At 40.9% G+C, this 98,207-nt stretch carries 90 protein-coding genes, 8 pseudogenes and 1 other annotated feature; of the genes and pseudogenes, 90 read left to right on the top strand and 8 right to left on the bottom strand.

Going from position 1 to position 98,207, the window contains the following annotated elements:
* Positions 1–249, top strand: a pseudogene (locus HT709_RS11775) (N-acetylmuramoyl-L-alanine amidase family protein); the annotation flags it as partial.
* 615 nt (positions 250–864) lie between these two features.
* Here HT709_RS11775 and queA read toward each other — a convergent pair.
* Positions 865–1,893, bottom strand: a complete 1,029-nt coding sequence (gene queA, locus HT709_RS05070; protein ID WP_023936046.1) for a tRNA preQ1(34) S-adenosylmethionine ribosyltransferase-isomerase QueA — start codon at positions 1,891–1,893, stop codon at positions 865–867.
* A 150-nt stretch (positions 1,894–2,043) separates the two neighbouring features.
* On the opposite strand from queA, the gene HT709_RS05065 reads away from it, so the two are divergent.
* The 23 genes and pseudogenes from HT709_RS05065 to HT709_RS04955 all read left to right on the top strand — a co-directional run bounded on the left by HT709_RS05065 (position 2,044) and on the right by HT709_RS04955 (position 23,698).
* Positions 2,044–2,751 (top strand): glucosamine-6-phosphate deaminase, encoded by a 708-nt coding sequence (locus tag HT709_RS05065; protein ID WP_000864588.1) that lies wholly within the window; start codon positions 2,044–2,046, stop codon positions 2,749–2,751.
* Positions 2,752–2,889: 138 nt separating this feature from the next.
* Complete coding sequence (gene rpsU / locus HT709_RS05060) at positions 2,890–3,066, top strand: 30S ribosomal protein S21 (protein ID WP_000048054.1); 177 nt, start codon at positions 2,890–2,892, stop codon at positions 3,064–3,066.
* A gap of 280 nt (positions 3,067–3,346) precedes the next feature.
* The gene (gene hprK, locus HT709_RS05055; RefSeq protein WP_000115147.1) at positions 3,347–4,282 is read left to right on the top strand and encodes an HPr(Ser) kinase/phosphatase; all 936 of its coding nucleotides are present in this window, start codon (positions 3,347–3,349) and stop codon (positions 4,280–4,282) included.
* Positions 4,275–5,063, top strand: a complete 789-nt coding sequence (gene lgt / locus HT709_RS05050; RefSeq protein WP_000886657.1) for a prolipoprotein diacylglyceryl transferase — start codon at positions 4,275–4,277, stop codon at positions 5,061–5,063. Before hprK ends, lgt begins: the two co-directional genes overlap by 8 nt.
* Positions 5,064–5,490, top strand: a pseudogene (locus tag HT709_RS05045) (DUF948 domain-containing protein). It begins immediately after the preceding gene.
* The gene (locus HT709_RS05040; protein ID WP_172925243.1) at positions 5,463–5,858 is read left to right on the top strand and encodes a YtxH domain-containing protein; all 396 of its coding nucleotides are present in this window, start codon (positions 5,463–5,465) and stop codon (positions 5,856–5,858) included. Before HT709_RS05045 ends, HT709_RS05040 begins: the two are co-directional and overlap by 28 nt.
* Before the next feature lie 358 nt (positions 5,859–6,216).
* Entirely contained in the window at positions 6,217–10,314 is a 4,098-nt protein-coding gene (locus tag HT709_RS05035; protein ID WP_172925568.1) for a G5 domain-containing protein, read from the top strand.
* Between the two features lie 175 nt (positions 10,315–10,489).
* The gene (hemW, locus tag HT709_RS05030) at positions 10,490–11,620 is read left to right on the top strand and encodes a radical SAM family heme chaperone HemW (RefSeq protein ID WP_166731347.1); all 1,131 of its coding nucleotides are present in this window, start codon (positions 10,490–10,492) and stop codon (positions 11,618–11,620) included.
* Positions 11,621–11,624: 4 nt separating this feature from the next.
* Positions 11,625–12,362 (top strand): acyl-[acyl-carrier-protein] thioesterase, encoded by a 738-nt coding sequence (locus HT709_RS05025; protein WP_138704972.1) that lies wholly within the window; start codon positions 11,625–11,627, stop codon positions 12,360–12,362.
* 10 nt (positions 12,363–12,372) lie between these two features.
* Positions 12,373–13,146 carry a TIGR01457 family HAD-type hydrolase gene (locus HT709_RS05020; protein WP_138704971.1) on the top strand — a complete coding sequence of 258 codons (774 nt, stop codon included), beginning with the start codon at positions 12,373–12,375 and terminating at the stop codon, positions 13,144–13,146.
* Entirely contained in the window at positions 13,136–13,753 is a 618-nt protein-coding gene (locus HT709_RS05015) for a TIGR01906 family membrane protein (protein WP_023932785.1), read from the top strand. The genes HT709_RS05020 and HT709_RS05015 overlap by 11 nt, the downstream gene beginning before the upstream one ends.
* Positions 13,754–13,962: 209 nt before the next feature.
* Positions 13,963–14,364, top strand: coding sequence for a Spx/MgsR family RNA polymerase-binding regulatory protein (locus HT709_RS05010; RefSeq protein WP_000631259.1), 402 nt, complete (start codon positions 13,963–13,965; stop codon positions 14,362–14,364).
* A complete protein-coding gene (locus tag HT709_RS05005) occupies positions 14,364–14,642 on the top strand; it encodes a UPF0223 family protein (RefSeq protein ID WP_001041972.1) in 279 nt (92 codons plus the stop codon). Before HT709_RS05010 ends, HT709_RS05005 begins: the two co-directional genes overlap by 1 nt.
* Positions 14,632–15,405 carry an inositol monophosphatase family protein gene (locus HT709_RS05000; protein WP_000444027.1) on the top strand — a complete coding sequence of 258 codons (774 nt, stop codon included), beginning with the start codon at positions 14,632–14,634 and terminating at the stop codon, positions 15,403–15,405. The genes HT709_RS05005 and HT709_RS05000 overlap by 11 nt, the downstream gene beginning before the upstream one ends.
* Positions 15,406–16,710: an RsmF rRNA methyltransferase first C-terminal domain-containing protein gene (locus HT709_RS04995; protein WP_172925567.1), complete on the top strand. Its 1,305-nt coding sequence runs from the start codon at positions 15,406–15,408 to the stop codon at positions 16,708–16,710.
* A gap of 575 nt (positions 16,711–17,285) precedes the next feature.
* A complete protein-coding gene (gene pstS, locus HT709_RS04990) occupies positions 17,286–18,164 on the top strand; it encodes a phosphate ABC transporter substrate-binding protein PstS (RefSeq protein WP_000746334.1) in 879 nt (292 codons plus the stop codon).
* Positions 18,164–19,081 carry a phosphate ABC transporter permease subunit PstC gene (gene pstC, locus HT709_RS04985; RefSeq protein ID WP_001070908.1) on the top strand — a complete coding sequence of 306 codons (918 nt, stop codon included), beginning with the start codon at positions 18,164–18,166 and terminating at the stop codon, positions 19,079–19,081. Before pstS ends, pstC begins: the two co-directional genes overlap by 1 nt.
* Positions 19,071–19,955, top strand: coding sequence for a phosphate ABC transporter permease PstA (gene pstA, locus HT709_RS04980; RefSeq protein ID WP_001201787.1), 885 nt, complete (start codon positions 19,071–19,073; stop codon positions 19,953–19,955). The genes pstC and pstA overlap by 11 nt, the downstream gene beginning before the upstream one ends.
* A 10-nt stretch (positions 19,956–19,965) precedes the next feature.
* Positions 19,966–20,769, top strand: coding sequence for a phosphate ABC transporter ATP-binding protein PstB (gene pstB, locus HT709_RS04975; protein WP_000109215.1), 804 nt, complete (start codon positions 19,966–19,968; stop codon positions 20,767–20,769).
* Between the two features lie 12 nt (positions 20,770–20,781).
* Positions 20,782–21,540 (top strand): phosphate ABC transporter ATP-binding protein PstB, encoded by a 759-nt coding sequence (gene pstB / locus HT709_RS04970; protein ID WP_000128635.1) that lies wholly within the window; start codon positions 20,782–20,784, stop codon positions 21,538–21,540.
* Positions 21,541–21,551: 11 nt separating this feature from the next.
* Positions 21,552–22,205 (top strand): phosphate signaling complex protein PhoU, encoded by a 654-nt coding sequence (gene phoU / locus HT709_RS04965; RefSeq protein WP_172925566.1) that lies wholly within the window; start codon positions 21,552–21,554, stop codon positions 22,203–22,205.
* A 91-nt stretch (positions 22,206–22,296) separates the two neighbouring features.
* The gene (locus tag HT709_RS04960; protein ID WP_172925565.1) at positions 22,297–22,764 is read left to right on the top strand and encodes an NUDIX domain-containing protein; all 468 of its coding nucleotides are present in this window, start codon (positions 22,297–22,299) and stop codon (positions 22,762–22,764) included.
* 118 nt (positions 22,765–22,882) lie between these two features.
* Positions 22,883–23,698: an ABC transporter substrate-binding protein gene (locus HT709_RS04955; RefSeq protein WP_023936075.1), complete on the top strand. Its 816-nt coding sequence runs from the start codon at positions 22,883–22,885 to the stop codon at positions 23,696–23,698.
* Positions 23,699–23,717: 19 nt separating this feature from the next.
* On the opposite strand, the gene HT709_RS04950 is transcribed toward HT709_RS04955, so the two are convergent.
* Positions 23,718–24,989, bottom strand: coding sequence for a PLP-dependent aminotransferase family protein (locus HT709_RS04950; protein WP_000744852.1), 1,272 nt, complete (start codon positions 24,987–24,989; stop codon positions 23,718–23,720).
* Positions 24,990–25,552: 563 nt separating this feature from the next.
* Between HT709_RS04950 and HT709_RS04945 the strand changes: the two genes are divergently transcribed.
* From HT709_RS04945 to HT709_RS11770, 12 genes are all read left to right on the top strand, one after another.
* Positions 25,553–25,927, top strand: a complete 375-nt coding sequence (locus HT709_RS04945; RefSeq protein ID WP_000342870.1) for a hypothetical protein — start codon at positions 25,553–25,555, stop codon at positions 25,925–25,927.
* 482 nt (positions 25,928–26,409) lie between these two features.
* The gene (gene budA, locus HT709_RS04940; RefSeq protein ID WP_023936077.1) at positions 26,410–27,141 is read left to right on the top strand and encodes an acetolactate decarboxylase; all 732 of its coding nucleotides are present in this window, start codon (positions 26,410–26,412) and stop codon (positions 27,139–27,141) included.
* 9 nt (positions 27,142–27,150) lie between these two features.
* A complete protein-coding gene (locus HT709_RS04935; RefSeq protein WP_119919707.1) occupies positions 27,151–27,903 on the top strand; it encodes a YhfC family glutamic-type intramembrane protease in 753 nt (250 codons plus the stop codon).
* A gap of 115 nt (positions 27,904–28,018) precedes the next feature.
* On the top strand, positions 28,019–28,924 hold the full coding sequence (gene murB, locus HT709_RS04930) for a UDP-N-acetylmuramate dehydrogenase (RefSeq protein WP_172925564.1): 906 nt from the start codon (positions 28,019–28,021) through the stop codon (positions 28,922–28,924).
* 159 nt (positions 28,925–29,083) lie between these two features.
* Positions 29,084–30,241 (top strand): ABC transporter ATP-binding protein, encoded by a 1,158-nt coding sequence (locus HT709_RS04925; protein WP_000742900.1) that lies wholly within the window; start codon positions 29,084–29,086, stop codon positions 30,239–30,241.
* Complete coding sequence (locus HT709_RS04920) at positions 30,222–31,028, top strand: ABC transporter permease (RefSeq protein ID WP_138700326.1); 807 nt, start codon at positions 30,222–30,224, stop codon at positions 31,026–31,028. Before HT709_RS04925 ends, HT709_RS04920 begins: the two co-directional genes overlap by 20 nt.
* Positions 31,025–31,798: an ABC transporter permease subunit gene (locus HT709_RS04915; protein ID WP_000712740.1), complete on the top strand. Its 774-nt coding sequence runs from the start codon at positions 31,025–31,027 to the stop codon at positions 31,796–31,798. The genes HT709_RS04920 and HT709_RS04915 overlap by 4 nt, the downstream gene beginning before the upstream one ends.
* Positions 31,795–32,865: an ABC transporter substrate-binding protein gene (locus HT709_RS04910; RefSeq protein ID WP_138707307.1), complete on the top strand. Its 1,071-nt coding sequence runs from the start codon at positions 31,795–31,797 to the stop codon at positions 32,863–32,865. The genes HT709_RS04915 and HT709_RS04910 overlap by 4 nt, the downstream gene beginning before the upstream one ends.
* A gap of 152 nt (positions 32,866–33,017) precedes the next feature.
* A complete protein-coding gene (locus tag HT709_RS04905) occupies positions 33,018–33,551 on the top strand; it encodes a DUF5626 family protein (protein ID WP_023939050.1) in 534 nt (177 codons plus the stop codon).
* Positions 33,552–34,064: 513 nt separating this feature from the next.
* Positions 34,065–34,550, top strand: coding sequence for an LURP-one-related/scramblase family protein (locus tag HT709_RS04900; protein WP_138700324.1), 486 nt, complete (start codon positions 34,065–34,067; stop codon positions 34,548–34,550).
* A 21-nt stretch (positions 34,551–34,571) separates the two neighbouring features.
* Complete coding sequence (gene alaS / locus HT709_RS04895) at positions 34,572–37,190, top strand: alanine--tRNA ligase (protein WP_138700323.1); 2,619 nt, start codon at positions 34,572–34,574, stop codon at positions 37,188–37,190.
* A gap of 70 nt (positions 37,191–37,260) precedes the next feature.
* Positions 37,261–38,532 carry an HNH endonuclease gene (locus HT709_RS11770; RefSeq protein ID WP_055356678.1) on the top strand — a complete coding sequence of 424 codons (1,272 nt, stop codon included), beginning with the start codon at positions 37,261–37,263 and terminating at the stop codon, positions 38,530–38,532.
* Between the two features lie 162 nt (positions 38,533–38,694).
* Here HT709_RS11770 and HT709_RS04885 read toward each other — a convergent pair whose 3' ends face one another.
* Positions 38,695–40,149, bottom strand: coding sequence for an alpha-amylase (locus HT709_RS04885; RefSeq protein WP_138700322.1), 1,455 nt, complete (start codon positions 40,147–40,149; stop codon positions 38,695–38,697).
* A gap of 180 nt (positions 40,150–40,329) precedes the next feature.
* Here HT709_RS04885 and HT709_RS04880 point away from each other — a divergent pair, with 180 nt between their 5' ends.
* The 3 genes and pseudogenes from HT709_RS04880 (at position 40,330) to HT709_RS12165 (ending at position 43,027) form a co-directional block, all read left to right on the top strand.
* A complete protein-coding gene (locus HT709_RS04880; RefSeq protein WP_119948164.1) occupies positions 40,330–41,079 on the top strand; it encodes an ABC transporter ATP-binding protein in 750 nt (249 codons plus the stop codon).
* Positions 41,060–42,695: pseudogene (locus HT709_RS04870) on the top strand (hypothetical protein). Before HT709_RS04880 ends, HT709_RS04870 begins: the two are co-directional and overlap by 20 nt.
* A gap of 71 nt (positions 42,696–42,766) precedes the next feature.
* Positions 42,767–43,027 (top strand): hypothetical protein, encoded by a 261-nt coding sequence (locus HT709_RS12165; RefSeq protein WP_000590367.1) that lies wholly within the window; start codon positions 42,767–42,769, stop codon positions 43,025–43,027.
* 357 nt (positions 43,028–43,384) lie between these two features.
* Here HT709_RS12165 and HT709_RS04865 read toward each other — a convergent pair whose 3' ends face one another.
* Positions 43,385–45,502 (bottom strand): LTA synthase family protein, encoded by a 2,118-nt coding sequence (locus tag HT709_RS04865; RefSeq protein ID WP_172925569.1) that lies wholly within the window; start codon positions 45,500–45,502, stop codon positions 43,385–43,387.
* A gap of 149 nt (positions 45,503–45,651) precedes the next feature.
* On the opposite strand from HT709_RS04865, the gene HT709_RS04860 reads away from it, so the two are divergent.
* The 26 genes from HT709_RS04860 to rplL all read left to right on the top strand — a co-directional run bounded on the left by HT709_RS04860 (position 45,652) and on the right by rplL (position 72,310).
* Entirely contained in the window at positions 45,652–46,815 is a 1,164-nt protein-coding gene (locus HT709_RS04860) for a class I SAM-dependent rRNA methyltransferase (protein WP_014017286.1), read from the top strand.
* The gene (aroD, locus tag HT709_RS04855; RefSeq protein WP_000767767.1) at positions 46,812–47,489 is read left to right on the top strand and encodes a type I 3-dehydroquinate dehydratase; all 678 of its coding nucleotides are present in this window, start codon (positions 46,812–46,814) and stop codon (positions 47,487–47,489) included. Before HT709_RS04860 ends, aroD begins: the two co-directional genes overlap by 4 nt.
* A complete protein-coding gene (locus HT709_RS04850; protein ID WP_000762494.1) occupies positions 47,479–48,333 on the top strand; it encodes a shikimate dehydrogenase in 855 nt (284 codons plus the stop codon). Before aroD ends, HT709_RS04850 begins: the two co-directional genes overlap by 11 nt.
* Positions 48,334–48,351: 18 nt before the next feature.
* A complete protein-coding gene (aroB, locus tag HT709_RS04845; protein WP_138700318.1) occupies positions 48,352–49,419 on the top strand; it encodes a 3-dehydroquinate synthase in 1,068 nt (355 codons plus the stop codon).
* A gap of 9 nt (positions 49,420–49,428) precedes the next feature.
* Positions 49,429–50,595 carry a chorismate synthase gene (gene aroC / locus HT709_RS04840; RefSeq protein WP_172925563.1) on the top strand — a complete coding sequence of 389 codons (1,167 nt, stop codon included), beginning with the start codon at positions 49,429–49,431 and terminating at the stop codon, positions 50,593–50,595.
* Between the two features lie 9 nt (positions 50,596–50,604).
* A complete protein-coding gene (locus tag HT709_RS04835) occupies positions 50,605–51,708 on the top strand; it encodes a prephenate dehydrogenase (RefSeq protein WP_172925562.1) in 1,104 nt (367 codons plus the stop codon).
* Positions 51,709–51,718: 10 nt separating this feature from the next.
* Positions 51,719–52,057, top strand: coding sequence for a YlbF/YmcA family competence regulator (locus HT709_RS04830; protein WP_172925561.1), 339 nt, complete (start codon positions 51,719–51,721; stop codon positions 52,055–52,057).
* Positions 52,058–52,147: 90 nt separating this feature from the next.
* Entirely contained in the window at positions 52,148–53,431 is a 1,284-nt protein-coding gene (gene aroA / locus HT709_RS04825; protein ID WP_172925560.1) for a 3-phosphoshikimate 1-carboxyvinyltransferase, read from the top strand.
* Positions 53,424–53,900, top strand: a complete 477-nt coding sequence (locus tag HT709_RS04820; RefSeq protein WP_172925559.1) for a shikimate kinase — start codon at positions 53,424–53,426, stop codon at positions 53,898–53,900. Before aroA ends, HT709_RS04820 begins: the two co-directional genes overlap by 8 nt.
* Positions 53,897–54,745: a prephenate dehydratase gene (gene pheA, locus HT709_RS04815; protein ID WP_172925558.1), complete on the top strand. Its 849-nt coding sequence runs from the start codon at positions 53,897–53,899 to the stop codon at positions 54,743–54,745. The genes HT709_RS04820 and pheA overlap by 4 nt, the downstream gene beginning before the upstream one ends.
* Positions 54,742–56,016 (top strand): polyisoprenyl-teichoic acid--peptidoglycan teichoic acid transferase Psr, encoded by a 1,275-nt coding sequence (gene psr / locus HT709_RS04810; protein ID WP_172925557.1) that lies wholly within the window; start codon positions 54,742–54,744, stop codon positions 56,014–56,016. The genes pheA and psr overlap by 4 nt, the downstream gene beginning before the upstream one ends.
* Positions 56,017–56,141: 125 nt before the next feature.
* On the top strand, positions 56,142–56,987 hold the full coding sequence (locus tag HT709_RS04805) for a phosphorylcholine transferase LicD (RefSeq protein WP_138700313.1): 846 nt from the start codon (positions 56,142–56,144) through the stop codon (positions 56,985–56,987).
* The gene (locus HT709_RS04800) at positions 56,977–58,080 is read left to right on the top strand and encodes a glycosyltransferase (RefSeq protein WP_023936090.1); all 1,104 of its coding nucleotides are present in this window, start codon (positions 56,977–56,979) and stop codon (positions 58,078–58,080) included. Before HT709_RS04805 ends, HT709_RS04800 begins: the two co-directional genes overlap by 11 nt.
* Position 58,081: 1 nt before the next feature.
* Entirely contained in the window at positions 58,082–59,068 is a 987-nt protein-coding gene (locus HT709_RS04795) for a glycosyltransferase family 2 protein (RefSeq protein WP_138702041.1), read from the top strand.
* A gap of 15 nt (positions 59,069–59,083) precedes the next feature.
* Positions 59,084–60,553: an O-antigen polysaccharide polymerase Wzy family protein gene (locus HT709_RS04790; protein WP_100104360.1), complete on the top strand. Its 1,470-nt coding sequence runs from the start codon at positions 59,084–59,086 to the stop codon at positions 60,551–60,553.
* On the top strand, positions 60,546–61,580 hold the full coding sequence (locus tag HT709_RS04785) for a hypothetical protein (RefSeq protein ID WP_000461506.1): 1,035 nt from the start codon (positions 60,546–60,548) through the stop codon (positions 61,578–61,580). Before HT709_RS04790 ends, HT709_RS04785 begins: the two co-directional genes overlap by 8 nt.
* A gap of 201 nt (positions 61,581–61,781) precedes the next feature.
* The gene (gene mecA / locus HT709_RS04780) at positions 61,782–62,519 is read left to right on the top strand and encodes an adaptor protein MecA (protein WP_000782675.1); all 738 of its coding nucleotides are present in this window, start codon (positions 61,782–61,784) and stop codon (positions 62,517–62,519) included.
* 152 nt (positions 62,520–62,671) lie between these two features.
* Positions 62,672–63,958, top strand: a complete 1,287-nt coding sequence (locus HT709_RS04775) for a homoserine dehydrogenase (protein ID WP_050223267.1) — start codon at positions 62,672–62,674, stop codon at positions 63,956–63,958.
* Position 63,959: 1 nt separating this feature from the next.
* Positions 63,960–64,829 carry a homoserine kinase gene (gene thrB, locus HT709_RS04770; protein ID WP_050207664.1) on the top strand — a complete coding sequence of 290 codons (870 nt, stop codon included), beginning with the start codon at positions 63,960–63,962 and terminating at the stop codon, positions 64,827–64,829.
* A gap of 75 nt (positions 64,830–64,904) precedes the next feature.
* Positions 64,905–65,072: a hypothetical protein gene (locus tag HT709_RS11765; RefSeq protein ID WP_007285050.1), complete on the top strand. Its 168-nt coding sequence runs from the start codon at positions 64,905–64,907 to the stop codon at positions 65,070–65,072.
* Positions 65,073–65,132: 60 nt separating this feature from the next.
* On the top strand, positions 65,133–66,071 hold the full coding sequence (gene msrB / locus HT709_RS04760; protein WP_000818203.1) for a peptide-methionine (R)-S-oxide reductase MsrB: 939 nt from the start codon (positions 65,133–65,135) through the stop codon (positions 66,069–66,071).
* Positions 66,072–66,128: 57 nt separating this feature from the next.
* A complete protein-coding gene (locus tag HT709_RS04755; protein WP_172925556.1) occupies positions 66,129–67,853 on the top strand; it encodes an ABC transporter ATP-binding protein in 1,725 nt (574 codons plus the stop codon).
* A gap of 1 nt (position 67,854) precedes the next feature.
* On the top strand, positions 67,855–69,603 hold the full coding sequence (locus HT709_RS04750; RefSeq protein ID WP_172925555.1) for an ABC transporter ATP-binding protein: 1,749 nt from the start codon (positions 67,855–67,857) through the stop codon (positions 69,601–69,603).
* Positions 69,604–69,859: 256 nt separating this feature from the next.
* Positions 69,860–71,119: a TRZ/ATZ family protein gene (locus HT709_RS04745; RefSeq protein WP_000862496.1), complete on the top strand. Its 1,260-nt coding sequence runs from the start codon at positions 69,860–69,862 to the stop codon at positions 71,117–71,119.
* A gap of 75 nt (positions 71,120–71,194) precedes the next feature.
* Positions 71,195–71,330 (top strand) — a sequence feature (ribosomal protein L10 leader region).
* Positions 71,331–71,368: 38 nt separating this feature from the next.
* Positions 71,369–71,869: a 50S ribosomal protein L10 gene (gene rplJ / locus HT709_RS04740; protein ID WP_001287278.1), complete on the top strand. Its 501-nt coding sequence runs from the start codon at positions 71,369–71,371 to the stop codon at positions 71,867–71,869.
* A 72-nt stretch (positions 71,870–71,941) separates the two neighbouring features.
* Complete coding sequence (rplL, locus tag HT709_RS04735; RefSeq protein WP_001196965.1) at positions 71,942–72,310, top strand: 50S ribosomal protein L7/L12; 369 nt, start codon at positions 71,942–71,944, stop codon at positions 72,308–72,310.
* Positions 72,311–72,739: 429 nt separating this feature from the next.
* Here the strand turns inward: rplL and gdhA are convergent, their stop codons facing one another.
* Positions 72,740–74,086, bottom strand: coding sequence for an NADP-specific glutamate dehydrogenase (gene gdhA, locus HT709_RS04730; protein ID WP_000199528.1), 1,347 nt, complete (start codon positions 74,084–74,086; stop codon positions 72,740–72,742).
* A gap of 203 nt (positions 74,087–74,289) precedes the next feature.
* On the opposite strand from gdhA, the pseudogene HT709_RS11760 reads away from it, so the two are divergent.
* Together HT709_RS11760 and HT709_RS04725 are read left to right on the top strand one after the other, a co-directional pair.
* A pseudogene (locus HT709_RS11760) lies at positions 74,290–74,470 on the top strand (hypothetical protein); the annotation flags it as partial.
* A 56-nt stretch (positions 74,471–74,526) separates the two neighbouring features.
* Positions 74,527–75,061 (top strand): annotated as a pseudogene (locus tag HT709_RS04725) (transposase); the annotation flags it as partial.
* Positions 75,062–75,172: 111 nt separating this feature from the next.
* Here the strand turns inward: HT709_RS04725 and HT709_RS12160 are convergent.
* Together HT709_RS12160 and HT709_RS04710 are read right to left on the bottom strand one after the other, a co-directional pair.
* A pseudogene (locus tag HT709_RS12160) lies at positions 75,173–75,836 on the bottom strand (choline-binding protein C); the annotation flags it as partial.
* Positions 75,835–76,644, bottom strand: coding sequence for a Cof-type HAD-IIB family hydrolase (locus tag HT709_RS04710; protein WP_023932748.1), 810 nt, complete (start codon positions 76,642–76,644; stop codon positions 75,835–75,837). The pseudogene HT709_RS12160 and the gene HT709_RS04710, both read right to left, overlap by 2 nt.
* Before the next feature lie 270 nt (positions 76,645–76,914).
* On the opposite strand from HT709_RS04710, the gene HT709_RS04705 reads away from it, so the two are divergent.
* Both HT709_RS04705 and HT709_RS04700 read left to right on the top strand, forming a co-directional pair.
* Positions 76,915–77,136, top strand: coding sequence for an SP_0924 family bacteriocin-like peptide (locus tag HT709_RS04705; RefSeq protein ID WP_000602445.1), 222 nt, complete (start codon positions 76,915–76,917; stop codon positions 77,134–77,136).
* 41 nt (positions 77,137–77,177) lie between these two features.
* The gene (locus HT709_RS04700) at positions 77,178–77,849 is read left to right on the top strand and encodes a CPBP family intramembrane glutamic endopeptidase (RefSeq protein ID WP_172925553.1); all 672 of its coding nucleotides are present in this window, start codon (positions 77,178–77,180) and stop codon (positions 77,847–77,849) included.
* Positions 77,850–77,900: 51 nt separating this feature from the next.
* On the opposite strand, the pseudogene HT709_RS04695 reads toward HT709_RS04700, so the two are convergent.
* Positions 77,901–78,106 (bottom strand): annotated as a pseudogene (locus tag HT709_RS04695) (AraC family transcriptional regulator).
* On the opposite strand from HT709_RS04695, the gene HT709_RS04690 reads away from it, so the two are divergent.
* The 21 genes and pseudogenes from HT709_RS04690 to HT709_RS04590 form a co-directional block, all read left to right on the top strand.
* Positions 78,099–79,007 carry a LysR family transcriptional regulator gene (locus HT709_RS04690; RefSeq protein WP_001025687.1) on the top strand — a complete coding sequence of 303 codons (909 nt, stop codon included), beginning with the start codon at positions 78,099–78,101 and terminating at the stop codon, positions 79,005–79,007. The pseudogene HT709_RS04695 and the gene HT709_RS04690 overlap by 8 nt on opposite strands.
* Entirely contained in the window at positions 79,004–79,465 is a 462-nt protein-coding gene (lspA, locus tag HT709_RS04685) for a signal peptidase II (protein ID WP_000745672.1), read from the top strand. Before HT709_RS04690 ends, lspA begins: the two co-directional genes overlap by 4 nt.
* The gene (locus HT709_RS04680; RefSeq protein WP_000403212.1) at positions 79,455–80,342 is read left to right on the top strand and encodes an RluA family pseudouridine synthase; all 888 of its coding nucleotides are present in this window, start codon (positions 79,455–79,457) and stop codon (positions 80,340–80,342) included. Before lspA ends, HT709_RS04680 begins: the two co-directional genes overlap by 11 nt.
* Before the next feature lie 2 nt (positions 80,343–80,344).
* Positions 80,345–82,228, top strand: a complete 1,884-nt coding sequence (cbpE, locus tag HT709_RS04675; RefSeq protein WP_000728244.1) for a phosphorylcholine esterase CbpE — start codon at positions 80,345–80,347, stop codon at positions 82,226–82,228.
* Positions 82,229–82,328: 100 nt separating this feature from the next.
* The gene (gene proB / locus HT709_RS04670) at positions 82,329–83,438 is read left to right on the top strand and encodes a glutamate 5-kinase (RefSeq protein WP_000875755.1); all 1,110 of its coding nucleotides are present in this window, start codon (positions 82,329–82,331) and stop codon (positions 83,436–83,438) included.
* Positions 83,439–83,447: 9 nt separating this feature from the next.
* On the top strand, positions 83,448–84,710 hold the full coding sequence (locus HT709_RS04665; protein WP_023936957.1) for a glutamate-5-semialdehyde dehydrogenase: 1,263 nt from the start codon (positions 83,448–83,450) through the stop codon (positions 84,708–84,710).
* Between the two features lie 3 nt (positions 84,711–84,713).
* Positions 84,714–85,511 carry a pyrroline-5-carboxylate reductase gene (gene proC / locus HT709_RS04660; RefSeq protein WP_023936955.1) on the top strand — a complete coding sequence of 266 codons (798 nt, stop codon included), beginning with the start codon at positions 84,714–84,716 and terminating at the stop codon, positions 85,509–85,511.
* A gap of 228 nt (positions 85,512–85,739) precedes the next feature.
* Complete coding sequence (gene tmk, locus HT709_RS04655) at positions 85,740–86,378, top strand: dTMP kinase (RefSeq protein WP_000033362.1); 639 nt, start codon at positions 85,740–85,742, stop codon at positions 86,376–86,378.
* Positions 86,375–87,265: a DNA polymerase III subunit delta' gene (locus tag HT709_RS04650; RefSeq protein ID WP_119920008.1), complete on the top strand. Its 891-nt coding sequence runs from the start codon at positions 86,375–86,377 to the stop codon at positions 87,263–87,265. The genes tmk and HT709_RS04650 overlap by 4 nt, the downstream gene beginning before the upstream one ends.
* A gap of 39 nt (positions 87,266–87,304) precedes the next feature.
* Positions 87,305–87,622, top strand: a complete 318-nt coding sequence (gene yabA, locus HT709_RS04645) for a DNA replication initiation control protein YabA (RefSeq protein WP_000358228.1) — start codon at positions 87,305–87,307, stop codon at positions 87,620–87,622.
* Positions 87,623–87,624: 2 nt separating this feature from the next.
* Complete coding sequence (gene rsmI, locus HT709_RS04640; RefSeq protein WP_001166876.1) at positions 87,625–88,503, top strand: 16S rRNA (cytidine(1402)-2'-O)-methyltransferase; 879 nt, start codon at positions 87,625–87,627, stop codon at positions 88,501–88,503.
* 605 nt (positions 88,504–89,108) lie between these two features.
* The gene (trmFO, locus tag HT709_RS04635; RefSeq protein ID WP_172925552.1) at positions 89,109–90,443 is read left to right on the top strand and encodes a methylenetetrahydrofolate--tRNA-(uracil(54)-C(5))-methyltransferase (FADH(2)-oxidizing) TrmFO; all 1,335 of its coding nucleotides are present in this window, start codon (positions 89,109–89,111) and stop codon (positions 90,441–90,443) included.
* 83 nt (positions 90,444–90,526) lie between these two features.
* Positions 90,527–91,264, top strand: a complete 738-nt coding sequence (gene pyrH / locus HT709_RS04630; RefSeq protein WP_000002996.1) for a UMP kinase — start codon at positions 90,527–90,529, stop codon at positions 91,262–91,264.
* An 8-nt stretch (positions 91,265–91,272) separates the two neighbouring features.
* A complete protein-coding gene (gene frr, locus HT709_RS04625; RefSeq protein ID WP_001262225.1) occupies positions 91,273–91,830 on the top strand; it encodes a ribosome recycling factor in 558 nt (185 codons plus the stop codon).
* 59 nt (positions 91,831–91,889) lie between these two features.
* Complete coding sequence (cvfB, locus tag HT709_RS04620) at positions 91,890–92,744, top strand: RNA-binding virulence regulatory protein CvfB (RefSeq protein ID WP_001095471.1); 855 nt, start codon at positions 91,890–91,892, stop codon at positions 92,742–92,744.
* Between the two features lie 8 nt (positions 92,745–92,752).
* Positions 92,753–92,968 carry a YozE family protein gene (locus HT709_RS04615; protein WP_001232084.1) on the top strand — a complete coding sequence of 72 codons (216 nt, stop codon included), beginning with the start codon at positions 92,753–92,755 and terminating at the stop codon, positions 92,966–92,968.
* Positions 92,969–93,052: 84 nt separating this feature from the next.
* A complete protein-coding gene (locus HT709_RS04610; protein ID WP_000658205.1) occupies positions 93,053–94,057 on the top strand; it encodes a PhoH family protein in 1,005 nt (334 codons plus the stop codon).
* Positions 94,058–94,269: 212 nt separating this feature from the next.
* Positions 94,270–94,839 carry a GNAT family N-acetyltransferase gene (locus HT709_RS04605; protein WP_000443735.1) on the top strand — a complete coding sequence of 190 codons (570 nt, stop codon included), beginning with the start codon at positions 94,270–94,272 and terminating at the stop codon, positions 94,837–94,839.
* A 67-nt stretch (positions 94,840–94,906) separates the two neighbouring features.
* A complete protein-coding gene (locus HT709_RS04600; RefSeq protein WP_000387332.1) occupies positions 94,907–95,557 on the top strand; it encodes a helix-hairpin-helix domain-containing protein in 651 nt (216 codons plus the stop codon).
* A complete protein-coding gene (locus HT709_RS04595) occupies positions 95,541–97,775 on the top strand; it encodes a DNA internalization-related competence protein ComEC/Rec2 (protein WP_138700418.1) in 2,235 nt (744 codons plus the stop codon). The genes HT709_RS04600 and HT709_RS04595 overlap by 17 nt, the downstream gene beginning before the upstream one ends.
* Before the next feature lie 57 nt (positions 97,776–97,832).
* Positions 97,833–98,207, top strand: a pseudogene (locus tag HT709_RS04590) (transposase family protein); the annotation flags it as partial.

Here is a 98,207-nt window from a genome sequence, read left to right as displayed (position 1 = left end):
TCCATGGCAACAGGTTGGGAGCAAGTTGATGGTTCATGGTACTATCTCAACGATAATGGTTCTATGGAGATAGGTTGGCTACAAAATAATGGTTCATGGTACTACCTCAACAGCAACGGTTCTATGAAAGCCAATCAATGGTTCCAAGTTGGCAGTAAATGGTATTATGTAAATGCATCGGGTGAGCTAGCGATCAATACAAGTATAGATGGCTATAGAGTCAATGATAATGGTGAATGGGTGCGTTAACAGATTCCTCCCTGCGACACAATTGATAATAGTATGTCTGGATATATAATTATGTATAAAAAGCTATAGATAAGCTCATCTTATAGCGACTATAAAAAAGTGAACAAACCTAGTCTTCTGTACATTAGAATTCAGGTTTGTTCACTTTTTGTTTAATACTCAATGAAAATCAAAGAGCAAACTAGCCGCAGGTTGCTCAAAGCCCTGTTTTGAGGTTGTGGATGAAGCTGACGCGGTTTGAAGAGATTTTCGAAGAGTATAAGTCTTTGATTTTGAGACTAAGGAGAGTCAGGGTCAAAGTAGTGAATGATTCTGAAACAACTCATAATAGTCTCTTGAGAGGACAGATAAGAGTAACAAATATGGTGCTACTCATGTGTCTTGCATTTTGATTTACAAACAGCGAAGAAAATATAGGAAGCTGAAATAAAATATAGATGAATCAATTTGGAGAGTCAACGCAATATATGGCAATATTTTCGAAGCTAGGGGGAAGCATTTTAATTTCAATGTACTAGGCGTCCTCTACAGCTAGCTAGAGTTTCAATTGTAGATGTTCTTTGAAATAATATCTTAGCGATTTATTGGTATTAGAAGATTTAGAGAAATTCTTTCTCAATAAATAAACATGGCATCGCCAAAACTAAAGAAGCGGTAGTGTTCTTGGATGGCATGGTGGTAGGCATCTAAGACTAATTCGCGGCCAGCAAAGGCAGAAACTAACATGACCAGAGTTGATTTTGGCAGGTGGAAGTTAGTTGAGAAGGCATCAACAACCTTCCATTCATATCCAGGTTTGATAAAGATATTGGTCCAGCCAGAATCTGCTTGGATTTGCCCATCAAACTTGGAACCAATGGTCTCCAAGGTGCGGATAGAAGTGGTTCCGACAGCGATGACGCGACCACCATTTTCCTTAACAGAGCGAAGGGTGGCAGCAGCTTCCTCAGAAAGTTGGTAGAATTCTGAGTGCATTTCGTGTTCGTCCAGATTATCAACAGAAACGGGCCTAAAGGTACCGAGTCCGACATGGAGAGTCAGATAGACTAGATGAACACCCTTAGCTTGGATTTCTGCCAACAGTTCTTTGGTGAAGTGAAGACCAGCAGTCGGTGCAGCAGCAGAGCCACTTTCCTTGGCGTAAACGGTTTGATAGCGTTCACGGTCATCTAGTTTTTCATGGATATAAGGTGGTAATGGCATTTCTCCCAGACTTTCCAAAACTTCTAGGAAAATTCCGTGGTATTCGAAGCGGACAATGCGGCCTCCGTGGGTCAATTCTTCTGTAATGACAGCGCTGAGGCGACCATCACCAAAGCTGATACGAGTACCGACCTTGAGGCGTTTGGCAGGTTTAGCCAGAACTTCCCACTCATCTCCAGCAGTATTTTTGAGCAGGAGAAGTTCCACATGGCCTCCAGTTTCTTCCTTTTGACCATAGAGGCGGGCAGGGAGAACGCGGGTGTCGTTCATAACGAGGGCATCACCAGGTTCCAGCATATCAATAATGGAGTGGAAGTGTTTGTCCTGCATTTTTCCTGTCTCACGGTTGACGATGAGGAGTTTAGAGGCATCTCGTTTTTCAAGGGGTGTTTGGGCAATCAATTCCTCAGGTAAGTGGAAGTCAAAATCAGCTGTATTCATATATCTGTTCATTCTTTCTAAGTTCTAATCCTATCCATTATAACATGTTTCAAGTATAGACGCTCTTTTTTTAGAAATTAAATCGTTTTCACTTGACAAAAATTGGTCTATACCATATAATAAAAATAGATAGAAATGGAGGATGAAAAGATGAAAGTTATTAAAGTTGAAAACCAAATCGAAGGTGGAAAAGTTGCTTTTGAGATTTTGAAGGAAAAATTAGCCAATGGCGCTCAAACCTTAGGGCTTGCGACAGGAAGTAGTCCACTTGAATTTTATAAGGAAATTGTTGAAAGTGACCTCGATTTTTCAAATCTAACCAGTGTCAACCTTGATGAGTATGTAGGCCTTGATGGCGACAATCCACAGTCTTACCGTCACTTCATGCAAGAAAACTTGTTCAACCAAAAACCATTTAAAGAAAGTTTCTTGCCTCGTGGTGTTAAGGATCATGCTGAAGCTGAAGTTGAACGCTACAACCAAATTTTGGCTGACCATCCAGTTGACCTGCAAATCTTGGGAATCGGTCGCAATGGGCATATCGGCTTTAATGAGCCTGGTACTCCATTTGACAGTCAAACGCATCTAGTAGAACTTGACCAGTCTACTATTGAAGCCAATGCGCGCTTTTTTGACAAGATTGAAGACGTCCCAACCCAAGCTATTTCAATGGGGATTAAGAACATCTTGGATGCCAAGTCAATCCTTCTCTTTGCCTACGGTGAGTCGAAAGCAGAAGCCATTGCCGGAACAGTGTCTGGCCCAGTGACTGAGAATCTACCTGCAAGTAGTCTCCAAAATCACCCTGATGTGACCATTATTGCGGATGCTGAAGCGCTTAGCTTACTTGAAAAATAAAAAGCAATGTTCTGTTGAACGCTTTCAACTCTTGTATAAATGGAAGAAAAAATCAAAATTAAACCGCATTTTTGCTTGACAATTATTCCTTTTACGTGTAGAATAAAATAGATATTGAACTTGAAGGGAGTGAAAAAAATGTCTAAAACAGTAGTACGTAAGAATGAATCTCTTGACGACGCACTTCGTCGTTTCAAACGTGCGGTTACTAAAGCTGGTACTCTTCAAGAAACACGCAAACGTGAATTCTATGAAAAACCTTCTGTAAAACGTAAACGTAAATCAGAAGCAGCTCGTAAACGTAAAAAATTCTAATTGAAATGAAAGGCTAGAGAAATCTAGTCCTTTTTCTTTTAATACTCTTCGAAAATCTCTTCAAACCACGTCAACGTCGCCTTGCCGTATGTATGTGACTGACTTCGTCAGTCTTATCTACAACCTCAAAACAGTGTTTTGAGCAACCTGCGGCTAGTTTCCTAGTTTGCTCTTTGATTTTCATTGAGTATAAATAAATACTCCAAAGCCTGCAAAAATCTGAAACTTCCTCCTACAATTTGATATAATAGAGAGAAGAACTCGATTGAAGGAGGAAATGATGTCGGTTTTAGTAAAAGAAGTGATTGAAAAGCTTAGACTAGACATTGTCTATGGCGAACCAGAATTGCTTGAAAAGGAAATCAATACAGCAGATATTACGCGACCTGGTCTTGAAATGACAGGTTATTTTGACTACTACACGCCAGAGCGGATTCAACTTTTGGGGATGAAGGAGTGGTCTTATCTGATCAGCATGCCTTCCAACAGCCGTTATGAAGTTTTGAAAAAAATGTTTCTACCTGAGACACCAGCGGTCATTGTTGCCCGTGGTTTGGTGGTTCCAGAGGAGATGTTAAAAGCAGCCAGAGAATGTAAGATTGCTATTTTAACCAGCCGTACAGCGACAAGTCGTTTATCTGGAGAGTTATCTAGCTATCTGGATTCTCGTTTGGCAGAACGTACCAGTGTTCATGGGGTTTTGATGGATATCTATGGGATGGGCGTCTTGATTCAGGGAGATAGTGGAATTGGTAAGAGTGAGACAGGTCTGGAACTTGTCAAACGTGGTCACCGCTTGGTAGCTGATGACCGGGTCGATATCTTTGCCAAGGATGAGATTACTCTTTGGGGTGAACCGGCTGAAATCTTGAGACACCTGATTGAAATTCGTGGGGTTGGGATTATCGATGTCATGAGCCTCTACGGTGCCAGTGCCGTCAAGGATTCTTCACAGGTTCAACTTGCTGTCTATTTGGAAAACTATGATACACATAAGACTTTTGATCGTCTTGGAAACAATGCAGAGGAAATAGAAATTTCTGGCGTAGCCATTCCTCGTATCCGCATTCCAGTTAAAACAGGTCGTAATATTTCTGTCGTGATTGAGGCAGCTGCCATGAATTATCGTGCCAAGGAAATGGGCTTTGATGCGACCCGTTTGTTCGAAGAACGACTGACAAGTCTCATCGCTCGAAATGAGGTGCCTAATGCTTGATCCAATTGCTATTCAACTAGGCCCTCTAGCCATTCGTTGGTATGCCTTGTGTATTGTTACAGGTTTGATTCTTGCGGTTTATTTGACCATGAAAGAAGCGCCTAGAAAGAAGATCATACCAGACGATATTTTAGATTTTATCTTGATAGCCTTTCCCTTGGCTATTTTAGGAGCTCGTCTCTACTATGTCATTTTCCGTTTTGATTATTATAGTCAGAATTTGGGAGAGATTTTTGCCATTTGGAATGGTGGTTTGGCCATTTACGGTGGTTTGATAACTGGGGCACTTGTACTCTATATCTTTGCTGATCGTAAACTCATTAACACTTGGGATTTTCTAGATATTGCGGCGCCTAGCGTCATGATTGCCCAAAGTTTGGGTCGCTGGGGCAATTTCTTTAACCAAGAAGCTTATGGTGCAGCAGTGGATAATTTGGATTATCTACCTGTCTTTATTCGTGACCAGATGTATATTGAGGGGAGCTACCGTCAGCCGACCTTTCTTTATGAGTCCCTATGGAATCTACTTGGATTTGCCTTGATTCTGATTTTTAGACGAAAATGGAAAAGTCTCAGACGAGGTCATATCACGGCCTTTTACTTGATTTGGTATGGTTTCGGTCGTATGGTCATCGAAGGCATGCGAACAGATAGTCTCATGTTCTTTGGCCTTCGAGTGTCTCAATGGCTATCAGTTGTCCTTATCGGACTGGGTATTTTTATCATTCTATATCAAAATCGAAAGAAGGCCCCTTACTATGTTACAGAGGAGGAAAACTAAATGTTAGAAGTTGCATATATTTTTGTTGCCCTTGCTTTGATTGTATTTTTAGTGTATCTAATCATTACTGTACAAAAGCTTGGCCGTGTTATCGATGAAACAGAGAAGACGATTAAAACCTTGACTTCAGATGTGGATGTGACCTTGCATCATACCAATGAATTGCTGTCTAAGATCAATGTCTTGGCAGATGATATTAATGTCAAGGTGGCAACGATTGATCCACTCTTTAGTGCTGTTGCAGATTTATCTCTATCTGTTTCAGACCTCAATGACCATGCGCGTGTCTTGAGCAAGAAAGCTTCATCAGCTGGTTCAAAAACACTCAAGACTGGGGCAAGTTTATCAGCTCTTCGTCTTGCAAGTAAATTTTTAAAAAAATAAAAAAGGAGAATCCTTATGGGTAAATTATCCTCAATCCTTTTAGGAACCGTTTCAGGTGCAGCTCTTGCCTTGTTTTTAACAAGCGACAAGGGCAAACAAGTTTGCAGTCAGGCTCAAGATTTTCTGGATGATTTGAGAGAAAATCCAGAGTATGCCAAGGAGCAGGTCTGTGAAAAACTGACAGAAGTCAAGGAGCAGGCTACAGATTTTGTTCTTAAAACCAAAGAACGGGTTGAGTCGGGTGAAATCACTGTGGACAGCGTCCTTGCTCAAGCCAAATCATGTGCTCGTCAAGCGACAGAAGTATCAAAATATCGATTCAATAATCTCAAAGAGCAATGGCAAGAAAAGGCCGAAATTCTTGATGAATCAGAAGAGATTGTGATTGATATCAAAGAAGAAAAAATCTAGATTTGATGAGACTGGGCAAAAACTCAATTCTAGGAGAAAATGAAGTAGATCTTCCCATAATCAAACGCATAGTATCAAGGTTTTTCAAGGCCTGATATTATGCGTTTTTTGATTTTCATTGAGTATTATGGTATAATGGCAGTGTTGAAAGTGAAATATTTACATTTTTTATATTTTACTGATATTTTATTAATATTAAGCAATTCATTTTTTTATGATTAGAAATCAATGTGGTAGTTTATAATCAAGCAGAGGAAAAGTTCTAAAATTTTAGTCAAGAAAGGGTTTAGTATTTTGTCAAGGGAAAATAGTAGAACTCTCTATTTTGTAAAAAATAGCTAGAAAGAAAGTTGGTAAAATGAAAGATATTTTTAATAAACGTCAATGTTTTTCGATTCGAAAGTTTTCTGTTGGAGTGGCTTCTGTATTAATAGGCATTGCTTTGTTTACACCATCCCAGGGAGTACTTGCTTCTACGGAAAATTCTCCATCTTCTGTGGATAAAAGAGAAGAAGTTCAACCTATGCTAGATAATCAAAATAATCCTTCTTCTGAGTTAGATACCAGAGATGTTCCAATAGGATTTACAAGGACTACAGAACCCGTCAGATCTGGGAATAAGGAAAATAATAGCTTGATCACAAGGGATTTCGTGGCGGGTGAAGACAGATCAAGCACTCCAGCGGTGAGAGCAGCATCAAATCCTTCCGAGGTTAAAAAGTATGAATTAACTGATGAGTATGCTAAGCAAATAAAAGCAGGAGTAATCGGTTCAGAAGGTAATAAGCTTGATAGTTTATTGTTAAACGGCTCTAAGTTAAGTCCAGAAGCCTATACAGATGATGATTACTTGAAGGATAAAGAAGAACTTTATATTTATGAAAAAGGTGGGAAAAAATATGTAGGTTATAATAGTCATCCCTTATTAGAAGATACTGATGGTGATGGTATTATTGACAGTAAAGAAAAGCCAGATGAAAAATTAAAATGGAATGTAAGTGAGCGCGATATGATTATGTTCATGGAATTATCCTACCGTGATGATAATTATATTGATAGAGTGCTGGATCATAAGAGACCCTTAACAGAGTCAGAGTTATATAAAAAGAATGGTGACAGTAAACCACGTTATGAGTATATGATGATGAATAAGGAATTGGGGCCTTATTGGGAAAGGAAGAAAAGTTACCATACCTCCAGTGGACTAGATGCTGTCTTGTATGAAACGAAGAGTGATTTCTTATATTTACCAAATGGAACTGCACAAGTATTAGCCTTTCGTGGAACAAGTGATGCGAAAGATATAGGAGCTGATATAACACTTGGATTAGGAAGCAATCCTCAACAAGGGATAGATGCAGAAAATATTATGCATGAACTAGCTAAAGATAAGAGTATTACTAATCTTTATTTGACAGGTCATTCTTTAGGAGGATATTTAGTACAACGGGCAATGGTTGAAGCTTATCAGTTGGCATATTCTGACAGCAGAGTCATGTCTCCTAAAGAACAGTTGGCTTATAGAAACGTTTATAATAATGTATTAAAAAAAGGCACAACCTTTAATGCTCCAAAAGTTGTGACCAATTTGCTTTCCAGTCGTGAATTTTGGCAAAAAGGTTTAGATAGCAAAAAAATAGCCAAGTCTGGTAAAATGACTCATTATATTGTTGATAATGATTTGGCGATAAGAAAAGGCGTCAGCAATGATAGTGATGTTGTTATAAATGTTGGACGAACCAGTGGAGGTCACAGTTCACGTTCTTATTTTGAAGCTGATATGATTAATAGACGATCAGAGTTTATATCTGGGAAACGAATTTCCTTAGATGGGACAGGTTATCAAGATAAAAACATTGCAACAGTTAAATCTGTAGAAAAAGTTGGAGAAACTGTTGTATATAGTAAACGCGGAGATGACATCATTAAGTCAATAACTGTGAGTATGAAAGATCTCGATACAGGACAGATTACTAACAATACAATTGATGAAGTGTTTAAGAAAGATGGAGCCAAATCTACAGTTGTCGTTACCCAACTTGAGCCAAGTGTACGTTATGAAAAAGATGCCACAAGAGCTAAAGGTGAAGCTAATGTAACAACAACTGGTACTTCAGGTACTAGTACAGTAACAACAACTTATAGTGTAGATCCTAACACTGGAGATCTGATTGAACATGTAGGACAACCAGTAGTTAAGCAACCGGCAATAGAAACAGTTGTCAAAGTCGCAGCCAAGGATGAAGTAGAATACATTAAAAAAGGAGACGACGTTGTTAAGAAGACAACAAGCTACACAGTAAACTCAAAAACTGGCAGCCTTACTTCGACTAAGAAGGAAGAAGTAGTCAATAAAGGTGGCGCGAAGGATATAGTTGAGTATAATTCAGTTGAACCCAAAACAGTTTATTTAAAAGATGAAAACAGTCCAAAAGGTACTGATACCGTTCAATTTCTAGGGAGATCAGGAAAATCTAAAGTCACCACAACCTATAGCGTAAATCCAGTAAATGGAGCCCTAACTCCAACAAAAGGGGGATCAGAAGTCGTAACTCTACCAATAGCTAGAGTTGTAAAAGTAGGAGCTAAGGATAGAGTAGACGTAGAAACAATCCCATCTCCAGTAAAATACGAAAAAGATGCTAGTCGAGAAAAAGGCCAAGCCAATATTACTGTCCCAGGAAAAGACGGAAGTAAGACAACCACCACGACTTACACAGTAAATCCAGACAATGGGGAAGTTACTCCAAATGAAGGAAATCCAGTAATAGTAAATCCAACAGAAACAATCGTTAAAGTCGCGGCTAAGGATCAAGTAGTAGAAACGCCAATTGAGCCCACAGTGGTTTATGAAAGAGATGACACTCGTGACTTTGGTACACCAGACAAGCCTAGAAAAGGAGCAAAAGGAAAATCTGTAACGACTACAAGGTATGACGTTAATCCAAATAATGGAACAGTCACAGAACAGGTTGGTAAGCCAGTGGTCACCCCAGCTGGTAAAACAATAGTTAAGGTTGGAGCTAAAACTAAGGTTGAGAGTAGCAAGGATGACCAAGGTCGTGAAGTTATCAACACTACAACTTATGAAGTTGATCCAAAAACAGGTAAGGTAACTTCTACAACAGTAATTACTTACGGGACAAGGAAAGAACTAACGATTGAGAAGATGGTAGTACCATCTCCAGTAGTTTACGAAAAAGATGATACGAAAGAAAAAGGTACAGTCCCAACTACTGTTAAAGGTGAGGATGGTGAAGACACTATCACAACAACTTACACTGTGGACACTAATACTGGAAAGATTACAGCAAGTGAAGGTAAACCAGTTCGTACGAAAGAACCAACGAATACAGTCGTCAAAGTCGCAGCCAAGGACAAAGTAGAAAAAACAGAAATCTCATCACCTAAGAAATATGTGAAAGATGATACACGCGACAAAAATCAACCAAATGTGGAAGAAGCAGGCCAAGCAGGTTCAAGTACTATCACAACAACATATAGTGTTGATTCTACTACAGGCGCTATTACAGAAACAGTAGAAAAACCAGTAGTAGTAAATCCAACAGCAACAATAGTCAAAGTCGCAGCCAAGGACAAAATAGTAGAAACACCAATTGAACCTGAAGTTGAATATGTTAGAGATGGTGAACGAGAAGTTGACACACCTAATGAACGTATTGAAGGAGCTAAAGGTAAAACAGTTACTACAACCACTTACGATGTAGATTCAAAGGACGGTCATATCACAGAACACGTTGGCACCCCAGTCGTCACCCCAGCAGGTAAGACAATCGTTAAAGTAGGAGCTAAAACTAAGGTTGAACAATCTAAAGATTCTGAAGGTCGCGATGTGATTGAGACCACTACCTATGAAGTTGATCCAGAAACAGGTAAGGTAACTCCAACAACCGTGCTAACTTATGGGAAAACGAAAGAACCAACGAATACAGTCGTCAAAGTCGCAGCCAAGGACAAAGTAGTAGAAACCCCGATTGAACCTGAAGTTGGATATGTTAGAGATGGTGAACGAGAAGTTGACACACCTAATGAACGTATTGAAGGAGCTAAAGGTAAAACAGTTACTACAACCACTTATGATGTAGACTCAAAGGACGGTCATATCACAGAACACATTGCTAATAATATAACAACACCAGCTAAGGTAACACCAGGTAAAGTCACTCCAGCAACTCCAGTCACACCTGCTACTAATGGAGGTTCTGATCAAGATACACCTGCACCAATAACTCCAATTCCAGATGCAGTTACTCCGAATGAAAATCATGAAGATACTACAGATGCTAGTGATAGTGATAGTGGAGCTAAGTCAAATGATTCTCAAAATGTATTGCCAAATACAGGAACAGAATCAAATGCGACTCTTGCATCTCTAGGACTTCTTGGTCTGCTAGGCGGTCTCGGACTTGCTCTTGGAAAGAAAAAAGAAGACTAAAAATTTAGTCAAATGAACATTCATTCTTTTGTATTGTAAAGACAAACTAGATTGGTTCTGGGAATCGTGTTCGTCATAAAATAAAAAGAATGTTTAGATAAAGAAAGCGAACAATGCTAGGATTTTGTTAAAGGGAATTCTAAGTATTGTTCGCTTTTGTGGTATAATAAGTACTATGCAGAAAAAACCAACGTCAGCCTATGTGCACATCCCATTTTGTACCCAGATTTGTTATTATTGTGATTTTTCAAAAGTTTTTATTAAGAATCAGCCAGTCGACAGTTATTTAGAGCATCTGTTAGAAGAGTTTCGTTCTTATGATATTCAAAAGTTGCGGACCCTCTACATTGGTGGTGGGACACCAACAGCCTTGTCAGCTCCGCAACTGGAGGTGTTATTGAAGGGCTTGACTAAAAACTTGGACTTGTCTGCCTTGGAAGAGTTGACCATTGAAGCCAATCCAGGCGACTTGGACGCGGATAAGATTGCTGTTTTGAAAAACTCGGCTGTCAATCGTGTTTCGCTAGGCGTGCAGACCTTTGACGACAAGATGCTGAAAAAGATTGGGCGCAGTCATTTGGAGAAGGATATTTATGAAAATATCGACCGCCTGAAATTGGCTGGTTTTGACAACATCTCCATTGATTTGATTTATGCGCTGCCTGGTCAGACCATGGAGCAGGTCCAGGAAAATGTGGCTAAGGCCATTGGACTGGATATTCCCCACATGAGTTTGTATAGCTTGATTTTGGAAAATCATACGGTCTTTATGAACCGTATGCGACGAGGGAAATTGCCTCTGCCTAAGGAGGAACTGGAAGCGGAGATGTTTGAGTACATCATCACTGAGCTTGAGCGAGCAGGCTTTGAGCATTATGAGATTTCTAATTTCTCCAAACCTGGTTTTGAAAGTCGCCACAATCTTATGTACTGGGACAATGCTGAATACTATGGCATCGGTGCTGGAGCATCTGGTTATGTCAATGGTATTCGATATAAAAATCATGGTCCCATTCGCCATTATCTTAATGCGGTTGAGGAAGGCAATGCTCGTATCACAGAGGAGTACCTGAGTCAAAAAGAGCAAATGGAAGAAGAAATGTTCCTGGGACTCCGCAAGAAATCAGGAGTCTCCATGGCGCGATTTGAGGAAAAATTTGGACGGTCTTTTGATGGACTTTATGGAGAAATTGTCAGAGGCTTGGTTCAACAGGGTCTCATGCAAATAGAGGGTGACCGAGTTCGCATGACAAAAAGAGGTCTCTTCTTAGGAGACACCGTAGCAGAACGATTTATTTTGGAGTAGGATGATGGGCTTAACTTATCAAATGAAAATGAAAATTCCTTTTGATATGGCTGACATGAACGGTCATATCAAACTTCCAGATGTGATTTTGCTGTCTCTGCAAGTTTCAGGGATGCAGTCGATTGAGCTGGGAGTTAGTGATAAGGCTATTTTAGAAGAGCATAATCTGGTCTGGATTATCACAGACTATGATATTGAGGTGGTTCGTTTGCCTCGTTTTGCGGAAGAAATTACCATCGAAACGGAAGCTTTGAGCTACAATCGACTTTTTTGCTACCGTCGCTTTACCATTTATGATGAAGCGGGGCAGGAACTCATCCACATGATGGCTACCTTTGTTCTCATGGACCGAGACAGTCGAAAAGTCCATGCTGTCGAACCTGAGATTGTGGCTCCTTACCAGTCTGATTTTGATAAAAAGCTCATCCGCGGACCAAAGTATGAATCCTTGGACGAGCCAGTCAGCAAGGATTACCATGTTCGTTTTTACGACTTGGATATGAATGGCCATGTCAATAACAGTAAATACTTGGACTGGATTTTTGAGGTTATGGGAGCGGAATTTTTGACCCACTATATTCCCAAGAAAATCAATCTCAAGTATGTCAAGGAAGTTCGACCAGGTGGGGTGATCACATCGTCTGTTGAACGGACTGGACTGGAAAGCAAGCATGAGATTACAAGCGACGGTGCGACCAATGCTCAAGCTATCATCACTTGGCAAGAAATAAAAAAGGATTAGGGAAAAATAGATGAAATATAAAGGCTATTTAATTGATTTAGACGGAACCATTTATAAAGGCAAAGACAGAATTCCAGCAGGAGAGGCTTTTGTCCACGAATTGCAAAAGCGAGACATCCCCTATCTCTTTGTAACCAACAATACAACCCGTACTCCAGAGAGTGTTAAGGAGATGTTGGCTCAGAATTTTAATATCGATACGCCTCTATCGACTGTCTACACAGCGACTTTGGCGACTATCGACTATATGAACGACTTGGGGCTTGAAAAGACCGTCTATGTCATCGGAGAAGCAGGGCTTAAGGAAGCCATCAAGGCGGCTGGTTATGTCGAAGACAAGGAAAATCCTGCCTATGTAGTAGTAGGTCTGGACTGGCAAGTTGACTATGAAAAATTTGCGACAGCAACTCTAGCTATTCAAAAGGGTGCTCACTTTATCGGAACCAACCCTGACCTCAACATCCCGACAGAACGAGGGCTTTTGCCGGGGGCTGGTTCGCTGATTACCCTGCTTGAAGTAGCAACACGAGTGAAGCCTGTTTATATTGGGAAACCAAATGCCATTATTATGGACAAGGCAGTTGAACACTTAGATTTGGAACGTGAAGAGTTGATTATGGTTGGGGACAACTACTTAACAGATATTCGAGCAGGAATTGACAATGGCATTCCAACGCTCTTGGTGACGACAGGTTTCACCAAGGCAGAAGAAGTAGCAGACCTACCAATCGCACCGACTCATGTAGTTTCTAGCCTTGCGGAGTGGAATTTTGATGAAAACTAAACTGACCTTTTGGAGCTCTATGCTCTTTCTACTCTCCCTCTCAATCCTTTTGACTATTTATTTGGCTTGGATTTTTTATCCGCTGGAAATCAAGTGGCTAAACTTAACGGATCGAGTCTATCTAAAACCAGAAACCATTCAATACAATTTTCATATCTTGATGAATTATCTGACTAATCCTTTTAGTCAGGTCCTAGAGATGCCAGATTTTCGTTCGTCAGCAGCTGGTCTGCACCATTTCGCAGTGGTCAAGAATCTCTTTCATTTGGTTCAGCTAGTAGCTCTAGTGACACTACCAAGTTTCTATGTCTTTGTCAAAGGGATTGTGAAAAAGGGCTTCTTGTCTCTATTTAGTAAAGTGCTTTTGGCTCTAGTGGTTTTGCCCTTACTGATTGGGCTTGGGGGAGTTTTGATTGGTTTTGACCAATTCTTTACTCTGTTCCATCAAATTCTCTTTGTGGGAGATGATACCTGGCTTTTTGATCCAGCCAAGGATCCTGTTATACTGATTTTGCCAGAGACCTTCTTCCTTCATGCCTTCCTTCTCTTTTTTGCCCTCTATGAAAGCTTCTTTGGCTATCTTTATCTGAAAAGTCGGAGAAAGTGAACCGAAAGCTGTTTTTAATTTGTATATATAAAAATGTATACAAATTAAAGCTATCCTTAAGAGTGAATTAAGCAAATCTAATTGTGTCAATCGTTCGCGAACAGTCTATTTTTCTTGAAAAAATAGGCTTTTTTTCTAAAAATCTCTAGTCAAGCGCTTTATTTTTTTGTATAATAGAAGTAGCAAAGTATAGATAAGAAGAGAAAAGCATGATTACACTATTTCTATCACCGAGCTGTACATCATGTCGTAAGGCTAAGGCCTGGTTAGAAAAACATAAGGTTCCCTTTGTGGAACACAATATTATGACCAGTCCTTTAACAAGAAAAGAATTGCAACACATCCTTTCCTTGACCGAAAATGGTACTGATGACATCATTTCAACTCGTTCAAAAATTTTTCAAAAATTGAATATTGATGTAGAGAGTATTTCGGTATCGGAATTGCTTCATTTGATTGAGCAGTATCCTAGTCTTTTGCGTCGTCCAATTATTATTGATGCCAAGCGTATGCAAATCGGTTTTAATGAAGATGAGATTCGTGCTTTTCTCCCTCGTAGTTATCGTAAGCAAGAACTAAAAGAAGCAAGAATGAGAGCTGGTATTAGTTAATGAACAAACAGTATAGTTACCCACTAGATTTGTCGTGGAGCACTGAAGAACTTGCTTCAGTGCTTTCTTTTTTTAATGATGTTGAAGCTGCCTATGAAGGCAAAGTAGAGGCTAAAAAGTTACTGGACTCCTATAAGGGATTCAAAGCGGTCGTGCCAAGCAAGAGCGAAGAGAAACGTTTGGGACGAGAATTTGAAACGGTTAGTGGCTATTCACTTTACCGAGCAGTTCAGGCTGCCAAAGAAAAAGAGGAAGGAAAGATTTCTCTTGGAAAGTAAATTTGAATTTGCTAAAGAGCTAATTAAGAAAGCGGGTCAGTACATCCTTGACCACATGCAGGAAGACTTGCGTGTTGAGACCAAGTCCTCTCCAACAGATTTGGTGACCAGACTGGACAAGGAAGTTCAGGAACTCTTGGTTGGTGAGATTTTGTCCCGTTATCCTGAGGATAAGATTTGTGCTGAAGAAGGGTGTCTGCGAGCTTCGGTTCAAGAGGGCAAGGTTTGGGTCATTGATCCCATTGATGGTACCAATAACTTTGTAGCCCAGCAGGAAGATTTTGCTGTTATGATGGCTTATTTTGAAAATGGTCAGGGACAGTTTGGCCTAATTTATGATGTGGTCAAAGGGGATTGTTACCACGGTGGTGGGGTCTTTCCAGTTTGTCGAAATAATAAGCCCCTAGCTCCCTTTAAACCAAAACCACTTGGAGATTTTCTCATTGCAGGAAATAGTGGTATGCTAGAAACCAATGAATGGGGACTAGCTGATTTGAGTCGAGCCGTCCTCGGTGTTCGTGTCTATGGGAGTGCGGCCATTAGTTTTGCCAAGATTTTGTCAGGGCGTTTGTTGACCTATGTCACTTATCTGCAACCATGGGATTATGCTGCGGCTAGTATTTTAGGGGAAAGTCTGGGCTATCGGGTGGTGACCCTATCTGGTCAACCGCTTGATTTTCAAACCAGACAACCGGTCATGATGCTACCTCTTGAGATGCAGGAGGAAATTCAGTCCTATATTTACGAAAGGAAAAGAACTTAAATGCAATTTCCAGAAGGATTTGTTGAAAAATATGAAGAGATACTAGGAGATGAGGCAAGAGATTTTCTTGCCTCTTTTGAGGAGGAAGCGGTTTCGGCCTTTCGGGTCAATCCTTTAAAAGAAGCGCAACTTTCCTTTTCTGATACCATTCCTCAAACTCCTTGGGGACATTATGGGAAGGTTTCAGGGAAATCGCCTGAGCATGCTACTGGTTTAGTTTATTCGCAAGAACCTGCTGCTCAGATGGTTGCTCAGGTAGCCCAGCCCAGTCCTGGTATGAAGGTCTTGGACTTGGCAGCTGCACCGGGAGGTAAATCAACTCAACTAGCAGCCTATCTAGCTGGAGAGGGCCTTCTCGTCTCCAATGAAATTTCAAGCAAACGGGCTAAGATTTTAGTAGAAAACATGGAGCGCTTTGGAGCGACAAATGTTGTGGTGACCAATGAATCTGCTGACCGCTTGGCCAAGGTCTTTAAAGGCTATTTTGACCTCATTGTCCTTGATGCCCCTTGCTCTGGTGAAGGAATGTTTCGTAAGCAACCAGATGCTATGAACTATTGGAGCTTAGATTATCCGAGTCAATGTGCTAGCTTGCAAAGAGAAATTCTGGAGGATGCAGTGACCATGTTAGCTGAAGGTGGTCATCTGGTTTATTCGACCTGTACCTGGGCACCCGAGGAAAACGAAGAGATTGTCAATTGGTTGCTGGAAGAGTATGATTTTGACTTGTTGCCAGTAGAGCATATCAATGGAATGGTAGCTGGTATTGACCTGCCAGAAACGGCTCGGATGTATCCTCATCAGTTTAAGGGAGAGGGTCAGTTTGTTGCCCATCTACAGTTTAAGGGTAACAATCCAGCTCCTAAATTTAAGGCAAGTAAGAGTAACCTCAGCCGTGAACAAGTTGCCTTGTGGCAGGAATTTGCCCAAAACCATTTGAAGGTCAATCTACCGGGTATCTTGCAGACTTTTGGAGACCAGCTTTATCTCTTGCCAGAACTTTTGCCAGATTTAGGGAAGCTCAAGATTGCTCGCAATGGACTGCATCTGGGCACTTTTAAGAAGAAACGCTTTGAGCCCAGTTTCGCTCTTGGTTTAGCCTTGAAACCGAGTCAGGTCGAACAGTCGGTTGAAATTGGCCAAGAAGCGTTTGTCAAGTATGCGGCTGGAGAAACCGTTCAGCTGGCAGAAAGTCTGCCAAATGGTTGGTACCAAGTTTTGGTTAAAGGCAATGGCTTGGGCTTTGCAAAGGTTACTGGAAATGTTTTGAAAAATTATTTTCCAAAAGGCCTCAGATTCAAATGAAAATGCTAGTCAAATATCTTATTCTATGTTATAGTGAAAGTATGGATTTTTTTAGTAGGATGATTCTTGATATCTTGATTGCCATTACATGTAGTTTTACTACTCAATGAAAATCAAAGAGCAAACTAGGAAGCTAGCCATAGATAGCTCAAAACATTGGTTTGAAGAGATTTTCAAAGAGTACAAGAAGTTTAGTTATTAGCGTTCTTACCGCTTGTAAACTAGATTTCCCATAAAATAGAATCTTTTCCTTTTAGTTGTAAACTAGTCTGGGAGAGTAGAGAGGTTTGAGATACCTTTCTAGCTTTTGGATTATCATCTAAGGAGAGTAACCTTTTCCTTGCATTAAAAAGGGGAAAAAGAGACACGAAATGACTATAATGGGTGACAATGGGGGAAGGGATAGACAAGAGATTTTATCCACATATGAAAAAAGGAGGTTAGAAAAGAGTAATATAGCCTATATTATATAAATAATCAATTGCGCAGAAATTTGGTAAGAATTCATGCGTCAACTCATAAAGAACTACTTAAAAAATTCACAGTATTCATAATTATTTTCGAGGAGAAAAACAGTGAAAAAAAGAAAAAAGCTTGCTCTGTCTCTTATCGCTTTTTGGCTGACGGCTTGTTTAGTAGGCTGTGCTAGCTGGATTGATCGTGGAGAATCCATAACGGCTGTTGGCTCAACTGCCTTGCAACCCTTGGTTGAAGTAGCGGCAGATGAATTTGGCACGATCCATGTTGGAAAAACGGTCAATGTCCAAGGGGGAGGTTCTGGTACAGGCTTGTCCCAGGTTCAGTCTGGGGCAGTTGATATAGGAAACTCAGATGTATTTGCTGAGGAAAAAGACGGAATTGATGCTTCTGCTCTTGTTGACCACAAGGTCGCGGTAGCTGGCTTGGCTCTGATTGCCAATAAGGAGGTTGATGTTGATAACCTAACGACAGAGCAACTTCGTCAAATCTTCATAGGTGAGGTAACCAATTGGAAAGAGGTTGGTGGTAAGGACTTACCCATCTCTGTTATCAATCGGGCAGCCGGCTCTGGCTCTCGTGCTACCTTTGATACTGTCATTATGGAAGGTCAGTCCGCCATGCAAAGTCAGGAGCAGGATTCAAATGGAGCGGTAAAATCAATCGTATCAAAAAGTCCAGGAGCTATCTCTTATTTATCTCTTACCTATATAGATGATTCGGTCAAAAGCATGAAGTTGAATGGCTATGACTTAAGTCCAGAAAATATAAGTAGCAATAATTGGCCCTTGTGGTCTTATGAGCATATGTATACATTGGGGCAGCCCAATGAGTTGGCTGCAGAATTTCTCAATTTTGTTCTCTCGGATGAGACCCAAGAAGGGATTGTCAAAGGATTGAAGTATATTCCGATTAAGGAAATGAAGGTTGAAAAAGATGCTGCCGGAACTGTGACAGTGTTGGAAGGGAGACAATAATGAATCAAGAAGAATTAGCTAAGAAAATGTTGCTTCCATCAAAGAATTCTCGTCTGGAGAAATTAGGAAAAGGTTTGACCTTTGCCTGTCTTTCTTTGATAGTCATCCTTGTGGCCATGATTTTGGTTTTCGTAGCGCAAAAAGGCTTGTCGACCTTCTTTGTCAATGGTGTGAATATCTTTGACTTTCTTTTGGGAGGAACTTGGAATCCTTCTAGTAAAGAATTTGGTGCCCTTCCTATGATTTTGGGTTCCTTTATCGTTACCATTCTCTCAGCCCTTATCGCAACACCCTTTGCTATTGGTGCAGCAGTTTTTATGACCGAAGTATCACCAAAAGGGGCGAAGATTTTGCAACCAGCTATTGAACTCCTGGTTGGGATTCCTTCAGTAGTGTACGGATTTATTGGCTTGCAAGTCGTCGTTCCCTTTGTTCGCAGTGTCTTTGGTGGGACTGGTTTTGGGATTTTGTCAGGGATTTCCGTCCTCTTTGTCATGATTTTGCCGACCGTAACCTTTATGACAACGGATAGCTTGCGTGCGGTTCCTCGTTATTATCGTGAAGCCAGTTTCGCTATGGGAGCCACTCGCTGGCAGACTATCTGGCGTGTGATCTTGAAGGCGGCCCGTTCTGGTATTTTCACTGCAGTGGTCTTTGGGATGGCGCGTGCCTTTGGTGAGGCTTTAGCTATCCAGATGGTTGTCGGAAACTCAGCTGTTATTCCAACTTCCTTGACCACACCAGCTGCAACTTTAACTTCTATATTAACTATGGGAATTGGGAACACTGTCATGGGAACTGTAAATAATAATGTTCTCTGGTCACTGGCCTTGGTACTGCTCTTGATGAGTTTAGTTTTTAACAGTGTGATTAAATTGATTACGAAAGAAAGAGGAAAGAAAAATTATGCGCGCTAAGAAATTAGATAAACTTGCAACAGCTGTCCTCTATACGATTGCTAGCATCATTGTGACAATCTTGGCTTCCTTGATTCTCTATATCTTGGTTCGGGGCTTGCCCCATATCTCTTGGTCTTTCTTGACTGGAAGGTCTTCTGCTTTTCAAGCAGGTGGTGGGATTGGCATTCAGCTTTACAATTCCTTTTTCCTATTGGTCATTACTTTGATTATTTCTGTACCTCTTTCTATGGGAGCTGGGATTTACTTGGCTGAGTATGCTAAAAAAGGTCCTGTTACCAACTTTGTGCGGACTTGTATTGAAATCTTGTCCTCTTTACCATCAGTGGTGGTGGGTCTCTTTGGTTACTTGATCTTTGTAGTCCAGTTTGAGTATGGATTTTCAATCATTTCAGGCGCCTTGGCCTTGACAGTCTTTAACTTGCCTCAGATGACGCGTAATGTAGAGGATAGTTTGAAACATGTTCACCATACCCAACGTGAGGCTGGTCTGGCTCTTGGGATTTCTCGTTGGGAGACAGTGGTTCATGTTGTTATTCCAGAAGCGCTTCCAGGTATTGTAACGGGTGTCGTCTTGGCATCTGGTCGTATCTTTGGCGAAGCTGCAGCTCTGATTTATACAGCAGGGCAATCGGCGCCAGCTCTTGACTGGTCTAACTGGAATATCCTCAGTGTGACTAGCCCCATCTCTATCTTCCGTCAAGCAGAAACCTTGGCTGTCCATATCTGGAAAGTCAATAGTGAAGGCACTATTCCAGATGGAACTATTGTATCAGCAGGTTCTGCCGCTGTGCTCCTAATCTTTATCCTGATTTTTAACTTTGGAGCTCGTAAGTTCGGAAACTATCTACACAAGAAATTAACCGCTGTCTAAAGGAGAAGCCATGTCAACATATAACTGGGATGAGAAGCATATCCTTACCTTTCCTGAAGAAAAAGTAGCCCTTTCTACTAAGGATGTCCATGTTTACTATGGTAAAAATGAATCCATTAAGGGGATTGATATGCAATTTGAAAGAAATAAAATTACAGCTTTGATTGGTCCGTCGGGATCGGGGAAATCTACCTACTTACGCAGTCTCAATCGCATGAATGATACTATTGATATTGCTAAAGTAACTGGGCAGATTCTCTATCGTGGAATTGATGTCAACCGTCCAGAAATCAACGTTTATGAAATGCGTAAACACATTGGAATGGTTTTTCAACGCCCTAATCCATTTGCTAAGTCAATTTACCGTAATATTACCTTTGCGCATGAACGTGCTGGAGTTAAGGATAAGCAAGTCCTAGATGAAATCGTAGAAACCTCCCTTCGTCAGGCTGCCCTCTGGGATCAGGTTAAAGACGATCTCCACAAGTCAGCCTTGACCTTATCAGGTGGTCAGCAACAACGTCTCTGTATTGCTCGTGCCATCTCTGTTAAGCCAGATATCCTCTTAATGGATGAGCCAGCCTCAGCCTTGGATCCGATTGCGACCATGCAACTAGAAGAGACCATGTTTGAGCTCAAGAAAGACTTTACCATCATCATTGTAACGCATAATATGCAGCAGGCTGCTCGTGCAAGTGACTATACAGGCTTCTTTTACTTGGGTGATTTGATTGAGTATGACAAAACTGCAACTATTTTCCAAAATGCCAAGCTACAGTCCACCAATGACTATGTATCTGGTCACTTTGGTTAGAAAGGAAACCGTATGACAGATGCGATTTTACAGGTATCAGACCTGTCCGTTTATTATAATAAAAAGAAGGCTTTGAATAGTGTTTCCCTATCTTTCCAACCTAAGGAAATTACAGCCTTGATTGGTCCATCTGGATCAGGGAAGTCAACCCTCCTCAAGTCTCTCAACCGCATGGGAGATCTCAATCCAGAGGTGACCACAACTGGATCCGTGGTGTACAATGGTCACAACATCTACAGTCCGCGTACAGATACGGTTGAATTACGTAAGGAAATCGGAATGGTTTTCCAACAACCTAATCCTTTCCCTATGACTATCTATGAGAATGTTGTCTACGGGCTTCGTATCAATGGAATTAAGGATAAGCTGGTTCTGGATGAAGCCGTAGAAAAAGCCTTGCAAGGTGCCTCTATCTGGGATGAGGTCAAGGATCGTCTACATGATTCAGCTATTGGATTGTCAGGTGGTCAACAGCAGCGTGTCTGTGTGGCCCGTGTCTTGGCAACCAGTCCTAAAATCATCCTCTTGGATGAGCCAACTTCGGCTTTGGATCCGATTTCAGCTGGTAAAATTGAGGAAACCTTGTATGGTCTAAAAGACAAGTACACCATGCTTCTGGTAACCCGTTCCATGCAACAAGCTTCACGTATCTCTGATAAGACAGGATTTTTCCTAGATGGAGATTTGATTGAATTTAATGATACCAAGCAGATGTTCCTTGATCCCCAACACAAGGAAACGGAAGACTATATTACAGGAAAATTTGGATAAGGAGATGAAAGATGTTACGATCTCAATTTGAAGAAGATTTAGAGAAATTACATAACCAGTTCTACGCTATGGGACAAGAAGTGCTCTCACAAATCAATCGTACGGTGCGTGCCTTTGTCACGCATGACCGTGACCTGGCAAAAGAGGTCATCGAAGATGACGCAGAAGTAAATGAATACGAAGTGAAACTGGAAAAGAAATCATTTGAAATGATTGCACTCCAACAACCAGTCTCTCAAGATTTGCGTACAGTCTTGACTGTCCTTAAGGCTGTATCAGATGTGGAGCGTATGGGGGATCACGCTGTAGCCATTGCCCAGGCAACCATCCGTATGAAGGGGGAAGAGCGCATCCCAGCTGTAGAGGAAGAAATTCAAAAAATGGGACGTGAAGTTAAAAGCGTTGTTGAAGCAGCACTTGATCTTTATCTTAATGGTTCTGTTGACGACGCATACCGGGTAGCCTCCATGGATGAGCAAATTAACCACTATTTTGAAACTATCCGTGACCTTGCGACTGAAGAGATTAAGAAAAATCCAGAAGCCATTGTTACGGGTCGTGATTATTTCCAAGTTATTTCCTACTTGGAGCATATCGGTGACTATGCTAAAAATATCTGTGAATGGGTTGTTTACTTTGAAACAGGTAAGATTGTCGAATTATAAAGTATTCAAAGGATAAAATTATTGTGAAAGCTTACTTTTTAATACAGTAAGCTTTCATTGTATAGATAGTTTACTTTGTCAGAGGTGAATAATGAACTACATACGGAATATCAGAAAAAAAGTTGGAAAAGATAAAATTATTTTAAATTTTACCTGTGGAATATTAAGTCAATCAGGAAAAATTTTATTACAAAAACGAGCAGATGAAGGAACGTGGGGATTACCAGGTGGTGCTCTTGAATTAGGAGAATCGGCTTTAGAAGCTTTAGTGCGAGAGTTTTATGAAGAAACAGGAGTCGAAGTGAGGGTGGAAAAACTCTTAAATGTTTATACAAAATATTCAGACAGTTATCCGAATGGTGATGAGGCTCAAGTTCTTACAATCTTGTATTTAGTTTCATCTGAAACTTCTATCTCTACAAATTTTTTTACAAGTGATGAAACTTTAGAATTAGGATTTTTTGATCATAGTGACATACAAAATATTGCAATTGTAAACCAGCAGCATCAAGATATGATAAATGATTTTTTTGAAAATAAGTTCCCAATAGATAGATAAACTAACCACTGTATTTCTATTTTTAGTAAATATATTTTATGAAAATGCAAGAAAACACTTGACAAGTAACTTAGATATCGTTATAATTATACAAAATTAACAGAGGGGTTGTTTATTTATGAAATCAAAAAAATGGATATTTGTTTTATGTAGTTTTCTTGCAAGTTTCTTCTTAGTAGCTTGCCAGTCAGGTTCGAATGGTTCTCAGTCAGCTGTTGAGGCCATTAAGCAAAAGGGGAAATTGGTTGTGGCGACAAGTCCTGACTATGCACCTTTTGAATTTCAGTCTTTAGTTGACGGGAAAAATCAGGTAGTCGGTGCGGACATTGATATGGCTCAAGTTATCGCTGATGAACTTGGGGTGAAGTTGGAAATTTCAAGCATGAGTTTTGACAATGTCTTGACCAGTCTTCAAACTGGGAAGGCTGACCTAGCAGTTGCGGGAATTAGCGCTACTGACGAGAGAAAAGAAGTCTTTGATTTTTCAATCCCTTACTATGAAAACAAGATTAGTTTCTTGGTTCGTAAGGCTGATGTAGAAAAATACAAGGATTTAACTAGCCTTGAAAGTGCTAATATTGCGGCTCAAAAAGGGACTGTTCCAGAATCAATGGTCAAGGAACAATTGCCAAAAGCTCAATTAACTTCCCTAACTAATATGGGTGAAGCAGTCAATGAATTGCAGGTTGGAAAAGTAGATGCTGTTCATATGGATGAGCCTGTTGCACTTAGTTATGCTGCTAAAAACGCTGACTTAGCTGTCGCAATTGTCAGCTTGAAGATGAAGGACGGCGACGCCAATGCCGTTGCTCTTAGAAAAAATAGTGATGATTTGAGAGAAGTGGTAGACAAGGTCATCCAAAAACTCAAGGATGAAGGAACTTACCAAAGCTATCTTGAAAAAGCAGCAAGTCTAACTGAAGTTGAAGAATAAGAAAAAGCAGAGTTGGATGTCATTCCAATTCTGCTTTTAAATAGTTTAAAACCTTTTCCAGATTGTCTAGGGACACCTTGGCAAATTGATAAGGACAGGTGCTTAAATAGGCCTCTTCAAAGAAGTCCAAGCCTAGTTGACTGTGTTTGAGATTGGCGATTTTAGGATACTGTCTCAGGTCTAGCAATAAACCATCGTGAAGAGGAAAATGAGGAAGAGGACAGGGGCTGTAAGCTAGTCTTTCCTTGATTTGTTTTTGGTAAGTTTCTTGATTATTCAAGCGAGTCAGACGATTTTTCTCAAACAATTGACTATCGATATAGAGTGATAAGGCCTTTTGCATGATGAGGTTGCTGTCGTAGTCTAGGATATTTTTGTAGGCCACAAATGCTTCTTTGATAGCATTTGGAAGAATGAGTGCTGTAATACGAAGGGCTGGAAAGAGGCTGGTCGAGAAGGACTTGATATAAATGACACGCTCCTCTGTATCAAGATAGTGGAAGGTTTGGCCCTTCTTGGAGTCCAAATCACCCAGATAATCGTCCTCTACGATATAGACATCATACTTGGCTGCTAAGTCAAGAATAGCTCGTTTGTCCTGCTCAGAATAGGAATGGCCTAGAGGATAGTGAAATCGAGGAATGGTATAGAAAAACTTAATTTTTCCTGTTTTGAAGTGGCCTTCCAGTTCCTTCAAGTCAATCCCATCAATGCCTCGTTCAATCGTTTGATAGTCCAGACCCTGAGCAATCAAGAGGCGATTCATTCGATGGTAGGTCGGTTGTTCCACCAAGATTTCCTTGGCTTGGCTAGGGAAGGAAATTTGAGAAAGGATAAACAAGGCTTGTTGGGTTCCAGAAGTCAGTACCAGTTGGTCAGCCTTGCAGTAGAGGGCTTGGTCAAAGAGGAGTTGGTGAATGGATTGTCTTAAGTCTTCTAAACCTTCTTGATTTTCATAGTAGTTGAAGAGGTAGTTTTCCCGGCCAATCAAAGTTTCATTGACACAGAGTCGGAAATCGTCATAGGCGCTGGCGTGTTCATCCGTAACCTCGATTTCGAGGTCTTGGTGTTGCCCTTGTTCTAGGACATAGTAGCCACTCTGGGGCTTGGCATAGAGGTATTGTTCGTGCCGTAATTCCAGCAGGGCGCGCTGAACGGTGTCCTTGCTACAGTGAAAGTCAAGGCTTAGTTGACGGATAGAAGGCAGGCGACTTCCCGTCGGAAAGCGTCCAGACTCGATACCATTTTTCAGATAGGAAACGACCTCTTGGTACTTGCTTTGTTTCTTCATTCCAGACCTCCCTTGATTTTGTTACATTGTACCCTTTTTTTTCCTTCTTGGCAATATCTAGGGTGTTTCTCTCGTTCACATCTAAGAGCAAATGTGGTATATTCCCATCTTTAATACTTTTTTGAAATCAAAGAGCAACCAAATGCAGATGTGACAGTTTTTCGGAACTTTTTTCTCTTTAAAACAAAATATGTATTTTTATCTGGGGTTGGTTTGTTTTAAAAAGTTTTCATGCTAATTTCCCCGTATTACTTGCACATATTTTTAGGAAAAAGCTTGAAATCGTTTTCTAGTTGTGGTATAATAGAATTGGAAAATAAAAGTATACGAATGACTTGTTAGAAAGGAGTTTTAAATCAGAAAATCAAGTTATTTTATCAGTAATATATATTTGTGACTTGAAGGAGTGTTTTTTATGAAATTTAAAAAAAACTGTAACTTCAGCTCTTGTTGTATTATCACTATTTTCTATTATGTCTCCTTCTATAGTTTCTGTTAGAGTATTTGCTGATGATGTAACTACTACGGAAGTTTCTGAAATTAGTACCCAAGAACAAAAATAAATGGATGATGTAGCTAATGTTCTTGATCAAATGTTTAGAAATGGAGTTAATGAAAAAAATTTTACTGAATATGTTTATAAAAACTTTTCTCAAAAAGATATTGCTCTTGCGGAAAATAAATTAGAAACTAATATTAATAATCTCTATGACAGAGTCCCTTGGGATGAGATGGGAGGATGTATAGCGAGAAAAATACGAGAAGAATTTTTTGCTATGACCAATGTTTCGCTAATTGTTAAGTATGCGCAGAAAAAGGCTTGGTTAGAATTAGCTAAAGTGGTACTAAGATTTGTTAAAGCTAATGGACTTAAAACAAATATTTATATCATTGCTGGTCAGTTGGCTATTTGGGCAGTTCAGTGTGGTCTGGAATAATGCGTGATAAAAACTTTTTAATAAAAGATGGGATTATTAGCTTTTTGATTGGATTTGTATATGCATATTTAGTGTTACAAAAATTTATCCTTTGGAAAATCCTTTTGTTTGCATTTATTTTTGCAATTATTAATACAATATTTATGTTTGCTAGGAACAAAAAATAAATAATGATTTAGTTAAATAAAAAAAGGCCCCTAGGGAAGTGTGTTCCTTAGGGGTTGTTGTGCCAGTTCAAGTTTTGTTTCTGTCAAAATCTCAGGCTACTCGTCGGAAAGCGTCCAGACTCGATGCATTTTTCAGATAAGCTACGACCTCTTGGTACTTGCTTTGTTTCTTCATTCCAGACCTCCCTTGATTTTGTTACATTGTACCCTTTTTTTCTTTCTTGGCAATGTCTAAGGTGTTTCTCTCGTTCACATATAAAGCTAAATGTGGTATACTTAGGAGTAACATTTATAGAATAACAAACAAGAAAGAGAATGGATAAGAACGTGCAGGAACCAGTGAAATTATTTCAATACAATACCCTTGGAGCCTTGATGGCTGGCCTTTATGGTGGCACCATGACAGTAGGAGAATTGCTAGAGCATGGAGACCTTGGTTTGGGAACCTTGGATTCCATTGATGGGGAATTGATTGTCTTGGATGGCAAGGCTTATCAAGCCAAAGGCTCAGGAGAGCAACCGGAAATTGTAGAAGTATCACCAGATGCCCTTATTCCTTACGCAGCAGTAGTACCACATCAGGCAGAGGTCATTTTCCGCCAGCGCTTTGAGATGACAGACAAGGAATTGGAAGAACGGATTGAGTCTTATTATGACGGGGAAAATCTTTTCCGCTCTATCAAGATTCGTGGGGAATTTTCACATATGCATGTGCGCATGATTCCTAAGTCGGCACCAGATACCAAGTTTGCTGATGTCGCAACCCATCAACCTGAATATAGTCGTGACAATGTGGCAGGAACCATCGTTGGTTTCTGGACGCCAGAGATTTTCAATGGGGTCAGTTTGGCAGGATATCATCTACATTTTATCTCAGATGATTTGACCTTCGGTGGGCATGTTATGGACTTTGTTATCAAGGAAGGCATTATCGAGGTGGGAGCTATTGACCAGTTGGACCAACGTTTCCCAGTCCAAGACCGTCAATACTTGTTTGCTAAGTTCAATGTTGACGAGATGAAAAAAGATATTGAAAAGGCAGAATAGGAGAAGAAAATGATCATTCATATTATCATTACCATGGTGCTGTTGCTGGCTTTCTTGCTAGGGAGCGTTTGGTATGCCAAAAAGAAATACCAGACTAATCTAGCTGCCTTGGGATTGGGTGCAGTCGCTTTCTTTGTTTCTTCGCAGATTTTGGAAAAACTGGTGCATATCTTAGTTTTACATCCTCAAAAAGACGGTAGTATTGCTCTCTTGCAAGATCATCCGCTTGTCTATATCATCTATGGCCTAGCCATGGCAGCATTTTTTGAGGAAACGGCTCGTCTTATTTTCTTCAAATGGTTGGAGAAAAAGAGAAGTTTGGAAAAGGCAGACGCCTTGGCCTATGGGTTAGGGCATGGTGGTTTGGAGTTGATTTTCCTAGGTCTTACTAGTTTACTCAATCTCTACTTCGTGCTTTCGGCAGTTCAAACTCAGGATCCACAGGTCATGCAATTACTGTCTGAAAATATGTTGAAAACCATTCAGTCACTTTCGGTCTGGCAGATTTATTTGCTTGGTTTTGAGAGAATCTTGGCGCTAGGTTTCCAATTACTCTTGACTGTTTGGGTTTACCAAGCTGTTCGCCAGAAGAAATGGATTTATCTCCTAGCAGCCTATGGCCTACATGCCTTCTTTGACCTAGCACCATCTCTAGTCCAAGTTGGCTGGTTGACAAATCCAGTCTTGGTTGAAGTTGTCCTAGCACTTGAACTTGTTCTGGTTGCCTATGGGACCAAGGCAATCTTTTGTAAAAAATCATAAGAAAAAAGGGGGAAACCTCTTTTTCTTATGCAAAATCCAGACAAGGTCTTTTTATGGTCGTCAAATGTCTCTAAAAATGGTATAATGGAATGAATTTTGTAAAAGGAAGAGTGACATGTCTGTAAGAGAAAAAATGCTTGAAATCTTAGAAGGGATTGATATCCGTTTTAAGGAACCCTTGCATAGCTATAGTTATACAAAAGTAGGTGGAGAGGCCGATTATCTGGTCTTTCCACGAAATCGTTTTGAGTTGGCTCGCGTTGTCAAATTTGCTAATCAAGAAAATATCCCTTGGATGGTTCTTGGCAATGCTAGCAATATCATCGTTCGTGATGGTGGAATTCGTGGATTTGTCATCTTGTGTGACAAGCTCAATAATGTTTCTGTTGATGGCTATACTATTGAAGCAGAAGCAGGGGCTAACTTGATTGAAACAACTCGCATTGCGCTTCGTCATAGTTTGACTGGCTTTGAGTTTGCTTGTGGCATTCCAGGAAGCGTTGGCGGTGCTGTCTTTATGAATGCGGGTGCCTATGGTGGCGAGATTGCCCACATCTTGCAGTCTTGTAAGGTCTTGACTAAGGATGGGGAAATCGAGACCCTGTCTGCCAAGGACTTGGCTTTTGGTTACCGCCATTCAGCTATTCAGGAGTCTGGTGCAGTTGTCTTGTCAGCTAAATTTGCCCTAGCCCCAGGAACCCATCAGGTTATCAAGCAGGAAATGGACCGCTTGACGCACTTACGTGAACTCAAGCAACCTTTGGAATACCCATCCTGTGGTTCGGTCTTTAAGCGTCCAGTCGGGCATTTTGCAGGTCAGTTAATTTCAGAAGCTGGCTTGAAAGGCTATCGTATCGGTGGTGTTGAAGTGTCTGAAAAGCACGCAGGATTTATGATCAATGTTGCTGATGGAACGGCTAAAGACTACGAGGACTTGATTGAGTCTGTGATTGAAAAAGTCAAGAAACACTCTGGCGTTACTCTTGAGAGAGAAGTTCGTATCTTGGGTGAAAGCAAGTAGGAAGCTTTGGCTAAAAAGCTGCTGCTATGTCATGGAAAGGGGGTGAAAGCCTATCGTTAGTGCAGAAGAATGTAGGCAGTTCAATCTCCTACACGAGGTAGTAGTGGCCTGACAGAGCCCTGATCTGTTAATCTATGAAAAAGAAGGAATAAATGACAATTGAAAAAACCAATTATTGAATTCAAAAACGTCTCTAAAGTTTTTGAAGACAGCAACACCAAGGTTCTCAAAGATATCAACTTTGAGTTGGAAGAAGGGAAATTCTACACTCTTTTAGGCGCATCTGGTTCAGGGAAATCAACTATCCTTAACATCATTGCAGGTTTACTGGATGCGACAACAGGAGATATTTTATTGGACGGTGTCCGAATCAATGACATTCCAACCAACAAGCGTGACGTCCATACCGTCTTCCAATCCTATGCCTTATTTCCACATATGAATGTGTTTGAAAATGTTGCTTTTCCGCTCCGCTTGCGTAAGATCGACAAGAAAGAAATCGAGCAACGCGTAGCGGAAGTTCTCAAGATGGTTCAGTTGGAAGGGTATGAAAAACGATCCATTCGTAAACTCTCAGGAGGACAACGTCAGCGTGTGGCTATTGCCCGTGCCATTATCAACCAACCCCGTGTGGTTTTGTTGGATGAGCCTTTGTCAGCGCTGGACTTAAAATTACGAACAGACATGCAGTACGAACTGCGTGAACTGCAACAACGATTGGGCATTACCTTTGTCTTTGTCACTCACGATCAGGAAGAAGCCCTGGCCATGAGTGACTGGATTTTCGTTATGAATGATGGCGAGATTGTTCAGTCTGGAACTCCTGTGGACATCTACGATGAGCCAATCAACCACTTTGTTGCCACCTTTATCGGGGAGTCAAATATCTTGCCAGGTACCATGATTGAGGACTACTTGGTTGAGTTTAACGGCAAACGCTTTGAAGCAGTCGATGGGGGGATGAAGCCAAATGAGCCTGTCGAGGTTGTCATTCGTCCAGAGGACTTGCGCATTACCCTGCCTGAAGAAGGCAAGCTCCAAGTTAAGGTGGATACCCAGCTCTTCCGTGGGGTGCACTATGAAATTATCGCCTATGACGAACTTGGAAATGAATGGATGATCCACTCAACTCGTAAGGCCATCGTTGGAGAGGAAATCGGTCTGGACTTTGAGCCAGAAGACATCCATATCATGCGTCTCAACGAAACTGAAGAAGAGTTCGATGCTCGTATCGAAGAATACGTGGAAATCGAAGAGCAAGAAGCAGGTCTGATCAATGCAATCGAGGAGGAAAGAGATGAAGAAAACAAGCTCTAAACTCTTTGTAGTTCCCTACATGCTCTGGATCGCCCTCTTTGTCCTGACACCCTTGGTCTTGATTTTCGGACAATCCTTTTTCAACATTGAAGGCCAGTTTAGTTTAGAAAACTATAAATCTTACTTTGCGTCACAAAACTTGACCTACCTAAAAATGAGCTTTAACTCTGTACTCTATGCAGGAATTGTGACCTTTGTAACCCTGCTCATCAGCTATCCGACAGCCCTCTTTTTGACCCGTCTCAAGCACCGTCAACTCTGGCTCATGCTGATTATCCTACCAACTTGGATCAATTTGCTCCTTAAAGCCTATGCCTTTATCGGAATTTTTGGTCAGAATGGCTCTATTAACCAATTCTTGGAATTTATCGGAATCGGCTCACAACAGTTGCTTTTTACCGATTTCTCCTTTATCTTTGTCGCAAGCTACATCGAGCTTCCCTTTATGATTTTGCCGATTTTCAATGTCTTGGACGATATGGATAACAATCTCATCAATGCCAGCTACGACCTTGGTGCGACCAAGTGGGAAACCTTCCGTCATGTCATCTTCCCTCTATCTATGAACGGAGTGAGAAGTGGGGTCCAATCGGTCTTTATCCCAAGTTTGAGTCTCTTCATGCTGACCCGTTTGATTGGTGGGAACCGCGTTATCACGCTGGGAACAGCCATTGAGCAAAACTTTCTGACCAATGACAACTACGGTATGGGTTCTACCATCGGTGTGATTCTCATCCTGACCATGTTCATCACCATGTGGGTAACTAAGGAAAGGAGAGAACGATGAAAAAATTTGCCAATCTATATCTAGGACTGGTCTTTCTTGTCCTCTACCTGCCGATTTTTTACCTGATTGGCTATGCCTTTAATGCAGGCAATGACATGAATAGCTTTACAGGCTTTAGCTTGAGCCATTTTAAAACCATGTTTGGCGATGGTCGTCTTATGTTGATTGTAACTCAGACCTTTTTCTTGGCCTTCCTGTCAGCCTTGATTGCGACCATTATCGGGACTTTTGGAGCTATTTATATCTACCAGTCTCGTAAGAAATACCAAGAAGCCTTTCTATCACTCAATAATATCCTCATGGTTGCGCCTGATGTTATGATTGGTGCCAGCTTCTTGATTCTCTTTACTCAACTCAAATTTTCACTTGGCTTTTTGACCGTTCTTTCTAGTCATGTGGCCTTCTCTATTCCTATCGTGGTCTTGATGGTCTTGCCTCGACTCAAGGAAATGAACGGCGACATGATTCATGCAGCCTATGACTTGGGAGCTAGTCAATTTCAGATGTTCAAGGAAATCATGCTTCCTTATCTGACTCCGTCTATCATTGCAGGTTACTTCATGGCCTTCACCTATTCGCTAGATGACTTTGCTGTGACCTTCTTTGTAACGGGAAATGGCTTTTCAACCCTGTCCGTCGAGATTTACTCTCGTGCTCGCAAGGGGATTTCGCTAGAAATCAATGCCCTGTCTGCCCTTGTCTTTCTCTTTAGTATTATCCTAGTTGTTGGATATTACTTTATCTCACGTGAGAAGGAGGAGCAAGCATGAAAAAACTCTATTCATTTTTAGCAGGAATTGTAGCCATTATCCTTGTCTTGTGGGGAATTGCGACTCATCTCGATAGTAAAATCAATAGCCGAGATAGTCAAAAACTGGTTATCTACAACTGGGGGGACTATATCGATCCAGAACTCTTGGAGCAATTCACAGAAGAAACAGGCATCCAAGTCCAGTACGAGACCTTTGACTCCAACGAAGCCATGTATACCAAGATTAAGCAGGGTGGAACGACTTACGATATTGCCATCCCTAGTGAATACATGATTAACAAGATGAAGGACGAAGACCTCTTGGTACCGCTTGACTATTCAAAACTTGAAGGTCTTGAAAATATTGGACCAGAGTTCCTCAACCAGTCCTTTGACCCAGGCAATAAATTCTCCATCCCTTACTTCTGGGGAACCTTGGGAATTGTCTACAATGAAACTATGGTAGATGAAGCGCCTGAACATTGGGACGACCTTTGGAAACCAGAGTATAAAAACTCTATCATGCTCTTTGATGGGGCGCGTGAGGTACTGGGACTGGGGCTCAACTCCCTTGGCTACAGCCTTAACTCCAAGGATCCACAGCAATTGGAAGAGACAGTAGATAAGCTCTATAAACTGACTCCAAATATCAAGGCTATTGTGGCCGACGAGATGAAGGGCTACATGATTCAAAATAACGCTGCTATCGGTGTGACCTTCTCTGGTGAAGCCAGCCAAATGTTAGAAAAAAATGAAAATCTACGCTATGTAGTACCGACTGAGGCCAGTAACCTTTGGTTTGACAATATGGTCATTCCAAAAACAGTCAAAAACCAAGATGCAGCCTATGCCTTTATCAACTTTATGTTGAAACCCGAAAATGCTCTCAAAAATGCGGAGTATGTCGGTTATTCAACTCCAAACCTACCAGCTAAGGAATTACTCCCAGAGGAGAAAAAAGAAGATAAAGCCTTCTATCCAGATGCTGAAACTATGAAACACCTAGAAGTTTATGAGAAATTTGACCATAAATGGACAGGAAAATATAGCGACCTCTTCCTACAATTTAAAATGTATCGGAAGTAGGATATATGAAAACGGATCAGTCACGCTGGTTCGTTTTTTTAACTCTTTTTCTTTGCAATAACAATATTTTATGGTATAATGTAAGCGTAAACACAAACACAAGAAACTCTCTAAATATTCTATGCTTTTAAAAAAGATAGGAGGAATAAATCATGAAAAAGAATTTTATGATTTTCTTAACAGCAGTTGCTAGTTTATTGTTTTTAACAACATTTTCAACTACAAAGGCAGATGAAAATATTGACAATAACGGTAGTTATGAAACAAGAACATCTTTAGTAATGAAAGTTGGGGATTCTGCTACACAAGTATTTACAGATAATTCTGGGGAAGAAAATGTAATTACCGTTACAAAGGTTGCTGACAGACCTCGAACCAGTTTTAGATGGGCACAAGTTGGTAGTGAAAAAGCTAGTAACGGAACTTATCATATAAGTTACAGACGCGGGATATTTAACTGTGGCTTCTATATCACAATAGATACTCGTAACATTACCAGCGCATATGATTTATGGTATTTCCATCTAGTAGGCACAAACTCCGCAAATTTAGTGCATGAAAGTAATAGGAGAGCAACAGCATATTTCACATTTCAACTCAGTGTTCCTTGGATTAACGGCCCAAGTTGGGACGGAGCTCTTCGAGCAGAGCTCGACGCAGACTATCTAGTTACACTGGTGAAGTAAAATGGGAATGTTTGGTTTGATGACAGTCGCTCTTACTATAACTCTCTTTCTAATCATCATTTTTTTAATAGTAAAAAATATTAAGAAATAAATAACTTTAAAATATTTAGAGAGCAGATAAAAGACACCAAAACTAAATAATTTGGTGTCTTTTATTATGAAACATTCGAAAACTTGGGATAAAAGTTGGGATAAAAAGAAAAATGGCAGTAAGAAAAAGTATATTCTGAAAAAGTAATCTGAGATGTAGGGAATAGGTCTGATTAAATGGAGATCATTTCCAGTTGACGCAAGCTTAAAAAAACGGTATAATAAGAAAGTTGAGAATTGATTTTCTCTTGTCTTAGTCCAGAGAAATGGCGGTGCTGCGAGCCATCTAAGCTAGGAAGTCATGCTACTCAATCATACAATTGCATAAGAACAAGAGAATGACAAGTTCATTGAATGAAGGTGGTACCGCGGTTTTTCGCCCTTCGTGATATGAGCTTGTCTTTTGATTTTTTGGAGGTGTTGATGAAAACATTTCTTGTCAAACAAAAGTTTCGTCTTGGAGGCGAACGCTTCGCTATCAAGGACGACAGGGGAGAAATCGCCTATCAGGTAGAGGGATCATTCTTTAAGATTCCCAAAACTTTTACCATCTATGATGATAATGGTGAACAGGTCAGTCAGATCAGTAAAGAAATCTTGACCTTGCTTCCTCGTTTTGAGATTCAGCTTCGGGATGGCTCGAGTTTTGTCATTCGTAAGAAGTTGACCTTTTGGCGAGATAAGTATGAGTTTGATAATTTAGGTCTTCGTATCGAGGGTAATATCTGGGATTTGGATTTCAAATTGCTGGATGATCGCGATCAGCTGATTGCGGAAATTAAGAAGGAACTCTTCCATTTGACCTCTACCTATACCGTAACGGTTCTTGAAGACGCTTATGCAGATCTAGTCATTTCCCTCTGTGTCGCGATTGACTATGTGGAAATGCTAGAAAGCCAATCACATTAAACAAGTAAATAAGGAGACGATATGAAACAACTATCTAGTGCACAAGTACGCCAAATGTGGCTTGACTTCTGGGCGACCAAAGGTCACTCAGTAGAACCATCAGTGAGCTTGGTTCCTGTAAATGACCCAACTCTTTTGTGGATCAACTCTGGGGTAGCAACCCTTAAGAAATACTTTGACGGGACCATTATTCCTGAAAATCCACGTATTACCAATGCTCAAAAGGCTATCCGTACCAACGACATCGAGAACGTAGGGAAGACTGCACGTCACCATACCATGTTTGAAATGTTGGGGAACTTCTCTATTGGAGATTACTTCCGTGACGAAGCTATCACTTGGGCTTATGAGCTTTTGACAAGCCCTGAATGGTTTGATTTCCCTGCTGAAAAACTTTACATGACTTACTATCCAGATGATAAAGATTCTTACAACCGCTGGATTGAAGTGGGAGTGGACCCAAGTCACTTGATTCCAATCGAGGACAACTTCTGGGAAATCGGTGCGGGACCTTCTGGACCTGATACAGAGATTTTCTTTGACCGTGGAGAAGCCTTTGACCCAGAAAATATCGGTCTTCGTTTACTTGCAGAAGATATTGAAAACGACCGTTACATCGAAATCTGGAACATCGTTTTGTCACAATTTAACGCAGACCCTGCTGTTCCTCGTAGCGAGTACAAGGAATTGCCACACAAGAACATTGATACGGGCGCTGGTTTGGAGCGTTTGGTGGCGGTTATCCAAGGGGCTAAGACAAACTTTGAAACAGACCTCTTCATGCCAATCATTCGTGAAGTCGAGAAATTGTCTGGTAAGGTTTATGACCAAGATGGCGACAACATGAGCTTCAAGGTCATCGCTGACCACATCCGTTCACTTTCATTTGCCATCGGTGATGGTGCCCTTCCAGGAAATGAAGGTCGTGGTTATGTCCTTCGTCGTCTTCTTCGTCGTGCTTCTATGCATGGTCAAAAATTGGGTATCAACGAGCCTTTCCTTTACAAACTCGTTCCAACTGTTGGAAAAATCATGGAAAGCTACTACCCAGAAGTGCTTGAGAAACGTGACTTTATTGAGAAAATCGTTAAGAGCGAAGAAGAATCATTTGCCCGTACCCTTCACTCAGGTCAACACTTTGCCCAAGGCATTGTAGCAGACTTGAAAGAAAAAGGTCAATCTGTTATCGCTGGTTCAGATGTCTTCAAACTCTATGATACTTATGGGTTCCCAGTTGAATTGACTGAAGAAATCGCTGAAGAAGCTGGTATGACTGTAGACCGTGAAGGTTTTGAAGCAGCCATGAAAGAACAGCAAGAACGCGCGCGTGCGTCAGCTGTCAAGGGTGGCTCAATGGGTATGCAAAATGAAACTCTTCAAAACATCACTGTAGAAAGTGTCTTCAACTACAATGCTAGCCAATTGTCTTCTAAATTGGTAGCTATCGTGGCGGACAATGCAGAAGTAGAAGCTGTTTCAGAAGGAACTGCCTCTCTTATCTTTGCGGAAACGTCATTTTATGCTGAAATGGGTGGACAGGTAGCTGACCACGGACAAATCTTGGATGAGTCAGGTAAGGTTGTGGCTACTGTGACCAATGTTCAAAAAGCACCAAACGGACAAGCTCTTCACACTGTTGAAGTCCTTGCACCGCTTGCCTTGAACCAAGAATATACTTTAGCAATTGATACAAATCGTCGTCACCGTGTTATGAAAAACCACACTGCTACTCACTTGCTTCACGCTGCCCTTCACAATATCCTTGGAAACCATGCGACACAAGCAGGGTCACTTAATGAAGTGGAATTCCTTCGCTTTGACTTTACCCACTTCCAAGCAGTGACTGCTGAAGAATTGCGTGCGATTGAACAGCAAGTTAACGAGAAAATTTGGGAAGCACTTGAAGTGAAGACAGTTGAAACGGATGTTGACACTGCTAAAGAAATGGGAGCTATGGCCCTCTTTGGTGAGAAATACGGCAAGGAAGTTCGTGTCGTGACTATCGGTGACTACTCTATTGAACTTTGTGGTGGTACTCATGTTGGCAACACTTCTGAGATTGGTCTCTTCAAAATTGTCAAAGAAGAAGGAATCGGTTCAGGAACTCGCCGTATCTTGGCAGTGACTGGTAAGGAAGCCTTTGAAGCCTACCGTGAACAAGAAGATGCTCTTAAAGCTGTCGCAGCAACTCTTAAAGCACCTCAACTTAAAGAAGTCCCTCACAAGGTAGAAGGACTTCAAGAACAACTTCGTCAATTGCAAAAAGAAAATGCTGAGTTGAAAGAAAAAGCCGCAGCTGCAGCCGCAGGCGATATCTTCAAGGATGTTAAGGAAGTCAATGGTCACCGTTACATTGCTAGCCAAGTGTCTGTATCAGATGCTGGTGCCCTTCGTACTTTTGCGGATAACTGGAAACAAAAAGACTACTCTGACTTGCTTGTCCTAGTTGCCGCTATCGGTGATAAAGTCAATGTCCTTGTAGCAAGCAAGACAAAAGACCTTCATGCAGGAAACCTTGTCAAAGAATTAGCACCAATCGTCGATGGACGTGGTGGTGGTAAACCAGACATGGCCATGGCAGGAGGAAGCAATCAAGCTAAGATCCAAGAATTGTTGGATGCAGTAGCAGGTAAATTGTAAACTCGATTATTAATTCTTTGATAATTTTAAAAATTAAGAGTTGAAAAGATATTGTTAAGAGAGTATTCTTATGAAAAGAAAAATTTATGTTGCTTTAAGTATATTTTTTGGTATGGGAACAATTGGATTTGTATTTGATTCCAAAAAAATTATTGACCAGCTAGGCTTCCAACAATTTATATCTCAAATTATTTTTAGTTCCGTATTTACTTTCCTTTTCTATTGGTTGTATATTAAAGATAGTAAAAAAGCTATAGCTGTTAATAGTAACAGAGATACAATAAATAAACCGATAGATGAAATATACTCATCGACCTCATCGATTGAAATACCAATAAGTGTAATAGAAGAAGAGCGAAATAAAATTAAATTAAATAAATTCAAAAGAAAAAATAATGAAATTCTCAAGTTTATTGTTGCGTTCTTTATTCCTTGGATTGGTTGGATTTATTTAATTTATAGGCTTGTTCGATATAATATGAAAAAACATTACTTTTTAAGTGATGAATTTATTCGGAATAAAATACAAATCGATTCTTTTGTTACAGAATATAATGAAATAGCTAAATATGTTGAGAAGTTTGATGAGGTAAGCTTACAATCTACAAGTTTTGATAAATATAAGTATGCTCATGTAGCTAAAGGACAAAATACAAGTTTGTATAATATTCAACGTGATAGGAACGTTATTGATTATCAATCTAAATATGTTTATAATGCTTCACTACAAGTTGTTAGAAATGCAGAGTTAGAACCTTTTAAGTATTTATGTAAGTATTTTGATTTTAAGCCTAACGAAGAAAATCTACAGCGTATTCAAGAAATTGGTGAACAAGTATCACGATTTCTTAATGCTAAAGAGAATCTTGATAATAGATTGGCAAGAATTTTAAATAGTTTAAATCCTCCACAGTTTATTTTAAAGTATTATAAAGAAGAATTTTTATATTATATCAACATTGAAGTTCCCCAAATTAATTTTAATTTTCCTACCTATACTTTTCAATATGTTAGTGCAGGTGGTAATTCTAGTCAAGTTACTTCAATTACACTAAATGAGGAAATAATTGAATTATTAATTACTTATATGGATGAGCAAGTTAAGTATAAGAAAAGTGCTAAAGCTCAACGTGCATTAATGACTAAAAAATTACGTGAGTATGTCAAAGAAAGGGACTGTTATACTTGCCAATATTGCGGAGCATCTACTGCTCAACAAGATTTATTATTGCTAGAAGTGGATCATATTATTCCAGTTTCAAAGGGTGGAATGTCTACGGAAAGTAATTTACAAACATTATGTTGGAAATGTAATAGAACAAAATCAGATAAAATTTTATAGATTTAGATGAAAATTATAATGTTTGAGAACAGAACGTGTCAATTAGTGATATAATTTTTAACAAAAATATAGGTTGTTTAAAGATCTATCCATTTGGGTAGGTCTTTTTGTGAATGCAAAAAAGCCAAATCCGATTGGACCTGGCTGGATTATTATGAGTTATTAGATTGTATTGGCTGCCCAGACACTTACGGATCTAGCTGAGACTGGGAATTGTCCATAACCTTCCTCATCGATTGTAACATGACTTTGGTGGTTTCCAAGTAAGTCTATGAAAGTTTGGTTAGCCCATTCTTGGCCGACAAACATTGACTTGCTGCTTTCTTGGTTATTTGAGATAAGGACTGCGATTGGGGATTGATGTTCAGCACCTGAACGTACCCAACCGATACAGTTTGCGTCATCAAAGTAGTCTGTTTGCTCTCCATAGGCCAAATCTTTTCGGATGGCTAGGAGACGGTCAAGGACTTCTTTGAAATCTTGTTGAGCATATTGCCCTGAAATCCCATAGTAGTCGCCGTAAAAGACACATGGAAGGCCATTTTGGCGTAACAGAATGAGGGCATAGGCTGCTGGTTTGAACCATTCTTCAACGGTAGACTCAAGAGCCTGACCTCGTTGTGTATCGTGGTTGTCGACAAAAGTCACAGCCTTGTCAGGTTTGAGTTCAACCAAGCTATCTGTGAAAATGCTACGAAGATCGTAGTTGGAACCTGCTCGACTAGCATCAAAGAGATTCTGGTGGAGACGAACATCGACAAGATCGAATCGTTCTTCCGTTTTTTCAAGATAGTCTAGGTTGGCTTCCTTGTCTGGGTTCCAAAATTCACCAAAAACATAGAAATCCTCACCGTATTTTTCCTTTATATCACGGATGAAATTGCTCATAAAGAAAGAGTCAATGTGTTTAACGGCATCCAAGCGGAAACCAGCTACACCAGTCGTTTCCATGAACCAATCAGCCCAGTCATAGATATTTTGGATGACTTCAGGATGCTTAAAGTCTAGATCAGCATACATGAGGTAGTCGTAGTTACCGTTTTCATTATCGACCAATTCCTCGTTGGCCCAGCCCTTATTATCCCCTTGGATGAGATAAATCCCAGACTTACGACGTTTGGCATCATAGTCTGTACCTGTGAAGTGGTACCAGTGCCAGTGGAAGTCATTGTAGGTATTTTGGCGACCATCGAAGGTAAAACTAGTCCAGCCATTGATGGTGAAGGGTTCTCCGAGTTCGACTGTACGGTCTACAGGGTCCACTTCGATGACCTGAAAGGCTTCCATGTGATCGGCCGCAGCCTTGTGGTTGAGTACCACATCAGCCATAGGCTGGATTCCCTGTGCTTTTAGGGCTTGAATGGTTTGAAGATAGTCTTCTTTAAAACCATACTTGGTGCGGACAGTCCCTTTTTGGTTGAACTCTCCTAAGTCAAATAAGTCATAGACCCCATAACCTACATCTTTTTCATTGGTAGCCTTGAAGGCTGGTGGCATCCAGACATGGCTGATACCGAGATCAGCTAGGTGTGGAGCATCTTCAGCTAGACGCATCCAGTGCTGACCGTCATGGGGCAGATACCATTCAAAGTATTGCATGAGTGTTTGATTTTGCATGATGTTTCCTCTTACTTGTCAATCTTGTTCTTTATTCTATCATAAAGTATCTCTCAGCGCAAACGTTTGCGTAAGAAATAGAAGGAAACTATTGTATCTACTTAAAATAAAGTGTTGATTTTTTTGTATCAAAGTGCTAGTATAATAGTATGTAATATAGATAAAGATAGGAGTCATCCCATGATTGAATTTCAAAATGTTAGTAAGTTGTATGGTGATAAAGAGGCTTTGAACAATCTCAATTTGCAGATTGAAAATGGGGAGATTATGGGTTTGATTGGCCATAACGGTGCTGGAAAATCGACTACCATAAAATCCCTAGTCAGTATCATTTCACCCAGCAGTGGTCGTATTCTGGTAGATGGTCAGGATTTATCGGAAAATCGTTTAGCTATCAAACGAAAAATTGGCTACGTAGCAGACTCGCCTGACTTATTTTTACGTTTAACGGCCAATGAATTTTGGGAATTGATCGCCTCATCCTATGATCTGACTAGCTCTGACTTGGAGGCTAGTCTAGCTAGGCTATTGAGTGTTTTTGATTTTGCTGAAAATCGTTATCAGGTTATTGAAACCCTTTCTCACGGAATGCGTCAAAAAGTCTTTGTCATTGGGGCACTCTTGTCTGATCCCGATATTTGGGTCTTGGACGAACCCTTGACAGGTTTGGATCCCCAGGCTGCCTTTGATTTGAAGCAAATGATGAAGGAACATGCACAAAAAGGCAAGACAGTCTTGTTTTCAACCCATGTCCTAGAGGTAGCTGAGCAAGTTTGTGATCGGATTGCCATTTTGAAAAAGGGACATTTGATTTATTGTGGTAGCGTAGAGGACTTGAGAAAAGACCATCCAGACCAGTCTTTAGAAAGTATCTATCTTAGCCTTGCTGGTAGAAAAGAGGAGGTTTCAGATGCGTTTCAAGGTCATTAAAAAATTAGTTGATATCAATATCCTTTATTCATCTCAAGAAGCTAATCTGGCTAACCTACGAAAGAAGCAGGCTAAGAATCCTGGGAAAAAAGTAAATGTTTCCGCTAGAGTTCTAAGTTCTTACATTTTTTCTAGCCTCTTGATGCTCTTTTTTTTTAAGTAATATAGCCATTCATTTTCCTTTTGAAGAAATGCCTGTTTATTTTGGTTTCATGGTTACTATTTTACTAGTGGTTGCCTTTTCAACTTCTTTAACGGCCTTTTATAATGTCTTTTATGAGAGTAAGGATTTGGTATCGTATAGACCCTATGCCTTTAAAGAATCAGAGATTATAATTGCTAAAGGACTGTCTGTTCTCTTGCCAGCTCTAACTGGAATTGTACCAATCCTAGCTTATTTTCTAGTCCTCTATATTAGGCTAGCACCTTCTCTTTGGCTGGGCTTGCCTTTGATGCTACTGTCCTTGGCCTTATTATTTGTCTCTGTTACTTTAGTGATGGTAGTGGCAGTACATTTCTTGGCTCAGACTAGGGTCTTCAGAAAGTATCAGTCTATTTTTTCGAATGTGATGATTGGGATAGGAGTTCTCATACCTTTAATATATGTCTTCTTTCTACAGTCGACTTCTGGACGTATTGTTGACAAAGTTAGAGACATTCCATTTCTCCTTTATCCTATTCATCTCTTTTACAAAATAGCAGTGGAGCCTTTTTCGACAGAAGCCATCCTGGGTCTGCTCGCTTGGATAGGACTAACTCTCTTCTTGCTTTACTTGAGCAAAAAGAAGGTTTTTCCTCGTTTTTATGACGTGATTCTGCTTAACAGTGAGGAGAAGGTCAAGAAAGAACGTCGCAGTAAGGAGAGAATTTCAACTACTAAAAAGGGATTTTTCCGTATGGTTTTACGCTACCACCTCACCCTCTTGGGACAGGGGACTGGCGTGATTACAGTGCTTTTTACAAGTGCTTTCCTTCCTTATCTCATGATGATCGGTCTGATTTCCAAAATCCGAGATTCTCAGATAGTTCCAGACATTCATCCTCCATACTGGTTACCCTTGTTTTTTGTAGGAGTGTTTATAGCAGTTGTCAATAACAATATCACCAGCCTGCATTCAATTGCCTTGTCCTTGGAGAGAGAAAATGTTGATTTTCTTAAGAGTTTACCCTTTGACTTTGCTCGTTATGTGAAAGTGAAATTTTGGATTATATTTGCTGTCCAGTCCTTTTTACCAGTTCTGACTTTACTTGGCCTTTCTCTATATCTAGGCTTGCCCATCCTTTCGATGATTTACCTTCTTGTGGCATGGATCCTTGCCAGTGTCATCCTTTCTTGCCACCATTACCTTAAGGACGTGAAAAATCTGTCAACCAATTGGAGTAGCATTACGGACCTGGTAAACCGTTCAAATCGTATAGTAGCAATAGTTTTGATTTTTATTTATAGTGCAATCTTAATGGCCCTTGTAATAGGGAGCTTATTCTTGGTTCGGTCTCTCGTCCCTGTCCTTGCCATCAGCTTGGGAGTAGGAGTTCTTATCCTCTTGCTTGCTCTTGCTATTTTTGGCTATCATTACTACCTGTCACGCATATTGGCAGAAATAGAAAAAAGATGAGCTAGTTGGTCGCTTGCTTGATAAATTCAATTCGACAAACGCTTTTATAGTTTGTTAGAATGTAGTTGTAAATGATTAAGATTGGTAATCAAAAATATATAGGGAGGAATGTTTTGAATAAGAAATATAACATAGTTCTATTTTTGTTGTTTATAGTTTATTTATTGGGATATTTTTCAATTTCAAAAACTTTCATTCCTATAATGTGTGTGATCCAAGTATTTTTGATAGAACATATATTTAAAGTTCGAAATAGAATGATGCAAATAGGTGAAATTTTAATTATTGTTGCTTCTATGATATTATTTATTGATAGTATATTGAGTTTGTAACAAAAGTCTTCTCTATAGAATCAAATTTTCCAGATACCTGCTGAGGCTGATTTATCTTCTCTCTATGCCTTCTCATCTTTATTCTACTATCTACGTCACTAAACTTGACAGACACATATTGCAGGTACAGCCTCTCCAGCTACAATCTCAAAGTTAATACTCTTCGAAAATCTCTTCAAACCACGTCAGCTTTGCCTTGCCGTAGATATGGTTACTGACTTCGTNNTTGAGCTGACTTCGTCAGTCTTATCTACAACCTCAAAGCAGTGCTTTGAGCAGCCTGCAGATCGCTTCCTAGTTTGCTCTTTGATTTTTGTTGATAAAAAGAAATGCTCCTCCAAGACGGAAGAGCATTTTTTATTGTGATTTTGATTCGGTTTCAGCCGACTCTGGGTGGAGTTCTTGGTAACTTGGTGCCTTGAAAAGGTCAGTACTAGTTTTGCCTTGTCGTTGGCTAAAGAGGCTGGTTGACTGACTTCCTTTTTCTTGCTCAATCTTTTGCAGAATGGGCAAGGAATTGAGGTAAGAAATACTTTCTGTATCAACTTTTCCAAGATGATCTGCTTGGTAGAAACGGATCAAATCGCCAGTTTGAATCTGGTCGCTGATTTTCAGCTGTTGACTAGCTGCTTGACGAACAATTTCTAGTTCAGTCTGAGTTTGTTCATCAAGATTGCTGATTTCAAGACCACTTTCAGTGTAGTAGGTTCGTCCGTCGTAGCTGGTATATTTGGGTGTGACGAAGGAATTGGCAGTTCGAAAGGCAACGATTTCTTGATGGTCTGGAGACAGAAGGTCTTGCCCAACTTGAAGGAAGGAACTGGACTCAATACCAAGGAGGTGTTCGAGAGTCGGTAAGATATCGATTTGTCCACCGTAGGTATTGATGATTTGTCCTTTTTCATAGCCAGGCATGACCACCATAAAAGGCACTCGTTGCAACATGGCATTGTCGTAATTCGACCAGTTCTCAGAAGTCTTTCCAATCAAGGGTGCCAGCTCAGGATTGCGGGAGTTGGAAATACCATAATGGTCTCCGTAAATGACGATGATGGATTTTTCATAGAGGCCACTTTCTTTGAGATAGTCAAAGAAGGCTTTAATGGCACTGTCCAGATAGTTGGCTGTTTGGAAGTAGCCATTGATTGTTTCATCTTTGGTCTTAGCCAGTGGGAAACCAAGCTCATCGCCAGTCAGATTGCTAGCATAGGGATAGTGATTGGACACCGTGATATACTTGGCATAAAAAGGCTGCTGCAAATGCTCCAGATACTGAATAGAATCTTTCATCATGATTTTATCATTTAAACCATATTGGAAAGAATTGCTACTGTCTTGCTTGGTGAAGTAGGATGCATCAAAGAAGTATTGATAGCCCCATTGTTTGTAGGTCGTATTTCGGTTCCAGAAGGTCCCAATATTACCGTGAAAGACAGCACTTGATTGATAGCCATTTTTTGTTAGGATAAAAGGCGCTGCCTGCTGGGTATTGGTACTTCCATAGTTGACCATAAAGGAACCTTGGTCAAGTCCAAACAAACCAGTCTCTAGCATGGTTTCCGCATCTGAGGTTTTACCAGCCTTGACTTGGTTAAAGATATTCGAAAAGGCTAGTGTAGATTGCGAATGGTAGAGGGAATTAAGAAAGGGAGTGACTTCATGCTCAGTTCCATCTAGGTTGAGTTTATAGTCAAGTAGGAACTGCTGGAAGCTCTCCAAGTGGAGATAAATCACATTTTTTCCTTTGGCCAAGCCAAAATAGTCTGGATTGGGCTTAGCCGAATGCTCTTGAATATAATCTGTAATAGGTTGAAGGTCAGTCTCAGAGGCCTTAGCCCGTTCTTTATTAGCGCTATAGGATTGGTTGGCACTATAGCCTAAAAAAGCTGGTAAACTGAGGGCGCGGACAACATAATAATTCGAAAATCCTCGCGATAGGAGATCGGGACGCTCAATTTCAGCCAAGAAAAGGTTAGCTGAAAAGAGCAGGGCAGAGAGAGCAGTGATGGCAACACTGGAGCGGAATTTGAAAGGTCTCCTATCCAGCTGGATGAATTTTTTATAGAAAAGGAAAGCCAGCAGTGGGAAATCCATAAAATAGATGAAATCCCAAAAGCGCAGTAACTCTAATTCTGCAGTACCAACAGACACCTTGCTGACCACCTTCATGGTATTAGCCGTGATAAAGTCACTAAATTCTCGATAGTAAAAGACGTTGGAATAAAGCCAAATGAATAAAAGGCTATAAATAGCTATACTCAGACCATAAAAGATTTTGGTTGACCGAGCATAGAGGGCTAGAGCCAGCAGGAGTAGCCCCAAGGGAAGGGGATTGAAAAAGGCGATAAAGGCAAGGTAATTTCCCTGCAACTTGCCCACTTGAATATCTAAATTAAAGTCAACGGCATAGGCTAATAAGGTTTTGAGCCAATAGAGGATTAAAAGGGTTAGGACAAAACCCAGTCTGGTACCCATGGCTTTTTGGATTTTGTTAAAATTGCTTTTCACACATTTACTTCCTAATTTTTTATTAGTATTAGTATACCATTTTTTAAAAGAAGAGTAAAAAAGCAAGGGTAGTTTCTTTTTTGAGAATTGTCTAAAAGTTTGATATAATGGTAGTTATGAATAGAATAAGAGTTAGCAAAAGGGTTGAAAAGAAGCTTGCTAAGGGGCTAGTTTTACTAGAAGCCAGTGATCTTGAAAATGTCAATCTTAAGGATCAGGAAGTAGAAGTGCAGGGTCAAGAAGGAACCTTTCTTGGGACTGCCTACCTTTCTCAGCAAAACAAGGGCTTGGGTTGGTTTATCAGTAAAGACAAGATCACCTTCAATCAAGCTTTCTTTGAAATGCTGTTTAGACAAGCTAAAGAAAAGAGAAGAGCCTACTATCAAGATGATTTGACAACTGCCTTTCGTCTCTTCAACCAAGAGGGAGATGGCTTTGGCGGTCTGACAGTGGACCTCTATGGCGACTATGCTGTCTTTTCTTGGTATAACTCTTATGTTTATCAGATTCGTCAGACCATCTCAGAAGCCTTTAGACAGGTTTTTCCTGAGGTGTTAGGGGCCTATGAGAAGATACGCTTTAAGGGTTTGGACTATGAATCTGCCCATGTTTATGGTCAAGAAGCACCTGACTTTTTCACTGTTCTGGAAAATGGTGTTCTGTATCAAGTCTTTATGAATGATGGCTTGATGACAGGAATTTTCCTAGACCAGCATGAGGTTCGTGGTAGTCTGGTCGATGGCTTGGCTATGGGCAAATCCTTGCTCAATATGTTTTCCTATACAGCAGCTTTTTCAGTAGCTGCGACCATGGGAGGAGCAAGTCAGACAACTTCTGTGGACCTAGCCAAACGTTCACGAGAATTGTCTCAAGCGCATTTTCAGGCAAATGGAATCAGCACAGACGACCATCGTTTTGTGGTCATGGATGTCTTTGAATATTTCAAGTATGCCAAACGAAAAGGCTTGACCTACGATGTGATTGTCCTAGATCCGCCTAGCTTTGCTCGGAACAAAAAACAGACCTTCTCTGTGGCCAAGGATTATCACAAGTTGATTTCCCAGAGTCTTGAGATTTTAAATCCAGGAGGGATTATCATTGCTAGTACCAATGCTGCCAATGTTTCCCGTCAGAAATTTACAGAACAAATTGATAAAGGCTTTGCAGGAAGAAGTTACCAGATTTTAAATAAATACGGTCTTCCAGCAGACTTCGCCTATAATAAAAAAGATGAAAGTAGTAATTACCTCAAGGTGATTAGTATGAAGGTTAGTAAATGAAATTAATCGTTTCAGTAATGCCAAGAAGTTTAGAGGAGGCCCAGGCTCTGGATGCCACAAGGTACCTGGATGCCGACATCATTGAATGGCGTGCCGACTATCTGCCTAAAGAAGCGATTTTGCAGGTGGCTCCAGCTATTTTTGAAAAATTCGCAGGTCGTGAGTTGGTTTTCACGCTACGAACTCGCTCTGAAGGGGGAGAAATTGACCTTTCTTCAGAAGAATATATCCATTTAATCAAGGAAGTGGTGCAACTCTATCAACCAGACTATATTGATTTTGAGTACTATAGCTACAAGGATGTTTTTGAGGAAATGCTGGACTTCCCAAATCTCGTTTTGAGTTACCACAATTTCCAAGAAACACCTGAAAATATGATGGAAATCTTGTCAGAGTTGACGAGCCTAAATCCAAAACTTGTCAAGGTTGCGGTGATGGCTCATACGGAGCAGGATGTGCTAGACTTGATGAACTATACACGGGGCTTTAAAACCCTCAATCCTGAGCAGGAATATGTAACTATTTCTATGGGTAAGGTGGGCAAGGTTTCTCGTATCACTGCGGATGTGACTGGTTCGAGTTGGTCTTTTGCCAGTCTGGATGAGGCTAGTGCCCCTGGTCAGATTTCTCTAGCTAGCATGAAAAAAATCAGGGAGATTTTGGATGAAGCTTGATGGCTATACACGTTTAGCTGCAGTTGTTGCCAATCCTATTAAACATTCTATTTCTCCCTTCATCCACAATAGGGCCTTTGAGGCGACAGCTACCAATGGTGTTTATGTTGCTTGGGAGATTGAAGCGAGTGATTTGGCAGAAACAGTAGCCAATATTTGTCGCTACCAGATGTTTGGCATCAATCTGTCCATGCCCTATAAGGAGCAGGTGATTCCTTATTTGGACGGGCTGAGCGATGAGGCGCGCTTGATTGGTGCGGTCAATACGGTTGTCAATGAGAATGGGAATTTGATTGGATATAATACAGATGGCAAGGGATTCTTTAAGAGTTTGCCTTCTTTTACAATTACAGGTAAGAAGATGACCCTGCTGGGTGCAGGTGGTGCGGCCAAGTCCATTATAGCGCAAGCCATTTTGGATGGTGTCAGTCAGATTTCGGTCTTTGTTCGTTCCGTTTCTATGGAAAAAACAAGACCTCACCTAGACAAGTTACAGGAGCAGACAGGCTTTAAAGTGGACTTGTATGCTTTAGAAGATGTTTCGGAACTGCAAGCAAGGATTGCCGATTCGGGCTTACTGGTCAATGCGACTAGTGTGGGCATGGATGGTCAATCATCCCCAGTTCCAGAAAACATCAATCTGACAGAGACTCTCTTGGTCGCAGATATCATTTACCAACCCTTTGAAACGCCATTTTTGAAATGGGCTAGAAGTCAGGGCAATCCAGCAGTCAATGGTCTGGGAATGTTGCTCTATCAAGCTGCAGAAGCTTTTCAACTGTGGACAGGCAAGGAAATGCCGACAGAAGAGATTTGGCAGTCTTTAACAGAAAAATACCAATAAAGAAAGGGAGACTCTCCTATGAAAATCAGAATCGATATTCCTCATCATCCTTATGATATTCAGATTGAAAAAGGTTGTCTGGCTCAGGCTGGTCAATGGTTGCGAGAACTGTGGCAACCACAAAAAGTGCTAATCGTAACAGACAACCATGTAGCTTCTCTTTATGCTGAGAAGGTCAAACTCAGCCTAGAAGATGCTGGTTTTCAGGTAGCTGTTTTTGACTTTTTAGAAGGGGAAGAAAGAAAGAATTTAACTACTGTTCAGAAAGTATATGAATTTCTAGTTAAGCAGGGGTTGACTCGTAGCGATGGAATCGTGGCTCTCGGCGGTGGTGTCGTTGGGGACCTGGCTGGTTTTGTAGCCTCTACCTATATGCGGGGTATTCACTTTGTTCAGATTCCGACCAGTTTAACTGCCCAGGTGGATTCGTCTATCGGTGGAAAGACAGGCGTTAACACTCCATTTGCTAAGAATATGGTGGGTACCTTTGCCCAACCAGATGGGGTTCTGATTGACCCGCTTGTCCTTGAAACGCTTGGAAAAAGAGAGTTGATTGAAGGGATGGGGGAGGTCATCAAGTATGGCTTGATTGAGGATCCAGAACTGTGGGCTCTTTTGACGGAGCTGGATGGTTCTGTTGAGAGCATTCTGGAACATGCAGAGACCTTGATTGAACATTCTTGTCAGGTCAAGCGCAAGATGGTAGTTGAGGATGAGTTGGACAATGGTGTTCGCCTTTACCTCAATTTTGGCCACACCATTGGTCATGCCATTGAAGCGACGGCTGGGTATGGGAAAGTCATGCATGGTGAAGCTGTTGCCATGGGAATGGTGCAGATTTCCAAGGTGGCTGAGGAAAAAGGCCTTATGCCAGCTGGAATAACCCAGTCCATTACAGCTATGTGTCAGAAATTTGGCTTGCCTGTTGACTATGAAAACTGGGATGTTGACAAGCTTTATCAGGCTTTGACTCATGACAAGAAAGCGCGTGGCAACATCTTGAAATTGGTCTTGGTGCCAGAGCTTGGTTCAGCGACCATTCACCCAGTTTCTCTGGAAGAGATGAAAGACTACTTGGGAAAATAAGGAGAGTGTATGAGATATTTAACTGCAGGAGAATCACACGGACCCCGTCTGACAGCTATCATTGAGGGAATTCCAGCTGGGCTTCCTTTGACAGCTGAGGATATCAATGGCGATCTTAAACGCCGTCAGGGTGGCTACGGCCGCGGTGGTCGTATGAAAATTGAGAGCGACCAAGTTATCTTTACTTCGGGCGTTCGCCACGGGAAGACGACAGGGGCGCCTATTACCATGGATGTCGTCAATAAGGACCACCAGAAATGGCTGGACATCATGTCTGCAGAGGACATTGAAGACCGCCTTAAAAGCAAACGAAAAATCACCCATCCTCGTCCAGGTCATGCCGATTTGGTTGGGGGGATTAAGTACCGTTTTGATGATTTGCGAAATTCTTTGGAGCGTTCATCAGCTCGTGAAACCACCATGCGGGTAGCAGTGGGGGCAGTGGCCAAACGCCTCTTGGCTGAGCTGGGTATGGAGATTGCTAATCATGTCGTGGTTTTTGGTGGCAAGGAAATCGATGTTCCTGAGAATCTCACAGTTGCTGAGATTAAGAAACGAGCTGCCCAGTCTGACGTTTCTATTGTCAACCAAGAACGGGAACAGGAAATCAAGGATTATATTGACCAAATCAAGCGTGATGGAGATACCATCGGTGGGGTTGTGGAGACAGTCGTTGGAGGTGTTCCAGTTGGTCTTGGTTCCTATGTCCAATGGGACAGAAAATTGGATGCGCGATTGGCCCAGGCAGTTGTCTCTATCAATGCTTTTAAAGGGGTGGAATTTGGTCTTGGATTTGAATCTGGTTATCGTAAAGGCAGCCAAGTCATGGATGAAATTCTCTGGTCTAAAGAAGACGGTTATACCCGCCGTACCAATAATCTAGGTGGCTTTGAAGGTGGTATGACTAATGGGCAACCGATTGTTGTTCGCGGCGTGATGAAGCCCATTCCTACTCTCTACAAACCACTTATGAGTGTGGATATCGAAACCCATGAACCCTACAAGGCAACAGTCGAAAGAAGTGATCCGACCGCTCTTCCAGCAGCAGGAGTGGTTATGGAAGCCGTTGTGGCAACGGTTCTGGCACAAGAAATCCTTGAAAAATTCTCATCAGACAATCTAGAGGAATTAAAAGAAGCGGTAGCCCAACACCGAGATTATACAAAGAACTATTAAGGAGTTCCTATGGCAAAAACAATCTATATCGCAGGTCTTGGTTTGATTGGTGCCTCTATGGCGCTTGGTATCAAACGCGATCATCCAGATTATGAAATTTTAGGGTATAATCGCAGTCAAGCTTCGAGAGATATTGCCTTGAAAGAAGGCATGATTGACCGTGCAACGGATGATTTTGCCAGTTTTGCTCCTTTGGCAGATGTCATTATCCTCAGCTTGCCAATCAAACAAACTATTGCTTTCATTAAGGAGTTGGCCAATTTGGATTTGCGAGAAGGCGTTATTATTTCAGATGCTGGTTCGACCAAGTCAACCATTGTGGATGCGGCGGAGCAGTATTTGGCTGGCAAGTCTGTTCGCTTTGTCGGGGCCCATCCCATGGCTGGTAGTCACAAGACAGGGGCTGCTTCTGCGGATGTCAATCTTTTTGAAAACGCCTATTATATCTTCACACCTTCGAGGCTGACAAGTCAGGACACGCTTAAGGAAATGAAGGATCTGCTTTCAGGTCTTCATGCTCGTTTTATCGAGATTGATGCCCAGGAGCATGATTGTGTGACTTCTCAGATTAGCCATTTCCCTCATATTCTGGCTTCTAGTCTCATGGAGCAGACTGCGGTCTATGCTCAAGAACATGAGATGGTAAGGCGCTTTGCGGCCGGTGGTTTTCGAGATATGACCCGAATTGCGGAAAGCGAGCCGGGTATGTGGACCTCTATTCTCTTGTCCAATCGTGAGACTATTCTAGACCGAATTGAGGATTTTAAGGAACGTTTGGAAGCGATTGGTCAGGCCATTAGTAAGGGGGATGAAGAGCAAATTTGGAATTTTTTTAACCAAGCGCGTGAACAACGCCAGACCATGGAAATCCATAAGCGTGGTGGTGTGGATAGCTCTTACGACCTCTATGTTGACGTTCCTGATGAAGAAGATGTCATCCTGCGGATTTTGGAACTGCTACGTGGAACTTCCTTGGTTAACATCCACATCAACGAGGAAAATCGTGAGGATATTCACGGAATCCTACAAATTTCATTTAAAAATGCTCAAGACTTGGAAAGAGCTGAGCATCTCATAACAGAAAATACCGACTATACAGTCGTCATCAAATAAGGAGAAAATTATGCCAAATATTTACGATAGTGCAAACGAACTCAGTCGCGGTCTACGCGGATTACCAGAATACAAGGATGTTAAAGCAGCTAAAGATGCGATTGCAGCAGATGCTGAGGCAAGCAAAATCTTTACAGAATATCTTGCCTTTCAAGAGGAAATTCAAAAACTAGCACAGACAGGTCAAATGCCAGATGCGTCCTTCCAAGCTAAGATGGAAGGCTTTGGTAAACAGATTCAAGGAAATAGCCTCTTGTCAGAATTCTTTACCAAGCAACAACAATTGGTCATTTACCTTTCTGACATTGAAAAAATTGTTTTCGAACCAGTTTCAGAATTGCTAAAATAAGAAAAAAACTATCCTAAAGTCAGAATTTTTAAGGAATTTCTGGCTTTTTATGATAAAATAGGTAAAAGTATTGCAAGTATGAGGTCCAGTATGAAACTAAAAACAAACATTCGCCACTTACATGGCAGTATCCGCGTTCCAGGTGACAAGTCTATCAGCCACCGTTCCATTATCTTTGGAAGTTTGGCTGAGGGTGAGACCAAGGTTTATGATATTCTGCGAGGTGAAGACGTTCTTTCGACCATGCAGGTTTTTCGTGACCTTGGTGTTGAAATTGAGGACAAAGATGGGGTTATTACCATTCAAGGTGTGGGTATAGAAGGCTTAAAAGCTCCGCAAAATGCCCTTGATATGGGAAATTCTGGTACCTCGATTCGCCTGATTTCAGGTGTCCTTGCAGGTGCAGATTTTGAAGTAGAAATGTTTGGAGACGACAGTCTTTCCAAACGTCCTATGGATCGTGTGACGATTCCTCTGAAAAAAATGGGCGTTAGCATTTCGGGACAAACTGAGCGAGACCTGCCTCCCCTTCACTTAAAAGGGACGAAAACCCTAAGACCTATTCAGTATGAGTTGCCAATTGCCTCTGCCCAAGTCAAGTCAGCCTTGATCTTTGCGGCCTTGCAGGCTCAGGGGGAGTCAGTGATTATCGAAAAAGAGTGCACCCGTAATCATACTGAAGATATGTTGCAACAATTTGGTGGCCATTTAAGTGTGGAGGGCAAGAAAATCACAGTCCAAGGGCCACAAAAATTGACAGGACAGAAGGTGGTCGTACCAGGAGATATTTCCAGTGCAGCCTTTTGGTTAGTCGCAGGTTTGATTGTTCCAAACTCTCGTCTAGTGCTGCAGAATGTGGGGATCAACGAAACGCGCACCGGTATTATTGATGTCATTCGCGCCATGGGTGGAAAATTGGAAATGACTGAAATTGACCCAGTCACTAAATCTGCTACCTTGACTGTTGAGTCTTCAGACCTCAAAGGAACAGAGATTGGCGGTGCCTTGATTCCACGTTTGATTGATGAATTGCCCATTATCGCTCTACTTGCGACCCAAGCCCAAGGTGTAACAGTTATCAAGGATGCTGAGGAACTTAAGGTCAAGGAAACAGACCGTATTCAGGTGGTAGCAGACGCTTTAAATAGCATGGGAGCAGATATTACTCCTACGGCAGATGGGATGATTATCAAAGGAAAATCAGCCCTTCACGGTGCTAGAGTCAATACGTTTGGAGACCATCGTATCGGCATGATGACAGCTATTGCAGCCCTTTTGGTTGCAGATGGAGAGGTGGAGCTTGACCGTGCAGAAGCCATCAATACCAGTTATCCTAGCTTCTTTGATGATTTGGAGAGCTTGATTCATGGCTAAGGTATTACTAGGATTTATGGGGGCTGGCAAATCGACTATTGCAAGAGGCTTGGATCCTAATTACCTTGATATGGATGCCCTGATTGAGAAGCGTTTAGGTATGTCCATTGCGAATTTTTTTGCTGAAAAGGGAGAATCAGCCTTTCGTCGGATAGAATCAGAAGTTCTAGCTGAGTTACTACAAACAGATCAAGTTGTGTCAACTGGTGGGGGAGTGGTTATTTCTCAGCGAAATCGTGACTTACTCAAGACTAATACAGATAACATCTACCTGAAAGCTGATTTTGAAACCCTCTACCAACGTATCGCAGCTGATAAGGACAATCAGCGTCCGCTTTTTCTAAATAATAGCAAGGAAGAACTTGCAGCTGTTTTTCAAGAAAGACAGGCTTGGTATGAGGAAGTAGCTAGTCGGGTTTTGGATGTGACCGAGTTAAGTCCAGAGGAAATTATAGAGGAACTGAGATGAAAATTGCTTATCTAGGTCCCAAGGGATCATTTTCACACCACGTTGTGCAGACAGCTTTTCCTCAGGAGGAATTGCAGGCCTTTGCCAACATTACAGATGTCATCAAGGCCTATGAGCAAGGCTTGGTGGACTATTCTGTGGTGCCAGTTGAAAATTCTATCGAGGGTAGTGTTCATGAAACCTTGGACTACCTTTTTCATCAGGCTCGCATTCAAGCAGTAGCAGAAATCGTTCAGCCTATTCATCAGCAGTTGATGGTGGTTCCAGGTCATACTAAGATTGAAAAGATTTTTTCTCATCCTCAGGCTTTGGCTCAAGGAAAGAAATTCATCGATGAACAGTATCCAGATGCTCAAATTGAGGTGACAGCCAGTACAGCCTATGCGGCCCGCTTTATTTCCGAACATCCAGACCAGCCCTTTGCGGCTATTGCGCCTAGAAGTTCTGCTGAAGAATATGGCTTAGAACTGATTGCCGAGGATATTCAGGAAATGGAAGCCAACTTCACACGTTTCTGGGTTCTGGGAGCTGAAGGTGCAGCTATTCCCTTGCAAGCACAAACTGAAAAAATGAGTTTGGCCTTGACCTTACCTGATAACCTTCCAGGTGCCCTCTACAAGGCCCTGTCGACCTTTGCTTGGCGAGGAATTGACCTGACAAAAATTGAAAGTCGTCCACTCAAGACAGCGTTGGGCGAATACTTTTTCATTATCGATGTGGACTATACTGATAAGGACTTGGTTCACTTTGCCCAAAAAGAACTAGAAGCCATCGGAATCCAGTATAAAGTTCTGGGTGCCTATCCTATTTATCCAATATCAGACCATGGAAAGGAGAGAAGATGAGTAAAGAAAATCCTCTCAGTCATCATGAAAAATTACGTTATGATTATTTGCTAAAAAATATTCACTATCTCAATGAGAGAGAAAAAAATGAGTTTGCCTATTTGCAAGAAAAGATAACTCTTGCTAGGGGAAATAGTAGTTCCAGCTTGGAACAAGAAAGAGAAGAGCAGGTTGACTTACCAAGCTATGCGAACCGGAGTCGCTCACAATCCAAATCACAAGCACTCTCTGCTCCTCCCAAAAAGAAAAGACGGAAGCTCCGTCTTAAACGCATTTTTATGGTAATTTTCTCTCTTCTAGTCTGTGTGGCTTTAGCCATGGTATTCATGTTTTTACGTGGTTACCAAGATGCTAGCGCAAAGAAAACTGCTGATGCCAAGGCAGCACAGGTTCAAGTTTTTAATGGTCAAGATACTAGAGATGGAGTTAATATTTTGATCATGGGGACGGACGGTCGAATCGGTCAAAATAGTGCTGAGACGCGGACTGACTCTATTATGGTATTAAATGTTGGTGGCTCAGATAAGAAAATGAAGCTGGTCAGTTTCATGCGTGATAATTTGGTCTATATAGATGGTTATAGTCAAGTGATTAACGGTAGAAGACAGACGGATAACAAGTTAAACGTAGCCTATGAGTTAGGAGAACAAGAGGGGCAAAAAGGGGCAGAAATGGTTCGCCAAGTCTTGAAAGATAATTTTGACTTGGACATTAAGTACTATGCCTTGGTCGATTTTCAGGCCTTTGCAACAGCGATTGATACACTTTTCCCTGATGGGGTGACAATTGATGCTCAATTTTCAACATTGAATGGGCGTCCACTAACAGAAGCTACAGTCGGAGATGATTTACACGCTACTGAGACTGAGTCCCCAACCCAAACCATCAAAGTCGGAAAACAGCAGATGAATGGCTCGACCCTGCTCAATTATGCTCGTTTCCGTGATGACGATGAGGCGGATTACGGCCGTACAAAAAGACAGCAACAAGTTTTAACAGCAATTTTAGAGCAAATTAAAGATCCTACTAAACTTTTCACTGGTTCTGAAGCTCTTGGAAAGGTTTTTGCTATGACCTCAACCAATGCACCCTATACTTTCCTCCTAACAAACGGTTTATCTGTTTTGGATGGAGCAAAAAATGGTATTGAAAAATTGACGATTCCAGAACTTGGTGACTGGGTAGATGCCTATGATGTTTATGGAGGCTTGGGCTTGCTTGTCGATCAAAACAAGTATCAGAATAAATTGTCTCAGATGGGTTTGAGATAAGATAAGACAGAAAAATCAAAGTTTGATAGCTATTTGGATAGCAGTCAGGCTTTGATTTTTTACAGTCTGCAATAGATTTTCACCCCTTGTTTGTGGTATAATGAAACGATACGATAGAAAGAATAATGAACAATATGACTGATTTAAAAGCAATTCAGGCTCGTAGTCTGGAGATGGCTGAATATTTTGTGGGCTTTTGTAAAGAACATGATTTGCTTTGTTATCTCTGTGGGGGAGGTGCTATTGGTGCCCTTCGAAACAAGGGTTTTATTCCTTGGGATGACGACCTAGACTTTTTTATGCCTCGTAAGGATTATGAGAAATTAGCAGAATTATGGCCTCGTTATGCAGATGAACGTTATTTCTTGTCAAAGAGTCACAAGGATTTTGTCGACCGTAATCTTTTTATTACCATTCGTGACAAGGAAACGACCTGCATTAAACCTTACCAGCAGGATTTGAATTTGCCACATGGTTTGGCCTTGGACGTTTTGCCTCTGGATTATTATCCGAAAGATCCAGCTGAGCGGAAAAAACAGGTTCGCTGGGCCTTGATTTATTCACTCTTTTGTGCCCAAACTATTCCAGAAAAGCATGGTGCTCTCATGAAATGGGGAAGTTGCATTTTACTGGGTTTGACTCCAAAATCTCTCCGTTATCGCATCTGGAAAAAAGCTGAGAAAGAAATGACTAAGTATGATTTGGCTGATTGTGATGGCATTACAGAATTATGCTCAGGTCCTGGCTACATGAGAAACAAGTACCCAATCACATCTTTTGAAGACAATCTTTTCTTGCCATTTGAAGGAACAGAGATGCCTATTCCAATCGGCTATGATGTCTATCTCAGAACTGCTTTTGGGGATTATATGACGCCTCCACCAGCAGATAAGCAGCTACCGCATCATGATGCTGTCATCGCTGATATGGATAAGTCTTATACAGAATACAAGGGAGAATATGGTGGCTAAGAAAAAAATCTTATTTTTTATGTGGTCTTTTTCTCTTGGAGGTGGTGCAGAGAAGATTCTATCAACCATTGTTTCAAATCTGGATCCAGAAAAGTATGATATTGATATTCTTGAAATGGAGCACTTTGACAAGGGATATGAATCTGTTCCAAAGCATGTAGGCATTTTAAAATCCCTTCAAGATTATCGCCAAACCAGATGGTTACGAGCTTTTTTGTGGAGAATGAGAATTTATTTTCCAAGACTGACTCGTCGTTTGCTTGTAAAAGATGATTATGATGTTGAAGTTTCTTTTACCATTATGAATCCACCACTGTTGTTTTCTAAAAGAAAAGAAGTCAAGAAAATCTCTTGGATTCATGGAAGTATCGAAGAACTTCTTAAGGATAGCTCTAAAAGAGAATCACATAGAAGCCAGTTGGATGCTGCGAATACAATTGTAGGGATTTCAAAAAAGACCAGCAATTCTATCAAGGAAGTTTATCCAGATTATGCTTCTAAATTACAGACAATCTACAATGGATATGATTTTCAGACTATTCTAGAAAAATCTCAAGAGAAGATCGATATCGAGATTGCTCCTCAAAGTATCTGTACTATCGGACGGATTGAGGAAAATAAGGGTTCTGACCGTGTAGTGGAAGTGATACGATTATTACACCAAGAGGGAAAAAACTATCATCTCTATTTTATCGGGGCTGGTGATATGGAAGAGGAACTGAAAAAACGAGTCAAAGAGTATGGGATTGAGGACTATGTACATTTCCTTGGTTATCAAAAAAATCCTTATCAGTATCTATCTCAGACGAAAGTTCTCTTGTCTATGTCTAAACAAGAAGGTTTTCCTGGAGTGTATGTGGAGGCCTTGAGTCTGGGACTCCCTTTTATCTCTACGGACGTTGGAGGGGCTGAGGAATTATCCCAAGAAGGACGATTTGGACAAATCATTGAGAGCAATCAAGAGGCAGCTCAGGCGATTACTAATTACATGACTTCTGCCTCAAACTTTGATGTCGATGAGGCTAGCCAATTCATTCAACAATTTACAATTACAAAACAAATCGAACAAGTAGAAAAACTATTAGAGGAGTAGCATGGAAACTGCATTAATTAGTGTCATTGTGCCAGTCTATAATGTGGCGCAGTACCTAGAAAAATCGATAGCTTCCATTCAGAAGCAGACCTATCAAAATCTGGAAATTATTCTTGTTGATGATGGTGCAACAGATGAAAGTGGTCGCTTGTGTGATTCAATCGCTGAACAAGATGACAGGGTGTCAGTGCTTCATAAAAAGAACGAAGGATTGTCGCAAGCACGAAATGATGGGATGAAGCAGGCTCACGGGGATTATCTGATTTTTATTGACTCAGATGATTATATCCATCCAGAAATGATTCAGAGCTTATATGAGCAATTAGTTCAAGAAGATGCGGATGTTTCAAGCTGTGGTGTCATGAATGTCTATGCTAATGATGAAAGCCCACAGTCAGCCAATCAGGATGACTATTTTGTCTGTGATTCTCAAACATTTCTAAAGGAATACCTCATAGGTGAAAAAATACCTGGGACGATTTGCAATAAGCTAATCAAGAGACAGATTGCAACTGCCCTATCCTTTCCTAAGGGGTTGATTTACGAAGATGCCTATTACCATTTTGATTTAATCAAGTTGGCCAAGAAGTATGTGGTTAATACTAAACCCTATTATTACTATTTCCATAGAGGGGATAGTATTACGACCAAACCCTATGTAGAGAAGGATTTAGCCTATATTGATATCTACCAAAGGTTTTACAATGAAGTTGTGAAAAACTATCCAGATTTGAAAGAGGTTGCTTTTTTCAGATTAGCCTATGCCTACTTTTTTATTCTGGATAAGATGTTGCTAGATGATCAGTATAAACAGTTTGAAGCCTATTCTCAGATTCATCGTTTTTTAAAAGGCCATGCCTTTGCTATTGCTAGGAATTCAATTTTCCGTAAGGGGAGAAGAATTAGTGCTTTGGCTCTATTCATAAATATTTCCTTATACCGATTCTTATTACTAAAAAATATTGAAAAATCTAAAAAATTACATTAGAACGGGGGTGAGCAAGTGATTGATGGAAAACGATTATTATTTAGTTTGACCATAGTCAGTTATGCCTTGACGCTAGTGAGTGGAATTGTGTATCTGTTTAATAATAACAATGTTAGCTTGCTTTCTACTTTATTGTTCTTACTGGTTAGTAGCTTAATTGCTTGTTGGAATGATATCAAGTATTACTTAATCCATTTTATTTTCTATTTAACCATTTTTGTTTTTCTGGTATCAAGGCCAACCATTGATTACTTTAGGGATGGCGCTTTGGATACCTATCATCCCATAGCCTATCGTTTTGCCTTTATAGTCGTCATGGTTTCGATTCTGGGCTTGACCACAGGAGGCGTACTGGCTCGTTACTTCATAGCTAGGAAGAAAATAAAAGTAGCAAATATAGGAAGTTCTCTAAAAGAGGTTTATATCAAGCGGTTACGCTTTGTATCACTAGGAGTTTTTCTTCTCACCTATCCTTTCTATTTCATTAGATTATTTGAACGACTCCTGTATCGCTTGCAGACTTCCTACTATGCCTACTATGCAAATTTTGAAAGTAAACTGCCTTATATTACCTACATCTTGTCTACCTTTACGATCTATGCAATGTGTATGTATCTGGCAACCAAACCAAAGAAATGGCAGGCAACAGCAGTGTTAGTATCCTTCATTGCAGCTAATACCATTCATTTGGCAATTGGGACACGAAATCCCTTTATTTTAAGTATTTTATTTGCTTTTGTTTATTACTTTATGAGAGAGCAAACTGAAAAGGGAAAATGGATTGGGTTTAAAGAAAAGTTAGCGATTTTTGTAGGTTCTCCTATTCTCATGTTAGCGATGGGAGTGCTCAATTATGTACGGGATAATGTTCAAGTTTCCCATACAGGTTTCTGGGATATCCTGCTTGACTTTATCTATAAACAAGGAACTAGTTTTGGCGTTCTGGCTCGAGGTTTTCTATTTAACAGTAGCCTACCTTACAGAGATTTCCGTAATTTTACTTTTGGTCCTGTTCTTGATTATTTTGCAAGGGGAAGTTTGGGGGCCATTTTCGGAGGAAAAGCCTTTGAGCATACAACCAATAGTGTAGAGCTAGCTATTGATAGTAATAGTTATGCCCACAATCTATCCTATCTTGTTTTGAACAAGGAATATTTGAAAGGACATGGTATCGGAAGTAGTTATATTATGGAGTTGTATACAGACTATGGTATGATAGGAGTCTTTCTACTTAGTCTCTTGCTAGGTATGTTATTCATAGCCATGCTGCAAGTAGCCTATCGTTCAAAAACAATCCTATTTGCCTTGTCTTTACTCATCTTGAATAATCTATTCTTTATGCCTAGAAGTAGCTTTTCAGAAAGTTTCTTCAATTTATTTACAATGCAATTCTGGGGAATTGTTCTTGTGATTATATTTGTAGCAAAAATGCTTACAAAAGAGAACCAGTATCTACTAAACAAAGGAGAAAAAAATCATGTTTGAACATTATTCAGTAGCTGATTTATTTGCAAATCTTTACAAAAAACGAAAAGCAAATATTTTAGCTCTCATCGCTTTATTTGCTCTCATTGCTGTACCATTTACAATTAAAGCAGTTAGGAATAAAAACACTGTCAAAGATACAACAAGTTATTCAACTTATCTTAGCTATAAAATCACTCCTCCAGAAGACTCAGCTAAAACAATTTTGAATCATCAAATTGGTGGTTATAGTGATTTTTATGGGAAATTGATTGATGGTAATTTGAATGGAGCTTATCTTTTCAATGATGTAGAACCCAGTGAGTTGAAAAAAATTGCCAGTGAATTAGACACGACAGAAACAACCTTGAAAAATTCAACGAATGATTATTGGTGGAAAAAATTGACCGTCTACTATATGATTGACGATGCAGGGGTTGGTGTGAAAATTTTGACATCAAGTAAAGATGCTAATGATTTGTTAGAGCGAAAAATTGATGGATTGATTGAGAAATTTAAACACACTTTTGCAAATGTAAAAATTGAAAAATTGGAAACCATCAACTCTAAAGAATTGAATGCAAATGGTGAGACAGCACTTGGATTGAATGTGAAAAACTTGATTCTCCGTTTAGCTGTTATTGGAGTAGTTTGTGTGATTTTGGTTGTGATGGGGAATGTATTGATTTATCTCTTTAATCCAACAATCAATAGAGCAGGTGATTTTTCTCAGTATCAAATTGATTTTGTAACAGAGATTACAACAATTGCTAACCTAGCAGATGTCTTGTCATACAAAAATGCTGGACAAGAATTAACAATCGTTAGCTCAAATAAAGCTATCCTAGATAAATTGAAACAGAGTCAAGAGGCTTTAAAAGGAATGCATTTTGTAGATTTACAGGATGTATCATCTCTTTTGGAAAGAGATACAGTCCTTCTTGTTGAAGAGTACGGAGTGACTCGTTATAAGAAATTTGAACAAAGTCTTCAAATTCTTAGAAACTTAAATCGTTCTATCCTCGGTGTAGCAACCTTTAAACTATAAGCTTTCTGATGTATTAGGTCTTCAAAGTCGAACAAGAAGTTTGATTTTGAAGGCTTTTTCTATCTGTCTGCAGAAATTTTCTCTTGGAGTCTCCTATAGAAAGACCCTAGGGAAAATCTATCCGTATAGAGGAGCCTTCTTTTGATAAAATCGTAAAAATCTAGTATAATAGATAGAACTGAAAGTATGAGGTTACTAGCAATGAAAATGAAACAAATTAGTGATACAACTTTGAAAATCACGATGTCTTTAGAGGATTTGATGGATCGTGGCATGGAGATTGCTGACTTTCTTGTCCCTCAAGAAAAAACAGAAGAGTTTTTTTATGCTATCTTGGATGAGTTAGAGATGCCTGATAGCTTTCTAGATACAGGTATGTTGAGCTTCCGTGTGACTCCAAAACCTGATAAGGTTGATGTCTTTGTAACCAAATCAAAGATTGACCAAAATCTAGATTTTGAAGATTTATCGGATTTACCAGATATGGAAGAATTGGCTCAAATGTCGCCAGATGAGTTTATTAAAACCTTAGAAAAGAGCATCGCAGACAAAACTAAGGATGATATCGAAGCGATTCAATCTTTAGAGCAAGTCGAAGCCAAGGAAGAAGAGCAGGAGCAGGCTGAACAAGAAGCTGAGAGTAAGAAAGAACCTTACATCTACTACATCCTTTCTTTTGCTAAGTTGGCTGACTTGGTGGCTTTTGCTAAGACAGTGACTTTTGAGATGGAAACTTCTGAACTCTACAAGATGAATGAGCGCTATTATTTGACCATTTTAGTGGATATTGAAAATCATCCAAGTCCATATCCAGCTTGGCTGTTGGCCCGTATGCGCGAGTTTGCGGACGATAGTGACATCAGTCGTTCAGTCTTGCAGGAGTATGGCCAAGTCTTGATGAATCACGATGCAGTGACCAATCTGCAAAAGATTGGATAATCACTTCTGGAAAATTATTTCTAGATTTTAGGAAGAGCGAATCATCAGATTCGTTTTTTTCTTTTCTAGACTGAAATAGTGATTTACTATGATAGGAATTTTCACAAAATTCTGTTATAATGGCTATATTAGAAAATTTCGAGGAGATAAAGATGACAGTTAAAATTGCTTTACTAGGATTTGGTACCGTTGCAAGTGGTGTGCCTTTCCTCCTAAAGGAAAATGGAGAAAAAATCAATCAATCAGCACATTCAGAGATTGAAGTTGCTAAGGTATTGGTCAAGGATGAAGATGAAAAGAATCGCTTACTTGCAGCAGGGAATGACTTTAACTTTGTAACCAATGTGGATGATATTTTATCAGATCAAGACATTACAATCGTAGTGGAATTGATGGGGCGTATCGAACCTGCTAAAACCTTTATCACTCGTGCCTTGGAAGCTGGAAAACACGTTGTTACTGCTAACAAGGACCTTTTGGCTGTCCATGGCGCAGAATTGCTAGAAATCGCTCAAGCTAACAAGGTAGCACTTTACTACGAAGCAGCAGTTGCTGGTGGGATTCCAATTCTTCGTACTTTAGCAAATTCCTTGGCTTCTGATAAAATTACGCGCGTGCTTGGAGTAGTCAACGGAACTTCCAACTTCATGGTGACCAAGATGGTGGAAGAAGGCTGGTCTTACGATGATGCTCTTGCGGAAGCACAACGTCTAGGATTTGCAGAAAGCGATCCGACGAATGACGTAGATGGGATTGATGCAGCCTACAAGATGGTTATTTTGAGCCAATTTGCCTTTGGCATGAAGATTGCCTTTGATGATGTAGCCCACAAGGGAATCCGCAATATCACACCAGAAGACGTAGCTGTAGCTCAAGAGCTTGGTTACGTAGTGAAATTGGTTGGTTCTATTGAGGAAACTTCTTCAGGTATTGCTGCAGAAGTGACTCCAACCTTCCTACCTAAAGCGCACCCACTTGCTAGTGTGAATGGCGTAATGAACGCTGTCTTTGTAGAATCTATCGGTATTGGTGAGTCTATGTACTACGGACCAGGTGCGGGTCAAAAACCAACTGCAACAAGTGTTGTAGCTGATATTGTCCGTATCGTTCGTCGTTTGAATGATGGTACTATTGGCAAAGACTTCAACGAATATAGCCGTGACTTGGTCTTGGCAAATCCTGAAGATGTCAAAGCAAACTACTATTTCTCAATCTTGGCTCTAGACTCAAAAGGTCAGGTCTTGAAGTTGGCTGAAATCTTCAATGCTCAAGATATTTCCTTTAAGCAAATCCTTCAAGATGGCAAAGAGGGTGACAAGGCGCGTGTTGTGATCATCACACACAAGATTAATAAAGCCCAGCTTGAAAATGTCTCAGCTGAATTGAAGAAGGTTTCAGAATTTGACCTCTTGAATACCTTCAAGGTGCTAGGAGAATAAGATGAAGATTATTGTACCTGCAACCAGTGCCAATATCGGGCCAGGTTTTGACTCGGTCGGTGTAGCTGTAACCAAGTACCTTCAAATCGAGGTCTGTGAAGAAGGAGATGAGTGGCTGATTGAACACCAGATTGGCAAATGGATTCCACATGACGAGCGTAATCTCTTGCTCAAAATCGCTTTGCAAATTGTACCAGATTTGAAACCTAGACGCTTGAAAATGACCAGTGATGTTCCCTTGGCGCGTGGTTTGGGTTCTTCCAGCTCAGTTATTGTGGCTGGGATTGAACTAGCCAACCAATTGGGGCAACTCGACTTGTCTGATCATGAAAAATTGCAGTTAGCGACCAAGATTGAAGGACACCCTGATAATGTGGCTCCAGCCATTTATGGTAATCTCGTTATTGCAAGTTCTGTTGAAGGGCAAGTCTCTGCTATCGTAGCAGACTTTCCAGAGTGTGATTTTCTAGCTTACATTCCAAACTATGAATTACGTACTCGCGATAGCCGTAGTGTCTTGCCTAAAAAATTGTCTTATAAGGAAGCTGTTGCTGCAAGTTCTATCGCCAATGTAGCGGTTGCTGCCTTGTTGGCAGGAGACATGGTGACCGCTGGGCAAGCAATCGAGGGAGACCTCTTCCATGAGCGCTATCGTCAGGACTTGGTAAGAGAATTTGCGATGATTAAGCAAGTGACCAAAGAAAATGGGGCCTATGCAACCTACCTTTCTGGTGCTGGGCCGACAGTTATGGTTCTGGCTTCTCATGACAAGATGCCAAGGATTAAGGCAGAATTGGAAAAGCAACCTTTCAAAGGAAAACTGCATGACTTGAGAGTTGATACCCAAGGTGTCCGTGTAGAAGCAAAATAAAGAATAGAAGATAGGATGGGGAAACTCTTGACCAGAGGGTTTCATATCCTTTTTGTGAAAAGAAGTTTATACTCAATGAAAATCAAAGAGCAAACTAGGAAGCTAGCCGCAGGCTGCTCAAAACAGTGTTTTGAGGTTGTGGATAGAACTGAAGAAGTCAGCTCAAGACACTGTTTTGAGGTTGTGGATAGAACTGACGAAGTTAGCTCAAAATACTGTTTTGAGGTTGCAGATGTGAGCTGACGTGGTTTGAAGAGATTTTCGAAGAGTATTAGTTAAAAACGTGATAAAGGAGAAATAAAGATGGCAGAAATTTATCTAGCAGGTGGTTGTTTTTGGGGCCTAGAGGAATATTTTTCACGCATTTCTGGAGTGCTAGAAACCAGTGTTGGCTACGCTAATGGTCAAGTCGAAACGACCAATTACCAGTTGATCAAGGAAACAGACCATGCAGAAACGGTCCAAGTGATTTACGATGAGAAGGAAGTGTCACTCAGAGAGATTTTACTTTATTATTTCCGAGTTATCGATCCTCTATCTATCAATCAACAAGGGAATGACCGTGGTCGCCAATATCGAACTGGGATTTATTATCAGGATGAAGCAGATTTGCCAGCTATCTACACAGTGGTACAGGAGCAGGAACGCATGCTGGGTCGAAAGATTGCAGTAGAAGTGGAGCAATTACGCCACTACATTCTGGCTGAAGACTACCACCAAGATTATCTCAGGAAGAATCCTTCAGGTTACTGTCATATCGATGTGACCGATGCTGATAAGCCATTGATTGATGCAGCAAACTATGAAAAGCCTAGTCAAGAGGTGTTGAAGGCCAGTCTATCTGAAGAGTCTTATCGTGTCACACAAGAAGCTGCTACAGAGGCTCCATTTACCAATGCCTATGACCAAACCTTTGAAGAGGGGATTTATGTAGATATTACGACGGGTGAGCCACTCTTTTTTGCCAAGGATAAGTTTGCTTCAGGTTGTGGTTGGCCAAGTTTTAGCCGTCCGATTTCCAAAGAGTTGATTCATTATTACAAGGATCTGAGCCATGGAATGGAGCGAATTGAAGTTCGTTCTCGTTCAGGCAGCGCTCACTTGGGTCATGTTTTCACAGATGGACCGCGGGAGTTAGGCGGCCTCCGTTACTGTATCAATTCTGCTTCTTTACGCTTTGTGGCCAAGGATGAGATGGAAAAAGCAGGATATGGCTATCTATTGCCTTACTTAAACAAATAAAACAGAGAGTGGGGCTTCCCACTTTCTTCATTTCTAGAATATGAATAGAAGGGATTTATGAAACACCTATTATCTTACTTCAAACCCTACATCAAGGAATCAATTTTAGCCCCCTTGTTCAAGCTGTTAGAAGCTGTTTTTGAGCTCTTGGTTCCCATGGTGATTGCTGGGATTGTTGACCAATCTTTACCTCAGGGAGATCAAGGTCATCTCTGGATGCAGATTGGCCTGCTCCTTATCTTTGCAGTAATTGGCGTTTTAGTGGCCTTGATAGCTCAATTTTACTCAGCAAAGGCAGCAGTAGGCTTTGCTAAGGAATTGACAAACGATCTTTATCGTCATATTCTTTCCTTGTCCAAGGACAGCAGAGACCGTCTGACAACTTCTAGTTTGGTCACTCGCTTGACTTCGGATACCTACCAGATTCAGACTGGTATCAATCAATTCCTGCGTCTCTTTTTGCGAGCGCCCATTATCGTTTTTGGTGCCATTTTTATGGCTTATCGAATCTCAGCTGAGTTGACTTTCTGGTTCTTAGTCATGGTTGCCATTTTGACCATTGTCATTATAGGGTTATCTCGATTGGTCAATCCTCTCTACAGTAGTCTCAGAAAGAAAACGGACCAACTGGTTCAGGAAACGCGCCAGCAATTGCAAGGGATGCGGGTTATTCGTGCTTTTGGTCAAGAAAAACGAGAGTTACAGATTTTTCAAACCCTTAACCAAGTTTATGCTAGATTACAAGAAAAGACAGGTTTCTGGTCTAGTTTATTAACACCTCTGACCTATCTGATTGTCAATGGAACTCTTCTCGTTATTATCTGGCAAGGCTATATTTCAATTCAAGGAGGAGTGCTCAGTCAAGGTGCTCTCATTGCTCTTATCAATTACCTCTTACAGATTTTGGTGGAATTGGTCAAGCTAGCCATGCTGATCAATTCCCTCAACCAGTCCTACATCTCAGCTAAGCGAATCGAGGAAGTTTTTGCTGAGGCTCCAGAAGATATTCATTCAGAATTAGAACAAAAGCAAGCTAGCAGTGATCAGGTTTTACAAGTTCAAGAACTGACCTTTACCTATCCTGATGCGGCCCAGCCTTCTCTGAGAGACATTTCCTTTAATATGAAGCAAGGGCAAATCCTTGGTATCATCGGAGGAACTGGTTCTGGTAAATCAAGCTTGGTGCAAGTCTTACTTGGACTTTATCCAGCAGACAAGGGGAGTATAGACCTTTATCGAAATGGACGTAGTCCTCTTAATTTGGAGCAGTGGCGGTCTTGGATTGCCTATGTGCCCCAAAAAGTCGAACTCTTTAAGGGAACCATTCGTTCTAACTTGACTCTAGGTTTACATCAAGAAGTATCTGACCAGGAACTCTGGCAGGCCTTGGAGATTGCGCAAGCTAAGGATTTTGTTAGTGAAAAGGAAGGGCTCTTGGATGCCACTGTTGAGGCAGGAGGTCGAAATTTCTCAGGTGGACAAAAACAAAGGCTGTCTATTGCTCGCGCAGTCTTGCGCCAAGCTCCATTTCTCATCCTAGATGATGCGACCTCGGCCCTCGACACCATTACCGAGTCTAAGCTCTTGAAAGCTATCCGAGAAAATTTGCTAAATACGAGCTTAATCTTGATCTCTCAACGAACCTCGACTTTACAGATGGCTGACCAGATTCTCCTCTTAGAAAAAGGAGAGCTCCTAGCTATCGGCAAGCACGAGGACTTGATGAAATCTAGTCAAGTTTATCGCGAAATCAATGCATCCCAACATGGAAAGGAGGACTAGCATGAGACGACAAACTGCAAACCAGACGCTCACACGCTTGGCAAAAGATTTAGCAAGCAATCCCTTCCTCCTTTTCCTAGCCTTTCTAGGAACTATTACCCAGGTTGGCTTATCAATCTACCTACCTATCTTGATTGGGCAGGTCATCGACCAAGTCCTAGTGGCTGGTTCTTCACCAGTTTTTTGGCAGATTTTTCTCCAGATGATCTTGGTAGTTATAGGAAATACTCTGGTACAATGGGCCAATCCTCTTCTTTATAATCGCCTAATCTTCTCTTATACCAGAGACTTGCGAGAGCGAATCATCTATAAGCTCCATCGTTTACCGATTGCTTTTGTGGAGCGGCAAGGAAGTGGAGAGATGGTCAGTCGGGTAACCACGGACATCGAACAGTTAGCAGCTGGCTTGACCATGATTTTTAACCAATTTTTCATTGGTGTCTTGATGATTTTGGTTAGCATTCTAGCCATGCTGCAAATTCACCTCCTCATGACTCTCTTAGTCTTGCTGTTGACGCCACTTTCCATGGTGGTTTCACGCTTTATTGCCAAACGCTCCTATCATCTCTTCCAGAAGCAAACAGAGACAAGGGGAATTCAGACTCAGTTGATTGAAGAATCGCTTAGCCAGCAGACTATTATTCAATCTTTTAATGCTCAGGTAGAGTTTATCAAAAGACTGTGTGAGGCTAATGACAACTACGCAGGCTATTCGCAGTCGGCCATCTTTTATTCTTCAACGGTCAATCCTTCGACTCGCTTTGTCAATGCGCTCATTTATGCGATTCTAGCTGGAGTAGGAGCTTATCGTATCATGATGGGGTCAACCTTGACCATTGGGCGTTTAGTGACTTTTTTGAACTATGTTCAGCAATACACCAAGCCCTTTAACGATATTTCTTCAGTGCTAGCTGAGTTGCAAAGTGCTCTGGCTTGCGTAGAGCGTATCTATGGAGTCTTAGATAGCCCTGAAGTGGCTGAAACAGGTAAGGAAGTCTTGACCAGTGACCAAGTTAAGGGAGCTATTTCCTTTAAACATGTCTCTTTTGGCTACCATCCTGAAAAAATTTTGATTAAGGAGTTGTCTATCGATATTCCAGCTGGTAGTAAGGTAGCCATCGTTGGTCCGACAGGTGCTGGAAAATCAACTCTTATCAATCTCCTTATGCGTTTTTATCCCATTAGCTCGGGAGATATCTTGCTGGATGGGCAATCCATTTATGATTATACACGAGTATCATTGAGACAGCAGTTTGGTATGGTGCTTCAAGAAACCTGGCTCACACAAGGGACCATTCATGATAATATTGCCTTTGGCAATCCTGAAGCCAGTCGAGAGCAAGTAATTGCTGCTGCCAAAGCAGCTAATGCAGACTTTTTCATCCAACAGTTGCCACAGGGATACGATACCAAGTTGGAAAATGCTGGAGAATCTCTCTCTGTCGGCCAAGCTCAGCTCTTGACCATAGCCCGAGTCTTTCTGGCTATTCCAAAGATTCTTATCTTAGACGAGGCAACTTCTTCCATTGATACACGGACAGAAGTGCTGGTACAGGATGCCTTTGCAAAACTCATGAAGGGCCGCACAAGCTTCATCATTGCTCACCGTTTGTCAACCATTCAGGATGCGGATTTAATTCTTGTCTTAGTAGATGGTGATATTGTTGAATATGGTAACCATCAAGAACTCATGGATAGAAAGGGTAAGTATTACCAAATGCAAAAAGCTGCGGCTTTTAGTTCTGAATAAGCCATTCTCTTTTGAAAGTTTATGGACGAAAAAAGTTGCCTTCGAGTGACTTTTTTGTTACAATAGCTAGAAAAATTGTTTACTGTAATACTTAATGAAAATCAAAGAGCAAACTAGGAAGCTAGCCGCAGGTTACTAAAAACACTGTTTTGAGGTTGCAGATAGAACTGACGAAGTCAGTAACCACACCTACGGCAAAGTGAATCTGAAGTAGTTTGAAGAGAGTATAACTTGTCTTTTAGAAAAGGAGCCTATAATGAAAGTCTTTCAGAATGTAAATATCGTGACTTGTGATCAAGATTTCCATGTTTATCTTGATGGAATCTTAGCAGTCAAGGATTCTCAAATCGTCTATGTCGGTCAAGATAAGCCAGCGTTTTTAGAGCAAGCTGAGCAGATTATAGACTATCAGGGAGCTTGGATTATGCCTGGGTTGGTCAATTGCCACACCCATTCTGCTATGACAGGTTTGAGAGGAATTCGGGATGATAGCAATCTCCATGAATGGCTCAATGACTATATCTGGCCAGCAGAAGCTGAGTTTACTCCCGACATGACTACTAAGGCGGTCAAAGAAGCTCTGACAGAGATACTCCAGTCAGGAACAACAACCTTTAATGATATGTATAATCCCAATGGTGTGAATATTGAGCAGATTTATCAGGCAGTGAAAGATTCCAAGATGCGTTGTTATTTTTCTCCGACTCTTTTTTCTTCAGAGACAGAAACAACTGCTGAGACTATAAGCAGAACTCGATCCATCATAGACGAAATCTTAAAATATAAAAATCCAAATTTCAAGGTTATGGTAGCACCTCATTCTCCCTATAGCTGCAGTAGAGACTTGCTGGAAGCGAGTTTGGAAATGGCAAAAGAGCTTGCTATTCCAATCCATATCCATGTGGCGGAGACCAAGGAAGAATCAGGCATTATCCTGAAACGATACGGCAAACGCCCCCTCGCCTTTCTAGAAGAACTGGGTTACTTAGATCATCCGTCTGTCTTTGCTCATGGGGTCGAATTAAACGAGCGAGAAATTGAACGCTTGGCAACTTCTCAAGTGGCTATTGCTCACAATCCTATCAGTAATCTCAAACTGGCATCAGGAATTGCTCCAATTATCCAGCTCCAAAAAGCAGGAGTAGCAGTCGGAATTGCGACTGACTCGGTCGCTTCCAATAACAATCTTGATATGTTTGAGGAGGGACGGACTGCAGCCCTTCTTCAGAAGATGAAAAGTGGAGATGCCAGCCAATTTCCTATCGAAACAGCTCTCAAGGCACTGACAATCGAAGGGGCTAAGGTTCTAGGAATGGAAAATCAGATAGGAAGTCTAGAAGTCGGCAAGCAGGCAGATTTTCTCGTTATTCAACCACAAGGCAAAATCCATCTCCAACCTCAAGAAAATATGCTCTCTCACCTAGTTTATGCTGTCAAATCCAGTGATGTTGATGATGTCTATATTGCTGGAGAACAGGTTGTTAAGCAAGGTCAAGTTCTGACAGTAGAACTTTAGAAGAAAAATCACGAAAAATTTTAAAAAAAGTTTGTAAAAATCTTGCATTCTTTTTTTGACTATGCTATACTTATATACGGTTTGAAAAAACTGCCTAAGACAGTAGGGGAGCTCGACTCATAAATATCCTACCGAGGACAAAACGTATCATGTAAAAAGAAGCGTATTGTACTTTCGTGTCTAGGTTTGGGCGCGTTTTTCTTTTGGAAAAATTCCCCAAGCAAAATAATTACGGAGGTGAACACACTAATGAGTGAAGCAATTATTGCTAAAAAAGCGGAACTAGTTGACGTAGTAGCTGAAAAAATGAAAGCTGCTGCATCTATCGTCGTTGTAGACGCTCGTGGTTTGACAGTTGAGCAAGATACAGTTCTTCGTCGTGAGCTTCGTGGAAGCGAAGTTGAGTATAAAGTCATTAAAAACTCAATCTTGCGTCGTGCAGCTGAAAAAGCTGGTCTTGAAGATCTTGCATCAGTATTCGTTGGACCATCTGCAGTAGCATTTTCTAACGAAGATGTTATTGCACCAGCGAAAATCTTGAACGACTTTTCTAAAAACGCTGAAGCACTTGAAATCAAAGGTGGTGCAATCGAAGGCGCTGTCGCATCTAAAGAAGAGATTCTTGCACTTGCAACTCTTCCAAACCGCGAAGGACTTCTTTCTATGCTCCTTTCTGTACTTCAAGCGCCAGTGCGCAACGTTGCTCTTGCAGTCAAAGCGGTTGCAGAAAGCAAAGAAGACGCAGCTTAATCTTAAGCTACGTAGCGTAGCCTAGCTACGAAAATCTATTATAAATTTAAAACATATTTGGAGGAAATAACAATGGCATTGAACATTGAAAACATTATTGCTGAAATTAAAGAAGCTTCAATCCTTGAATTGAACGACCTTGTAAAAGCTATCGAAGAAGAATTTGGTGTAACTGCAGCTGCTCCTGTAGCTGTTGCTGCAGCTGGTGCTGCTGACGCTGGTGCTGCTAAAGATTCATTCGACGTTGAATTGACATCTGCAGGCGACAAAAAAGTTGGCGTTATCAAAGTTGTACGTGAAATCACAGGTCTTGGTCTTAAAGAAGCTAAAGAACTTGTTGACGGTGCACCAGCACTTGTTAAAGAAGGCGTTGCAACTGCAGAAGCTGAAGAAATCAAAGCTAAATTGGAAGAAGCTGGAGCTTCAGTTACTCTTAAATAATAGAGCGACTACATTAGTAGCTTAAAAACATGATTAAATCGCTATTCTTAGGAGTAGTGGTTTTTCTTTTTGTTTAAGAAGTTGGCGAGTAAGTAATACTCAATGAAAATCAAAGAGCAAACTAGGAAACTAGCCGCAGGCTGCTCAAAACACTGTTTTGAGGTTGCAGATAGAACTGACGAAGTCAGTAACATATCTACGGTAAGGCGACGCTGACGTGGTTTGAAGAGATTTTCGAAAAGTATAAAATAGATTGAATTTAGAATAGTCAACTGAGTTTTATAAAACATTGTTAGAAATTGGTTTGAATTCCGCAATCAATTTGTTCGGTTTTTATTTCATTTAATTTAATTAAATTAGAATTTCCCAACCGTTTAACTCAAGATAAAAATCCCCAATCGAAGCGATTGAGGATTAAGCAAATGAATCTTAAACAATACCTTGGGCAATCATAGCGTTTGCTACATTTTCAAATGCAGCAATGTTTGCTCCTGCAAGATAGTCTTTATCAAGACCATATGTTTCTGAAGTTGTTTTAGCTGTGTTGAAGATGTTTGTCATGATGTCTTTGAGACGTCCATCAACTTCCTCACGAGTCCATGAGAGGCGAAGACTGTTTTGGCTCATTTCAAGGGCTGAAACGGCTACACCACCAGCGTTGGCAGCTTTGGCAGGTCCGTAGAAGATACCATTTTCTTTGTAGATTTTGATGGCATCAAGGTCGCTCGGCATGTTGGCACCTTCAGATACACAGATAACGCCTTGAGCAACCAAACGTTTAGCTGCTTCACCGTTGATTTCGTTTTGAGTAGCACATGGAAGCGCAATATCATAGTTTCCAGCGTAAGTCCATACAGAACCTTCGTGATATGTTGCAGTTGCTTTCTCAGCTGCATACTCAGTCAAACGAGCACGACGTTTCTCTTTAACATCAACCAAAAGATCGAAGTCGATACCATTTTCATCGATGACATAACCGTTTGAGTCAGATACAGAGATGACAGTAGCGCCAAGTTCAGTCGCTTTTTGAAGAGCGTATTGAGCAACGTTCCCAGAACCTGAAATAACCACTTTCTTACCAGCAAAGCTATTACCGTTAGCTTTCAGCATTTCTTCAGTATAGTAAACCAAACCGTAACCAGTTGCTTCTGGACGAATCAAGCTACCACCAAATTCAAGAGGCTTACCAGTCAAGACACCAGCATCAAATTGGTTAAGACGCTTGTATTGACCATAAAGGTAACCAATTTCACGTCCACCTACGCCGATATCACCAGCAGGTACGTCAAGTGATGGTCCGATGTGTTTTTGCAACTCAGTCATGAAGCTTTGGCAGAAGCGCATCACTTCAGCATCTGTTTTACCTTTAGGATCGAAGTCTGATCCACCTTTACCTCCACCGATTGGAAGTCCAGTCAAGACGTTTTTGAAGATTTGTTCAAATCCGAGGAATTTCAAAATCCCTTGGTTTACAGTTGGGTGGAAACGAAGTCCTCCTTTGTATGGTCCAACAGCTGAGTTGAATTGAACACGGTAACCACGGTTTACTTGAATTTTTCCATCACGGTCAACCCAAGGAACACGGAAAGAAATTACGCGCTCAGGCTCAGTAATACGTGCCAAGATATTTTCTTCGATATACTCAGGGTGTTTTTCAAATACAGGTTCCAAAGTGTTGAAAAATTCTTCAACAGCTTGGAGGAATTCAGCCTCGTGCCCATTACGAGCTTTTACAGTTTCAAACACGCTTTGGATATATTCTTTAGCAGATGTCATATCGTTCTCCTTTTGTTGTCATATTTTATTACATGAGCTATTATAGCAGAATTTTTTTAAACTGTAAAGAGAAAAACAAAAATTTTCTAAAAATTCTTTCAATTTAGTTTTAAGACTTTTTGAAAATAGACAAAAAACGAACCTTTTTCTTGTAAATATCTTTCTCAAAGAGAAAATCTGAAAATATGCTATAAGAAAAGAAAATGTTTAGCAATTCAGAAATCACTTGTTAATTTATCCATGATATGTTAGATTTGCCAGCAAAACTATGACCATTTTGGAGGAAAGAAATATTTACATCTCCTTATTCAGGGCAGGATTTTCTATACAAGTATAGATGTCTTGCTGGAGTTGGATCATGGAACCCAAGCGGTTATTGAGATTTAGAACTATCATCAGAATTTTTTCATTAGACTTGTTCGGTAACCATAAAGTACTATACTATCTATGAACAAGACCCAGAAAAAGTAGCCTTATTTCTTAAGAATTTTAATAGTTTAAAGCACTTAGCACCTGTTTATATTGATGAAACAGGATTCGATACTTACTTTTATCGAGAATATGGTCGCTCATCAAAGGGTCAGTTAATAGGAGGTAAAGTCTCTGGAAGAAGATATCAGGGGATTTCTTTGGTTGCAGGTCTAACAAATGGTGACTTAATCGCTCCAATGACCTACGAAGAGACGATGACGAGCGACTTTTTTGAAGCATGGTTTCAGAAATTTCTCTTACCAACATTAACCACACCCTCAGTTATTATTATGGATAATGCAAGATTCCAATAGAATAGCTAGGATAGAATTCTTGTGTGAAGAGTTTGGGCATAAACTTTTACCCCTTCCTCCCTACTCACCTGAGTACAATCCTATTGAGAAGACATGTGCTCATATCAAAAAGCACCTCAAAAAGGTATTACCAAGTTGCAATACCTTTTACGAGGCTCTTTTGTCCCACTCTTGTTTCAGTTTGTTATAAACACCTAAGATAAGAGCTATACTAGGTAAATAAAAATCTCTATACTATTTGAAAGTGAAGACTACTCACTGTGAGATAGTATAGAGTATTTTTGTTGTAGTTAAACCATCCTACCCATTCCCCATTGTAATTAACACGGTAACCGTCTGGTGTAGTCGTATTGATTGCTAGAGCACCAGAGCTATAAGCATAGTACCATTTGCCAGATACCTTCATCCAGCCTGTTTTCATAGCACCTGAACCGTCGAGATAGTACCAAGTCTCACCGTCTTTCAACCAACCTGCTTGCATCCAGACTGAACTATCGAAGCGATACCAGATATTATCTAATTTTGCCCACTGATTGTAAGGGTAAGATCCCATCAAGTTGCATAAACTACCAACGCGAGCCAGCTTGTCGCCAAAAACCCATACTTTTACCTACTTCTTGCATTTGGTTAAAGAAATTGTAGGAATTATTCGTTGTACTCTTATTTTCATTTTTGATTTTATGAGTTCCGATAGCCTTCAAATTTTTGTCAAAAAGATTCGCCTTAGTCGCAAATGTTTGAATCTGAGAAGAGTAGGCTTCTATGTATTGAATGGCTTTTCCATAACCACCAGCTAATTCTTCAGAGCCACCAGATGATGTTCCGAAACTTTGTGCAACGGTAATCCATCCATTTTGAGTAACAGGGTTTTCAAAGGTTGCCAAACCCATATAGGTCAATTCTGGATTGATTAAGGATTCGTAGTGTCCAGTTTGATCAGAGACATTTGCTCCGCTACGAGATTTATAGAATATATTTCTCAATAGCACGCGCAACGCCGTCTTCTTCGTTGCTTGAGGTAACGGCATCCGCAAGAGATTTGACATAATCGCTGGCATTTCCCATTGCAATCCCAAGCCCTGCAAATTGGAGCATTTCGATATCGTTATTAGCATCGCCCATGGCCATAATCTCTGAGGAATCAATCTTCAAAATCTCAGCTAGTCGTGAAAGAGCAGTAGCCTTTGTCGTTCCAAGCGGCATTGCTTCATAAATGACAGGCTGCGAACGAACTCCACTGAATCGTTGGCAAAGCTCTTCAGCAAAACGCTGCTCAAAATCGTCTGTTTGGCTCTCTGTTCCTAAAAACATACCTTGGAACATACGAAACTTGCCACTAGTCGCTTCCTCAAGAGAAATTTCAGTCAGGTCTGAAAAGACTAGTTTGGCATCATTTTGAATGATTTCATTAGGTTTGCCACCGAGGACAAAATAATGTTCCTCATCAAAAAGAGTCAACTGAACATCACTTTTTTCAGCTAGGTCATAGAGGTATTCGATGTCTGCTGGACTAAGTTCTTGCCAGTCAACCAAGCCCCAGTCGCTAGTCTGGTGAGTTGAACAACCGTTGTTAACAATCACATACTCATTCTGGAGATCAAGCCCCAGTTTTTTGTAGTAGGGGAGGACACCGAAAAGCGGGCGACCCGTACAGAGAACCAATTTGACACCTTTTTCAATGGCTTTGTGAATAGCAATAATGTGAGCTTGTGGGATTTCCTTGGCTTCATTGAGGAGGGTTCCGTCCATATCCAAGGCTAGTAGTTTAATCATAAGACTTCCTTCTTTATCTTTTGGTATTATTATAGCATATTTTGGAGAAGAAATTGATAGGAAGCTTGGGGCTAATTGATTTTACAGTTTAGGATGTTTTGATGACAATTCATGATTTGAAGAGGATATTTGGCCAAGATATGTTATACTAAACTTGTCAACGTTGCAACTAGACAAATTAAAAAACCAACTTAATATAATAGTTTTTTGTAAGTAGGTATGAGTATCAGATTACTCAACTAATCTAAACAATAACGGAGGAAATATATCATGATTTTAATGACAAAAAATATAAATCTAACAAATGAAGAATTAGAGCTGATACAAGGTGGAGCAGATCCCTATGGAAAAGAACCTAATGGTTATTTTCCTTGGCAAATAGAGCCGGTATTAACTATGCCGGTTCATGGATTTTGTCCCAGAGGAACCTATGATTTAGGATATATTGGAGGAGGCAATCATCTTTGCAAAGGAAGTCCTGCGAGATTTTAAGTAAAATTTATTAGGAATATGGAGAAAACAGAGGATTTAATATGAAAAAACGGATTATTCAGATTTTACTAGCATTATCCTTAATTTTTTACAAATCAACTTGGTTTTGGGGAATTTTCAATCACCTCGCAAAGCCCTATCTACCAGCAAGTCGTGAATTTTTTCAGATTCTGCTTTGGATGGAGAGTGGAGGTCTTTTATTAGCGGTCATCTATCTACTAGTTTTTGCAGGAAAGAAGACTTTTCATTTCAAATGGCAGCTGAGGCACTTTATCTACCTTTTACTGGGTTACATCATTTTGTATATGTCTGACGTCCTCTTGTCTTATTTCATACCCTCGTCTTCAAATCAAATTTCTTTGAATGAAACGATAGAAATGATAGGGAGACAGGAATTACCCTATTTCTTGCTCATAGCTTGCTTCATCGGCCCTATTGCTGAGGAATTGATTTATCGCGGTGTGCTTATGACAACCTTTTTCAAAAACTCGCCTTGGTACGGAGATGTCTTGCTTTCTGCTATTATTTTCGGTTATATTCATATCAATTTTGCTTTAACTCCTCTTGCTTTTTTCATTTATGCTAGTGGAGGTCTCATTTTAGCTCTACTGTATCGCATGACAAAAAATCTCTACTATCCAATACTAGTTCATATTCTCATCAATATCACTGCCTTCTGGAATGTATGGTTACTCCTATTTTCAGGAAGTTAGCTTACTAAAAAAATGTCGGAACTTTCCGGCATTTTCTTTTTTCACAAATAGTCAACGTTTTTCTTTTCGATATTGGAGTGGTGTGTATCCAGTTATTTTTTGAATTGATTTTGAAAATAAGGTTGGCTTGAGAAAGGCAGATAGTGAAGATAGTTAAGAAGGTTAAGAAGAATAGGATGTTCTTTTTTCCTTTTTGGAAAACTTCTAAAATATGGTATAATGAAAAGATAAAGAAGTTGGAGGTAGAAGATGAACATTCAACAATTACGCTATGTTGTGGCCATTGCCAATAGCGGTACTTTTCGTGAAGCTGCTGAAAAGATGTATGTTAGTCAGCCGAGTCTGTCTATTTCTGTTCGTGATTTGGAAAAAGAATTGGGTTTTAAGATTTTCCGTCGGACCAGCTCAGGGACTTTCTTGACTCGTCGTGGTATGGAATTCTATGAAAAAGCGCAAGAATTGGTTAAAGGATTTGATATTTTTCAAAATCAGTATGCCCATCCTGAGGAAGAAAAGGATGAATTTTCCATTGCCAGTCAGCACTATGACTTCTTGCCACCAACCATTACGGCCTTTTCAGAGCGCTATCCTGATTATAAGAACTTCCGTATTTTTGAATCAACTACTGTTCAAATTTTAGACGAAGTAGCGCAAGGTCACAGTGAGATTGGGATTATCTACCTCAATAATCAAAATAAAAAAGGGATTATGCAACGGGTTGAAAAGTTAGGCCTAGAGGTTATTGAACTAATTCCCTTCCATACCCATATTTATCTCCGTGAGGGGCATCCTTTAGCTCAGAAAGAGGAATTGGTCATGGAGGATTTAGCGGATCTACCAACGGTTCGTTTCACGCAAGAGAAAGACGAGTATCTTTATTATTCAGAGAACTTTGTTGATACCAGCGCGAGCTCGCAGATGTTTAATGTGACAGACCGTGCTACTTTGAATGGTATTTTGGAGCGGACGGACGCTTATGCAACAGGTTCCGGATTTTTAGATAGTGACAGTGTGAATGGCATCACAGTTATTCGTCTCAAGGATAACCTAGATAACCGCATGGTCTATGTTAAACGTGAAGAAGTGGAGCTGAGTCAAGCTGGAACTCTTTTCGTAGAAGTCATGCAAGAATATTTTAATCAGAAGAGGAAATCATGAAAAAAAGAGGAATAGTGGCAGTCATTGTACTGCTTTTGATTGCGCTGGATCAGTTAGTTAAATCCTATATCGTCCAACAGATTCCACTGGGTGAAGTGCGCTCCTGGATTCCCAATTTCGTTAGCTTGACCTACCTGCAAAATCGAGGGGCAGCCTTTTCTATCTTACAAGATCAGCAGTTGTTATTCGCTGTCATTACCCTGGTCGTCGTGGTAGGTGCCATTTGGTATCTACATAAGCACATGGAGGACTCATTCTGGATGGTCTTGGGTTTGACTCTGATAATCGCGGGTGGTCTTGGAAACTTTATTGACAGGGTCAGTCAGGGCTTTGTTGTGGATATGTTTCACCTTGACTTTATCAATTTTGCAATTTTCAATGTGGCAGATAGCTATCTGACTGTTGGAGTGATTATTTTATTGATTGCAATGCTAAAAGAGGAAATAAATGGAAATTAAAATTGAAACTGGTGGCCTGCGTTTAGATAAGGCTTTGTCAGATTTGACAGAATTATCACGTAGTCTCGCGAATGAACAAATCAAATCAGGCCAGGTCTTGGTCAATGGCCAAGTCAAGAAAGCTAAATACACTGTCCAAGAGGGCGATGTCGTCACTTACCATGTGCCAGAACCAGAGGTTTTAGAGTATGTGGCTGAGGATCTTCCGCTAGAAATCATCTACCAAGATGAGGATGTGGCTGTTGTCAACAAACCTCAGGGAATGGTTGTGCATCCGAGTGCTGGTCATACTAGTGGAACCCTAGTAAATGCCCTTATGTATCATATTAAGGACTTGTCGGGTATCAATGGGGTTCTGCGTCCAGGAATTGTTCATCGTATTGATAAGGATACGTCAGGTCTTCTTATGATTGCTAAAAATGATGAGGCGCATCTAGCACTTGCCCAAGAACTCAAGGATAAAAAGTCTCTCCGCAAATATTGGGCGATTGTTCATGGAAATTTGCCCAATGATCGCGGTGTGATTGAAGCACCGATTGGCCGGAGTGAAAAAGATCGTAAGAAACAGGCTGTGACTGCTAAAGGGAAACCTGCAGTAACTCGTTTCCACGTCTTGGAACGCTTTGGCGATTATAGCTTAGTGGAGTTGCAACTAGAGACAGGGCGTACCCATCAGATTCGTGTCCACATGGCTTATATCGGTCATCCAGTTGCTGGGGATGAAGTCTATGGTCCTCGTAAGACACTTAAGGGGCATGGACAATTTCTTCATGCCAAGACTCTAGGTTTTACTCATCCGAGAACAGGTGAGACCTTAGAATTTACAGCAGATATCCCAGCAATTTTTAAGGAAACATTGGAGAGATTGAGGAAGTAAGAATGAAAAAGAAATTAACTAGTTTAGCACTTGCAGGCGCTTTTTTAGGCTTGTCATGGTATGGAAATGTTCAAGCTCAAGAAAGTTCAGGAAATAAAATCCACTTTATAAATGTTCATGAAGGTGGCAGTGATGCGATTATTCTTGAAAGCAATGGACATTTTGCCATGGTGGATACAGGAGAAGATTATGATTTCCCAGATGGAAGTGATTCTCGTTATCCATGGAGACAGGGTATCAATACAACTTATAAGCATGTTCTAACAGACCGTGTCTTTCGTCGTTTGAAGGAATTGGGTGTCCAAAAACTTGATTTTATTTTGGTAACCCATACCCACAGTGACCATATTGGAAATGTTGATGAATTACTGTCTACCTATCCAGTTGACCGAGTCTATCTTAAGAAATATAGTGATAATCGTATTACTAAGCCTGAACGTCTTTGGGATAATCTGTATGGCTATGATAAGGTTTTAAAGACTGCTGCTGAAAAAGGTGTTTCAGTTATTCAAAATATCACACAAGGAGATGCTCATTTTCAGTTTGGAGACATGGATATTCAACTATATAATTATGAAAATGAAACAGATTCATCAGGTGAATTAAAGAAAATTTGGGATGATAATTCCAATTCCTTGATTAGCGTAGTAAAAGTCAATGGTAAGAAAATTTACCTTGGGGGCGACTTAGATAATGTGCATGGAGCGGAAGATAAGTATGGACCTCTCATTGGAAAAGTTGATTTGATGAAGTTTAATCATCACCATGATACCAACAAATCAAATACCAAGGATTTTATTAAAAATTTGAGTCCGAGTTTGATTGTTCAAACTTCGGATAGTCTACCTTGGAAAAATGGTGTTGATAGTGAGTATGTTAATTGGCTCAAAGAACGAGGAATTGAGAGAATCAACGCAGCCAGCAAAGACTATGATGCAACAGTTTTTGATATTCGACAAGACGGTTTAGTAAACATTTCAACTTCCTACAAGCCTATTCCAAGTTTTCAAGCTGGTTGGCATAAGAGTTCATATGGAAACTGGTGGTATCAAGCGCCTGATTCTACAGGAGAATATGCTGTCGGTTGGAATGAAATTAAGGGTGAATGGTATTACTTTAACCAAACGGGTATCTTATTACAGAATCAATGGAAAAAATGGAACAATCGTTGGTTCTATTTGACAAACTCTGGTGTTGCTGCTAAAAATTGGAAGAAAATCGCTGGAATCTGGTATTATTTTAACAAAGAAAACCAGATGGAAATTGGTTGGATTCAAGATAAAGAGCAGTGGTATTATTTGGATGTTGATGGCTCTATGAAGACAGGTTGGCTTCAATATAAGGGGCAATGGTATTACTTTGCTCCATCAGGGGAAATGAAAACGGGCTGGGTAAAAGATAAAGAAGCCTGGTACTATATGGATTCTACTGGTATCATGAAGACAGGTGAGATAGAAGTTGCTGGACATCATTACTATCTAGAAGAATCAGGAGCTATGAAGCAAGGCTGGCTTAAAAAGGCAAATGATTGGTATTTCTACAAGACAGATGGTTCACGAGCTATAGGTTGGATTAAAGACAAGGATAAATGGTACTTCTTGAAAGAAAATGGTCAATTACTTGTGAATGGTAAGACACCAGAAGGCTATACTGTGGATTCAAGTGGTGCCTGGTTAGTGGATGTTCCGATCGAGAAATCTGCTACAATTAAAACTACAAGTCATTCAGAAATAAAAGAATCCAAAGAAGTAGTGAAAAAGGATCTTGAAAATAAAGAAACGAGTCAACATGAAAGTGTTACAAATTCTTCAACTAGTCAAGATTTGACATCCTCAACTTCACAAAGCTCTGAAACGAGTGTAAACAAATCGGAATCAGAACAGTAGTAGAAAAGAAGGTTTTAGGGCCTTCTTTTTCCTATCAACTCTTTTCTATTTCCTGTTATTCATGTTATAATGGATAAATATGAATAATCGGAGTGAGACTATGAAATACAAACGGATTGTCTTTAAGGTGGGTACTTCTTCTCTGACAAATGAGGATGGAAGTTTATCACGTAGTAAGGTAAAGGATATTACCCAGCAGTTGGCTATGCTGCACGAGGCTGGTCATGAGTTGATTTTGGTGTCTTCAGGTGCCATTGCGGCTGGTTTTGGAGCCTTAGGATTTAAAAAGCGTCCGACTAAAATTGCTGATAAACAGGCTTCAGCAGCGGTAGGACAAGGGCTTTTGTTGGAAGAATACACGACCAATCTTCTCTTGCGCCAAATCGTTTCTGCACAAATCTTGCTAACCCAGGATGACTTTGTAGATAAGCGTCGTTATAAAAATGCCCATCAGGCTTTGTCGGTTTTACTTAGCCGTGGGGCGATTCCTATCATCAATGAGAATGATAGTGTTGTTATTGATGAGCTCAAGGTTGGGGACAATGATACTCTGAGTGCACAGGTGGCGGCCATGGTCCAAGCAGACCTTTTGATCCTCTTGACAGACGTAGATGGTCTCTATACAGGAAATCCTAATTCAGATCCAAGAGCCAAACGTTTGGAGCAAATCGAGACTATCAATCGTGAGATTATCGATATGGCCGGTGGAGCTGGTTCGTCAAACGGAACTGGGGGCATGTTAACCAAAATCAAAGCTGCAACTATTGCGACAGAATCGGGTGTTCCTGTTTATATCTGCTCATCCTTGAAGTCAGATGCCATGATTGAAGCGGCTGAGGAGACCAAGGATGGTTCCTACTTTGTTGCGCAAGAGAAGGGGCTTCGTACCCAGAAACAATGGCTGGCCTTTTATGCTCAGAGTCAAGGTTCTATTTGGGTTGATAAAGGGGCTGCGGAAGCTCTCTCTCAACATGGAAAGAGTCTTCTCTTATCTGGTATCGTTGAAGCAGAAGGAGCCTTTTCTTACGGTGATATCGTGACAGTATTTGATAAGGAAAGTGGAAAATCACTTGGAAAAGGACGCGTGCAATTTGGAGCATCTGCTTTGGAGGATATGTTGCGTTCTCAAAAAGCCAAGGGTGTCTTGATTTACCGTGACGACTGGATTTCCATTACTCCTGAAATCCAACTACTTTTTACAGAATTTTAGAGGTAAACTATGGTGAGTAGACAAGAACAATTTGAACAGGTACAGGCTGTTAAAAAATCGATTAACACAGCTAGTGAAGAAGTGAAAAACCAAGCCTTGCTAGCCATGGCTGATCACTTAGTGGCTGCTACTGAGGAAATTTTAGCGGCTAATGCCCTCGATATGGCAGCGGCTAAGGGGAAAATCTCAGATGTGATGTTGGATCGTCTTTATTTGGATGCAGATCGTATAGAAGCGATGGCAAGAGGAATTCGTGAAGTGGTTGCCTTCCCAGATCCAATCGGTGAAGTTTTAGAAACAAGTCAGCTTGAAAATGGTTTGGTTATCACAAAAAAACGTGTAGCTATGGGTGTCATCGGTATTATCTATGAAAGCCGTCCAAATGTGACGTCTGATGCGGCTGCTTTGACTCTTAAGAGTGGAAATGCGGTTGTTCTTCGTAGTGGTAAGGATGCCTATCAAACAACCCATGCCATTGTCACAGCCTTGAAGAAGGGCTTGGAGACGACTACTATTCACCCAAATGTGATTCAACTGGTGGAAGATACTAGCCATGAAAGTAGTTATGCTATGATGAAGGCCAAGGGCTATCTAGACCTCCTCATTCCTCGTGGAGGAGCTGGCTTGATCAATGCAGTGGTTGAGAATGCGATTGTACCTGTTATCGAGACAGGGACTGGGATTGTCCATGTCTATGTGGATAAGGATGCAGACGAAGACAAGGCGCTGTCTATCATCAACAATGCTAAAACCAGTCGTCCCTCTGTTTGCAATGCCATGGAGGTTCTGCTGGTTCATGAAGACAAGGCAGCAAGCTTCCTTCCTCGCTTGGAGCAAGTGCTGGTTGCAGATCGAAAAGAAGCTGGGTTGGAACCAATTCAATTCCGCTTGGATGAGAAAGCCAGTCAGTTTCTTTCAGGTCAAGCAGCTGAGGCACAAGACTTTGACACCGAGTTTTTAGACTATGTCTTAGCTGTTAAGGTTGTGAGCAGTTTAGAAGAAGCGGTTGCCCATATTGAAGCCCATAGTACCCATCATTCAGATGCCATTGTAACGGAAAATGCTGAAGCTGCAGCTTACTTTACAGATCAAGTGGACTCTGCAGCTGTCTATGTCAATGCCTCAACTCGTTTTACCGATGGTGGACAATTTGGTCTTGGATGTGAGATGGGAATTTCTACTCAGAAATTGCACGCGCGTGGTCCAATGGGCTTGAAAGAGTTGACCAGCTACAAGTATGTGGTTGCTGGTGATGGGCAGATAAGGGAGTAAGAGATGAAGATTGGATTTATCGGTTTGGGGAATATGGGGGCTAGTTTGGCTAAGGCTGTTTTGCAGGCCAAGACGTGTGATGACATTCTTCTTGCCAATCGTAGTCAAGCTAAGGTAGATGCTTTCATTGCAGACTTTGGTGGTCAGGCTTCCAGCAATGAAGAAATTTTTGCAGAAGCAGATGTGATTTTTCTAGGTGTTAAGCCAGCTCAGTTCTCAGACTTACTTTCTCAATATCAGACCATCCTTGAAAAACGAGAAAGTCTTCTTTTGATTTCCATGGCAGCTGGATTGACCTTGGAAAAACTCGCTAGTCTTCTTCCAAATCAACACAGAATTATTCGTATGATGCCAAATACCCCTGCTTCTATTGGTCAAGGAGTGATTAGTTATGCCTTGTCTCCTAATTGCAGGGCTGAGGACAGTGAGCTCTTTTGTCAGCTTTTAGCCAAGGCTGGTCTTTTGGTTGAACTTGGAGAAAGCTTAATAGATGCAGCGACAGGTCTTGCAGGTTGTGGACCAGCCTTTGTCTATCTTTTTATCGAGGCCTTGGCAGATGCAGGTGTTCAGACTGGATTGCCACGAGAAACAGCATTGAAAATGGCAGCTCAAACTGTGGTAGGAGCTGGACAATTGGTCCTTGAAAGTCAGCAACATCCTGGAGTTTTGAAAGACCAAGTTTGCAGCCCAGGCGGTTCGACTATCGCTGGTGTAGCGAGCCTAGAAGCGCATGCTTTTCGAGGAACGGTCATGGATGCAGTTGGTCAAGCCTACAAACGAACACAAGAACTAGGTAAATAAGAGGTGGATTTGTCTGCCTCTTTTATGGTGGTTGATACTCTTCGAAAATCTCTTCAAACTGCGTCAGCTTCCATCTGCAACCTCAAAACAGTGTTTTGAGCAACCTGCGACTAGCTTCCTAGTTTGCTCTTTGATTTTCATTGAGTATGAAATGAGAAGACAAAAAGATTGTCACAAACCCCTATTTTTTTGATAGAATAGAAGTAGTAAAAAAGAAATGAGTTAGACATGTCAAAAGGATTTTTAGTCTCTCTTGAGGGACCAGAGGGAGCAGGCAAGACCAGTGTTTTAGAGGCTCTGCTACCAATTTTAGAGGAAAAAGGAGTAGAGGTGTTGACGACCCGTGAACCTGGCGGAGTCTTGATTGGGGAGAAGATTCGGGAAGTGATTTTGGATCCAAGTCATACTCAGATGGATGCTAAAACAGAGCTACTTCTCTATATTGCCAGTCGCAGACAGCATTTGGTGGAAAAAGTTCTTCCAGCCCTTGAAGCTGGCAAGTTGGTCATCATGGATCGTTTTATCGATAGTTCTGTTGCCTATCAGGGATTTGGTCGTGGCTTAGATATTGAAGCCATTGACTGGCTCAATCAGTTTGCGACAGATGGCCTCAAACCCGATTTGACACTCTATTTTGACATCGAGGTGGAAGAAGGACTGGCTCGTATTGCTGCTAATAGTGACCGCGAGGTTAATCGTTTGGATTTGGAAGGGTTGGACTTGCATAAAAAAGTTCGTCAAGGCTACCTTTCTCTTCTGGATAAAGAGGGAAATCGCATTGTCAAGATTGATGCTAGTCTCCCTTTGGAGCAAGTTGTGGAAACTACCAAGGCTGTCTTGTTTGACGGAATGGGCTTGGCCAAATGAAACAAGATCAACTAAAGGCTTGGCAACCAGATCAGTTTGACCGTTTTGTCCGTATCTTAGAACAAGACCAGCTCAATCACGCCTATCTCTTTTCAGGTTTCTTTGGAAGCTTGGAAATGGCGCAATTTTTAGCTAAGAGCCTCTTTTGTACGGATAAAGTTGGCGTCTTACCATGTGAGAAATGCCGAAGTTGCAAGCTGATTGAACAGGAAGAGTTTCCAGATGTCACCTTGATTAAGCCAGTCAATCAGGTCATCAAGACAGAACGCATTCGGGAATTGGTGGGACAGTTTTCTCAAGCAGGGATTGAAAGCCAGCAACAGGTCTTTATCATCGAGCAAGCGGATAAAATGCATCCCAACGCAGCCAATTCTCTGCTCAAGGTCATCGAAGAACCCCAGAGTGAAGTTTATATTTTCTTCTTGACTAGCGATGAGGAAAAGATGTTACCGACAATCCGAAGTCGGACTCAGATCTTCCACTTTAAAAAGCAAGAAGAAAAACTTATCTTACTCTTAGAACAAATGGGACTTGTTAAGAAAAAAGCGACTCTTTTAACTAAGTTTAGTCAATCGCGAGCTGAAGCAGAAAAGTTGGCTAATCAGGCAAGTTTTTGGACCTTGGTCTATGAAAGTGAACGCCTGCTGACTTGGTTAGTAGCTAAGAAAAAAGAAAGTTATCTACAGGTTGCCAAATTAGCCAACTTGGCAGATGATAAGGAAAAACAGGATCAGGTTTTACGGATTCTTGAAGTTCTCTGTGGGCAGGACCTCTTGCAGGTAAGAGTAAGAGTGATTCTACAAGATTTACTAGAAGCTAGAAAAATGTGGCAAGCTAATGTCAGCTTTCAAAATGCCATGGAATATCTGGTCTTGAAAGAAATATAAACTCAAAAATGAATGATAAAGAAAGGAAAGGGCTGTTTTATGGACAAAAAAGAATTATTTGACGCGCTGGATGATTTTTCCCAACAATTATTGGTAACCTTAGCCGATGTGGAAGCCATCAAGAAAAATCTCAAGAGCTTGGTAGAAGAAAATACAGCTCTTCGCTTGGAAAATAGTAAGTTGCGAGAACGCTTGGGTGAGGTGGAAGCAGACGCTCCCGTCAAGGCCAAGCATGTTCGCGAAAGTGTCCGTCGTATTTACCGTGATGGATTTCACGTATGTAATGATTTTTATGGACAACGTCGAGAGCAGGACGAAGAATGTATGTTCTGTGATGAGTTGTTATACAGGGAGTAGGCATGCAAATTCAAAAAAGTTTTAAGGGGCAGTCTCCCTATGGCAAGCTGTATCTAGTGGCAACGCCGATTGGCAATCTAGATGATATGACTTTTCGTGCTATCCAGACCTTGAAAGAAGTAGATTGGATTGCTGCTGAGGATACGCGCAATACAGGGCTTTTGCTCAAGCATTTTGACATTTCCACCAAGCAGATCAGTTTTCATGAGCACAATGCCAAGGAAAAAATTCCTGATTTGATTGGTTTCTTGAAAGCAGGGCAAAGTATTGCTCAGGTCTCTGATGCCGGTTTGCCTAGCATTTCAGACCCTGGTCATGATTTGGTTAAGGCAGCTATTGAGGAAGAAATTGCAGTTGTGACTGTTCCAGGTGCCTCTGCAGGAATTTCTGCCTTGATTGCCAGTGGTCTAGCGCCACAACCACATATCTTTTACGGCTTTTTACCGAGAAAATCAGGCCAGCAAAAGCAATTTTTCGACTCGAAAAAAGATTATCCTGAAACTCAGATTTTCTATGAATCGCCTCATCGTGTAGCAGATACGTTGGAAAATATGTTAGAAGTCTACGGTAACCGCTCGGTTGTCTTGGTCAGGGAATTGACTAAAATCTATGAAGAATACCAACGCGGTACCATTTCTGAGTTATTGGAAAGCATTGCTGAAACGCCACTTAAAGGAGAATGCCTTCTCATTGTTGAAGGTGCCAGTCAGGATGTGGAGGAAAAAGACGAGGAGGACTTGTTCTTAGAAATCCAAGCCCGTATCCAGCAAGGCATGAAGAAAAATCAAGCTATCAAGGAAGTCGCTAAGATTTACCAGTGGAATAAAAGCCAGCTCTACGCTGCCTACCATGATTGGGAAGAAAATCAAGAAAATGACTAATACTCTTCGAAAATCTCTTCAAACCGTGTCAACGTCGCCTTGTCGTAGGTGTGGTTACTGACTTCGTCNNAAAACAGTGTTTTGAGCTGGACTTCGTCAGTTCTATCTACAACTTCAAAGCAGTGCTTTGAGCAACCTGCGGCTAGTTTGCTCTTTGATTTTCATTTAGTATAAACAGGGAAGTTTGCCTTCTTCCCTTTTTTTGTTATACTAGTAGAAGAAAAAAATAGAAAGATTTGTGGGAGTGAAAAAGTCCAGGGGACTTTTTCAGCTTGAGCCAAGAAATTCGAGAGCGAGGAAAGTCCGGGGGACTTTTTCAGCTTGAGCCAAGAAATTCGAGAGCGAGGAAAGTCTGGGGGACTTTTTCAGCTTGAGCCAAGAAATTCGAGAGCGAGGAAAGTCCGGGGGACTTTTTCAGCTTGAGCCAAGAAATTCGAGAGCGAGGAAAGTCTGGGGGACTTTTTCAGCTTGAGCCAAGAAATTCGAGAGCGAAGTAAGTCCAATGGACTTTTTCAGCCTGAGCCAAGAAACTCGAAAGCTCGTAAGTCTGATTGGCTTTTTCAATGTGAATCTTAACTTCACACTCCCAAAGAGGTATTAGTGTCGTGTCTCAATCTTATATCAATGTTATCGGTGCTGGTTTGGCAGGTTCTGAAGCAGCTTACCAAATCGCAGAGCGTGGTATTCCAGTTAAACTTTATGAAATGCGTGGTGTCAAGTCGACTCCTCAGCACAAAACAGACAATTTTGCTGAGTTGGTTTGTTCCAATTCTTTGCGTGGGGATGCTTTGACAAATGCAGTTGGTCTTCTCAAGGAAGAAATGTGTCGCTTGGGTTCTGTTATCTTGGAATCTGCTGAGGCTACACGTGTTCCTGCCGGTGGAGCCCTTGCGGTGGATCGTGATGGTTTCTCTCAAATGGTGACCGAAAAAGTGGTCAACCACCCCTTGATTGAAGTGGTGCGTGATGAAATTACAGAATTGCCAACAGATGTTATTACAGTTGTGGCGACTGGTCCCTTGACTAGCGATGCCCTGGCTGAAAAGATTCATGCCCTTAATAATGGCGATGGCTTCTATTTCTACGATGCAGCAGCGCCTATTATCGATGTCAACACTATCGATATGAGTAAGGTCTATCTCAAATCTCGTTATGATAAGGGAGAAGCAGCCTATCTCAATGCTCCAATGACCAAGCAAGAGTTTATGGATTTCCATGAAGCCTTGGTCAATGCGGAAGAAGCACCGCTCAATTCTTTTGAAAAAGAAAAGTACTTTGAAGGATGTATGCCAATCGAAGTCATGGCCAAACGAGGCATTAAAACTATGCTTTATGGTCCTATGAAACCAGTCGGTCTTGAGTATCCAGACGACTACACAGGTCCTCGTGATGGAGAATTTAAAACCCCTTATGCGGTGGTTCAACTTCGTCAGGACAATGCAGCTGGTAGCCTCTATAATATCGTCGGTTTCCAAACCCACCTTAAATGGGGAGAGCAAAAGCGCGTTTTCCAAATGATTCCAGGTCTTGAAAATGCGGAGTTTGTTCGTTATGGGGTCATGCACCGCAATTCTTACATGGATTCACCAAATCTTCTGGAGCAGACCTACCGTTCTAAGAAACAACCAAATCTCTTCTTTGCTGGTCAGATGACGGGTGTGGAAGGCTATGTAGAGTCCGCAGCATCAGGCTTAGTTGCAGGTATTAACGCGGCTCGACTCTTCAAGGGTGAAAGTGAGGCTATTTTCCCAGAGACAACAGCGATTGGAAGTCTAGCTCATTACATCACCCATGCCGACAGCAAACATTTCCAACCAATGAATGTCAACTTTGGGATTATCAAGGAGTTGGAAGGCGAACGTATCCGTGATAAGAAGGCTCGTTATGAAAAAATTGCAGAGCGTGCCCTCAGCGATTTAGAGGAATTTTTGACTGTCTAATTTTTTTGAAAGAATCGCTCATGATACTATAAAAATCTTAGAAATTGTGATAAAATAGGTAGGATAAAAGAAGGAGAGTGAAAATGGCGAATCCCAAGTATAAACGTATTTTAATCAAGTTATCAGGTGAAGCCCTTGCCGGTGAACGTGGCGTAGGGATTGATATCCAAACAGTTCAAACAATCGCAAAAGAGATTCAAGAAGTTCATAGCTTAGGTATCGAAATTGCCCTTGTTATCGGTGGAGGAAATCTCTGGCGTGGAGAACCTGCAGCAGAAGCAGGTATGGACCGCGTTCAGGCAGATTACACAGGAATGCTTGGGACTGTTATGAATGCTCTTGTGATGGCCGATTCATTGCAACAAGTTGGTGTTGATACGCGTGTGCAAACAGCTATTGCAATGCAACAAGTGGCAGAGCCTTATGTCCGTGGACGTGCCCTTCGTCATCTTGAAAAAGGCCGTATCGTTATCTTTGGTGCCGGAATTGGTTCACCTTACTTCTCAACAGATACAACAGCGGCCCTTCGTGCAGCTGAAATCGAAGCGGATGCTATCCTTATGGCTAAAAATGGGGTCGATGGTGTTTACAATGCCGATCCTAAGAAGGACAAGACAGCCGTTAAGTTTGAAGAATTGACCCACCGTGACGTTATCAATAAAGGTCTTCGTATCATGGACTCAACTGCTTCAACCCTCTCAATGGATAACGACATTGACTTGGTTGTCTTCAACATGAACCAACCAGGCAACATCAAACGTGTCGTATTTGGTGAAAATATCGGAACAACAGTTTCAAATAATATCGAAGAAAAGGAATAAGAAAGATTATGGCTAACGCAATTATTGAAAAAGCTAAAGAGAGAATGACCCAGTCTCACCAATCACTTGCTCGTGAATTTGGTGGTATCCGTGCTGGTCGTGCCAACGCAAGTTTACTCGACCGTGTACATGTAGAATACTATGGAGTAGAAACTCCTCTTAACCAAATTGCTTCAATTACCATTCCAGAAGCGCGTGTTTTGTTGGTAACACCATTTGACAAGTCTTCATTGAAAGACATCGAACGTGCCTTAAACGCTTCTGATCTTGGTATCACACCAGCTAACGATGGTTCTGTAATTCGTTTGGTTATCCCTGCTCTTACAGAAGAAACTCGTCGTGACCTTGCTAAAGAAGTGAAGAAAGTCGGTGAGAATGCTAAAGTGGCTGTCCGCAATATCCGTCGCGATGCTATGGATGAAGCTAAGAAACAAGAAAAAGCAAAAGAAATCACTGAAGACGAATTGAAGACTCTTGAAAAAGACATTCAAAAAGTAACAGATGATGCTGTTAAACACATCGACGACATGACTGCCAACAAAGAGAAAGAACTCTTGGAAGTCTAAAAATAAACAGAAAAACTCAGTTGGCATTGCTGGCTGAGTTTTGTTCGAAAGAAGGAAATATGAATACAAATCTTGCAAGTTTTATCGTTGGACTCATCATCGATGAAAACGACCGTTTTTACTTTGTTCAAAAGGATGGCCAGACCTATGCTCTTACCAAGGAAGAAGGTCAACATACAGTAGGGGATACGGTTAAAGGTTTTGCCTACACGGATATGAAGCAAAAACTCCGCTTGACAACTCTAGAAGTGACTGCCACTCAGGACCAATTTGGTTGGGGACGTGTCACAGAAGTTCGTAAAGACTTGGGTGTCTTTGTGGATACAGGCCTTCCTGACAAGGAAATCGTTGTGTCACTCGATATTCTCCCTGAGCTCAAGGAACTCTGGCCTAAGAAGGGTGATCAACTCTACATCCGTCTTGAAGTGGACAAGAAAGATCGTATCTGGGGACTCTTGGCTTATCAAGAAGACTTCCAACGTCTGGCTCGACCTGCCTACAACAACATGCAGAACCAAAACTGGCCAGCCATTGTATACCGCCTCAAGCTGTCAGGAACTTTTGTTTACCTGCCAGAAAATAACATGCTTGGTTTTATCCATCCTAGCGAGCGCTATGCAGAGCCACGTTTAGGGCAAGTTTTAGATGCGCGTGTCATTGGTTTCCGCGAAGTGGACCGCACTCTGAACCTCTCCCTCAAACCACGTTCATTTGAAATGTTGGAAAATGATGCCCAGATGATTTTGACTTATTTGGAAAGCAATGGCGGTTTCATGACCTTGAATGATAAGTCATCTCCAGATGACATCAAGGCAACCTTTGGCATTTCTAAAGGTCAGTTCAAGAAAGTTTTAGGTGGTCTTATGAAGGCTGGTAAAATCAAGCAAGACCAGTTTGGGACAGAATTGATCTAGGGTGACATATGAGAAAATCATTTTACACTTGGCTCATGACCGAGCGCAATCCTAAAAGTAACAGTCCCAAAGCTATCCTAGCAGACCTAGCCTTTGAAGAATCAGCTTTTCCAAAACACACAGATGATTTTGATGAGGTGAGTCGCTTTTTGGAAGAACATGCCAGTTTCTCTTTTAACCTAGGAGACTTTGACGCTATCTGGCAAGAATACTTAGAACACTAGCATGATTCATTGGGTTTGGGCTAGTAATTTCTCCATCCCTTTGCTATAATAAAAAGAAATAAAAGGATTAGAGAGGTTCTTTATTTGAAGGAACATTCAATAGACATTCAACTGAGTCATCCAGATGACCTGTTTCATCTTTTTGGTTCCAATGAGCGCCATCTTCGTTTGATGGAAGAAGAGCTTGATGTGGTGATTCATGCTCGTACAGAGATTGTACAAGTCTTGGGGGGGGAGTCAGCTTGTGAGGAAGCTAGACAAGTTATTCAAGCCTTGATGGTTTTGGTAAATCGTGGAATGACAGTCGGCACACCAGATGTAGTGACTGCGATTAGCATGGTCAAAAACGATGAAATCGACAAATTTGTCGCCCTTTATGAAGAAGAAATTATCAAGGATAATACAGGGAAGCCTATCCGTGTCAAAACACTAGGTCAAAAACTTTATGTGGACAGTGTTAAACAGCATGATGTGACCTTTGGAATTGGGCCAGCAGGTACAGGGAAGACCTTTCTTGCAGTGACCTTAGCAGTGACTGCACTTAAACGTGGGCAAGTCAAGAGGATTATCTTGACACGTCCAGCGGTGGAAGCAGGAGAGAGTCTAGGTTTTCTTCCGGGTGATCTTAAGGAGAAGGTAGATCCTTACCTTCGACCTGTTTATGATGCTTTGTATCAGATTCTGGGGAAAGACCAAACAACTCGACTCATGGAGCGTGAAATTATTGAGATTGCGCCCCTTGCCTATATGCGTGGACGGACCTTGGATGATGCCTTTGTCATTCTCGATGAGGCGCAAAATACGACCATTATGCAGATGAAGATGTTTTTGACTCGTTTAGGTTTTCATTCTAAGATGATTGTCAATGGAGATATCAGTCAGATTGACCTGCCACGCAATGTCAAGTCCGGTTTGATTGATGCCCAAGAGAAACTCAAGAACATTCACCAGATTGACTTTGTTCATTTTTCAGCCAAGGATGTGGTTCGCCACCCAGTTGTCGCTCAGATTATCCGAGCCTATGAACCAGAACCGGTTAAAAAAGAAGAGAGTGAAGAATTAGATTCTCAACCTCTATATGAAGGATAGTTCTTTTGTACTTAAAGTTATCTCAATACTAAATCTATAGTAGATTGAAGCTAGAATAGTACGTTGTGACTGCTAAAACATTTTTAGAAATTAATTTGACTTTCCTGATTGATTTGTTTATATCTTATTTCAATCTACTATAAGTTTGCTTTTTAAATGTTTTATTCAATATCCTTATATTAGATTAGAAAGGTTTCAAGTGGAAGAAACGTATGGAATCAATCTTTTTAAAACTAGCTCAGTATCCCATAGTCGAGACAGAGCGTTTGTTGCTTAGACCTGTAACTTTGAATGATGCGGAAGCAATGTTTGACTATGCCTCGGACAAGGATAATACACGTTACACTTTTTCAACCAATCAAAATGTAGAAGAAACCAAGAATAATATTGCTCAGTTCTACTTGGCTAATCCCTTGGGACGCTGGGGGATTGAATTAAAAGATAACGGCAAGTTTATCGGAACCATTGACTTGCACAAGATTGATCCTGTTCTTAAGAAGGCAGCTATTGGCTACATTATCAATAAAAAGTATTGGAATCAAGGATTGACGACAGAAGCCAATCGTGCCGTAATTGAGCTAGCTTTTGAGAAGATAGGAATGAATAAGTTAGTTGCTTTACACGATAAGGCTAATCCCGCGTCAGGAAAGGTCATGGAGAAATCAGGCATGCGTTTTTCCCACGAAGAAGCTTATGCTTGTATGGACCAGCATGAAAAAGGCCGAATCGTGACAAGAGTTCATTATGTCTTGACCAAGGAAGACTATTTTGCAAATAAATAAGCAGTTGAAAAGAAATTTTTCGACTGTTTTTTCTTCCTCTTACGAATAATCTAAGAGAGGAGAAAATATGGAAGCAATTATCGAGAAAATCAAAGAGTATAAAATCATCGTCATCTGTACTGGTCTGGGCTTGCTTGTAGGCGGATTTTTCCTGCTAAAGCCAGCTCCACAAACACCTGTAAAGGAAACGAATTTGCAGGCTGAAGTTGCAGCTGTTTCCAAGGATTTGGTATCCGAAAAGGAAGTGAACAAGGAAGAGAAGGAAGAACCCCTTGAACAAGATCTAATCACAGTAGATGTCAAAGGTGCTGTCAAATCGCCAGGGATTTATGACTTGCCTGTAGGTAGTCGAGTCAATGATGCTGTTCAGAAGGCTGGTGGCTTGACAGAGCAAGCAGACAGCAAGTCGCTCAATCTAGCTCAGAAAGTTAGTGATGAGGCTCTGGTTTACGTTCCTACTAAGGGAGAAGAAGCAGTTAGTCAACAGACTGGTTCGGGGACAGCTTCTTCAACAAGCAAGGAAAAGAAGGTCAATCTCAACAAGGCCAGTCTGGAAGAGCTTAAACAGGTTAAGGGACTGGGAGGAAAACGAGCTCAGGACATTATAGACCATCGTGAGGCAAATGGGAAATTCAAGTCGATTGATGAACTCAAGAAGGTCTCTGGCATTGGTGCTAAGACCATAGAAAAGCTAAAAGACTATGTTACAGTGGATTAAGAACATCCCCATTCCCCTAATTTACCTGAGTTTTTTGTTACTTTGGTTTTATTACGCTATTTTCTCAGCATCCTATCTTGCTTTGTTGGGCTTTGTTTTTCTGCTAGTCTGTCTCTTTTTCCAATTTCCATGGAAATCAACAGGCAAAGTTTTAGTGATTTGTGGAGTCTTTGGCTTCTGGTTTCTGTTTCAAAATTGGCAACAGAGCCAAGCGAGTCAAAATCTGGCGGATTCTGTTGAAAGGGTACGGATTCTGCCTGACACTGTTAAGGTCAATGGTGATAGTCTGTCCTTTCGCGGCAAGGCTGATGGACGCATTTTTCAAGTCTATTATAAACTCCAGTCCGAGGAGGAGAAAGAAGCCTTTCAAGCTTTAACCGACCTGCATGAGATAGGACTAGAAGGGAAGCTTTCGGAGTCAGAAGGGCAGAGAAATTTTGGTGGCTTTAATTACCAAGCCTATCTGAAGACTCAGGGAATTTACCAGACTCTCAATATCAAAACAATCCAGTCACTTCAAAAGATTGGCAGTTGGGATATAGGAGAAAACTTGTCCAGTTTACGTCGAAAGGCTGTGGTTTGGATTAAGACGCACTTTCCAGACCCTATGCGCAATTACATGACAGGACTCTTGCTGGGACATCTGGACACCGACTTTGAGGAGATGAATGAGCTTTATTCCAGTCTAGGAATTATCCACCTCTTTGCCCTATCTGGCATGCAGGTAGGTTTTTTCATGAACGGATTTAAGAAACTTCTCTTGCGATTGGGCTTGACCCAAGAAAAGTTGAAATGGCTGACTTATCCCTTTTCCCTTATCTATGCGGGACTAACTGGATTTTCAGCATCGGTTATTCGCAGTCTCTTGCAAAAGCTACTGGCTCAACATGGGGTTAAGGGCTTGGATAATTTTGCCTTGACAGTGTTTCTCCTCTTTATTGTCATGCCAAACTTTTTCTTGACAGCAGGAGGAGTCTTGTCCTGCGCTTATGCTTTTATCCTGACCATGACCAGCAAAGAAGGGGAGGGGCTCAAGGCTGTTGCTAGTGAAAGTCTAGTCATCTCCTTGGGCATATTGCCCATTCTATCCTTCTATTTTGCGGAATTTCAACCTTGGTCCATCCTCTTGACCTTTGTCTTTTCCTTTCTATTTGACTTGACCTTCTTACCGCTCTTGTCTATCTTATTTGCCCTTTCCTTTCTCTATCCAGTCATTCAACTGAATTTTATCTTTGAATGGTTGGAGGGAATGATTCGCTTGGTCTCGCAGATGACAAGTAGGCCGTTTGTCTTTGGACAACCTAATGCATGGTTTTTAATTTTATTGTTAATTTCCTTGGCTTTGGTCTATGATTTGAGGAAAAATATCAAAAGAGTAGCTGGCTTCAGCTTACTTATTGTGGGTCTCTTTTTCTTGACCAAGCATCCACTGGAAAATGAAATTACCATGCTGGATGTGGGGCAAGGAGAAAGTATTTTCCTAAGGGATGTAACTGGGAAGACCATTCTCATAGATGTAGGTGGCAAGGCAGAATCTGATAAGAAAATTGAAAAATGGCAAGAAAAGGCGACGACCAGCAATGCCCAGCGAACCTTGATTCCCTATCTCAAAAGTCGAGGAGTAGCCAAGATTGACCAGCTGATTTTGACAAATACGGACAAGGAACATGTTGGAGATTTGTTGGAGGTGACCAAGGCTTTTCATGTAGGGGAGATTTTAGTATCAAAAGGAAGTCTGAAACAGAAGGAATTTGTGGCAGAACTACAGGCGACTCAAACCAAGGTGCGCAGTGTGACAGCAGGAGAGAACTTGCCAATTTTTGGAAGTCAGTTAGAAGTCCTATCTCCAAGGAAAATTGGAGATCATGAAGATACCCTGGTTTTGTATGGAAAACTCTTGGATAAAAACTTTCTTTTCACTGGAAATTTGGAGGAGAAAGGAGAGAAGGACATGCTGAAGCACTATCCTGACCTAGAAGTGGATGTTTTGAAAGCTAGCCAACATGGCTCTAAAAAATCATTAAGTTCAGACTTTTTAGAACAGCTCAAACCAGAGATGACTCTCATCTCAGTTGGAAAGAACAATCGAACGAAACTCCCCCATCAGGAAACTTTGACACGACTGGAAGGTATCAATAGCAAAGTTTACCGAACTGACCAGCATGGAGCTATACGGTTTAAAGGTTGGAATAGTTGGAAGATTGAAAGCGTTCGATAGGAAAGATAAATATTATTATTAGACTTCCTGCGAAACAAAATATGGTATAATAGTTCTATGAATTATGAAGCAAGTAAACAACTAACTGATGCACAATTTAATCGTCTTGTTGGTGTTCAGCGCACGACTTTTGAAGAGATGTTAGCTGTATTAAAAATTAAACACGCAAAAGATGGATAAAAACCTAAATTAAGCCTAGAATACCTTCTTATGGCGACTTCAATATGTGCGAGAATATCGAACTTATGAACAAATTGCGGCTGATTTTGGTATCCACGAAAGCAACTTAACCCATCGGAGTCAATGGGTTGAAGTAACTCTTGTTCAAAGTGGTTTTACGATTTCAAGACCTCCTCTCAGTTCTGAGGACACGGTAATGATTGATGCGACGGAAGTAAAAATCAATCGCCCTAAAAAAACAATTAGCGAATG

Origin of the sequence: Streptococcus sp. 1343 (assembly GCF_013277355.1) — a bacterium.
GTDB classification, from domain to species: Bacteria; Bacillota; Bacilli; order Lactobacillales; family Streptococcaceae; genus Streptococcus; species Streptococcus pseudopneumoniae.
This window is presented reverse-complemented; position numbering and strand designations above follow the sequence as displayed.

Coding starts and splice junctions, on each gene's coding strand:
- HT709_RS04595 (WP_138700418.1), top strand. CDS start 95,541: ATGTTACAGTGGATTAAGAACATCCCCATTCCCCTAATTTACCTGAGT.
- HT709_RS04945 (WP_000342870.1), top strand. CDS start 25,553: ATGGATGATGTAGCTAATGTTCTTGATCAAATGTTTAGAAATGGAGTT.
- HT709_RS04995 (WP_172925567.1), top strand. CDS start 15,406: ATGCAATTTCCAGAAGGATTTGTTGAAAAATATGAAGAGATACTAGGA.
- HT709_RS04710 (WP_023932748.1), bottom strand. CDS start 76,644: ATGATTAAACTACTAGCCTTGGATATGGACGGAACCCTCCTCAATGAA.
- HT709_RS04795 (WP_138702041.1), top strand. CDS start 58,082: ATGGAAACTGCATTAATTAGTGTCATTGTGCCAGTCTATAATGTGGCG.
- HT709_RS04920 (WP_138700326.1), top strand. CDS start 30,222: ATGAAGAAAACAAGCTCTAAACTCTTTGTAGTTCCCTACATGCTCTGG.
- rplL (WP_001196965.1), top strand. CDS start 71,942: ATGGCATTGAACATTGAAAACATTATTGCTGAAATTAAAGAAGCTTCA.
- HT709_RS05005 (WP_001041972.1), top strand. CDS start 14,364: ATGAACAAACAGTATAGTTACCCACTAGATTTGTCGTGGAGCACTGAA.
- HT709_RS11770 (WP_055356678.1), top strand. CDS start 37,261: ATGAAAAGAAAAATTTATGTTGCTTTAAGTATATTTTTTGGTATGGGA.
- HT709_RS04905 (WP_023939050.1), top strand. CDS start 33,018: ATGAAAAAGAATTTTATGATTTTCTTAACAGCAGTTGCTAGTTTATTG.
- HT709_RS05065 (WP_000864588.1), top strand. CDS start 2,044: ATGAAAGTTATTAAAGTTGAAAACCAAATCGAAGGTGGAAAAGTTGCT.
- HT709_RS04745 (WP_000862496.1), top strand. CDS start 69,860: ATGAAAGTCTTTCAGAATGTAAATATCGTGACTTGTGATCAAGATTTC.
- rplJ (WP_001287278.1), top strand. CDS start 71,369: ATGAGTGAAGCAATTATTGCTAAAAAAGCGGAACTAGTTGACGTAGTA.
- HT709_RS04950 (WP_000744852.1), bottom strand. CDS start 24,989: ATGAAGAAACAAAGCAAGTACCAAGAGGTCGTTTCCTATCTGAAAAAT.
- HT709_RS04800 (WP_023936090.1), top strand. CDS start 56,977: ATGGTGGCTAAGAAAAAAATCTTATTTTTTATGTGGTCTTTTTCTCTT.
- HT709_RS04600 (WP_000387332.1), top strand. CDS start 94,907: ATGGAAGCAATTATCGAGAAAATCAAAGAGTATAAAATCATCGTCATC.
- cbpE (WP_000728244.1), top strand. CDS start 80,345: ATGAAAAAGAAATTAACTAGTTTAGCACTTGCAGGCGCTTTTTTAGGC.
- HT709_RS04820 (WP_172925559.1), top strand. CDS start 53,424: ATGGCTAAGGTATTACTAGGATTTATGGGGGCTGGCAAATCGACTATT.
- proB (WP_000875755.1), top strand. CDS start 82,329: ATGAAATACAAACGGATTGTCTTTAAGGTGGGTACTTCTTCTCTGACA.
- pstB (WP_000128635.1), top strand. CDS start 20,782: ATGACAGATGCGATTTTACAGGTATCAGACCTGTCCGTTTATTATAAT.
- HT709_RS04850 (WP_000762494.1), top strand. CDS start 47,479: ATGAAGCTTGATGGCTATACACGTTTAGCTGCAGTTGTTGCCAATCCT.
- HT709_RS04835 (WP_172925562.1), top strand. CDS start 50,605: ATGGCAAAAACAATCTATATCGCAGGTCTTGGTTTGATTGGTGCCTCT.
- HT709_RS04915 (WP_000712740.1), top strand. CDS start 31,025: ATGAAAAAATTTGCCAATCTATATCTAGGACTGGTCTTTCTTGTCCTC.
- gdhA (WP_000199528.1), bottom strand. CDS start 74,086: ATGACATCTGCTAAAGAATATATCCAAAGCGTGTTTGAAACTGTAAAA.
- HT709_RS04705 (WP_000602445.1), top strand. CDS start 76,915: ATGATTTTAATGACAAAAAATATAAATCTAACAAATGAAGAATTAGAG.
- mecA (WP_000782675.1), top strand. CDS start 61,782: ATGAAAATGAAACAAATTAGTGATACAACTTTGAAAATCACGATGTCT.
- psr (WP_172925557.1), top strand. CDS start 54,742: ATGAGTAAAGAAAATCCTCTCAGTCATCATGAAAAATTACGTTATGAT.
- rpsU (WP_000048054.1), top strand. CDS start 2,890: ATGTCTAAAACAGTAGTACGTAAGAATGAATCTCTTGACGACGCACTT.
- HT709_RS04750 (WP_172925555.1), top strand. CDS start 67,855: ATGAGACGACAAACTGCAAACCAGACGCTCACACGCTTGGCAAAAGAT.
- HT709_RS04605 (WP_000443735.1), top strand. CDS start 94,270: ATGGAATCAATCTTTTTAAAACTAGCTCAGTATCCCATAGTCGAGACA.
- hprK (WP_000115147.1), top strand. CDS start 3,347: ATGTCGGTTTTAGTAAAAGAAGTGATTGAAAAGCTTAGACTAGACATT.
- HT709_RS04865 (WP_172925569.1), bottom strand. CDS start 45,502: ATGGGTACCAGACTGGGTTTTGTCCTAACCCTTTTAATCCTCTATTGG.
- HT709_RS04910 (WP_138707307.1), top strand. CDS start 31,795: ATGAAAAAACTCTATTCATTTTTAGCAGGAATTGTAGCCATTATCCTT.
- HT709_RS04860 (WP_014017286.1), top strand. CDS start 45,652: ATGAATAGAATAAGAGTTAGCAAAAGGGTTGAAAAGAAGCTTGCTAAG.
- lspA (WP_000745672.1), top strand. CDS start 79,004: ATGAAAAAAAGAGGAATAGTGGCAGTCATTGTACTGCTTTTGATTGCG.
- HT709_RS04885 (WP_138700322.1), bottom strand. CDS start 40,149: ATGCAAAATCAAACACTCATGCAATACTTTGAATGGTATCTGCCCCAT.
- HT709_RS04900 (WP_138700324.1), top strand. CDS start 34,065: ATGAAAACATTTCTTGTCAAACAAAAGTTTCGTCTTGGAGGCGAACGC.
- HT709_RS04680 (WP_000403212.1), top strand. CDS start 79,455: ATGGAAATTAAAATTGAAACTGGTGGCCTGCGTTTAGATAAGGCTTTG.
- HT709_RS04830 (WP_172925561.1), top strand. CDS start 51,719: ATGCCAAATATTTACGATAGTGCAAACGAACTCAGTCGCGGTCTACGC.
- budA (WP_023936077.1), top strand. CDS start 26,410: ATGGATAAGAACGTGCAGGAACCAGTGAAATTATTTCAATACAATACC.
- HT709_RS04775 (WP_050223267.1), top strand. CDS start 62,672: ATGACAGTTAAAATTGCTTTACTAGGATTTGGTACCGTTGCAAGTGGT.
- thrB (WP_050207664.1), top strand. CDS start 63,960: ATGAAGATTATTGTACCTGCAACCAGTGCCAATATCGGGCCAGGTTTT.
- aroC (WP_172925563.1), top strand. CDS start 49,429: ATGAGATATTTAACTGCAGGAGAATCACACGGACCCCGTCTGACAGCT.
- HT709_RS04805 (WP_138700313.1), top strand. CDS start 56,142: ATGAACAATATGACTGATTTAAAAGCAATTCAGGCTCGTAGTCTGGAG.
- msrB (WP_000818203.1), top strand. CDS start 65,133: ATGGCAGAAATTTATCTAGCAGGTGGTTGTTTTTGGGGCCTAGAGGAA.
- alaS (WP_138700323.1), top strand. CDS start 34,572: ATGAAACAACTATCTAGTGCACAAGTACGCCAAATGTGGCTTGACTTC.
- HT709_RS04700 (WP_172925553.1), top strand. CDS start 77,178: ATGAAAAAACGGATTATTCAGATTTTACTAGCATTATCCTTAATTTTT.
- pstA (WP_001201787.1), top strand. CDS start 19,071: ATGCGCGCTAAGAAATTAGATAAACTTGCAACAGCTGTCCTCTATACG.
- frr (WP_001262225.1), top strand. CDS start 91,273: ATGGCTAACGCAATTATTGAAAAAGCTAAAGAGAGAATGACCCAGTCT.
- aroD (WP_000767767.1), top strand. CDS start 46,812: ATGAAATTAATCGTTTCAGTAATGCCAAGAAGTTTAGAGGAGGCCCAG.
- HT709_RS04935 (WP_119919707.1), top strand. CDS start 27,151: ATGATCATTCATATTATCATTACCATGGTGCTGTTGCTGGCTTTCTTG.
- hemW (WP_166731347.1), top strand. CDS start 10,490: ATGCAGAAAAAACCAACGTCAGCCTATGTGCACATCCCATTTTGTACC.
- HT709_RS05035 (WP_172925568.1), top strand. CDS start 6,217: ATGAAAGATATTTTTAATAAACGTCAATGTTTTTCGATTCGAAAGTTT.
- HT709_RS04665 (WP_023936957.1), top strand. CDS start 83,448: ATGGTGAGTAGACAAGAACAATTTGAACAGGTACAGGCTGTTAAAAAA.
- HT709_RS04785 (WP_000461506.1), top strand. CDS start 60,546: ATGTTTGAACATTATTCAGTAGCTGATTTATTTGCAAATCTTTACAAA.
- pstC (WP_001070908.1), top strand. CDS start 18,164: ATGAATCAAGAAGAATTAGCTAAGAAAATGTTGCTTCCATCAAAGAAT.
- rsmI (WP_001166876.1), top strand. CDS start 87,625: ATGCAAATTCAAAAAAGTTTTAAGGGGCAGTCTCCCTATGGCAAGCTG.
- aroA (WP_172925560.1), top strand. CDS start 52,148: ATGAAACTAAAAACAAACATTCGCCACTTACATGGCAGTATCCGCGTT.
- HT709_RS05020 (WP_138704971.1), top strand. CDS start 12,373: ATGAAATATAAAGGCTATTTAATTGATTTAGACGGAACCATTTATAAA.
- murB (WP_172925564.1), top strand. CDS start 28,019: ATGTCTGTAAGAGAAAAAATGCTTGAAATCTTAGAAGGGATTGATATC.
- HT709_RS04755 (WP_172925556.1), top strand. CDS start 66,129: ATGAAACACCTATTATCTTACTTCAAACCCTACATCAAGGAATCAATT.
- HT709_RS12165 (WP_000590367.1), top strand. CDS start 42,767: ATGATTAAGATTGGTAATCAAAAATATATAGGGAGGAATGTTTTGAAT.
- HT709_RS05015 (WP_023932785.1), top strand. CDS start 13,136: ATGAAAACTAAACTGACCTTTTGGAGCTCTATGCTCTTTCTACTCTCC.
- lgt (WP_000886657.1), top strand. CDS start 4,275: ATGCTTGATCCAATTGCTATTCAACTAGGCCCTCTAGCCATTCGTTGG.
- cvfB (WP_001095471.1), top strand. CDS start 91,890: ATGAATACAAATCTTGCAAGTTTTATCGTTGGACTCATCATCGATGAA.
- HT709_RS04650 (WP_119920008.1), top strand. CDS start 86,375: ATGAAACAAGATCAACTAAAGGCTTGGCAACCAGATCAGTTTGACCGT.
- HT709_RS05025 (WP_138704972.1), top strand. CDS start 11,625: ATGGGCTTAACTTATCAAATGAAAATGAAAATTCCTTTTGATATGGCT.
- aroB (WP_138700318.1), top strand. CDS start 48,352: ATGAAAATCAGAATCGATATTCCTCATCATCCTTATGATATTCAGATT.
- HT709_RS04880 (WP_119948164.1), top strand. CDS start 40,330: ATGATTGAATTTCAAAATGTTAGTAAGTTGTATGGTGATAAAGAGGCT.
- HT709_RS04960 (WP_172925565.1), top strand. CDS start 22,297: ATGAACTACATACGGAATATCAGAAAAAAAGTTGGAAAAGATAAAATT.
- tmk (WP_000033362.1), top strand. CDS start 85,740: ATGTCAAAAGGATTTTTAGTCTCTCTTGAGGGACCAGAGGGAGCAGGC.
- HT709_RS04690 (WP_001025687.1), top strand. CDS start 78,099: ATGAACATTCAACAATTACGCTATGTTGTGGCCATTGCCAATAGCGGT.
- HT709_RS04955 (WP_023936075.1), top strand. CDS start 22,883: ATGAAATCAAAAAAATGGATATTTGTTTTATGTAGTTTTCTTGCAAGT.
- queA (WP_023936046.1), bottom strand. CDS start 1,893: ATGAATACAGCTGATTTTGACTTCCACTTACCTGAGGAATTGATTGCC.
- HT709_RS11765 (WP_007285050.1), top strand. CDS start 64,905: ATGAAAATCAAAGAGCAAACTAGGAAGCTAGCCGCAGGCTGCTCAAAA.
- HT709_RS05010 (WP_000631259.1), top strand. CDS start 13,963: ATGATTACACTATTTCTATCACCGAGCTGTACATCATGTCGTAAGGCT.
- proC (WP_023936955.1), top strand. CDS start 84,714: ATGAAGATTGGATTTATCGGTTTGGGGAATATGGGGGCTAGTTTGGCT.
- HT709_RS04615 (WP_001232084.1), top strand. CDS start 92,753: ATGAGAAAATCATTTTACACTTGGCTCATGACCGAGCGCAATCCTAAA.
- pheA (WP_172925558.1), top strand. CDS start 53,897: ATGAAAATTGCTTATCTAGGTCCCAAGGGATCATTTTCACACCACGTT.
- HT709_RS05040 (WP_172925243.1), top strand. CDS start 5,463: ATGGGTAAATTATCCTCAATCCTTTTAGGAACCGTTTCAGGTGCAGCT.
- yabA (WP_000358228.1), top strand. CDS start 87,305: ATGGACAAAAAAGAATTATTTGACGCGCTGGATGATTTTTCCCAACAA.
- pyrH (WP_000002996.1), top strand. CDS start 90,527: ATGGCGAATCCCAAGTATAAACGTATTTTAATCAAGTTATCAGGTGAA.
- phoU (WP_172925566.1), top strand. CDS start 21,552: ATGTTACGATCTCAATTTGAAGAAGATTTAGAGAAATTACATAACCAG.
- pstB (WP_000109215.1), top strand. CDS start 19,966: ATGTCAACATATAACTGGGATGAGAAGCATATCCTTACCTTTCCTGAA.